The 113,460-nt window shown below is 70.5% G+C and carries 106 protein-coding genes, 1 tRNA gene and 2 pseudogenes (1 of these 109 cut by a window edge); 37 read left to right on the top strand and 72 right to left on the bottom strand.

Annotated elements, in window-relative coordinates; translation table 11 throughout:
- Nucleotides 1-75 precede the first annotated feature (75 nt).
- Together meaB and IG05_RS0104475 are read right to left on the bottom strand one after the other, a co-directional pair.
- A complete protein-coding gene (meaB, locus tag IG05_RS0104480) occupies nt 76-1,032 on the bottom strand; it encodes a methylmalonyl Co-A mutase-associated GTPase MeaB (RefSeq protein ID WP_030339329.1) in 957 nt (318 codons plus the stop codon).
- Between the two features lie 51 nt (nt 1,033-1,083).
- A complete protein-coding gene (locus IG05_RS0104475) occupies nt 1,084-2,283 on the bottom strand; it encodes an acetyl-CoA C-acetyltransferase (protein WP_030339327.1) in 1,200 nt (399 codons plus the stop codon).
- A gap of 149 nt (nt 2,284-2,432) precedes the next feature.
- On the opposite strand from IG05_RS0104475, the gene mce reads away from it, so the two are divergent.
- The 8 genes and pseudogenes from mce (at nt 2,433) to IG05_RS49005 (ending at nt 12,815) form a co-directional block, all read left to right on the top strand.
- A complete protein-coding gene (mce, locus tag IG05_RS0104470) occupies nt 2,433-2,873 on the top strand; it encodes a methylmalonyl-CoA epimerase (protein WP_030339325.1) in 441 nt (146 codons plus the stop codon).
- A 206-nt stretch (nt 2,874-3,079) separates the two neighbouring features.
- Nucleotides 3,080-7,180 carry a polarized growth protein Scy gene (gene scy, locus IG05_RS0104465; RefSeq protein ID WP_030339324.1) on the top strand — a complete coding sequence of 1,367 codons (4,101 nt, stop codon included), beginning with the start codon at nt 3,080-3,082 and terminating at the stop codon, nt 7,178-7,180.
- A gap of 186 nt (nt 7,181-7,366) precedes the next feature.
- A complete protein-coding gene (locus IG05_RS0104460; protein WP_030339321.1) occupies nt 7,367-8,302 on the top strand; it encodes a cellulose-binding protein in 936 nt (311 codons plus the stop codon).
- A gap of 151 nt (nt 8,303-8,453) precedes the next feature.
- The gene (locus tag IG05_RS0104455) at nt 8,454-8,714 is read left to right on the top strand and encodes a DUF3253 domain-containing protein (protein ID WP_030339319.1); all 261 of its coding nucleotides are present in this window, start codon (nt 8,454-8,456) and stop codon (nt 8,712-8,714) included.
- An 84-nt stretch (nt 8,715-8,798) separates the two neighbouring features.
- Nucleotides 8,799-9,752, top strand: coding sequence for an ABC transporter ATP-binding protein (locus tag IG05_RS0104450; protein ID WP_030339318.1), 954 nt, complete (start codon nt 8,799-8,801; stop codon nt 9,750-9,752).
- Nucleotides 9,753-9,755: 3 nt separating this feature from the next.
- Nucleotides 9,756-10,529 (top strand): ABC transporter permease, encoded by a 774-nt coding sequence (locus IG05_RS0104445; RefSeq protein WP_030339316.1) that lies wholly within the window; start codon nt 9,756-9,758, stop codon nt 10,527-10,529.
- A 132-nt stretch (nt 10,530-10,661) separates the two neighbouring features.
- Nucleotides 10,662-11,978 (top strand): annotated as a pseudogene (locus tag IG05_RS49010) (ABC transporter ATP-binding protein); the annotation flags it as partial.
- Nucleotides 11,961-12,815: an ABC transporter permease subunit gene (locus tag IG05_RS49005; RefSeq protein WP_267883299.1), complete on the top strand. Its 855-nt coding sequence runs from the start codon at nt 11,961-11,963 to the stop codon at nt 12,813-12,815. The pseudogene IG05_RS49010 and the gene IG05_RS49005, both read left to right, overlap by 18 nt.
- 13 nt (nt 12,816-12,828) lie before the next feature.
- On the opposite strand, the gene IG05_RS0104435 is transcribed toward IG05_RS49005, so the two are convergent.
- Complete coding sequence (locus tag IG05_RS0104435; RefSeq protein ID WP_030339312.1) at nt 12,829-13,161, bottom strand: hypothetical protein; 333 nt, start codon at nt 13,159-13,161, stop codon at nt 12,829-12,831.
- A 232-nt stretch (nt 13,162-13,393) separates the two neighbouring features.
- On the opposite strand from IG05_RS0104435, the gene IG05_RS0104430 reads away from it, so the two are divergent.
- Nucleotides 13,394-14,422: an LLM class flavin-dependent oxidoreductase gene (locus IG05_RS0104430; RefSeq protein ID WP_030339310.1), complete on the top strand. Its 1,029-nt coding sequence runs from the start codon at nt 13,394-13,396 to the stop codon at nt 14,420-14,422.
- A gap of 117 nt (nt 14,423-14,539) precedes the next feature.
- Here the strand turns inward: IG05_RS0104430 and IG05_RS0104425 are convergent, their stop codons facing one another.
- Nucleotides 14,540-14,932 carry an SCO5389 family protein gene (locus IG05_RS0104425; RefSeq protein WP_030339308.1) on the bottom strand — a complete coding sequence of 131 codons (393 nt, stop codon included), beginning with the start codon at nt 14,930-14,932 and terminating at the stop codon, nt 14,540-14,542.
- A 275-nt stretch (nt 14,933-15,207) separates the two neighbouring features.
- Between IG05_RS0104425 and nucS the strand changes: the two genes are divergently transcribed.
- Nucleotides 15,208-15,879 (top strand): endonuclease NucS, encoded by a 672-nt coding sequence (nucS, locus tag IG05_RS0104420; RefSeq protein WP_030339307.1) that lies wholly within the window; start codon nt 15,208-15,210, stop codon nt 15,877-15,879.
- A gap of 31 nt (nt 15,880-15,910) precedes the next feature.
- Here the strand turns inward: nucS and IG05_RS0104415 are convergent, their stop codons facing one another.
- From IG05_RS0104415 to IG05_RS0104400, 4 genes are all read right to left on the bottom strand, one after another.
- Entirely contained in the window at nt 15,911-18,517 is a 2,607-nt protein-coding gene (locus IG05_RS0104415) for an ATP-binding protein (RefSeq protein ID WP_030339305.1), read from the bottom strand.
- A gap of 335 nt (nt 18,518-18,852) precedes the next feature.
- Nucleotides 18,853-19,176 carry an STAS domain-containing protein gene (locus IG05_RS0104410; protein ID WP_030339304.1) on the bottom strand — a complete coding sequence of 108 codons (324 nt, stop codon included), beginning with the start codon at nt 19,174-19,176 and terminating at the stop codon, nt 18,853-18,855.
- A 157-nt stretch (nt 19,177-19,333) separates the two neighbouring features.
- Nucleotides 19,334-20,182 (bottom strand): 3-hydroxyacyl-CoA dehydrogenase family protein, encoded by an 849-nt coding sequence (locus IG05_RS0104405; RefSeq protein WP_030339302.1) that lies wholly within the window; start codon nt 20,180-20,182, stop codon nt 19,334-19,336.
- 124 nt (nt 20,183-20,306) lie between these two features.
- A complete protein-coding gene (locus tag IG05_RS0104400) occupies nt 20,307-20,948 on the bottom strand; it encodes a TetR/AcrR family transcriptional regulator (protein WP_030339300.1) in 642 nt (213 codons plus the stop codon).
- Between the two features lie 79 nt (nt 20,949-21,027).
- Here IG05_RS0104400 and IG05_RS0104395 point away from each other — a divergent pair, with 79 nt between their 5' ends.
- The 3 genes from IG05_RS0104395 to IG05_RS0104385 are packed head-to-tail and all read left to right on the top strand — an operon-like array spanning nt 21,028 to nt 23,156.
- Nucleotides 21,028-21,813 carry an ABC transporter ATP-binding protein gene (locus IG05_RS0104395; protein WP_030339299.1) on the top strand — a complete coding sequence of 262 codons (786 nt, stop codon included), beginning with the start codon at nt 21,028-21,030 and terminating at the stop codon, nt 21,811-21,813.
- A 7-nt stretch (nt 21,814-21,820) separates the two neighbouring features.
- Entirely contained in the window at nt 21,821-22,570 is a 750-nt protein-coding gene (locus IG05_RS0104390) for an ABC transporter permease (RefSeq protein ID WP_030339297.1), read from the top strand.
- Between the two features lie 13 nt (nt 22,571-22,583).
- Nucleotides 22,584-23,156 carry a cob(I)yrinic acid a,c-diamide adenosyltransferase gene (locus IG05_RS0104385; protein ID WP_030339295.1) on the top strand — a complete coding sequence of 191 codons (573 nt, stop codon included), beginning with the start codon at nt 22,584-22,586 and terminating at the stop codon, nt 23,154-23,156.
- A gap of 35 nt (nt 23,157-23,191) precedes the next feature.
- Here IG05_RS0104385 and IG05_RS0104380 read toward each other — a convergent pair whose 3' ends face one another.
- A complete protein-coding gene (locus IG05_RS0104380; protein ID WP_030339294.1) occupies nt 23,192-23,695 on the bottom strand; it encodes a DinB family protein in 504 nt (167 codons plus the stop codon).
- 8 nt (nt 23,696-23,703) lie between these two features.
- Nucleotides 23,704-24,300, bottom strand: a complete 597-nt coding sequence (locus IG05_RS0104375) for a hypothetical protein (protein ID WP_030339292.1) — start codon at nt 24,298-24,300, stop codon at nt 23,704-23,706.
- A 152-nt stretch (nt 24,301-24,452) separates the two neighbouring features.
- On the opposite strand from IG05_RS0104375, the gene IG05_RS0104370 reads away from it, so the two are divergent.
- The 3 genes from IG05_RS0104370 (at nt 24,453) to IG05_RS0104360 (ending at nt 28,209) form a co-directional block, all read left to right on the top strand.
- A complete protein-coding gene (locus IG05_RS0104370; RefSeq protein WP_030339290.1) occupies nt 24,453-25,625 on the top strand; it encodes a sensor histidine kinase in 1,173 nt (390 codons plus the stop codon).
- Nucleotides 25,622-26,263, top strand: a complete 642-nt coding sequence (locus tag IG05_RS0104365) for a response regulator (protein ID WP_030339287.1) — start codon at nt 25,622-25,624, stop codon at nt 26,261-26,263. The genes IG05_RS0104370 and IG05_RS0104365 overlap by 4 nt, the downstream gene beginning before the upstream one ends.
- Before the next feature lie 125 nt (nt 26,264-26,388).
- Nucleotides 26,389-28,209, top strand: a complete 1,821-nt coding sequence (locus IG05_RS0104360; RefSeq protein WP_030339285.1) for a glycoside hydrolase family 18 chitinase — start codon at nt 26,389-26,391, stop codon at nt 28,207-28,209.
- A 73-nt stretch (nt 28,210-28,282) separates the two neighbouring features.
- Here the strand turns inward: IG05_RS0104360 and IG05_RS0104355 are convergent, their stop codons facing one another.
- The 20 genes from IG05_RS0104355 to IG05_RS0104255 form a co-directional block, all read right to left on the bottom strand.
- Nucleotides 28,283-28,729, bottom strand: coding sequence for a DUF2550 domain-containing protein (locus tag IG05_RS0104355; RefSeq protein ID WP_030339284.1), 447 nt, complete (start codon nt 28,727-28,729; stop codon nt 28,283-28,285).
- Nucleotides 28,730-28,850: 121 nt separating this feature from the next.
- Nucleotides 28,851-29,225 carry a F0F1 ATP synthase subunit epsilon gene (locus IG05_RS0104350; protein ID WP_030339282.1) on the bottom strand — a complete coding sequence of 125 codons (375 nt, stop codon included), beginning with the start codon at nt 29,223-29,225 and terminating at the stop codon, nt 28,851-28,853.
- A gap of 110 nt (nt 29,226-29,335) precedes the next feature.
- The gene (atpD, locus tag IG05_RS0104345; protein WP_030339280.1) at nt 29,336-30,772 is read right to left on the bottom strand and encodes a F0F1 ATP synthase subunit beta; all 1,437 of its coding nucleotides are present in this window, start codon (nt 30,770-30,772) and stop codon (nt 29,336-29,338) included.
- Entirely contained in the window at nt 30,773-31,690 is a 918-nt protein-coding gene (locus tag IG05_RS0104340; RefSeq protein ID WP_030339278.1) for a F0F1 ATP synthase subunit gamma, read from the bottom strand.
- A 21-nt stretch (nt 31,691-31,711) separates the two neighbouring features.
- Nucleotides 31,712-33,304: a F0F1 ATP synthase subunit alpha gene (gene atpA, locus IG05_RS0104335; protein WP_030339276.1), complete on the bottom strand. Its 1,593-nt coding sequence runs from the start codon at nt 33,302-33,304 to the stop codon at nt 31,712-31,714.
- A gap of 126 nt (nt 33,305-33,430) precedes the next feature.
- Nucleotides 33,431-34,246, bottom strand: coding sequence for a F0F1 ATP synthase subunit delta (locus tag IG05_RS0104330; RefSeq protein ID WP_030339274.1), 816 nt, complete (start codon nt 34,244-34,246; stop codon nt 33,431-33,433).
- On the bottom strand, nt 34,243-34,794 hold the full coding sequence (locus IG05_RS0104325; protein WP_030339271.1) for a F0F1 ATP synthase subunit B: 552 nt from the start codon (nt 34,792-34,794) through the stop codon (nt 34,243-34,245). The genes IG05_RS0104330 and IG05_RS0104325 overlap by 4 nt, the downstream gene beginning before the upstream one ends.
- Nucleotides 34,795-34,833: 39 nt before the next feature.
- Nucleotides 34,834-35,079 carry an ATP synthase F0 subunit C gene (atpE, locus tag IG05_RS0104320; protein ID WP_030339269.1) on the bottom strand — a complete coding sequence of 82 codons (246 nt, stop codon included), beginning with the start codon at nt 35,077-35,079 and terminating at the stop codon, nt 34,834-34,836.
- Between the two features lie 78 nt (nt 35,080-35,157).
- Nucleotides 35,158-35,928 (bottom strand): F0F1 ATP synthase subunit A, encoded by a 771-nt coding sequence (atpB, locus tag IG05_RS0104315; protein WP_030339267.1) that lies wholly within the window; start codon nt 35,926-35,928, stop codon nt 35,158-35,160.
- Nucleotides 35,929-36,201: 273 nt separating this feature from the next.
- Nucleotides 36,202-36,639 carry a hypothetical protein gene (locus tag IG05_RS0104310; RefSeq protein WP_030339265.1) on the bottom strand — a complete coding sequence of 146 codons (438 nt, stop codon included), beginning with the start codon at nt 36,637-36,639 and terminating at the stop codon, nt 36,202-36,204.
- 299 nt (nt 36,640-36,938) lie between these two features.
- Nucleotides 36,939-38,246: an MraY family glycosyltransferase gene (locus IG05_RS0104305; RefSeq protein WP_030339262.1), complete on the bottom strand. Its 1,308-nt coding sequence runs from the start codon at nt 38,244-38,246 to the stop codon at nt 36,939-36,941.
- A 129-nt stretch (nt 38,247-38,375) separates the two neighbouring features.
- Nucleotides 38,376-39,614, bottom strand: a complete 1,239-nt coding sequence (glyA, locus tag IG05_RS0104300; protein ID WP_030339260.1) for a serine hydroxymethyltransferase — start codon at nt 39,612-39,614, stop codon at nt 38,376-38,378.
- 101 nt (nt 39,615-39,715) lie between these two features.
- On the bottom strand, nt 39,716-40,393 hold the full coding sequence (locus tag IG05_RS0104295; protein WP_030339258.1) for a protein-tyrosine-phosphatase: 678 nt from the start codon (nt 40,391-40,393) through the stop codon (nt 39,716-39,718).
- Complete coding sequence (locus tag IG05_RS0104290) at nt 40,390-41,037, bottom strand: L-threonylcarbamoyladenylate synthase (protein ID WP_030339256.1); 648 nt, start codon at nt 41,035-41,037, stop codon at nt 40,390-40,392. Before IG05_RS0104290 ends, IG05_RS0104295 begins: the two co-directional genes overlap by 4 nt.
- A 52-nt stretch (nt 41,038-41,089) precedes the next feature.
- A complete protein-coding gene (prmC, locus tag IG05_RS0104285) occupies nt 41,090-41,935 on the bottom strand; it encodes a peptide chain release factor N(5)-glutamine methyltransferase (protein ID WP_030339254.1) in 846 nt (281 codons plus the stop codon).
- A gap of 35 nt (nt 41,936-41,970) precedes the next feature.
- Nucleotides 41,971-43,047, bottom strand: coding sequence for a peptide chain release factor 1 (prfA, locus tag IG05_RS0104280; protein WP_030339252.1), 1,077 nt, complete (start codon nt 43,045-43,047; stop codon nt 41,971-41,973).
- A 105-nt stretch (nt 43,048-43,152) separates the two neighbouring features.
- A complete protein-coding gene (gene rpmE / locus IG05_RS0104275; RefSeq protein ID WP_030339250.1) occupies nt 43,153-43,377 on the bottom strand; it encodes a 50S ribosomal protein L31 in 225 nt (74 codons plus the stop codon).
- 160 nt (nt 43,378-43,537) lie between these two features.
- Entirely contained in the window at nt 43,538-44,668 is a 1,131-nt protein-coding gene (locus tag IG05_RS0104270) for an LCP family protein (RefSeq protein ID WP_030339248.1), read from the bottom strand.
- A gap of 285 nt (nt 44,669-44,953) precedes the next feature.
- Nucleotides 44,954-47,767 carry a S8 family peptidase gene (locus IG05_RS47655; protein ID WP_158838774.1) on the bottom strand — a complete coding sequence of 938 codons (2,814 nt, stop codon included), beginning with the start codon at nt 47,765-47,767 and terminating at the stop codon, nt 44,954-44,956.
- A 148-nt stretch (nt 47,768-47,915) separates the two neighbouring features.
- Nucleotides 47,916-49,529 carry a phospholipase A2 gene (locus tag IG05_RS0104255; RefSeq protein WP_051789484.1) on the bottom strand — a complete coding sequence of 538 codons (1,614 nt, stop codon included), beginning with the start codon at nt 49,527-49,529 and terminating at the stop codon, nt 47,916-47,918.
- Between the two features lie 590 nt (nt 49,530-50,119).
- On the opposite strand from IG05_RS0104255, the gene IG05_RS0104250 reads away from it, so the two are divergent.
- Complete coding sequence (locus tag IG05_RS0104250; RefSeq protein ID WP_030339242.1) at nt 50,120-50,347, top strand: hypothetical protein; 228 nt, start codon at nt 50,120-50,122, stop codon at nt 50,345-50,347.
- A 184-nt stretch (nt 50,348-50,531) separates the two neighbouring features.
- Here the strand turns inward: IG05_RS0104250 and rho are convergent, their stop codons facing one another.
- The 7 genes from rho to IG05_RS41865 form a co-directional block, all read right to left on the bottom strand.
- Nucleotides 50,532-52,511: a transcription termination factor Rho gene (gene rho / locus IG05_RS0104245; RefSeq protein ID WP_030339240.1), complete on the bottom strand. Its 1,980-nt coding sequence runs from the start codon at nt 52,509-52,511 to the stop codon at nt 50,532-50,534.
- A 403-nt stretch (nt 52,512-52,914) separates the two neighbouring features.
- Complete coding sequence (gene thrB, locus IG05_RS0104240) at nt 52,915-53,832, bottom strand: homoserine kinase (RefSeq protein ID WP_030339238.1); 918 nt, start codon at nt 53,830-53,832, stop codon at nt 52,915-52,917.
- Between the two features lie 283 nt (nt 53,833-54,115).
- Entirely contained in the window at nt 54,116-55,174 is a 1,059-nt protein-coding gene (gene thrC / locus IG05_RS0104235) for a threonine synthase (protein WP_030339236.1), read from the bottom strand.
- A gap of 6 nt (nt 55,175-55,180) precedes the next feature.
- Entirely contained in the window at nt 55,181-56,473 is a 1,293-nt protein-coding gene (locus IG05_RS0104230) for a homoserine dehydrogenase (protein WP_030339235.1), read from the bottom strand.
- A 153-nt stretch (nt 56,474-56,626) separates the two neighbouring features.
- Nucleotides 56,627-58,018, bottom strand: a complete 1,392-nt coding sequence (lysA, locus tag IG05_RS0104225) for a diaminopimelate decarboxylase (RefSeq protein WP_030339233.1) — start codon at nt 58,016-58,018, stop codon at nt 56,627-56,629.
- A gap of 51 nt (nt 58,019-58,069) precedes the next feature.
- Nucleotides 58,070-59,044, bottom strand: coding sequence for an ArgS-related anticodon-binding protein NrtL (gene nrtL, locus IG05_RS0104220; RefSeq protein WP_030339231.1), 975 nt, complete (start codon nt 59,042-59,044; stop codon nt 58,070-58,072).
- 180 nt (nt 59,045-59,224) lie between these two features.
- Nucleotides 59,225-59,809: a response regulator gene (locus tag IG05_RS41865; RefSeq protein WP_078893900.1), complete on the bottom strand. Its 585-nt coding sequence runs from the start codon at nt 59,807-59,809 to the stop codon at nt 59,225-59,227.
- Between the two features lie 107 nt (nt 59,810-59,916).
- Between IG05_RS41865 and IG05_RS0104210 the strand changes: the two genes are divergently transcribed.
- A tRNA-Arg gene (locus tag IG05_RS0104210) sits at nt 59,917-59,988 on the top strand.
- Nucleotides 59,989-60,288: 300 nt separating this feature from the next.
- On the top strand, nt 60,289-60,759 hold the full coding sequence (locus IG05_RS0104205) for a GNAT family N-acetyltransferase (protein ID WP_030339228.1): 471 nt from the start codon (nt 60,289-60,291) through the stop codon (nt 60,757-60,759).
- A 91-nt stretch (nt 60,760-60,850) separates the two neighbouring features.
- Here IG05_RS0104205 and IG05_RS0104200 read toward each other — a convergent pair whose 3' ends face one another.
- The 17 genes from IG05_RS0104200 to IG05_RS44600 form a co-directional block, all read right to left on the bottom strand.
- Entirely contained in the window at nt 60,851-62,224 is a 1,374-nt protein-coding gene (locus IG05_RS0104200) for a tyrosine-type recombinase/integrase (RefSeq protein ID WP_030339226.1), read from the bottom strand.
- Nucleotides 62,221-62,391, bottom strand: coding sequence for a helix-turn-helix transcriptional regulator (locus IG05_RS0104195; protein WP_199808245.1), 171 nt, complete (start codon nt 62,389-62,391; stop codon nt 62,221-62,223). Before IG05_RS0104195 ends, IG05_RS0104200 begins: the two co-directional genes overlap by 4 nt.
- Nucleotides 62,392-62,414: 23 nt before the next feature.
- A complete protein-coding gene (locus IG05_RS0104190; protein ID WP_030339223.1) occupies nt 62,415-63,764 on the bottom strand; it encodes a replication initiator in 1,350 nt (449 codons plus the stop codon).
- Nucleotides 63,765-63,867: 103 nt separating this feature from the next.
- Nucleotides 63,868-64,173, bottom strand: coding sequence for a hypothetical protein (locus IG05_RS0104185; protein ID WP_030339221.1), 306 nt, complete (start codon nt 64,171-64,173; stop codon nt 63,868-63,870).
- 20 nt (nt 64,174-64,193) lie between these two features.
- Entirely contained in the window at nt 64,194-64,349 is a 156-nt protein-coding gene (locus IG05_RS46655; RefSeq protein ID WP_107051284.1) for a hypothetical protein, read from the bottom strand.
- A 15-nt stretch (nt 64,350-64,364) separates the two neighbouring features.
- The gene (locus IG05_RS0104175) at nt 64,365-64,544 is read right to left on the bottom strand and encodes a mobile element transfer protein (RefSeq protein WP_030339219.1); all 180 of its coding nucleotides are present in this window, start codon (nt 64,542-64,544) and stop codon (nt 64,365-64,367) included.
- 13 nt (nt 64,545-64,557) lie between these two features.
- A complete protein-coding gene (locus tag IG05_RS0104170; RefSeq protein WP_030339218.1) occupies nt 64,558-65,253 on the bottom strand; it encodes a DUF2637 domain-containing protein in 696 nt (231 codons plus the stop codon).
- 87 nt (nt 65,254-65,340) lie between these two features.
- Nucleotides 65,341-66,708 (bottom strand): FtsK/SpoIIIE domain-containing protein, encoded by a 1,368-nt coding sequence (locus IG05_RS0104165; protein WP_030339217.1) that lies wholly within the window; start codon nt 66,706-66,708, stop codon nt 65,341-65,343.
- A 5-nt stretch (nt 66,709-66,713) separates the two neighbouring features.
- A complete protein-coding gene (locus tag IG05_RS0104160; RefSeq protein WP_030339215.1) occupies nt 66,714-67,061 on the bottom strand; it encodes a hypothetical protein in 348 nt (115 codons plus the stop codon).
- Between the two features lie 178 nt (nt 67,062-67,239).
- On the bottom strand, nt 67,240-68,061 hold the full coding sequence (locus tag IG05_RS0104155; protein WP_030339208.1) for a hypothetical protein: 822 nt from the start codon (nt 68,059-68,061) through the stop codon (nt 67,240-67,242).
- Entirely contained in the window at nt 68,058-68,909 is an 852-nt protein-coding gene (locus IG05_RS0104150) for an RNA polymerase subunit sigma-24 (protein ID WP_030339207.1), read from the bottom strand. Before IG05_RS0104150 ends, IG05_RS0104155 begins: the two co-directional genes overlap by 4 nt.
- A gap of 178 nt (nt 68,910-69,087) precedes the next feature.
- On the bottom strand, nt 69,088-69,477 hold the full coding sequence (locus tag IG05_RS0104145; RefSeq protein ID WP_030339205.1) for an ATP-binding protein: 390 nt from the start codon (nt 69,475-69,477) through the stop codon (nt 69,088-69,090).
- A gap of 96 nt (nt 69,478-69,573) precedes the next feature.
- Complete coding sequence (locus tag IG05_RS0104140; RefSeq protein WP_078893892.1) at nt 69,574-70,425, bottom strand: helix-turn-helix domain-containing protein; 852 nt, start codon at nt 70,423-70,425, stop codon at nt 69,574-69,576.
- A gap of 476 nt (nt 70,426-70,901) precedes the next feature.
- Complete coding sequence (locus IG05_RS50480) at nt 70,902-71,120, bottom strand: KTSC domain-containing protein (protein ID WP_078893890.1); 219 nt, start codon at nt 71,118-71,120, stop codon at nt 70,902-70,904.
- 6 nt (nt 71,121-71,126) lie between these two features.
- Nucleotides 71,127-72,452 carry an ATP-binding protein gene (locus IG05_RS47650; protein WP_158838772.1) on the bottom strand — a complete coding sequence of 442 codons (1,326 nt, stop codon included), beginning with the start codon at nt 72,450-72,452 and terminating at the stop codon, nt 71,127-71,129.
- 237 nt (nt 72,453-72,689) lie between these two features.
- Entirely contained in the window at nt 72,690-73,265 is a 576-nt protein-coding gene (locus IG05_RS0104135; RefSeq protein WP_158838770.1) for a hypothetical protein, read from the bottom strand.
- A gap of 463 nt (nt 73,266-73,728) precedes the next feature.
- Nucleotides 73,729-75,543: a DNA methyltransferase gene (locus IG05_RS44600; protein ID WP_158838768.1), complete on the bottom strand. Its 1,815-nt coding sequence runs from the start codon at nt 75,541-75,543 to the stop codon at nt 73,729-73,731.
- A gap of 2,346 nt (nt 75,544-77,889) precedes the next feature.
- Here IG05_RS44600 and IG05_RS0104125 point away from each other — a divergent pair.
- Nucleotides 77,890-78,360, top strand: coding sequence for a GNAT family N-acetyltransferase (locus tag IG05_RS0104125; protein ID WP_234335760.1), 471 nt, complete (start codon nt 77,890-77,892; stop codon nt 78,358-78,360).
- A gap of 179 nt (nt 78,361-78,539) precedes the next feature.
- Here IG05_RS0104125 and IG05_RS44590 read toward each other — a convergent pair whose 3' ends face one another.
- The 4 genes and pseudogenes from IG05_RS44590 to IG05_RS41860 form a co-directional block, all read right to left on the bottom strand.
- Complete coding sequence (locus IG05_RS44590; protein ID WP_078893884.1) at nt 78,540-79,055, bottom strand: DUF3761 domain-containing protein; 516 nt, start codon at nt 79,053-79,055, stop codon at nt 78,540-78,542.
- Nucleotides 79,056-79,401: 346 nt separating this feature from the next.
- Nucleotides 79,402-80,508 (bottom strand): tyrosine-type recombinase/integrase, encoded by a 1,107-nt coding sequence (locus IG05_RS0104110; RefSeq protein WP_030339193.1) that lies wholly within the window; start codon nt 80,506-80,508, stop codon nt 79,402-79,404.
- Entirely contained in the window at nt 80,505-80,699 is a 195-nt protein-coding gene (locus tag IG05_RS0104105; RefSeq protein ID WP_030339191.1) for a helix-turn-helix transcriptional regulator, read from the bottom strand. Before IG05_RS0104105 ends, IG05_RS0104110 begins: the two co-directional genes overlap by 4 nt.
- A pseudogene (locus IG05_RS41860) lies at nt 80,675-81,984 on the bottom strand (replication initiator). The gene IG05_RS0104105 and the pseudogene IG05_RS41860 overlap by 25 nt, the downstream one beginning before the upstream one ends.
- 288 nt (nt 81,985-82,272) lie before the next feature.
- Here IG05_RS41860 and IG05_RS0104095 point away from each other — a divergent pair.
- From IG05_RS0104095 to IG05_RS0104085, 3 genes are all read left to right on the top strand, one after another.
- Nucleotides 82,273-84,075, top strand: coding sequence for a hypothetical protein (locus IG05_RS0104095; RefSeq protein WP_158838766.1), 1,803 nt, complete (start codon nt 82,273-82,275; stop codon nt 84,073-84,075).
- A gap of 149 nt (nt 84,076-84,224) precedes the next feature.
- Nucleotides 84,225-85,526 carry a GNAT family N-acetyltransferase gene (locus tag IG05_RS47645; protein ID WP_158838764.1) on the top strand — a complete coding sequence of 434 codons (1,302 nt, stop codon included), beginning with the start codon at nt 84,225-84,227 and terminating at the stop codon, nt 85,524-85,526.
- 619 nt (nt 85,527-86,145) lie between these two features.
- Nucleotides 86,146-86,574: a hypothetical protein gene (locus tag IG05_RS0104085; RefSeq protein ID WP_030339184.1), complete on the top strand. Its 429-nt coding sequence runs from the start codon at nt 86,146-86,148 to the stop codon at nt 86,572-86,574.
- Nucleotides 86,575-86,690: 116 nt separating this feature from the next.
- Here IG05_RS0104085 and IG05_RS0104080 read toward each other — a convergent pair whose 3' ends face one another.
- The 3 genes from IG05_RS0104080 to IG05_RS0104070 form a co-directional block, all read right to left on the bottom strand.
- Nucleotides 86,691-87,182: an SPW repeat protein gene (locus IG05_RS0104080; protein WP_030339182.1), complete on the bottom strand. Its 492-nt coding sequence runs from the start codon at nt 87,180-87,182 to the stop codon at nt 86,691-86,693.
- 167 nt (nt 87,183-87,349) lie between these two features.
- Complete coding sequence (locus IG05_RS0104075) at nt 87,350-87,808, bottom strand: hypothetical protein (RefSeq protein ID WP_030339180.1); 459 nt, start codon at nt 87,806-87,808, stop codon at nt 87,350-87,352.
- A 145-nt stretch (nt 87,809-87,953) separates the two neighbouring features.
- Nucleotides 87,954-88,322: an ArsR/SmtB family transcription factor gene (locus IG05_RS0104070; RefSeq protein ID WP_051789495.1), complete on the bottom strand. Its 369-nt coding sequence runs from the start codon at nt 88,320-88,322 to the stop codon at nt 87,954-87,956.
- 228 nt (nt 88,323-88,550) lie between these two features.
- Between IG05_RS0104070 and IG05_RS0104065 the strand changes: the two genes are divergently transcribed.
- Nucleotides 88,551-89,771: an MFS transporter gene (locus IG05_RS0104065; protein WP_051789477.1), complete on the top strand. Its 1,221-nt coding sequence runs from the start codon at nt 88,551-88,553 to the stop codon at nt 89,769-89,771.
- 69 nt (nt 89,772-89,840) lie between these two features.
- Here IG05_RS0104065 and IG05_RS0104060 read toward each other — a convergent pair whose 3' ends face one another.
- Nucleotides 89,841-90,911: a Ku protein gene (locus tag IG05_RS0104060; RefSeq protein WP_030339172.1), complete on the bottom strand. Its 1,071-nt coding sequence runs from the start codon at nt 90,909-90,911 to the stop codon at nt 89,841-89,843.
- Nucleotides 90,912-90,964: 53 nt separating this feature from the next.
- On the opposite strand from IG05_RS0104060, the gene ligD reads away from it, so the two are divergent.
- Entirely contained in the window at nt 90,965-91,852 is an 888-nt protein-coding gene (gene ligD / locus IG05_RS0104055; RefSeq protein WP_030339170.1) for a non-homologous end-joining DNA ligase, read from the top strand.
- A 1-nt stretch (nt 91,853) separates the two neighbouring features.
- On the opposite strand, the gene IG05_RS0104050 is transcribed toward ligD, so the two are convergent.
- The gene (locus tag IG05_RS0104050; protein ID WP_030339168.1) at nt 91,854-92,657 is read right to left on the bottom strand and encodes a nuclease-related domain-containing protein; all 804 of its coding nucleotides are present in this window, start codon (nt 92,655-92,657) and stop codon (nt 91,854-91,856) included.
- 100 nt (nt 92,658-92,757) lie between these two features.
- Between IG05_RS0104050 and IG05_RS0104045 the strand changes: the two genes are divergently transcribed.
- The 5 genes from IG05_RS0104045 to IG05_RS0104025 all read left to right on the top strand — a co-directional run bounded on the left by IG05_RS0104045 (nt 92,758) and on the right by IG05_RS0104025 (nt 98,417).
- Nucleotides 92,758-93,264 (top strand): protein-tyrosine phosphatase family protein, encoded by a 507-nt coding sequence (locus IG05_RS0104045; protein WP_030339165.1) that lies wholly within the window; start codon nt 92,758-92,760, stop codon nt 93,262-93,264.
- Nucleotides 93,265-93,517: 253 nt separating this feature from the next.
- Complete coding sequence (locus tag IG05_RS0104040; RefSeq protein ID WP_030339163.1) at nt 93,518-94,261, top strand: hypothetical protein; 744 nt, start codon at nt 93,518-93,520, stop codon at nt 94,259-94,261.
- Nucleotides 94,258-95,514, top strand: coding sequence for a sensor histidine kinase (locus tag IG05_RS0104035; RefSeq protein ID WP_030339161.1), 1,257 nt, complete (start codon nt 94,258-94,260; stop codon nt 95,512-95,514). Before IG05_RS0104040 ends, IG05_RS0104035 begins: the two co-directional genes overlap by 4 nt.
- Nucleotides 95,515-95,562: 48 nt before the next feature.
- The gene (locus IG05_RS0104030; protein WP_030339159.1) at nt 95,563-96,924 is read left to right on the top strand and encodes an FtsW/RodA/SpoVE family cell cycle protein; all 1,362 of its coding nucleotides are present in this window, start codon (nt 95,563-95,565) and stop codon (nt 96,922-96,924) included.
- 35 nt (nt 96,925-96,959) lie between these two features.
- Nucleotides 96,960-98,417, top strand: coding sequence for a penicillin-binding protein (locus tag IG05_RS0104025; RefSeq protein ID WP_030339157.1), 1,458 nt, complete (start codon nt 96,960-96,962; stop codon nt 98,415-98,417).
- A gap of 3 nt (nt 98,418-98,420) precedes the next feature.
- Here the strand turns inward: IG05_RS0104025 and IG05_RS0104020 are convergent, their stop codons facing one another.
- Nucleotides 98,421-99,254 carry a hypothetical protein gene (locus tag IG05_RS0104020; protein WP_324604990.1) on the bottom strand — a complete coding sequence of 278 codons (834 nt, stop codon included), beginning with the start codon at nt 99,252-99,254 and terminating at the stop codon, nt 98,421-98,423.
- 53 nt (nt 99,255-99,307) lie between these two features.
- Entirely contained in the window at nt 99,308-100,417 is a 1,110-nt protein-coding gene (locus IG05_RS0104015) for a ferritin-like domain-containing protein (protein ID WP_030339153.1), read from the bottom strand.
- A gap of 121 nt (nt 100,418-100,538) precedes the next feature.
- On the opposite strand from IG05_RS0104015, the gene IG05_RS0104010 reads away from it, so the two are divergent.
- From IG05_RS0104010 to IG05_RS0103995, 4 genes are all read left to right on the top strand, one after another.
- Complete coding sequence (locus IG05_RS0104010) at nt 100,539-101,477, top strand: AurF N-oxygenase family protein (protein ID WP_030339151.1); 939 nt, start codon at nt 100,539-100,541, stop codon at nt 101,475-101,477.
- Between the two features lie 78 nt (nt 101,478-101,555).
- Entirely contained in the window at nt 101,556-102,212 is a 657-nt protein-coding gene (locus IG05_RS0104005) for a TetR/AcrR family transcriptional regulator (protein WP_030339149.1), read from the top strand.
- A complete protein-coding gene (locus tag IG05_RS0104000; protein ID WP_234335759.1) occupies nt 102,199-102,519 on the top strand; it encodes a hypothetical protein in 321 nt (106 codons plus the stop codon). Before IG05_RS0104005 ends, IG05_RS0104000 begins: the two co-directional genes overlap by 14 nt.
- 112 nt (nt 102,520-102,631) lie before the next feature.
- On the top strand, nt 102,632-103,672 hold the full coding sequence (locus IG05_RS0103995) for a C40 family peptidase (protein ID WP_030339145.1): 1,041 nt from the start codon (nt 102,632-102,634) through the stop codon (nt 103,670-103,672).
- Here the strand turns inward: IG05_RS0103995 and IG05_RS0103990 are convergent.
- The 6 genes from IG05_RS0103990 to IG05_RS0103965 all read right to left on the bottom strand — a co-directional run bounded on the left by IG05_RS0103990 (nt 103,669) and on the right by IG05_RS0103965 (nt 109,953).
- Nucleotides 103,669-104,175 (bottom strand): hypothetical protein, encoded by a 507-nt coding sequence (locus IG05_RS0103990; protein WP_030339143.1) that lies wholly within the window; start codon nt 104,173-104,175, stop codon nt 103,669-103,671. The two genes, IG05_RS0103995 and IG05_RS0103990, sit on opposite strands and share 4 nt — an antisense overlap.
- Nucleotides 104,176-104,264: 89 nt before the next feature.
- Nucleotides 104,265-105,518 (bottom strand): styrene monooxygenase/indole monooxygenase family protein, encoded by a 1,254-nt coding sequence (locus IG05_RS0103985; protein ID WP_030339141.1) that lies wholly within the window; start codon nt 105,516-105,518, stop codon nt 104,265-104,267.
- A 41-nt stretch (nt 105,519-105,559) separates the two neighbouring features.
- Nucleotides 105,560-106,213 (bottom strand): GTP-binding protein, encoded by a 654-nt coding sequence (locus IG05_RS0103980; protein ID WP_030339139.1) that lies wholly within the window; start codon nt 106,211-106,213, stop codon nt 105,560-105,562.
- Nucleotides 106,194-106,601 carry a DUF742 domain-containing protein gene (locus IG05_RS0103975; protein WP_030339137.1) on the bottom strand — a complete coding sequence of 136 codons (408 nt, stop codon included), beginning with the start codon at nt 106,599-106,601 and terminating at the stop codon, nt 106,194-106,196. The genes IG05_RS0103980 and IG05_RS0103975 overlap by 20 nt, the downstream gene beginning before the upstream one ends.
- Nucleotides 106,598-107,095 (bottom strand): roadblock/LC7 domain-containing protein, encoded by a 498-nt coding sequence (locus tag IG05_RS0103970; protein WP_030339135.1) that lies wholly within the window; start codon nt 107,093-107,095, stop codon nt 106,598-106,600. The genes IG05_RS0103975 and IG05_RS0103970 overlap by 4 nt, the downstream gene beginning before the upstream one ends.
- Complete coding sequence (locus IG05_RS0103965; RefSeq protein ID WP_199808242.1) at nt 107,092-109,953, bottom strand: nitrate- and nitrite sensing domain-containing protein; 2,862 nt, start codon at nt 109,951-109,953, stop codon at nt 107,092-107,094. The genes IG05_RS0103970 and IG05_RS0103965 overlap by 4 nt, the downstream gene beginning before the upstream one ends.
- Before the next feature lie 384 nt (nt 109,954-110,337).
- Here IG05_RS0103965 and IG05_RS0103960 point away from each other — a divergent pair, with 384 nt between their 5' ends.
- Entirely contained in the window at nt 110,338-111,126 is a 789-nt protein-coding gene (locus IG05_RS0103960; RefSeq protein WP_030339131.1) for a protein phosphatase 2C domain-containing protein, read from the top strand.
- Nucleotides 111,127-111,160: 34 nt separating this feature from the next.
- On the opposite strand, the gene IG05_RS0103955 is transcribed toward IG05_RS0103960, so the two are convergent.
- Nucleotides 111,161-111,652, bottom strand: a complete 492-nt coding sequence (locus tag IG05_RS0103955; RefSeq protein WP_030339128.1) for a MarR family winged helix-turn-helix transcriptional regulator — start codon at nt 111,650-111,652, stop codon at nt 111,161-111,163.
- A gap of 245 nt (nt 111,653-111,897) precedes the next feature.
- On the opposite strand from IG05_RS0103955, the gene IG05_RS0103950 reads away from it, so the two are divergent.
- Together IG05_RS0103950 and IG05_RS0103945 are read left to right on the top strand one after the other, a co-directional pair.
- On the top strand, nt 111,898-112,722 hold the full coding sequence (locus IG05_RS0103950; RefSeq protein WP_030339127.1) for a lysozyme: 825 nt from the start codon (nt 111,898-111,900) through the stop codon (nt 112,720-112,722).
- A 122-nt stretch (nt 112,723-112,844) separates the two neighbouring features.
- A protein-coding gene (locus IG05_RS0103945) for a SpoIIE family protein phosphatase (RefSeq protein WP_030339125.1) crosses the window boundary here: on the top strand, nt 112,845-113,460 show its beginning. Its footprint extends 1,739 nt past the window's final position; 616 of the gene's 2,355 nt are visible here — the first part of the coding sequence; it begins with the start codon at nt 112,845-112,847; the stop codon falls past the right edge of the window.

The following is a 113,460-nucleotide window of genomic DNA, read 5'->3' as shown; positions in this document are numbered from 1 at the left end:
TCCCGGGTGCGCTCTACGCCCAGAGGAGGAACATGCCCGTCACGCTAGCAGCGCGATCACCGGCTCGGCGAGCCCTCAGCCCTGCGTCAGGCCCGCGACCAGCTCGTCCGCCGCGCGGTAGGGGTCCAGTTCGCCGGCGGTGATCCGCTCGGCGAGGGCGCTCAGGCGGCGGTCGCCGTGCAGGTCGCCGATGCGTTCGCGCAGCGCGGTGACCGCGATGGTCTCGACCTCGCGGGCCGCGCGGGCCCTGCGGCGCTCGTCGAGGACGCCCCGCTCCTCCATCCAGGCCCGGTGCTTCTCCAGGGCCTCCACGACCTCGTCGACGCCCTGCGCGCGGGCCGCGACCGTCTTGACGATCGGCGGACGCCAGTCGCCGGGGCCGCGGGACTCGCCCAGGCCCAGCATGTGGTTCAGCTCGCGGGCGGTGGCGTCGGCGCCGTCCCGGTCGGCCTTGTTGACGACGTAGACGTCACCGATCTCCAGGATGCCGGCCTTCGCCGCCTGGATGCCGTCGCCCATGCCGGGGGCCAGCAGCACCACGGAGGTGTCCGCCTGGGAGGCGATCTCCACCTCCGACTGGCCCACGCCGACCGTCTCGACCAGGATCACGTCGCAGCCCGCCGCGTCCAGCACCCGGATGGCCTGCGGGGCCGCCCAGGCGAGGCCGCCGAGGTGGCCGCGGGTCGCCATCGAGCGGATGTAGACACCGGGGTCGGAGGCGTGGTCCGACATCCGGACCCGGTCGCCGAGCAGGGCGCCCCCGGAGAACGGCGAGGAGGGGTCCACGGCCAGGACGCCGACCCGCCTGCCCTGCTTGCGGTACGCGGTGACGAGCGCGGAGGTGGAGGTCGACTTGCCGACACCGGGCGAGCCGGTCAGGCCCACCACATAGGCGTTGCCGGTCAGCGGCGCCAGCGCCGCCATGACCTCCCTGAGCTGCGGGGACGCCCCCTCCACCAAGGAGATCAGCCGGGCCACGGCCCGCGGCCGGCCTTCCCTGGCCTGGGCCACCAGAGAGGAGACGTCCTGCATCACAGCTCCGTTCACTTCACCGACGTACCGCTGCACGAGACCTACGGGACCTCAGGCCTTGGGGACCCGCACGATCAGCGCGTCACCCTGGCCGCCACCACCGCACAGCGCCGCCGCGCCGACACCGCCGCCGCGCCGCTTCAGCTCCAGCGCCAAGTGGAGCACGAGCCGGGCGCCGGACATGCCGATCGGGTGGCCCAGCGCGATCGCGCCGCCGTTGACGTTCACCTTTTCCGTGGACACGCCGAGGTCCTTCATTGACTGCACGGCGACGGCGGCGAAGGCCTCGTTGATCTCGATGAGGTCCAGGTCGGAGACGTCCAGGCCCTCCTTCTTCAGCGCGTGCTGGATGGCGTTGGACGGCTGGGACTGCAGCGAGTTGTCCGGACCGGCCACGTTGCCGTGGGCGCCGATCTCCGCCAGCCACTGGAGGCCCAGCTCCTCGGCCTTGGCCTTGCTCATCACGACCACGGCCGCCGCACCGTCCGAGATCTGCGAGGAGGAGCCGGCCGTGATCGTGCCGTCCTTGGCGAAGGCCGGGCGCAGCTTGCCCAGGGACTCCGCGGTGGTGTCGCCCCGGATGCCCTCGTCCTTGCTGAACAGCACCGGGTCGCCCTTGCGCTGCGGGATCTCCACCGGGGTGATCTCGGCCTCGAACAGGCCGTTCTTCTGGGCGGCGGCGGCCCGCTGGTGGGACAGGGCGGCGATCTCGTCCTGCGCGGCGCGGCCGATGCCGAGACGGGTGTTGTGCTTCTCGGTGGACTCGCCCATCGGGATGTTCTCCCACGGGTCGGTCAGGCCGTCGTAGGCCATGGCGTCGAGCATCTGCACGGCGCCGTACTTGAAGCCGTCGCGGGACTTGGGCAGCAGGTGCGGGGCGTTGGTCATCGACTCCTGGCCGCCCGCCACGACGATGTCGAACTCGCCGGCGCGGATCAGCTGGTCGGCGAGGGCGATCGCGTCGAGGCCGGACAGACACACCTTGTTGATGGTGAGCGCCGGGACGTTCATCGGGATGCCGGCCTTGACCGCGGCCTGGCGGGCCGGGATCTGCCCCGCGCCGGCCTGCAGCACCTGGCCCATGATGACGTACTGCACCTGGTCGCCACCGATCCCCGCACGGTCGAGGGCGGCCTTGATCGCGAAGCCGCCGAGGTCGGCTCCGGAGAAGGACTTCAGCGAGCCCAGCAGCCGCCCCATGGGCGTCCGGGCGCCCGCGACGATCACCGAGCTGGTCGTTCCAGAAGACATGAGGTGGGATCCCCTTCCAGCTGCGGACAGCCGAGGAGTGAACGAGGGTTTACTTCGAATGTACTGAGCGGTTGGACATGACGTCACCGGCCTGCCGGTGTGATCGCGCGCACGTTGCGTAACCACCCCGGGAGCGCTGCACTGAATCCATGCTGACGCGAATCGACCACATCGGGATCGCCTGCCACGACCTCGACGCGACCGTCGAGTTCTACCGGGCCACGTACGGCTTCGAGGTGTTCCACACCGAGGTCAACGAGGAACAGGGCGTGCGCGAGGCCATGCTCAAGATCAACGAGACCTCGGACGGCGGCGCCTCCTACCTCCAGCTGCTGGAACCGACCCGCGAGGACTCGGCGGTCGGCAAGTGGCTGGCGAAGAACGGGGAGGGCGTCCACCACATCGCCTTCGGCACCGCGGACGTCGACACCGACTCCGAGGAGATCCGCGGCAAGGGCATCCGGGTGCTCTACGAGGAGCCCAGGACCGGCTCCATGGGGTCGCGGATCACCTTCCTGCACCCCAAGGACTGCCATGGCGTTCTGACAGAACTGGTCACTTCGGCCCCTGTTGAGTCACCTGAGCACTGACCCCCGTACATAGGGGCCGGTAGGGTTGGGGGCGGTCGTCCCTTCCACCGGGACGACCGCATGCCGGGGTCCGGGTTTCGGGGGGCGAGCGTCGGGGCAGCAGCCCGTGCTCCGCCGTCTGTCTGACACCATTCCCCGGGGGCCCCGTTCGGCGGTTGGACGGAGCTCGTTGCAGAAGCTGACCAGGGGACGGATGGGACCGCGCAGTGCGGGGCTACGAGAGCCAGGAGCGAGAGCCGGCGGCTGACGTCGACCACCTCTCTCGGTTCGAGGCCGAGATGAAGCGGCTGAGGACCGAGCGGGAGAAGGCGATCCAGCACGCCGAGGACCTCGGCTACCAGGTCGAGGTGCTGCGCGCCAAGCTGCACGAGGCGCGGCGCACCCTCATGACCCGGCCCGCCTACGACGCGGGTGACATCGGCTACCAGGCCGAGCAGTTGCTCCGCAACGCCCAGATGCAGGCCGAGCAGCTGCGCCAGGACGCCGAGCGGGAGCTGAGCCAGGCCCGCGCGCAGACCCAGCGCATCCTGCAGGAGCACGCCGAGCAGGCCGCCCGCCTCCAGGCCGAACTGCACCAGGAGGCGGTGACCCGGCGCCAGCAGCTCGACCAGGAGCTGGCCGAACGCAGGGCCACCGTCGAGTCGCACGTCAACGAGAACGTGGCCTGGGCCGAGCAGCTGCGGGCCCGTACCGAGCAGCAGGCGCGCCGGCTGCTGGAGGAGTCCCGCGCGGAGGCCGAACAGGCGATGGCCGCCGCCCGCACGGAGGCCGAGCGGCTGACCCGGGAGGCCCGGGAGCGACTGCAGAGCGAGGCCGAGGCGGCGCGCACGGAGGCCGAGCAGCTGCTGCGCCGGGCCCGCACGGACGCCGAGCGGCTGCTGAACGCCGCCTCCACGCAGGCGCAGGAGGCCACCGAGCACGCCGAGCAGCTGCGTACGGCCACGGTCACCGAGTCGGACACGGCGCGCCGGCAGGCCGCCGAGCTGAGCCGGGCCGCCGAGGAGCGGATCGCGGCGGCCGAGGAGGCGCTGCGCAAGGCGCAGGCCGAGGCCGAGAAGGTGGTCACCGAGGCGAAGGAGGCCGCCGCCAAGGCCCTCGCCACCGCCGAGGCCGCCAACGAGACCCGCACCCGGACGGCCAAGGAGCAGGTCGCCCGGCTGGTGGAGGAGGCCACCAAGGAGGCCGAGAGCACCAAGTCGGAGGCCGAGCAGCTGGTCGCGGACGCCCGTGCCGAGGCCGAGAAGATCGTCGCCGAGGCCGCCGAGAAGGCCCGCTCGATCACCGCCGAGGAGACGGCCACCCAGCTGTCGAAGGCGGCCAGGACCGCCGAGGAGGTCCTCAACAAGGCGTCCGAGGACGCCCGTAAGACCACCAGGGCCGCCGCCGAGGAGGCCGAGCGGATCCGTTCGGAGGCCGAGGCCGAGGCGGACCGGCTGCGCGCCGAGGCGCACGACATCGCCGAGCAGCTCAAGGGCGCGGCCAAGGACGACACCAAGGAGTACCGCGCCAAGACGGTCGAGCTGCAGGAGGAGGCCCGCCGGCTGCGCGGCGAGGCCGAGCAGCTGCGGGCCGACGCGGTCGCCGAGGGCGAGTCGATCCGCGCCGAGGCCCGCCGGGAGGCGGTGGCGCAGATCGAGGAGGCGGCCAAGTCCGCCGAGGAGCTGCTGGCCAAGGCCAAGGCGGACGCCGACGAGCTGCGGCGGAGCGCGACCGCCGACAGCGAGAAGGTCCGCACCGAGGCCATCGAGCGGGCCACCTCGCTGCGCCGGCAGGCCGAGGAGACCCTGGAGCGCACCCGCAAGGAGGCCGAGCGGCTGCGCGCGGAGGCCGCCGAGCAGGCCGAGAAGGTCCAGGCGGACGCCGAGCAGGCCGCGCGGGAACTGCGCGAGGAGGCCGAGAAGGCCGTCGAGGCCCGCCGGGCCGAGGCCGCCGAGGAGCTGACCCGGCTCCAGACCGAGGCGCAGGACCGGCTCGCCTCCGCCGAGCAGGCGCTGACCGACGCCCGGGACGAGGCGTCCCGGATCCGCCGGGAGGCCGGCGAGGAGACCGAGCGGCTGCGCGCGGAGGCCGCCGAGCGCATCCGTACGCTCCAGCAGCAGGCCGAGGCCGAGGCCGAGCGGCTGCGCACCGAGGCGGCGGCCGACGCGTCCGCCTCCCGCGCCGAGGGCGAGGCCCTCGCCGTACGGCTGCGGTCCGAGGCCGCCGCCGAGGCCGAACGGCTCAAGACGGAGGCCCAGGACACCGCCGACCGGGTGCGCGCCGAGGCGCAGGCCGCCGCCGAGCGGCTGGGCACCGAGGCGTCCGAGACGCTGGCCGCCGCGCAGGAGGAGGCCGCCCGGCGCCGCCGGGAGGCCGAGGAGCTGCTCGGCTCCGCCCGCGAGGAGGCCGGCCAGGAGCGGCAGCGGGCCCGTGAGCAGAGCGAGGAGCTGCTGGCCTCCGCGCGCAAGCGCGTGGAGCAGGCGCAGGCCGAGGCCACCCGTCTGGTGGAGGAGGCCGACCGGCGGGCCACGGAGATGGTGGCCGCCGCCGAGCAGCACGCCCAGCAGGTGCGGGATTCCGTCGCCGGGCTGCACGAGCAGGCGCAGGAGGAGATCGCCGGGCTGCGTTCGGCCGCCGAGCACGCGGCGGACCGTACGAAGCGGGAGGCCGAGGAGGAGGCGGACCGGGTCCGCGCCGACGCCTACGCCGAGCGGGAGCGGGCGAGCGAGGACGCCTCCCGGGTCCGGCGCGAGGCGAACGAGGAGTCGGAGGCCGCCAAGGCGCTGGCCGAACGGACGATGGCGGAGGCCATCGCCGAGGCCGAGCGGCTGCGCGCGGACGCGGGCGAGTACGCCCAGCGGGTGCGCACCGAGGCGTCGGACGCGCTCGCCGAGGCCGACCAGGCGGCGGCCCGTACCCGGGCGGACGCCCGCGAGGACGCCAACCGCATCCGCTCCGACGCGGCGACCCAGGCGGACACCCTCATCACCGAGGCCCGCAACGAGGCCGAACGGCTCCAGAACGACACCGTCGCGGAAGCCGACCGGGTCCGCACCGAGGCGCTCGCCGAGGCCGAGCGGCTGCAGGCGGAGACCGCCGCCGAGGCCGAGCGGATCCGCACGGAGGCGTCGGAGACGCTCACCGAGGCCAACGAGGCGGCGACGCGTGCCCGGGCGGACGCCCGCGAGGACGCCAACCGCATCCGCTCCGACGCGGCGACCCAGGCCGACACCCTCATCACCGAGGCCCGCAACGAGGCCGAACGGCTCCAGAACGACACCGTCGCGGAAGCCGACCGGGTCCGCGCGGAGGCGCTGGCCGAGGCCGAGCGGCTGCTCGGGGAGGCCACCGACGAGGCCGAGCGGCTGCGCGCCGAGGCCGCGGAGACGGTCGGGTCCGCGCAGGCGCACGCGGAGCGGCTGCGCGCCGAGGCCGAGCGGGCGAAGGCGGACGCGGAGGCGGAGGCCGAACGGCTCGTCAACTCCGCGCGGGAGCAGTCCGAGCAGACCCTGGACGAGGCCCGCAAGGACGCCAACAAGCGGCGCTCGGAGGCGGCCGAGCAGGTCGACAAGCTCATCACGGAGACCGCGGCCGAGGCGGACAAGCTGCTCACCGAGGCGCAGCAGCAGGCGCTGAAGACCACCGCGGACGCCGAGTCGCAGGCCGACACGATGGTCGGCGCGGCCCGCAGCGAGGCCGACCGGATCGTCTCCGAGGCGACCATCGAGGGCAACTCGCTGGTGGAGAAGGCCCGGACGGACGCCGACGAGCTGCTGGTCGGCGCCCGCCGGGACGCCACCGCGATCAGGCAGCGCGCGGAGGAACTGCGCGACCGCATCACCGGCGAGATCGAGGAGCTGCACGAGCGGGCCCGCCGCGAGGCCGCCGAGACGATGAAGTCCACCGGCGACCGGTGCGACGCGCTCATCAAGGCAGCCGAGGAGCAGCTGGCGAAGGCCGAGGCCAAGGCGAAGGAGCTGGTCTCGGACGCCAACTCCGAGGCGGGCAAGGTGCGGATCGCCGCGGTGAAGAAGGCGGAGGGGCTGCTCAAGGAGGCGGAGCTGAAGAAGGGCCGCCTGGTCAAGGAGGCCGAGGAGCTGAAGGCGGAGGCCATCCGCGAGGCGCGGCGCACGGTCGAGGAGGGCAAGCGCGAGCTGGAGATCCTGGTGCGCCGGCGCGAGGACATCAACGCCGAGATCTCGCGGGTCCAGGACGTGCTGGAGGCGCTGGAATCCTTCGAGGCCCCCACGGCCGGCAAGGACGGCGGAGTCAAGACGGGTGCCACGGTGGGTGCCCCCCGTTCGGGTGGTAAGTCGCCGGAGAGCTAGCGCGGGAGGTGCGATCCGGTGTCTTCTGGGTGCTTTGCCCGAGTCGTTGGCAAGCCGTGTGACGGTCAGCCACCCGAAAGAGGTGCCATTCTCCAGATCAAAAGCGTATCCGCTCGATGACACACCGCTTCGGCCCCTAGGATTCCCTTATCACCTCACTCACCGGTCTCATTCGACAGGAACCCCATGAGCGACACTTCCCCCTACGGCTTCGAGCTTGTGCGGCGTGGGTACGACCGCGCTCAGGTGGACGAACGTATCTCCAAGCTCGTCTCCGACCGTGACAGCGCTCTCGCCCGCATCACCGCTCTGGAGAAGCGCATCGAGGAGTTGCACCTCGAAACGCAGAACGCCCAGGCCCAGATCACGGACGCCGAGCCGTCGTACGCGGGTCTCGGGGCGCGGGTCGAGAAGATCCTGCGCCTGGCCGAGGAAGAGGCAAAGGAGCTGCGTGAGGAGGCCCGGCGGGCGGCCGAGCAGCACCGCGACCTCGCCGAGTCGGCGGCCCAGCAGGTCCGCAACGACGCCGAGTCGTACGCGACCGAGCGCAAGGCCAAGGCCGAGGACGAGGGCGTCCGGATCGTCGAGAAGGCCAAGTCCGACGCGGCCCAGCTGCGCGCGGAGGCCCAGAAGGACGCGCAGTCCAAGCGCGAGGAGGCGGACGCCCTCTTCGAGGAGACCCGCGCCAAGGCCGCGCAGGCCGCCGCCGACTTCGAGACCAACCTGGCCAAGCGCCGCGAGCAGTCCGAGCGCGACCTGGCCTCGCGTCAGCAGAAGGCCGAGAAGCGCCTCGCCGAGATCGAGCACCGTGCCGAGCAGCTGCGCCTGGAGGCGGAGAAGCTGCGCACCGACGCCGAGCGCCGGGCCCGCCAGACGGTGGAGACCGCGCAGCGCCAGGCCGAGGACATCGTGGCCGACGCCAACGCCAAGGCCGACCGCATCCGTTCGGAGTCCGAGCGGGAGCTGGCGGCGCTCACCAACCGCCGCGACAGCATCAACGCGCAGCTGACGAACGTCCGCGAGATGCTCGCCACGCTGACCGGTGCCGCGGTGGCCGCGGCCGGCACGTCCACCGACGACGAGCCGATCTCCCGGGGCGTTCCGGCGCAGCAGTCCCGCTAGGGCCGGGCAGTCGTAAGGCGCCGGGAGAGGCGGTGGGACGCGGTCCCACCGCCTCTCCCGCATGCGCGTGCGCCGGTGGCGCGTAGCGTGGAGGGAGTACGCCGTCCGCGGCGGGGTCCGTGTCCGGACGGCCGCCGGGAGGGAGCCCCTCATGTCCGTCACCGACCGGTCGCTGCGGGAAGCCATCCTCGAACTGCTCGACGGGAGGGCACCGGGTGCATCGGTGTGCCCGTCCGAGGTCGCCCGGGCGGTGCACGGCTCCGCCGACGAGGGGTGGCGCGAGCTGATGGAGCCCGTCCGCCGGGTCGCGGCCCGGCTCGCCGACGAGGGCCGGGTGGAGATCACCCAGCACGGCGCCGCCGTGGACCCCGGTCGCGCCCGCGGCCCGGTCCGCATCCGCCGCAGCGGCTGACGGCACCCGCACCGGCGCACGGCGGGCCCCGTACCCGAGGGCGTCCGAGTGGCAGAGCCGCGGGCCGCGTCCTAGCGTGGCCGCATGATCGAGCTGGAGGGGCTGACCAAGCGGTACGGCGACAAGGTGGCGGTCGACCACCTCACCTTCGCCGTGCGGCCGGGCGCCGTGACGGGGTTCCTGGGGCCCAACGGGGCCGGGAAGTCGACCACCATGCGGATGATCCTCGGGCTCGACCGCCCCACGGCCGGCGACGTCCGCATCGACGGCAGGCACTACGACCGGCTCAGGGACCCGCTGACGTACATCGGCGCCCTGCTGGACGCCAAGGCCGTGCACGGCGGCCGGAGCGCTTACCACCACCTGCTCTGCCTCGCCCAGAGCAACGGCATCCCGGCGAGCCGGGTGGCCGAGGTGCTGGAGACCGTGGGACTGACCGCGGTGGCGCGGAAGAAGGCCAAGGGGTTCTCGTACGGCATGGGGCAGCGGCTCGGGATCGCCGCCGCGCTGCTCGGGAACCCGCGGATCCTGATGTTCGACGAGCCGGTGAACGGGCTGGACCCCGAGGGCATCCACTGGATCCGGAACCTGATGAAGTCGCTGGCCGCGCAGGGCCGGACGGTGTTCGTCTCCAGCCATCTGATGAGCGAGATGGCGCTGACGGCCGATCACCTGGTGGTCATCGGGCAGGGCCGGCTGCTCGCGGACACCTCGATGGCCGACTTCATCCGGGCGAACTCGCGGTCGTACGTGCGCATCCGCTCCCCGCAGCGCGAGCGGCTGCTCGACGTGTTGCACCAGGCGGGGATCACCGTCGTGGAGGCGGGCGGCGGGGCGCTGGAGGTGGCGGGCGGCAAGGCCGAGCAGATCGGGGAACTGGCCGCGCGGAACGGGCTCGTGCTGCACGAGCTGAGTCCGCGGCAGGCCTCGCTCGAGGAGGCGTTCATGCAGCTGACGGCGGAATCCGTGGAGTACCACGCGCACGCCGGGCCCGCCGCGGTCCCGCAGGACTGGGGCGCCGGCTGGAAGGGGGCCTGAGCCATGGCGGCCGGGCAGGTCATCCGGTCCGAGTGGACCAAGATCCGGTCGGTGGCGTCCACGGTGTGGACGCTGTCGCTGGCCGTGGTGGTCACCGTCGCCCTCGGCGCGCTGATCTCCGCGCTGTCGAACAGCCAGTACGCGAACATGCCCGTGCGGGAGCGGCTCTCCTTCGACCCGACCGTGGTCAGCTTCGCGGGCATGACCCTCGGCCAGCTCGCGATGATCGTGTTCGGGGTGCTGGTCGTCTCCAACGAGTACAGCACCGGCATGATCAGGGTCTCGCTGGCCGCCGTGCCGCAGCGCGGCACCTTCCTGTTCTGCAAGGTCGCGGTGGCCGCCGCGCTCGCGCTCGCCGTCGGCATGGTGACGAGCTTCGCCGCGTTCTTCCTCGGCCAGGCCCTGCTGGGCTCCCACCGGGCCGCCATCGGCGACCCCGGGGTGCTGCGCGCGGTGTTCGGCGGCGGGCTCTACATGATGCTGATCGCGATGTTCTCCATGGGCGTCGCCGCGATGCTGCGCTCGCCGATGCTGTCCCTCGGCATCCTGATGCCGTTCTTCTTCCTGGTCTCCAACATCCTCGGCAACGTCGACGCCACCCGGAAGATCGGCCGTTTCCTGCCCGACCAGGCCGGCCGCCGGATCATGCAGGTGGTCCCCCGGCCGGGCGACGACACGCCGTACGGGCCGTGGGCCGGGCTCGGCATCATGGCGCTGTGGGTGCTCGCCGCGCTGGCGGGCGGCTACCTCCTCCTCAGGCACCGGGACGCCCAGTAGACGGGTGGGTCACGCCGCGTAATGCTCCGGGCTTTACTCCCTCTTGGGCGGAACCGTCAGCTCCTGGATATCCTCCTAACCCTTACGGGGGCGTGTGCCCCGCTGTCCTGAACCTTTCGATGGGTGCGGAGCATGATCGAGGCTGTCGGCCTGACCAAGCGCTACGGCGACAAGACCGCCGTGTACAACCTTTCCTTCCAGGTGCGGCCGGGAGCCGTCACCGGCTTCCTGGGCCCTAACGGCTCGGGCAAGTCCACGACGATGCGGATGATCCTCGGGCTGGACAACCCCACGTCCGGCTCGGTCACCATCGGCGGCCACCCGTACCGCAAGCTGCCCAACGCCCCCCGGCAGGTCGGCGCGCTGCTCGACGCCAAGGCCGTGCACGGCGGCCGGACCGCGCGCAACCACCTGCTGAGCCTCGCCCAGATGTCGGGCATCCCGGCCCGCCGCGTGGACGAGGTGCTCGGCGTCGTCGGCCTCCAGGGCGTGGCCAGGAAGCGCTCCAAGGGCTTCTCCCTCGGCATGGGCCAGCGCCTCGGCATCGCCGCCGCGCTGCTCGGCGACCCGCAGGTGCTGCTCTTCGACGAGCCGGTCAACGGCCTCGACCCCGAGGGCATCCTCTGGGTCCGCAACCTGATGAAGGCCCTCGCGGCCGAGGGCCGTACGGTCTTCGTCTCCTCCCACCTGATGAGCGAGATGGCGCTGACCGCCGACCACCTCATCGTGATCGGGCGCGGCCAGCTGCTCGCCGACATGAGCGTGAAGGACTTCATCTCGGCCAACTCCGCCGACTTCGCGCGCGTGCGCACCCCCGACACCGAGCCGCAGCTGCGCGAGAAGCTCACCTCCGCGCTCACCGAGGCGGGCGGGCACGTGCTGCCCGAGCAGGACGGCGCGCTGCGGGTGACCGGACTGCCGCTGCCCCGCATCAGCGACCTCGCGCACGAGGCGGACGTCCGGCTGTGGGAGCTGTCCCCGCACCAGGCCTCGCTGGAGGAGGCGTACATGCGGATGACGCAGGGCGCCGTGGACTACCGCTCCACCGTCGACCAGAAGGCGGGCCTCCAGCAGCCGCTGCCGCCCGGCGCCCAGCCGCCCATGCCGGTTCCCGGCCAGGGCCAGCCCGGCTGGTACGCCCCGCCGCCGCCCCAGCAGGGCGGCCGGCCGCCCGCCGGGGGGCTGCACGGCGGCGCTCCGGGCGCGGGTACGGCCCCGCTGGCGGCCAACCCGTACGCCCAGCAGGCCGCACCGGCCGCACCGGCCCAGCCCGCGCCCCCGGCCGCCCAGCCCGCCGCCCCGGCCACGCAGCCCGCGCAGGCACCGTCGGCCGCCGGCGCCCCGCAGGCGCCCGCCGCCGCTCCCGCGCCGCAGGCTCAGCCGCCGGTGCTGACCAAGGAGGCGCCGGCCGCCGCGCCCGCGGCCCCGGCCGTGCCCGCCGCCGCGCCCGCCTGGCAGGCGGGGCCCGGCGGGCCGTACCCCGGCTACACCTCGCCGATCCCGGTCGTGCGCACCCACCTCGGGCACGCGCTGGCCGCCGAGTGGACGAAGATCAGGTCGGTGCGCTCCACGATGTGGACGCTCGGCGTGTTCATCGTGCTCGTCCTCGGCATCGGCCTGCTGGCCGGCGCCCTGATCGAGGCCAACTCCGACTCCGAGAGCCTGTCCGGCGAGAACCCGCTGTCCTTCGGCTTCTTCGGCCTGCTCGTCGGCAGCATCTGCCTCATCACGCTCGGCGTGCTGACCACCGCCTCGGAGTACGGCACCGGCATGATCCGTACGACGATGACCGCCTGCCCCAGCCGGGCCCGGGTGCTCGCCGCCAAGTCGATCGTGTTCTTCGCCGTCGCCTTCGCCGTCACCCTGGTCACCTCCACCTTCGTGGCCATGGCGCAGGCGTCCATGCTGGAGAACACCGGCGCGCGTACCCCGTCCGGCGGGGACTGGTTCAAGGCCACCGTCGGCGTCAGCCTCTTCATGGCGCTGCTCGGCCTGCTCTCGCTGCTGATCGGCTCGGTGATCCGGCACTCCGCGGGCGCCATCACCATCATGATCGGCGTGGTCCTGGCGCCGCTGGTGCTCGCGATGTTCATGGTGACGGAGTCGCTCAACACGCTGCGCGAGTGGCTGTTCGAGTACTCGATCCCCAACCAGCTGAGCGTCTTCTACGCCAACTCCCTCACCCAGTCGGGGCCGTCCGGCTGGGACTCGTTGTGGATCATGCTCGGGGTGACGGCGGCGGTGTACGCGGGCGCGTACTCGCTGCTCCGGAGCCGGGACGTGTGAGACCGGCCCGGACTCAGAACCTCGGCGCGTTACGGGACCGCTGCACCCGCGTGGTGCGGCGGTCCTTCGCGTTCCAGCAGGACTTGTGCCAGTGCCGGCGGTCGTCGACGCCCGCATGCTCCGGCCAGGCCACGACGTGCGGGACACCGGAGGGGATCAGCTGGTCGCAGCCCGGGCAGCGGTAGGTCTTGCCCTGCGTGCCGGCCCCGGCGACGTGCCGCACGCTCCATTCCTCGCCCTGCCAGCTCTCGGTGGACTGCCAGCCGCCGTACCGGCCGGCACGATCGTCCTCGGCGCTCCGGCCCGACGATTCGACTGCCTTCGGTCGGTTGCGGCGCGGGGACACGGGACACCTCTCGGGGCTGCACGGGAAGCATGGGCTCCGTCCAGCCTACGCGTCGCCGCGGGGGGTACGCGTGGGGTACGCGTAAGGAACCAACCCGTACAAGTCCCCTTCCACGGCGATCCATTCTGCAGACAATCCGCAAATCTCTCCGCCAGGCCGTGTCCTGGGCACGTGTCAGACGGTTATGCCGGGTGGGGGAGCTCCGGGTCGGAGCCAAGGAAGCAGGAATGCGATGTACGTAGGAAGTTTCGTGCTGGCGGCCCAGTTCCCGGGCCAGGGCCCCGGGGAGGCCCTGCACCGGGCGGTCCGCTCCGCCGAGGTCGCCGAGCAGTCCGGGCTGGACGCGGTCTGGCTCGCCGAGCACCACTTCGTGCCCTACGGCACGTGCCCGTCCGCGGTGACCCTGGCCGCGCTGCTGCTCGGCCGCACCCGCCGCATCCGGGTCGGTACGGCAGTCAGCGTACTGCCCACGGCCCACCCGGTCGCCCTCGGCGAGCAGGCCGCGCTGCTCCACCTGACCAGCGGCGGCCGGTTCTCGCTGGGCGTCGGGCGCGGCGGCCCCTGGGTCGACCTGGAGGTGTTCGGCGCGGGACTGCACGCGTACGAACACGGGTTCCCGGAGTCCCTCGATCTGCTGCTGCGCTGGCTGAGCGAACCTTCCGTGGCGTCCTCCGGCGAGCGGTTCTCCTTCCGGGAGGTGCCGGTCGTGCCCCGCCCGTCCGAGGCCCTGACGGACACCCCCGGCCCCGAGGTCGTCCTCGCCTGCACCTCACCGGCGAGCGTACGGCTGGCCGCCGAGCGCGGGCTGCCGATGCTGCTCGGCATGCACGTCGGGGACGAGGAGAAGGCCGAGATGGTCGCCCTGTGGCGGCGCTGCGCCCGGGCGGCGGGCCGGCCGGCCGAGGAGATCGCGGACGCCGCCCATGTCTCGGCCGGCGTCTGCCAGCTCGCCGACCGGCGCACGGACGCCGTCGAGACGCTGACCAAGGCGATGCCGGGGTGGCTGAAAGAAGGCCTCGCGGCCCATGTGACGGTGGACGGACGGGCGCGCTCGATGCGCGACCCGCACGCCTACACCGAACTGCTCTGCGGGCTGCACCCGGTGGGCACCCCGCGGCTCGCGGCCGACCGCCTCGCCGCCACCTCGGAGCGCACCGGCATCTCCCGCTTCGCCCTCCTGATGGAGGGCTCGGGCGACCTCGCGGCCACCGAGGAGAACCTGCGGCGCCTGGGCGCCGAGGTGCTGCCCCAGCTGCGCTGACCCACGGTTCCGCCCGCGGGGGCACCCGGGGGCTTGCCGCCCCGGTACTGCATGCACCTCCCACGGGTGGAGCGGCAAGCCGGCGGCTCCGCGTCCCGGCCGTACCGAAACCGCGTGTCAGCAGTCCCGGAGCTCCGGCGACTGGTTCAGCAACTGGCTGCGCACCGACGTGAAGCGGGCCAAGGTCTCGTCCACCGAGGCGTCCGGCGGGAACACCGCCACTCGGTGGCAGTTCTGGAAGGCCAGCCGCACACCGAAGTGCCGCTGCAGCGCGCCGCGGATGGCGTCACTCGCGAGCGCGCGCAGCAGCTGACCGCGCGCCTGCTCGTCCGGCGGGGGCGTCTGGTTGTCGGCGAAGGGACCGCCGTCCACCTTCAGCTGTGCCACCAGGGAGCTGATCATCTCCCATGCGTAGGGCAGGGAGGTCCGGACGCAGTCGACGAATGCTGCTTCGTCGACCTCGCCTCGCTCGGCCTGTTCGAGTAGGGCCGGTGAGACGTCGAGCGACATGGGTTCTCCTCTCGCACCCCCGAGGCGCAGGGGTTGCCGGACGGATAAGGGAGTTCGCGATTTCGAACACGCTCGGTACAGGCGTCGCAACCTCCCGTTCCTACGGTAGGCAACGGTAGGTGACCACACCAGCAGAATGCGTATATGGAACGGTCCGGTTACGCCCACAATCGGCCAGGGATGAACAAGAGTTTCAAGGGACAAATGGGGCGATCCACGGGGAGCGGGACGGGCGGATCGCGAGCACCTGCGGGCGTCGAGTAGCGTTGCCGACCATGCGTCTCGTCATTGCCCGATGCTCGGTCGACTACGCCGGCCGGCTCACCGCCCACCTGCCCTCGGCGCCGCGCCTGATCCTGGTCAAGGCGGACGGCAGCGTCTCCATCCACGCCGACGACCGGGCCTACAAGCCGCTCAACTGGATGTCGCCGCCCTGCACGCTGAAGGAGGGGACGGGCGAGGACGAGGGCGTGTGGACCGTCGTCAACAAGGCGGGCGAGAAACTGATCATCACGATGGAGGAGATCCTCCACGACTCCTCGCACGAACTCGGGGTGGACCCCGGTCTGATCAAGGACGGCGTGGAAGCACACCTCCAGGAACTCCTGGCCGACCGCATCGAGACGCTCGGCGAGGGTTACACCCTCATCCGCCGCGAGTACATGACCGCGATCGGCCCCGTGGACATCCTCTGCCGGGACGCCGACGGCGGGACGGTCGCGGTCGAGATCAAGCGCCGGGGCGAGATCGACGGCGTCGAGCAGCTCACGCGCTACCTCGAACTGCTCAACCGCGACCCGCACCTCGCGCCGGTCCGCGGCGTCTTCGCCGCCCAGGAGATCAAGCCGCAGGCCCGCGTCCTCGCCACCGACCGCGGCATCAACTGCCAGATCCTGGACTACAACGCCCTGCGCGGCATCGAGGACGACAAGCTCCGCCTGTTCTAGCCGCCGCGCACGCCTGCCCGGCCGTCAGGCGTCACATCAGCGTGCCGCCCGTGCCCGGGGCGGTCTGGGACGCGGACGCGCTGCTCGACGTACCCCCGGCGGAGCCGTCCGTGCCGCCGCCCGTCGTCGTGGCGCCGGCGTCGCCGCCGGTGGTACCGCCCGAGGTGCCGCCGGTGGTACCGCCCGCCGTACCGCCGGTGGTGCCGCCCGTCGTCCCGGTGGAGCCGCCGGCGCCGCCGCCGGTGGTGCCGCCCGTGGTACCGCCCGTCGTGCCGCCGCCGGTCGACCCACCGGTCGTGCCGCCGGTCGTGCCGCCGCTCGTGCCGCCGCTCGTGCCGCCCGTCGTCGTACCGCCGGACGTCGAGCCGCCCGTCGTGGTCCCGCCGGTGCCGCCGCCGGTCGTGCCACCCGTCGGACTTCCGCCCGACGAGCCCGTCGAGCCGCCCGGCGCGGGCGACTTGGACGGGGAGCCGGAGGGCGACGTACCGGAGGGGGACGGCTCGGCGCTCCGCGACGGGCCGGGAGTGCGGGCCGGCGGGACGTAGTCGTCCGCCGTGCCGTACGTGCCGTCGGGGCCCGGAGACGTGGGCCGGCTGTCGGCCGAGCCGGTGCCGGCCGGGTCCTCGGTCACCTCGCCGTCGGTCAGACCCTGGGTCGCGGAGGGGTTGGCGTCGACCTTGCCGGCCGGGTTCCGCTCGGCACCGTCGGGCGACGTCATGCCGAGCGTGACGACCGTGCCGAGCACGACGGCGAGCAGCGCGCCGGAACCGGCCGCCAAGACGTTGCGCCGGGCCAGCCGCCGGATGCCGCCGCCCTTCGCCGCCGGCTGCGGGATCCGCCGCGTGACCAGGGTGTCGCCCGCGGGGCCGTACGGCGCCGGCGCCTCGGGCCGCGGCAGGGCCGGCTCCTCCCCCGCCGGGAGCGCCGGCGACCCCGGCACCTCGCCGGCCCGGTCGGCGAGCAGGGCCAGGGCGCGGCGGCCGGCGACCGTGCCCCGCTTGTCGGCGAGGGCGCCGCGCAGCCCGCCGGCGGCCTCCAGTTCGGCACGGGCCCGGTCGAGCCGGCCGGAGCACAGCGCGAGGATGCCCAACTCGTGGTGGAAATAGGCTTGTTCCGTTACCTCGCCGGTCAGCCGCGAGGCTTCCGCCCCGGACCGCAGGGCCCGTTCCCAGGCGCTCCAGTGGAGCCCGGCGGCGAAGGCGGGCGCCGCCGTACGGGCCAGCCGTACCGCACCGCTCTCCTCGCCCTCGCCGGGCGCGGACGTACGCGGTACGACGGCGGCGAGCGCGGCCAGCACCGCGTCGGCCTCGGCGCAGACCCGTGCCGGGGTGACCGAGGGATGGCCGGCCCACCAGGCGTAGTGCTGGGCGGCGGTGCGGGCGTGCTCGGTGACGTCGTCGGCGTATCCGGCGGCCTCCAGCTGGGTCTGCACACCGGCCGCGAGCCGGTACCGGGCACCGGCCGGGGAGACCAGGCCGCAGCTCGCCAGCTCGCCGAGGGCGGCGTCCGCGTGGGTGTCGCCGACCAGCGCGGGCAGGTGCGCCTGGTGGGGTATCTCGCCGCCGAGGGCGACCGCGAAGCGGAGGGCGGCCCGGGCGGAGGCGCTCAGCCGGGAGGCCAGCAGCGGCGCGGGGGCCGCTGCATCGCCCAGGGCGGGCAGCGGAACCGCGTCCTCCAGCTCCACCGGGCCGTCCGCCGGCGGGCGTACGTCCTCGAAGACGCCGTACTCGTCCACCGCGCCGGTGCTGGCCCGCAGCTCGTCACGCTGCCGGAGCAGGGCGCCGGCCTGCACGAACCGCAGGGGCAGCCCCTCGGACTCGAACCACAGGTCGCCGGCCCAGTTGGCCTCCTCCTCGGTGAGCACCCGGCCGACGGTCCGCTCCAGTATCTCCACGCCGGCGGCACGGTCGAGGCCGGCGAGGAACATCTCCTCCACGTCGGACTCGGCGGAGGGCGCGGGCACGTCGGGGGTGGCGCCGAACAGGAACGCGCACTCGGGGGTGGCGTCGAGCAGTTCCTCCAGGGCGGTGCCGCCGAACTCCAGGTCGTCCAGGACGACGACCGCGCCGATCTCCCGGGTGCAGGCGAGGAGTTCGTCCGGGCCGGGGCGGTGGCCGGGGGCGTCGTACACGGCGTGGAACAGGTCGTGCAGGAGGTCGCCGGACGTGCGGCCCAGGCCGTTCAGGCGGACCACGCCGTCGGGGGCGAGGTCCAGGCAGTCCTCGGCGACCAGGTCGAGCAGGGCGGTACGGCCGGAGCCGGCCGGTCCGGTGAGCCGGACCGAGCGGCCGCGGGCCAGCAGGCGGACCAGGCGTTCGCGTACGTCCTGGCGTTCCAGCAGCGAGAGTGCCGGCTGGGCGGGGCCGGCCGGCACGGGCGGCCGGGCGGCGCGCTCGGTCTCGGCGCGCCCGGCGGCGGTGCGCTTGCTGGGCCGGCCGGGGAGCCGGGCCGGCGGGCAGGGCTCTATCTCGCTGCCGTCGACCGGGTTGACGGTCAGCTGGAGGTCGCCGGAGACGAGCTGCGCCATGCGGACGGGTGCAGCCGGGCCCGGGGCGAAGTCGGAGGTGAGGGAGTCCCGGGGCGGGCGGCGGCTGTGCGCCTGGCCGTGCTCCTCGGGTCCCGGGTTGATCGGGTCCATGGGTTCGTGCCCCCAAAAGCGTCGTGTGCCCGTGTTCGGCCCCTCCCGGCCTTTTCGCACACCGCGCTGTCGCTCTTGGTCCGGGCCCGCTCGGCCGAGGGTCGCGAGACGGCGGGCGACCGCACCTTAAACCTTGGCTCAGTATCTCCGACAGGGCGGGGTGCCATGCGGTCCGAGACGTCACGGTCTTGTGAGGATTGCCCTCGCACCGCGCTGACGTGCGCTTCGGCGGGTGCACCCGGGTCTCCCCCGTCCCCGCTCCACCCCGTGTGCGTCCCGGCGCCCGCGCACCGCGGGAACCGCACCGCGACAGGCGCCGCGCCGTTGTGCGTGCGTCACACCCGGGGCAGCGACTCCACGCCGATGCCGCCCTCGATGGCGAGGATGCGGTGCAGCCGGGTGGCGACCAGCAGGCGCTGCATCTGCTGGGGCACGCCCCGCAGCACCAGGCGGCGCCCGCAGCGGCCGGCCCGCCGGTGGGCACCCATGATCACCCCGAGCCCGGTGGCGTCCCAGGAGTCCAGTTCGGACAGGTCGAGCACCAGGTCGCCGACTCCGGTGTCGACGGCCGAGTGCAGGGCCGTACGGGCGTCCGCCGCGCTGCGGACGTCGAGGCGGCCCCCGACGACCAGCTCGGCGTGGTCGCCCCTGATGTACATATGCGCTCCCCGTTGAGTGCGGTTGGCGTACTCGGTGACGGTGCTGTGCAACGTCTGACTGTGCGGGTGGCGGTGCGGTTGCTGGTTGTAAGCGAACCGATACCGAATTCACCCCCGGGAGTGATGCTCCCGGGGGATTTGCTCCGGGATGCGGGCCTTAGTACGTGTAGAAGCCCTGCCCGCTCTTGCGGCCGATGTCACCGGCGTCCACCATCCGGCGCATCAGCTCCGGCGGGGCGAACTTCTCGTCCTGGGACTCGGTGTAGATGTTGCCCGTGGCGTGCAGCAGGATGTCCACGCCGGTCAGGTCGGCGGTGGCCAGCGGGCCCATGGCGTGGCCGAAGCCCAGCTTGCAGGCGAGGTCGATGTCCTCGGCGGTCGCGACGCCGGACTCGTAGAGCTTGGTCGCCTCGACCACGAGGGCGGAGATCAGCCGGGTGGTGACGAAGCCGGCGACGTCCCGGTTGACGACGATGCAGGTCTTGCCGACCGACTCGGCGAACTCGCGGGCGGTGGCCAGGGTTTCGTCGCTGGTCTTGTAGCCGCGGACCAGTTCGACGAGCTGCATCATCGGCACCGGCGAGAAGAAGTGCACACCGACGACCCGCTCGGGGTGCTCGGTGGCAGCCGCGATCTTGGTGATCGGGATGGCGGAGGTGTTGGAGGCGAGCACGGCGTCCTCGCGCACGAGCTTGTCGAGCGTGCGGAAGATCTCGTGCTTGACCTCAAGCTTCTCGAAGACGGCCTCCACGACGATGTCGGCGTCGGCGGCGGCGTCCAGGTCGGTGGTCGCGGTGATGCGCGCGAGGGCTGCCTCGGCGTCCTCCGCCGCCAGCTTGCCCTTGCCGACGAACTTGTCGTACGAGGCCTTGATGCCGTCGGTGCCGCGCTTCAGTGCCTCGTCGGTGACGTCCCGCAGAACGACCTCCCAGCCCGCCTGCGCGGAGACCTGAGCGATACCGGATCCCATGAGACCGGCCCCGATGACGGCGAGCTTCCGTGCCACTCCGACTCCCTATGAACGCGGTGAAGGTCTGCCTCTCCGGCGGACCCTAGCGCTCCGACGCCGCTGTGTGACCGGTAAGTAACGCGCGTCACGTCTCATTTGACGGACATCACACCGCCAGGGGTCACACCGCGGCACGGAGGGCGTAGTTGAGCACCTTTTCGCTCAACAGGTCCTCGATGTCGTCCAGGAGGACCAGTACCTCTCGTGACGCTTCGGCCGGTTTGCGTCCGGCGAGCATCTCGCGGCCGATGGCGACGAAGACGGACTGGTGGATCCAGCAGATCTGACCGGCCATCAGACCGGGCAGCGGGTCGTCGGCGGGGGCGCCGGTCTCCTCGCGCAGGGCCGCTTCCAGGGTGTCGTGGATCTCCTGCTGGAGGCTCCACAGACGGGAGCGCAGGGGCGGGGCCTCGTGGATGACGCGCATGAAGCGGTCGTAGCCCTCCATCAGGCCGACCCGGGGCGAGACGGCCTCGACCTCCCCGCGCAGTTCCCGCAGGACGGCGCGCGCGGCGGACTCGCCGGCGTCCCGGCCCCGGACCCAGCGGGCGAGCCGGTCGACCATGCCGGCGGAGCGGTCGAAGAAGAGGTCTTCCTTGGCGGGGAAGTAGTTGTAGACGGTGTTGACGGAGACGTCTGCGGCCTCGGCGATCTCCGCGACGGTCACCGCCTCGAAGCCGCGCTCCAGGAACAGCCCCGTGGCGACGTCGGAGATGTACTGCCGGGTCTGCCGTTTCTTCCGCTCCCTGAGCCCCTCTGCCATGTCCGCAGTTTAGCTTCGCTGGGTGGCCTGAAAACTTGGGGTCATTGCAAAATTTCAGGGACTCTGTTTTTCTGTGGGCATGGCAGCAGTCATCAGCACGGCGGGCCTGGCCCGCACCTTCCGAACGAAAGCCGGACCCGTCGAAGCCGTCCGCGGCATCGACCTCACCGTCCGCGAGGGCGAGATCCTCGGCTTCCTCGGCCCCAACGGAGCCGGCAAGACCACCACCCTGCGGATGCTCACCACCCTGCTGGCGCCGACCGGCGGCGCGGCCACCGTCGCCGGCCACGACCTCGTCGCCGATCCGGCCGGGGTGCGCCGGGTGATCGGCTACGTCGCCCAGTCCGGCGGGGTCGATCCGCAGGTCACCGTGCGGGAGGAACTGGTCACCCAGGCCCGAATGTACCGCCTGCCGAAGGCGGAGGCGGCCGGCCGCGCCGGGGAACTGGCGGCGGAACTGGGGCTCACCGCTCTCCTCGACCGGAGGACCGGCGCGCTCTCCGGCGGCCAGCGGCGACGCCTGGACATCGCGATGGCCCTCACCCACCGCCCGAAGGTGCTGTTCCTGGACGAGCCGACGACCGGCCTGGACCCCGGCAGCCGCGCCGACCTGTGGGACCTCGTCCGCCGGCTGCGCGACACGCACGGTACGACCGTCTTCCTGACCACCCACTACCTGGACGAGGCCGACGCGCTCGCCGACCGCCTGGTGATCGTCGACCGGGGCACGGTCGCCGCCGAGGGCACCCCGGGCGCGCTCAGGCTCCGCTACGGCGGCTCCCTCGACGCCACCCTCCAGGACACCTTCCTCGCCGTCACCGGACGCGCGCCGGCCCCGGCCGGCGCCGCCCCCGCAGCCGTTTAGGACCGCCATGCTTCTCCACGACACGGCCCTCGTCTACGGCCGCTATCTGCGCCAGTCCCTGCGCTCCCGCTACGCCCTGCTCTTCGGGGTGCTCACGCCCCTGCTGTACCTGCTCTTCTTCGGCCCGCTGCTCACCGGTCTGCCGCTGGGCGGACAGGGCAGCTCCTGGCAGGTGCTGGTTCCCGGCCTGCTGCTCCAGCTGGGCCTTTTCGGCGCGCTGTTCGCCGGGTTCGTGATCATCGTCGAGAAGGGGCAGGGGGTGGTGGAACGGATGCGGGTGACCCCGGTCAGCCGGCTCGCCCTGCTGCTCGGCCGGGTGCTGCGGGATGCCACGGTGGTCGTCTTCCAGGCGGTGCTGCTGGTGCTGGCCGCGCTGGTGATGGGGTTGCGCGCGCCGCTGGCCGGCGTTCTGATCGGCTTCGCCTTCGTCGCCCTGCTCACGCTGTCGCTGGCCTCGGTGTCGTACGCGCTCGGCATGAAGGTCCGCACCCCGCAGGAGTTCGGCCCGCTGATCAACATGGTGTCGATGCCGTCGATGCTGCTGTCCGGTCTGATGCTCCCGATGACCCTGGCGCCGGACTGGCTGGACGTGTTGTCGCACTTCGTCCCGTTCCGCTACCTGGTGGACGCCGTGCGGGACGCGTACGTCGGCCGTTACACGAGCACGCACATGCTCTACGGCGTCCTGGTCACCGTCGCTTTCGCCGCGCTGTCCGTGACGGTGGGCACACGGGTGTTCCGGACGGCCGGGGCGTAACTAGGCTGGCCGTATGGTCAATCTGACGCGCATCTACACCAGGACCGGCGACCAGGGCACCACCAGTCTCGGCGACATGAGCCGGGTGCCCAAGACGGACCTGAGGATCTCCGCCTACGCGGACGCCAACGAGGCGAACGCCGTGATCGGCACCGCCCTCGCGCTGGGCGGCCTGGACGAGGAGATCGGCACGGTCCTCACCCGCGTCCAGAACGACCTGTTCGACGTGGGTGCGGACCTGTCGACGCCGGTGGTGGAGAACCCGGAGTTCCCGCCGCTCAGGGTGGAGCAGTTCTACATCGACCGGCTGGAGGCGGACTGCGACCGCTTCAACGAGCGGCTGGAGAAGCTGCGCTCCTTCATCCTGCCGGGCGGCACCCCGGGCGCCGCCCTGCTGCACCAGGCGTGCACGGTCGTCCGCCGGGCCGAGCGGTCGACCTGGGCGGCCCTGGAGGTGCACGGCGAGACGATGAACCCGCTCACCGCCACCTACCTCAACCGCCTCTCCGACCTGCTGTTCATCCTGGCCCGCAGCGCCAACCGGGAGGCCGGGGACGTGCTGTGGGTGCCGGGCGGTGAGCGCTAGGGGGTGTCGGACGACACCCCCAGGGCATCCCGCGGTCAGTCGCCGGTGGTGCCGTCGGTCAGCTCGCGCAGGATGTCGAGGTGGCCGTTGTGCCGGGCCGTCTCCTCGATGAGGTGGAGCAGGATCCAGCGCAGGTCGACCGCGCTGCCGTCCTGCCGCTTCTGCTGCGCCTTGGTGTCCAGGTCGTGCGCGGCGACCAGTTCGTCGTGCCGGGCGGCCTCCTCGGCGTACTCGGCGAGCAGCCGGGACAGCGGGATGTCGACGGCGATCCGCATCTCGCGGTCGGGGTCCTCGTCGGTCCAGGGACCCTGGTCCTCCTCGCCCAGGAAGACGACCCGGAACCAGAAGTACTCCACCCAGCGCAGGTGGTTGATCAGCCCGCTCAGGGTCATCAGCGGCGAGCCGGGCAGGTGCGCCTTGCGGGCGTCCTCGTCGGAGAGCCCTTCGACCTTGGCGCGCGCGGTGGCGCGGACGTAGGTGAGGAAGGTGGTCAGCTGGGTGCGCTCGTCCCAGGCGGGAGGCGTGTCGGTGCGTGTCATCACCGCGATCATGTCCCGGTGCCCGCCTCCGTGTCGACCGGCTTTTCGGCGGACCCCGCGGCGGGCCCCCCGCGCGGCTCGCGCTTGGGGAAGAGCGTGTAGCTGGCGGCGATGAGCACGTTGATGCCGATCACCCACAGCATGCGCTGCTGCCAGGCACGCAGCGAACCGGTGTCCCCGCCGTCGCCGACGTACCAGACCGCGCCCTGGAGCAGGGCGAGGGCGACGGCCGAGGCCAGGATCCAGCGGCCCGCGACCTTCCACTCGTGCACGGCCCGGGCGGTGCCGTACCGCGGCGGCCGGACCGGGGGCGGGCCGCCGGCGAAGCGGTGGGCCACCCGGGCGTCGGCCCAGGCGATGGTGGAGTGGCCGAGGCCGACCGTGAAGCCGATGTACACCGCGGCCAGACCGTGCCGCCAGTCCGGCTCGGCGCCGTTCCTCAGGTCGATCGCGGTGACGGCGAAGAGCACGATCTCCAGGAGGGGTTCGCACAGCAGCAGGGCCAGGCCGGTGCGGGGCATCCGGAACGCGTACCGGAAGGCCAGTCCGGCGGCCAGCAGCACCCAGAACGCCACCTCGCAGGCGATGGTCAGTCCGACGATCACGATTCGCTCCCCTCGTCCACCCTCCCAGGCTCCCGGCCCGGTGCGCCGGTGCGCGTCGTCGGCGCAGAGGAGACGGCCGTAAGCGAAAGTCGCACTCCGGCACCCTTCCCTGGGAGCAGGCGGGCCGCCGCGCGGCCGTGTTGGATGGGCACATGCCCCGCACGCTCCCCCGCCCGCACCGCGACGACCTGCGCATCGCCGTGGGCGGGCTGCTCGGCGGGGTACTGCTGTGGGCGCTCGGGATCCACCCCCGTCCGGCCTCCGACGGCCTGGTGCTGTGGCACGCGCCCTGGGGACCGCTGGTGCCGCTGGCGGTGACCGCCGCGTGCGAGCCGTTGCGCCGCACCCGGCCGCGCGCCGGCCTGCTGATCGGCACGGCCGCGCTGACCCTGGACACGGTGACCCTCGGCAGCATCGTCACGGTGGTGCTGTACACCGACCTGGTGTACGCGGCCGTCCTGTACGGAACCCCGGCCTCCGCCCGCCGCATCCCGTGGATCACCGGGATGCTCACGGTGGTCGGCGGGGTGGTGCCCGCGGCGCTCTGGCGGGATCCGCAGGGGCTGCTGATCGGCGTGGGCATCGGGGTGGTCGCGCTGGCCCCCGCCGCGACCGGCGCACTCGTGCGCGACCACCGGGACGCGGCCGAGGCGGCCCGGCTGCGCGCCGAACAGACCGCGCTGCTGGCCGAGATGGACCGTGCCCAGGCGGTCACCGCCGAACGGGCCCGGATGGCCCGGGAGTTGCACGACGTGATCGCGGGCCACCTGTCGGCCATCGCCCTGCACTCCACGGCGGCACTCTCCTTGGACGATGCCGGGACCACCCGGGAGGCGCTGGCCGTCATCCGGGAGAACAGCGTGGCGGGGCTGGCCGAGATGCGCCGGCTGATCGGCATCCTGCGCGACGCCCCGGGGCACCGGGAGTCCGCCGTCTCCCCCACGCTGGACGGCCTCGGCGCCCTGGTCGACAGGGCCCGGGCGGGCGGCCTGGACGTCACGCTCGACGCCGGCCACGGTGAGGTGCCGGTGCCGGTGGAGCTGGCCGCGTACCGGATCGTGCAGGAGTCGCTGACCAACGCCCTGAAGCACGCGGCGCAGGGGCGCGTCCGGGTGGCACTGCGCCGGCGGGACGGGAGGCTGGAGATCCGCGTGAGCAGCCCCTACCGGCCCGGTGACACCCCGCGCGTGCCCGGCTCCGGCACCGGTCTCACCGGGATGCGGGAGCGGGCCGCGTTGCTCGGCGGCACGTTCGAGGCCGGGGCGAGCGGCACCTCGTGGGTCGTACGCGCCGTGCTTCCGCTCACCGAAGGAGACCCCGCATGATCCGCGTCCTGGTCGCCGAGGACCAGTCCGCCGTCCGCGCCGGGCTGGTCCTCATCCTGCGCAGCGCGCCCGGCATAGAGGTGGTCGGCGAGGCGGCGGACGGCGAGCGGGCGGTCGAGCTGGCCCGGAGCATCCGGCCGGACCTGGTGCTGATGGACGTTCGGATGCCGCGCCTCGACGGGGTGTCCGCGACCCGGCGGATCGTCGCCGAGCGGCTCGCGGACGTGCTCGTGCTGACCACGTTCGACCTGGACGACTACGTCTTCGGGGCGCTGCGGGCGGGCGCGGCCGGGTTCCTGCTGAAGAACGCGGAGGCGCGGGAGCTGCTGGAGGCGGTGCGGACGGTGGCGCGCGGGGAGGGGATCGTGGCCCCGGCCGTGACCCGGCGGCTGATCGACGAGTTCGCCGCGGCACCGGTGCGAGGCGCAGGGGGCGACCCCGCCGTGCTGGACGGCCTCACCCGGCGGGAGCGGGAGGTGCTGGGCTGTATCGGCGAGGGGCTGTCGAACGCACAGATCGGGGCCCGGCTGGACATGGCGGAGGGCACGGTGAAGACGCACGTCAGTCGGTTGCTGGCCAAGCTGGAGCTGCGCAGCCGGGTACAAGCGGCCGTACTGGCGCGCGAGTTGGGGCTCTAGTCCGTCGCGCCCCGAAGTGGTCCAGACCTATTGACGAGTGGTCCAGACCTTTCTACCCTCGCAGCACCGTGGGCATGAAGGCTCAGTCATGCCCCTGACACCCCCGACGACGAGGGAGGCGCAGCATGCGCTTCAGACACAGAGCCGCGGCGGCATTCGCGACCCTGCTGCTCCCCATGGCCGGCGCGGTCGGTCTGGCGAGCCCCGCCCAGGCCGCGACCAACGCCACGGCCACCTTCACCAAGACCAGCGACTGGGGCACCGGTTTCGGCGGCCAGTGGACCGTCAAGAACACCGGCTCCAGCACCATCAGCTCCTGGACCGTCGAGTGGGACTTCCCCTCCGGCACCAAGGTCGCCTCGGCCTGGGACGCGACGGTCACCAACTCCGGCGACCACTGGACCGCCAAGAACGTCGGCTGGAACGGCACCATCGCCCCCGGCGCCTCCGTCTCCTTCGGCTTCAACGGCTCGGGGCCCGGCGCCCCGTCCAACTGCAAGCTGAACGGCGACAGCTGCGACGGCACCACGGTCCCCGGTGACGCCGCCCCGTCGGCCCCCGGCACCCCGACCGCCTCCTCCGTCACCGACACCTCGGTGAAGCTCGGCTGGAGCGCGGCCACCGACGACAAGGGCGTCAAGAACTACGACGTGCTGCGCGACGGCACCAAGGTCGCCACGGTCACCACCACGTCGTACACCGACACCGGCCTGACCGCCGGCACCGACTACTCCTACACCGTGCGGGCCCGCGATACCGCCGACCAGACCGGTCCGGTCAGCGGCGCGGTCAAGGTCCACACCACCGGCGGCGGCACCACTCCCCCGCCCACCGGCGACAAGGTCAAGCTCGGCTACTTCACCGAGTGGGGCATCTACGGCCGCAACTACAACGTCAAGAACCTGGTGACGTCCGGCTCCGCGGCCAAGATCACGCACATCAACTACGCCTTCGGCAACGTCACCGGCGGCAAGTGCGCGATCGGCGACTCCTACGCCGACTACGACAAGGCCTTCACCGCCGACCAGTCGGTCAGCGGCGTCGCCGACACCTGGGACCAGCCGCTGCGCGGCAACTTCAACCAGCTGCGCCAGCTGAAGGCCAAGTACCCGAACATCAAGGTGCTGTGGTCCTTCGGCGGCTGGACCTGGTCCGGCGGCTTCGGCGAGGCCGCGAAGAACCCGGCCGCCTTCGCCCAGTCCTGCTACGACCTGGTCGAGGACCCGCGCTGGGCCGACGTCTTCGACGGCATCGACATCGACTGGGAGTACCCCAACGCCTGCGGTCTGACCTGTGACACCAGCGGGGCGGCGGCCTACAAGAACCTGATGGCCGCGCTGCGCGCCAAGTTCGGCTCCAACAACCTGGTCACCGCGGCCACCACGGCCGACGGCTCGGCGGGCGGCAAGATCGAGACCGCCGACTACGCCGGCGCGGCACAGTACGTCGACTGGTACAACGTGATGACGTACGACTTCTTCGGCGCCTGGGACGCCAAGGGCCCGACGGCCCCGCACTCCCCGCTCACCCCGTACGACGGCATCCCGAAGGCGGGCTTCACCACCGCCGAGGCGATGGCCAAGTTCAAGGCGATCGGCGTGCCCGCGAAGAAGCTGCTCATCGGCATCGGCTTCTACGGCCGCGGCTGGACCGGCGTCACCCAGGACGCCCCGGGCGGCACGGCCACCGGCCCGGCGTCCGGCACCTACGAGCAGGGCATCGAGGACTACAAGGTCCTGAAGTCGTCCTGCCCGGCCACCGGAACCGTCGCCGGCACGGCGTACGCGCACTGCGGCAGCAACTGGTGGTCCTACGACACTCCCGCCACCATCAAGTCGAAGATGGCCTGGGCCAACAGCCAGGGCCTCGGCGGGGCGTTCTTCTGGGAGTTCAGCGGCGACACCGGCAACGGTGAACTCGTGAGCGCCATCAGCGACAACCTGTAAGAGAACCCTCAAGCAACATCGACGCTCCCCCGGACTTCGTCCGGGGGGACCCCCACCCAACGAGTGAACGTGGCTACGCCACGTTCACTCGTTGACCGGGCGGGGCTGCTTCCAGCCACGCGAGAAATCCGGTCAGCGCGTCTTCGCTCATGGCGAGTTCGAGGCGTGTGCCCCGATGCGTACAGGCCAGCACCACCGCGTCCGACAGCAGCGCCAGCTCCTCCTCGCCCTCGGGCAGCCGGCGGCCGGCCACCTCGATCTGCGCCCGTTCCAGGACGCGGCGGGGACGCAGGGCGTAGGAGAAGACCCGGTACCACTCGATGCGGTCGCCGTTGTAGCGGGCGACGCCGTAGGACCAGCCCTTCCCGCCCGTGTCCGGTTTCTCGGGTACGTCCCAGCGCAGCGAGCAGTCGAAGGTGCCGCCGGAGCGCTGGATGAGCCTGCGGCGCAGCCCGAACAGGAACAGCCCCACCACCACGAGCGCGACCACGATCCCGCACACAGTCAGAGCGAGGACCATCGGCACCGACCTCCTCGTCTCCTAGGTAATGGAACGGAAAAAACACCCACATCTACTTCAGCCGCGGCTGGGACCGAAAGGTCCCAGCCGCGGCTGAGTCACGTCAACGTACAGCGCGCGGCTAGCGCGCCGTCGCAGCACGCAGTCGGACGTCCGCGCGGCGCTCGGCGGCGGCGTCGCCCTCCGCCTTCGCGCGCTCCAGCTCCCGCTCCGTGCGCTGGACATCGATCTCGTCCGACAGTTCGGCGATCTCGGCCAGCAGCGAGAGCTTGTCGTCCGCGAACGAGATGAAACCGCCGTGCACCGCGGCGACGACCGTTCCACCATCACTCGTACGGATGGTCACCGGGCCCGACTCCAGCACACCGAGCAGCGGCTGGTGACCGGGCATGACGCCGATGTCGCCGGACGTGGTGCGCGCGACGACCAGGGTGGCCTCGCCGGACCAGACCTGGCGGTCGGCGGCGACCAGCTCGACGTGCAGCTCAGCAGCCAAGGGTGGCTCCTCGGGTCACCACCCGGCGGGGGTGCCGGGTGTTGGGGTCAATTCTAGTGGGCGTGGGTGAGGGGGCGGGACGCACCCGCCCCCTCGGATGAGCACGGGGCTCAGGAGACGCCCAGCTCCTTCGCGTTCTTCTTGAGGTCCTCAAGACCACCGCACATGAAGAACGCCTGCTCCGGGAAGTGGTCGTACTCGCCGTCGCAGATCGCGTTGAACGCGGCGATCGACTCGTCCAGGGGCACGTCCGAACCGTCCACGCCGGTGAACTGCTTGGCGACGTGGGTGTTCTGGGACAGGAAGCGCTCCACACGACGGGCACGATGGACGACGAGCTTGTCCTCCTCGCCCAGCTCGTCGATACCGAGGATCGCGATGATGTCCTGGAGGTCCTTGTACTTCTGCAGGATCGTCTTCACGCGCATGGCCGTGTTGTAGTGGTCCAGCGTGATGTAGCGCGGGTCCAGGATCCGGGACGTGGAGTCCAGCGGGTCCACGGCCGGGTAGATGCCCTTCTCGGAGATCGGACGGGACAGAACCGTCGTCGCGTCGAGGTGGGCGAAGGTGGTCGCCGGGGCCGGGTCGGTCAGGTCGTCGGCGGGGACGTAGATCGCCTGCATCGAGGTGATCGAGTGACCGCGGGTCGAGGTGATGCGCTCCTGGAGGAGGCCCATCTCGTCGGCCAGGTTCGGCTGGTAACCCACCGCGGACGGCATGCGGCCGAGCAGCGTGGAGACCTCGGAGCCGGCCTGCGTGAAGCGGAAGATGTTGTCGATGAAGAACAGCACGTCCTGCTTCTGGACGTCACGGAAGTACTCGGCCATGGTGAGGCCGGCCAGCGCGACGCGCAGACGGGTGCCCGGGGGCTCGTCCATCTGACCGAAGACCAGCGCGGTCTTGTCGATGACGCCCGAGTCGGACATCTCCTCGATCAGGTCGTTGCCCTCACGGGTGCGCTCACCGACACCGGCGAACACGGAGACACCGTCGTGGTTGTTGGCGACACGGTAGATCATCTCCTGGATGAGCACCGTCTTGCCGACGCCGGCGCCGCCGAACAGACCGATCTTGCCGCCCTTGACGTACGGGGTCAGCAGGTCGATGACCTTGACGCCGGTCTCGAACATCTCGGTCTTCGACTCAAGCTCGTCGAAGTTCGGGGCCTTGCGGTGGATGGACCAGCGCTCGCCCTCGTACCGCTCGTCGACGTTCAGCACCTCACCGAGGGTGTTGAACACCTTGCCCTTGGTGAAGTCGCCGACCGGGACGGTGATGCCGTCGCCGGTGTCGGTGACCGGGGCCTGGCGGACCAGGCCGTCGGTGGGCTGCATGGAGATGGTGCGGACCAGGCCGTCACCCAGGTGCTGGGCGACCTCCAGGGTCAGGATCTTCTTCTCGCCCGCGTTGGCCGGGTCGGCGACCTCGACGTGGAGGGCGTTGTAGATCTCCGGCATCGCGTCGACGGGGAACTCCACGTCGACGACCGGGCCGATGACCCGGGCGACGCGGCCCGTAGCCGTCGCGGTCTCAACAGTGGTGGTCATTTATCGGTCACTCCCCGCGGTCGCGTCGGCGAGGGCGCTCGCGCCACCGACGATCTCGCTGATTTCCTGGGTGATTTCGGCCTGGCGGGCCGCGTTGGCAAGACGGGAGAGCGTGTTGATCAGCTCGCCCGCGTTGTCGGTGGCCGACTTCATCGCGCGCCGCGTGGCGGCGTGCTTCGAAGCGGCCGACTGGAGCAGCGCGTTGTAGATGCGGCTCTCCACGTAGCGCGGCAGCAGGGCGTCGAGAACGTCCTCCGCCGAGGGCTCGAAGTCGTACAGCGGGAGGATCTCGCCCTTCGGGTGAGCCTCCTCGGCGACCTCTTCGAGGCGCAGCGGCAGCAGCCGGGCGTCCAGCGCCGTCTGCGTCATCATCGAGACGAACTCGGTGAAGACGATGTGGAGTTCGTCCACACCACCATCGGCCGTGTCCTTCTCGATCGCCTCGATCAGAGGCGCCGCCACCTTCTTGGCGTCCGCGTACGTCGGCTCGTCCGTGAAGCCCGTCCACGACTCCGCGATCTTGCGCTCACGGAAGTTGTAGTGGGCCACACCGCGCCGGCCGACGATGTATGTGTCGACCTGCTTGCCCTCGCGCTCCAGGCGCTCGGTCAGCTGCTCCGCCGCCTTGATGGCGTTGGAGTTGAAGGCGCCGGCCAGACCGCGGTCGCTCGTGAGGAGCAGGACCGCGGCACGGGCCGGGTTCTCCGCCTCCGTGGTGAGCGGGTGCTTGGTGTTCGACCCCGTACCGACCGCCGTGACCGCGCGCGTCAGCTCGGTCGCGTACGGCGTGGAGGCCGCCACCTTGCGCTGCGCCTTGACGACGCGCGAGGCGGCGATCATCTCCATCGCCTTGGTGATCTTCTTGGTCGCGGTGACGGATCGGATGCGACGCTTGTAGACCCGGAGCTGGGCTCCCATGAGTCAGGTCCCTTCCTTACGTCACTTGGCGGCAGCGGCAGGAGTGTCCTCGCCGAGCAGCTTGCCGTCCGAGGTCTCGAACTGCTTCTTGAACTCGACGATCGCGTCGGCCACTGCGGTCAGCGTGTCGTCGGACATCTTGCCGCCCTCGCGGATGGAGGTCATGAGGCCCTGCTCCTTGCGGTGCAGGTACTCCAGCAGCTCCTTCTCGAAGCGGCGGATGTCGGCGACCGGCACGTCGTCCATCTTGCCGGTGGTACCGGCCCACACGGAGACGACCTGGTCCTCGGTGGACATCGGCTGGTACTGGTCCTGCTTCAGCAGCTCGACCATGCGCTGACCGCGCTCCAGCTGCGACTTCGACGCGGCGTCCAGGTCGGAACCGAAGGCGGCGAACGCCTCCAGCTCACGGAACTGCGCGAGGTCGACACGGAGGCGGCCGGAGACCTGCTTCATCGCCTTGTGCTGCGCGGAACCACCGACTCGGGAGACGGAGATACCGACGTTCAGCGCGGGGCGCTGACCGGCGTTGAACAGGTCCGACTCCAGGAAGCACTGGCCGTCGGTGATGGAGATGACGTTGGTCGGGATGAACGCCGAGACGTCGTTGGCCTTGGTCTCGACGATCGGCAGACCGGTCATCGAACCGGCACCCATGTCGTCGGAGAGCTTGGCGCAGCGCTCCAGCAGACGGGAGTGCAGGTAGAAGACGTCACCCGGGTAGGCCTCACGGCCCGGCGGGCGGCGCAGCAGCAGGGACACGGCGCGGTAGGCGTCGGCCTGCTTCGAGAGGTCGTCGAAGATGATGAGGACGTGCTTGCCCTCGTACATCCACTGCTGACCGATGGCCGAGCCGGTGTACGGCGCCAGGTACTTGAAGCCGGCCGGGTCGGACGCCGGGGCGGCGACGATGGTCGTGTACTCCAGCGCGTGGTTCTCCTCCAGCGCGCGGCGCACGCCGGCGATGGTGGAGCCCTTCTGGCCGATGGCGACGTAGATGCAGCGGACCTGCTTCTTCGGGTCGCCGGTGCGCCAGTTGTCCCGCTGGTTGATGATCGTGTCGACGGCCAGGGCCGTCTTGCCGGTCTGACGGTCACCGATGATCAGCTGACGCTGACCACGGCCGATCGGGGTCATCGCGTCGACGGCCTTGTAGCCGGTCTCCATCGGCTCGTGCACCGACTTGCGCTGCATGACCGTGGGGGCCTGCAGCTCCAGCGCACGGCGGCCGGACGTCTCGATCTCGCCGAGGCCGTCGATCGGGTTGCCGAGCGGGTCGACGACGCGGCCGAGGTAGCCCTCGCCGACCGCGACGGAGAGGACCTCGCCGGTACGGGTGACCGGCTGACCCTCCTCGATGCCGCTGAACTCACCGAGGACGACGGCGCCGATCTCGCGCTCTTCCAGGTTCAGCGCGAGACCGAGGGAGCCGTCCTCGAACTTCAGCAGCTCGTTCGCCATGGCCGAGGGCAGGCCCTCGATCTTGGCGATACCGTCGCCGGCGACGGTGACCGTACCGACCTCCTCGCGCGAGGCCGCGTCCGGCTTGTACGACTGGACGAAGTTCTCCAGCGCGTCCCGGATCTCCTCCGGCCGGATCGTGAGCTCCGCCATCTGGGTTCCCTGCTCTCCTTGTTGGGCCCGAAGTTTCACTTTGGGGGGATGGGGACTCCCCCCAACAGGAGGTGAATCCTCTGCACGGCCCAACCAGGGCCGTAAGCACGTTCTTTTGTGTTGCTGCTAGCTCGCCATGCGGCGGGCGGCGTCGTCCAGTCGGTCCGCGACGGAGCCGTTGATGACCTCGTCACCGACCTGCACCCGGAGCCCGCCGATGACGTCGGGGTCCACGTCCAGGTTGAGGTGCATCCGGCGGCCGTAGAGCTTCGCCAGGGCATCGCCCAGACGGCGCTTCTGCGGGTCGCTCAGCGGCACTGCGGAGGTGACGGTCGCAACCAGGCGGTCCCGACGCTCGGCGGCGAGCTTGGACAGGGACTCCAGTCCCGCTTCCAGGCTACGTCCACGCGGCGCGGTGACGAGGCGGACCACCAGGCGCTCGGTGACGGGCTTGGCCCGACCGCCGAGGAGCCGGTGCAGCAGCTCGACCTTGGCCGAGGCGCTCGCGGCGCGGTCGGTCAGCGCGGCCCGCAGCCCGGTGTTGGAGGAGACGATCCGGCCGAACCGGAACAGCTCGTCCTCGACGTCGTCGAGGGTGCCGGTCTTCTCCGCGGCCGTGAGGTCGGCGATGTCCGCCAGCTCCTCCAGCGCGTCCACCAGGTCGCGGGGCTGCGACCAGCGGGACCGGGCCAGTCCGGACACCAGGTCGGCGGTGGCACCGCTGACCTGGCCGCCGATCAGGCGCTGGACCAGATGCGCCTTCGCCTCCCCGGGCTGCGCCGGGTCGGTGAGGACCCGGCGCAGGCCGGCCTCGCGGTCGAGCAGCGCGGTGACGGCCGCCAGCTCGTCGGCGAGCTGCACGGCGTCCACGGACGTGGAGTCCGTCAGCGCGTCGAGACGCTCACGGGCGGCTGCCAGGGCCTCGCGGCTCGCTCCGTTCATCGCGTGGCCTCGGCCTTCTCCTCGAGCTCGTCGAGGAAGCGGTCGATCACACGGCTCTGGCGGGCGTGGTCCTCAAGGGACTCGCCGACGAGCTTGCCGGCCAGGTCGGTGGCGAGCTTGCCGACGTCCTGACGCAGCGCGGACGCGGCGGCCTTGCGGTCGGCCTCGATCTGGGCGTGACCGGCGGCGACGATCTCCTCGCGCTGCCGCTGGCCCTCGGCCCGCATCTCGGCGATGAGCGTGGCACCCTGCTCCTGCGCCTCCTGGCGCAGACGCGCGGCCTCGTGCCGGGCCTCGGCGAGCTGAGCCTTGTACTGCTCAAGGACGCTCTGGGCCTCGACCTTCATGGCGTCGGCCTCTTCGATGCCGCCTTCGATCGCCGCGCGACGCTCCTCCAGAACCTTGTTGATGTTCGGAAGCAGCTTCTTCCAGAAGAAGAAGAACACGATGGCGAAGGCGATGGTGCCGATGAGCAGCTCGGGACCGGCCGGGAGGAGCGGGTTCTGCTCCGTCTCCTCGGCCGCCAGCTGTGCCAGGTTGGCGATCACATCAGTGCCTTTCGTCGAAACGTGTCGGTGGAGGGGTGATTACCGACCGAACACGAACGGCATAACGATGCCGATGAGGGCGAGCGCCTCACAGAAGGCGAAGCCGAGGATCTGGTTGGCGCGGATCAGACCGGCGGCCTCGGGCTGACGGGCGAGGGCCTGGGTGCCGTTACCGAAGATGATGCCGACGCCGATGCCGGGGCCGATGGCCGCGAGGCCGTAACCGATGGAGCCGACGGAGCCGTGGACGCCGGTTTCAGCAGCAAGGGTCTGGAGAGCGGACATGCCGGTTCTTCCTTCTCTTTCATGGACCGGTGGGGGTTGGCCACCGGACGACTGGGGGTTTTGGGGCGGTGGTACGACTCAGTGGTGCTCGGCGAGAGCGCCCTGAATGTAGGAGCAGGCGAGGAGTACGAAGACGTACGCCTGGACGGCCTGCACGAAGAGCTCGAAGAGGATCATGGCGATCGTCATCACGAAGGAGACGCCGGCGCCCACGACCAGCCAGCTGTTCAGCAGGTACCAGGAGGCCACAGTGAACATGACCAGCATCAGGTGGCCGGCGAACATGTTGGCGAACAGTCGCACCGCGTGCGTGAACGGGCGGACCAGCAGGTTCGAGAAGAACTCGATGACCATGACGAGCGGCAGCACGGCGCCGAGCGACTTGTCGTAGCCCGTGACGTTCTTGAAGAAGCCGACGAAGCCGTGCTTCTTGAAGGTGAGCGCCACCCAGGTGATGTAGACGACCGCGGCCAGCACCGCGGGGAAGGCGATCACCGAGGCCACCGGGAACTGGGCCAGCGGGATCACGGACCAGATGTTCATGATCCAGATGAAGAAGAACAGCGAGACCATGAACGGGACGTACTTCTCGCCCTCGCGCTTGCCGAGCGTCTCGTACACGATGCCGCGGCGCACGAAGTCGTAGCCGGCCTCGCCGACCATCTGGAGCTTGCCCGGGACGACCTTGGCCTTGCCGAAGGCCGCCCAGAAGAAGGCGATGACGAGCACGGTGGTGACGAGCGCGAGCAGCATCACCTTGTTGAACTCGAAGCCCCCGACCGTGGCGAGCGGCTTGAACAGGAAGGACTGCAGGCCCGGGGCCGGGAAGCCACACCCGTTGTCGGACATGATCCGACAACTCCAGTCAAAGGCGAGCTGGGTCTGGTCAGCACTCACCGCGGGCTCCTTCGGCGTGACGCATAGGTACGGCAACCTCGTTGTGTCGGCGCGGCACACGGCCGCGGATCGGCACCGGACTGGTGTTACGGATGTGGGGGCGGCTGGAGGGCATCGAGCCTCGCGATCGAGCAGGCGTCAGCTCGGATGCCCGCGCCCGCGATGCCGCAGTTGGCACCGGACGATAGCAGGAGATCTCACAAGCCTTTATCCCGCCCCTACGGCTCACTGCTTCGGCCCTGTCTTCTCGGCCTTCTCGCTCTTCGAGGAGTCCGGGTCGACGTAGAAGATCTTGGCCTTCATGTGCGCGCGTGCCTGCGCGGCCATCCACACGACGGTCGCGACGACGAGCGACAGCGCGAACGTCTTCGCGTTGAAGAGGGACGTGTCCTTGAAAACGGCGACGAAGATCAGGAGGAGCAGCAGCTGCGCCATGTAGAGCATCAGGCCCATGGCCTGGAACAGCTGCGGGAGCGTTTTTGCCGTCCACTGCAGCACGAGGAGGCCGACTCCCATGAACAGGACGGCCAGCACCGTGCCGACAGCCGCGCCGAGCGCACCCTTGCCCCCCGCGACCGCGGCGCTCACGGCGACGGCGATCGCGCCTGCGACCGCTGTGGGCACAGCGATCCGCAGTAGGTTCCGGGCGTCATTGGACGGCATGGCGGCAACTCCGCTTTCACAGGGGGCAGGGTGTCGTCATGGACGAGCGTAGTCCCGGGCTGAGTGATCGAGACCTCACACCAATGGACCGTCGCACTCAGGTCCTTCGGTTCTATCCGGGGTTCTCGTGAACCGTATCACAAACTATTTGATGAGGTCTTTACCTGCTGAGTGTGCTTGCTGTCACACATGAGAGTGACAGTGCCCGTCTGTGCAAAAACCGAGCCGACTTGTCTGGTATTGGGGGTGTTCGCTCCCCCACGACTTGGCAATGCTCTAGTCAGATTCTTACCTTGTCGTCAACGGCGATCGAGGAATCGTGACCTGGCGCCGATCGCGGTCGCCCCGTTGACGCCCGAGACGCCCGCCGGGACCGGCGACCGCTCCCCGCCCTCCGGAACCTCCGCTTCCACGGCGGTGACGGCCTCCGGGGCCCGGCGCCGCCTGCGGTACCGCGGCGGCACGAACCGCTGGGCCCACACCGGCACCCGCGGGGTGAAGCGCGGGAGCAGCAGCAGGACCAGGCCGACCGCGCTCAGGAAGACCACGCCCAGGACGATCCACATGGACGCCGAGTTGACGGAGTACGCCAGCGCCCCGAACCCGATCAGCCCCGACCAGAAGTACATGATCAGCACGGCCCGGCTGTGCGAGTGCCCGATCTCCAGCAGCCGGTGGTGCAGGTGCCCGCGGTCGGCGGCGAACGGCGACTGGCCGCGCCAGGTGCGGCGCACGATCGCCAGGACCAGGTCGGCGGCCGGCACCGCGATGATCGTCAGCGGCAGCAGCAGCGGGATGTAGACGGGGACCGTCTGGTGGACCGCCGCCTTCTCCGACCCGGTGAACAGGGCGAGGGCGTCCGGGTCCACCTGACCGGTGATCGAGATCGCGCCGGCCGACAGCACCAGGCCGATCAGCATCGATCCCGAGTCGCCCATGAAGATCCGCGCGGGGTGCATGTTGTGCGGCAGGAAGCCCAGGCACATGCCCATCAGGATGGCCGCGAACAGCGTGCCGGGGGCGGCGGCCTCGATGCCGTACGAGTACCAGATCCGGTAGGCGTACAGGAAGAACGCGCCCGCCGCGATGCACACCATGCCGGCCGCGAGACCGTCCAGGCCGTCCACGAAGTTCACCGCGTTGATCGTGATGACCACCAGGGCCACCGTCAGCAGGGTGCCCTGCCACTGGGTCAGGGCGACGTTGCCGACGCCCGGGATGGGCAGCCACAGGATCGTCAGGCCCTGCATGACCATCACGCCCGCGGCGATCATCTGGCCGCCCAGCTTGATCAGCGCGTCGATCTCGAACTTGTCGTCCAGGACGCCGATCAGCCAGATCAGGGCGGCCCCGGAGAGCAGCGCCCGCGGCTCGTTCGACTTCGCGAAGACCTCGTTGAGGTTGCTCAGGTGGTCCGCGACCAGCAGGCCCGCGCACAGCCCGAAGAACATGGCGATACCGCCGAGGCGCGGGGTGGGTTCCCGGTGCACGTCCCGGGCCCTGATCTCCGGCATCGCCCCGGCCACGATCGCGAACTTCCGTACCGGCCCTGTCAGCAGATACGTCACCGCGGCCGTGATGCAGAGCGTCAGCAGGTATTCACGCACGGGCTTCCCCACAGGTCTCGCTGGCCATCACAGCCCCACACCCTAGCGACGGACGCATATGGATGAGGACTTCCGGGTAGCGACGATGGTTGCACGCCCGGCTGTGCACCCCGGCCGCCCGCCCCCGGCTCAGCCCGGATACGGCGGGAACCGGCCGGTGAGCGCGCGCACCTCCTCCCGCGCCGCCGCCGGCTCCGTCCCGCCCCGCAGCACGTCCGCCAGCAGCGCCGCGATCCGCACCATCTCCGGTTCACCCATGCCCTGGGTGGTCACCGCGGCCGTCCCCAGGCGCAGGCCGCGGCCGTCGCCGTGCGGCAGCGCGCAGCAGTCCATCACCAGGCCGGCCGCGAGGAGCCGGCCACGGGCACCGCGGCCGTCCACACCGAGCGGCGCCGGGTCCGCGGTGATCAGGTGGGTGTCGGTGCCGCCGGTGGTCACGGCCAGCCCCTCGGCGGCCAGGTGACCGGCGAGCACCCGGGCGTTGGCGACCACCTGATGGGCGTACCCGGTGAACGCCGGTGTCGCCGCCTCGCCGAAGGCGACGGCCTTGGCGGCGATGGTGTGCATCTGGGCGCCGCCCTGGGTGAAGGGGAACACCGCCCGGTCGACGCGCTCGGCCAGCTCGGCCCCGCACAGGATCATCCCGCCGCGCGGGCCGCGCAGCACCTTGTGGGTGGTCGCGCACACGATGTCCGCGTACGGCACCGGGCTGGGCGCCGCACCGCCGGCCACCAGCCCGATCGGATGCGCCGCGTCCGCGATCAGGTAGGCCCCGACCTCGTCGGCGACCTCGCGGAAGAAGGCGTAGTCGATGTGACGGGGGTAGGCGATGGAGCCGCACACGATCGCCTTGGGCCGGTGGTTGCGGGCCAGGTGGCGCACCTGGTCGTGGTCGATCAGCCCGCTCTCGGCGTCGACGCCGTAGCCGACGAAGTCGAACCAGCGGCCGGAGAAGTTCGCCGGCGAGCCGTGCGTGAGATGGCCGCCGTAGGGCAGGCCGAGGGCGAGGACGGTGTCACCGGGGCGCAGCAGCGCCGCGTAGGCGGCCAGCACGGCCGAGGAGCCGGAGTGGGCCTGCACGTTGGCGTGCTCGGCGCCGAACAGGGCCTTGGCCCGGTCGACGGCGGCGCGTTCGGCGACGTCGACGATCTCGCAGCCGCCGTGGTGGCGGGCGCCGGGATAGCCCTCGGCGTACTTGTTGGCGAACGACGAGCCGAGGGCGGCGAGCACGGCCGGGGAGCAGAAGTTCTCGGCGGCGATCAGCTGGAGGGTGGTCGACTGCCTCTCCAGCTCGGCGAGGAGGAGTTCGGCCATCGCCGGGTCCTGGTGCCGCAGGACGTCGGTCTCAAGGGTAGGGGTGACCGACATGGCGGGCTCCCGGGCGGTCGACGGTGACGTATCCCCAATGTAGGCCCGGGTCGCGGCGCACGCGCGGCCGTCACGCCCGCCGGTGTCCCCGTGCGCACGCCCTATGTACGCGCCGGCACGCCCGTCAGCGCCGTCACCACCGGATCCAGCGCGTCCCTTATCTCGTCGCCGATGGAGCGGAAGAAGGTCAGCGGGGCGCCGTACGGGTCGTAGACCTCGTCCGCCTCGGCGGTCGGGGCGAGCAGCCAGCCGCGCAGGGCCGCCGCCGCGCGCACCAGCGCCCGGGCGCGCAGCACCACGCCGTCCTCCAGCGGCGGCAGGGTGGCCGGGTCTATGGCCCGCACCAGCCGGGTGAACTCCTTCAGCGTGAAGGTGCGCAGGCCCGCCGAGTGGCCCATGGAGATGACCTGGGCGCGGTGGTCGCGGGTGGCGGTGAGCACCAGGTCGGCCATGATCACGTGCTCGTCCAGCAGCTCCCGGCCGACGAAGCCGGAGGCGTCCGCGCCGAACTCGCCCAGCACGGTCTCCGCGTGGGACTCCATGGGTGCGCCCTCGTGCCCCCAGGTGCCGGCGCTCTCCACGACCAGCCCGCCGCCGAGTACGCCGAGCCGCTCCGCGACGAAGTGCCGGGTCAGCCGCTCGGTGATGGGCGAGCGGCACACGTTGCCGGTGCTGACATGGAGGATGCGGAAGGTGTCGCGGGGGAACCCGAACGTGGTCGTCTCCTCCGCGCTGTAGCCCCCGCCGCCTATGCCACGCCCCGCTTCAGGGGCCGTCAATTCGCCACCTCAAGGTCGGGTACGACCTTGCGCAGCTCCTCCGCGGAGAGCGCGCCGGCGCGCAGCAGCACCGGCACCTCGCGCGAGACGTCCACGATGGACGACGGCACGTTGGCCGGGGTGGGGCCGCCGTCGAGGTAGACGGAGACGGAGTCGCCGAGCATCTCCTGGGCGGCGTCGCAGTCCTCCGGTGCGGGGTGGCCGGTGAGGTTCGCCGAGGAGACGGCCATCGGGCCGACCTCGGTGAGCAGTTCGATGGCGACCGGGTGCAGCGGCATGCGCACGGCGACCGTGCCGCGGGTGTCGCCGAGGTCCCACTGGAGGGACGGCTGGTGCTTGGCGACGATCGTCAGGGCGCCCGGCCAGAACGCGTCGACCAGCTCCCAGGCCATCTCGGAGAAGTCCGTGACCAGGCCGTGCAGGGTGTTCGGGGAGCCGATGAGGACGGGGGTGGGCATGTTGCGGCCCCGGCCCTTGGCGGCCAGCAGGTCGGCGACGGCCTCGGAGGAGAACGCGTCGGCGCCGATGCCGTACACCGTGTCGGTCGGCAGCACCACCAGCTCGCCACGGCGGACGGCGGACGCGGCCTCGCGCAGACCCGTCACGCGGTCGGTCGCGTCGTTGGTGTCGTATCGCCGTGCCATGTCTAGCTGGCCTCCTCGTACACGTACTGCGGGGTCGAAGTCTGCGGAGTGCTCACGGCAGCGCCTTGCGCGCGGTGGCGAACCGGGGGCGGTTGTTGAGGTCGGGGTGGTCCGCCGCGTCGGCCCAGCCCCGCTCCTCGGTGAAGATCCACGGCACCTGGCCGCCCTGGGTGTCGGCGTGCTCGATCACGACGACGCCGCCGGGGCGCAGCAGCCGGTGCGCGGTGCGCTCGATGCCGCGGATCAGGTCGAGGCCGTCCTCGCCGGAGAAGAGCGCCATCTCCGGGTCGTAGTCGCGGGCCTCGGGGGCGACGTACTCCCACTCGGTGAGCGGGATGTACGGCGGGTTGGAGATGACCAGGTCGACCTGGCCGTCCAGGTCCGGGAAGGCGGACAGGGCGTCGCCCTGCCGCAGGTCGACGCGGGAGCCGGCGACGTTCTTGCGGGTCCACACCAGGGCGTCCTCGGACAGCTCCACGGCGTGCACGCGCGAGCGCGGGACCTCCTGGGCGAGGGCGAGCGCGATGGCGCCGGAGCCGGTGCACAGGTCGACGATGCACGGCTCGACCACGTCCATGGCGCGCACGGCGTCTATGGCCCAGCCGACCACCGACTCGGTCTCCGGGCGGGGCACGAACACCCCGGGGCCGACCTGGAGTTCCAGGTACCGGAAGTAGGCCCGCCCGGTGATGTGCTGCAGCGGCTCGCGCTGCTCGCGCCGGGCGATGACCTCCCAGTACCGGGCGTCGAAGTCGGCGTCCTTCACGGAGTGCAGAGCGCCGCGCTTCACGCCGTGCACGAACGCGGCCAGCTCCTCCGCGTCGGTGCGCGGCGAGGGCACGCCGGCGTCGGCCAGCCGCTGGGTGGCCTGGGCCACCTCCGCGAGCAGCAGGTTCACGCGAGTCCTCCGTGTCGTGCTGGTGCGTACGGGTGTTACGCGGCGGCGAGCTTCGCCGCCGAGTCGGCGTCGACGCAGGCCTGGATGACCGCGTCGAGGTCGCCGTCCAGGACCTGGTCCAGGTTGTACGCCTTGAAGCCGACGCGGTGGTCGGAGATGCGGTTCTCGGGGAAGTTGTAGGTGCGGATCTTCTCGGAGCGGTCCACGGTGCGGACCTGGCTGCGGCGGGCGTCCGCGGCCTCCCTCTCCGCCTCCTCCTGCGCGATGGCGAGCAGCCTGGAGCGCAGGATACGCAGCGCCTGCTCCTTGTTCTGCAGCTGGCTCTTCTCGTTCTGGCAGGAGGCCACGACGCCGGTCGGCAGGTGCGTGATGCGCACCGCGGAGTCGGTGGTGTTGACGGACTGGCCGCCCGGGCCGGAGGACCGGTAGACGTCGATGCGCAGGTCGTTCGGGTTGATCTCGACGTCGACCTCCTCGGCCTCCGGCGTGACCAGCACGCCGGCCGCGGAGGTGTGGATGCGGCCCTGGGACTCGGTGGCCGGGACGCGCTGCACCCGGTGCACACCGCCCTCGTACTTCAGCCGGGCCCACACGCCCTGGCCGGGCTCGGTGGCCCCCTGCCCGCCCTTGGTCTTCACGGCGACCTGGACGTCCTTGTAGCCGCCCAGCTCGGACTCGGTGGCGTCGATGATCTCGGTCTTCCAGCCGACGCGCTCGGCGTAGCGCAGGTACATGCGCAGCAGGTCGCCGGCGAACAGCGCCGACTCGTCGCCGCCCGCGCCCGCCTTGATCTCCAGGATGACGTCCTTGTCGTCACTGGGGTCGCGCGGGACGAGCAGCAGGCGCAGCTTCTCGGTCAGCTCCTCGCGCTGCTTCTCCAGGTCCTTGACCTCGGCGGCGAAGTCGGGGTCGTCGGCCGCGAACTCGCGCGCGGTCTCCACGTCGTCACCGGTCTGCTTCCAGGAGCGGTACGTGGCGACGATCGGGGTCAGCTCGGCGTAGCGCTTGTTCAGCTTGCGCGCGTTCGCCTGATCGGAGTGGACCGACGGGTCGGCGAGCTTCTTCTCCAGATCGGCGTGCTCGGCGACGAGTTCCTCGACGGCCTCGAACATCTTGGGCTCCTGTACTGCGGTGAAGGGAAGGGCGGGCGACCAAAAACGCCGGTCCCGGGCACACCCCCGCGGGGGCGTGACCGTGGACCGGCGATATGGGGCTCGCTACTTCTTGGAGCCGGCGGCAGCCTTGCCGAAGCGGGCCTCGAAGCGGGCCACACGGCCACCGGTGTCGAGGATCTTCTGCTTGCCCGTGTAGAACGGGTGGCACTCGGAGCAGACCTCGGCCCGGATGGCGCCGGACTCGATGGTGCTACGGGTGGTGAACGACGCACCGCAGGTGCAGCTGACCTGCGTCTCGACGTACTCGGGGTGGATGTCGCGCTTCAAGGTGTCTCCTAGGTTCCGGGAGGGCTCCGGGTCGCCGCCGCGGGGTGCGGGAGCGTGAACCGGGGCCGACGTACCAGTCTGCCAGGACTGGGGCCATCCTCCCAAACCGGGGGTGCGGCTGTTCTATTCCGGCCGGGCGGGCGGGGGCCGTCCGGGTGCCCTAGCCGGCGCTCACCACGCCCTTGGCCTCCCCGGTGGCGGTGCCCTCGGTGGCCGAGGCCGGGATCGGCTGGTCGTTGCGCAGGGCGTTCCAGACCAGCTGGGCCTTGGACCTGGCCAACAGGACGCGGTTGGGGTTGGCCGGGTCGTACCGGACGGGCATCGTGACCATCTTCATGTGGGACGAGCTGATGCCCTTGAGGCCGCCGGCGAAGTCGATCAGGGAGTTGACCGAGCCGAGGTCGGAGTCGGTGGTGACGGCCTTGGTGGCGGTGTCGGCGAGGTCGTACAGCTTCTTCGGGTTCGTGAAGACGCCGACGTGCTTGACCTGGTCGATCAGGGCCTTGACGAAGGCCTGCTGGAGCTGGATGCGGCCCAGGTCGGAGCCGTCGCCCACGCCGTGCCGGGTGCGGACCAGGCCGAGGGCCTGCTCGCCGTCCAGGGTGTGGGTGCCGGCCTTGAGGTCCAGGTGGCTCTGCGGGTCCCGGATGTTCCTGGTGGTGGTGACCTGGACCCCGCCGAGGTCGTCGATGAGCTTCTGGAAGCCCTCGAAGTCGACCTCCAGGTAGTGGTCCATGCGGATGCCGGTGATCGACTCCACCGTCTTCACGGCGCAGGCGGCGCCGCCGGTGGAGTAGGCCTCGTTGAACATCACACCGGACGCGGCGGGGTGGGCGGTGCCCTTGGTGTCGGTGCACTGGGGGCGGTCGACCAGGGTGTCCCGGGGGATGGAGACCACGCTGGCCTTCTTGTGGCCCTGGTAGACGTGGACGATCATCGCCGTGTCCGAGCGGGCACTGCCGTCGTCCGTGCCGCCGCCGAGCTTCCTGTTCGTGCCGGAGCGGGTGTCCGAGCCCAGGACCAGGATGTTCTCCGAGCCGTTGTCGACCTTCGTGGGCCGGTCGCTGCCCAGCGCCTGGTTGATGTCGACGCTGTGCAGGTTGCCGTTGAGCTTGAAGTAGACGTACCCGGCGCCGGCGCCGCCCAGCAGGACCACGCCCGCGGCCGTCCACGCCGTGGCGCGCACCGCCCTGCGGCCGGTGCTGGGTGCCTTGCGACGGCGTCCCTTGCTCCGGCGGCGCGGGGTCGTGCCCGGCTCGGTTATGGCGGGCTGCGTGCTCTCGGCGGCCACGTCGCTCCTAGGTCTCGGCGGTCGGTTACCCCCTGCGGTCGGGGTCGGGCGCGGTCGTCACCGCTCCATCGTCGCTCCGTCCGGTCAGACGGAGAAACTCGGAAAAGGGTTGCACAACGCCCCGTGCCCCTCGCGTACGGCGAGGGGCACGGTGCGTAGTCGACCGGCCCCTTCGGACCGCGCTCACCTGCGGATTCGTTAGCGAGGGTGGTCCGGCCGGAGACCGGCGGCCGCCGAGATCGCTGTGGCAAAGATCTCGGGGCCGCGGGTCCGTGGAACCGTCGGTCAGCGGGCCGACATGCCGAACCGCAGCCCGGCTGCCGGGAGGCCGCCCGTGCCGGGCGCGTAGGTGGTGACCGGCTGCACGGTGCCCCCGGTCACGTTCGCCCACGGCATCGAGTACAGGGAGCCGTAGGCGCCCGGGCCGTAGGGCATGCCGATGTAGAGGCTGGACTGCGTGCCGTACAGGCTGGCGCCCACGTTGTGCCCGGCGGTCGGGGTGCCCGGCATGCCGTGGCTGTTGCCGGCCTCGACCCACCGGTCGGTGGCACCCGGGGTGGTGCTGCGCAGGCCGAAGACCTGTACGGCGCCCGCGTCGGCGACCGTGCCGATGTCCTCGCCCGGCACGCCGACGGCCATCACCAGGCTGGTGTCGGTCGCGGACGCCGCCGGGTCGCGGTTGGCGACGGCCACCTGGGCACCCATGCGGTCACCGGCCTCGGGCGCCCCGGAGACGTCGTCCGGCGCCTGCTCGTAGCTGCCGTTGATCTCCGTGACCGGGGGCGAGACCAGCCGGTCCACCCTGAGCACGATGGCCCGGCCGGCGTCGGCCTTGGCCTGTCCCGAGTAGGTGATGTCCTCCCCGGGGATGCCGACGGCGATGTACGTGCCCCTCCTCAGCCACGGGAAGCCCTGCGTGAACATGGCCTGGGTGGCCGAGACCGACGCGCCGAACTGGTCCCCCGCCTCGGCCTCACCGCTGATGTTCGGGGACGCCTGGTCCACGGAGGCCAGGTGGGTCGGGACACCGCTGGAGTTCAGCTCGTGCGCCATCACGTCGACCTGGCCCGACACCACCTCGGAGCCGTTCGGGGTCGTGTAGGGCACCACGCCCTCGCCCGGAATGCCGACCACCACGCACTCGGGGCTGGCGGCCACCGAGGACCCGTACTTGTCGCCGGCCTCCAGCGTGCCCGCCACACCCGAACTGCCCTGGATCAGCGTCCGGTTGACGGAACCCCGCAGATAGAAGACGGCGCCGGTGTCCGTCTTGCCGTCGATGTCCTCACCGGGAACCCCGATGACCAGGTACGGCTCCTGGTCGAGCGTGAGGCCGGCGGCGACGGCGGCGCCCATGCGGTCCCCGGCTTCCGAGGCCGAGGCGAGGATGGCCTCCGAGCCCGTGCCCTGTTCGAGGTGGAGTGCCGCCTTGCCGGAGCCGAGGCCGCCCGAGGCTCCGTAGAGGACGTCCACGGTGCCGGCGTCGGTCGCGCTGCCGACGTCCTCGCGGGAGGTGCCGACGACCAGGTCGGTGCAGCCGTCCTTGTTGTAGTCGACGGCGGCGAGGGAGTCGCCGAAGTAGTCGTTCGGCTCGGCGTCGCCGGGCACCGAGGCGAGGTCCTGGTTCAGCTCGGCCGTGCCCTTGCCGGCTCCGTAGACCACGCGGACGAGGCCCGCCTTGGCGTCGCCGCCCACGGTCGCCTCCGGGTCGGCGACGGCGAGGTCCTCCTTCTTGTCGCAGTTGAAGTCGTTGCCCGCGGCGAGCGGCTGTGCGGTGTCGCCGCCGAGTGCCTGGGCGACGTTGATGCGGGGGGTGTCGGCGCCCGTGTAGCTGATGCTCTTCCCGCTGTTCTTCAGCCGCGACTGAAGGTTCGCGATGCTGTCGTCGGGGAACGCCTGCCGCAGGATGGCCAGGGCGCCGGACACGTGCGGCGCGGCCATGGAGGTGCCGTTCTTCGAGGCGTACCCGTTGCCGGGCACCGAGGAGACGATGCTGGTGCCGGGGGCGAGCAGGTCCAGCAGCGGGCCGCGGTTGGTGAACGCGGACAACTGGTCGTCGTCGGTGGTGGCGCCGACCGCGATCGCGGAGGGCACGCAGGCCGGGGCGCTCACCGCGTCGGTGTAGCCGTTGTTGCCGGCCGCGACCACGGTGGCGACACCGGCGGCGAACAGGTTGTCGATGGCCGCCTTGCGCGGGTCGGTGTCGCAGGCGGTGGCGTACCGGCCGGCGCCCAGGCTCAGGTTGGCGGCCACCAACGGGGTGCCGGACTGGCGCAGTTGGAGCACCTTCTCCAGCCCGGCGAGCTGGGCGCTGGTGAAGCTGAGCACGCAGGGCGCGGCGCCGGGGCCGCAGACGTCCTCGGAGTCGAACTTGCTGAACACCTGGATGGCGACGAGGTTGGCGCCGGGGGCGACACCGCGCTTGGGGGCTCCGGTCAGGCCCGCGCCGTTGCCGGCGACGATGCCGGCCACGTGGGTCCCGTGGTCGCACTCGGCGATGGCCGCGCACGGGCCGGTGCCGGAATCGGCCGTTCCCGGGCCCTCCTGGTGGTCGGTCCCGTCGGGACACAGGCTGGTGGCGCCGTAGTCGGGGTCGACCGGCGAGAAGCACGCCTCCGCGACGACCCGGTCCTTCAGGAACGGGTGGCCGGTCGCGACGCCGGTGTCCAGGACGGCCACCACGCTGCCCGCGCCGGTCATGCCCTGGGCGGAGGCCTGGTCGGCCCCGATGATGGGGACGCTCTCGTCCAGTGACGGCCGCGCCGGGACGTCCTCGGTGACGCTGACCACGCCCGGCTGGGCGGACAGCTTGTCCAGCCCGCTCCGGTCGACCTTGAGGGTGACGACCGGCATGGTCTGGTACGACTGCACCGTCTCGCCCGCCGACGCGGCGGAGGAGAGGTCGGTGCGGTTGGCGGTGACGACGTTCACGCGGACGGTCCCGCCGGCGGAGGTCTCGTCGTACAGCGGCGGGTCGACCGGGTCGGCCGTCGCGGCGGTCGCGGCGGCACTGGGCGGCGTCGCGGCCTGGGCCGGCACGGCGCCGAGGGACACGGCCATCACCGCGGTGACGACCGTGGTCCATAGGGGTTTGTTCACTGTCGCTCCGGTGGGAAGCGGGCACGACTGGGCCCGCTGGTGCGTGTGCGGGAAGGGAGCCGGGCGTGCGGAGGCCGGACGGCGAAGGGTCTCGCCGTCCGGCCGGTTCGCTCGCCTGTGTGATCCGATCGGGAGGCCGTACCGCGGCTCAGGTGGCGTTGGCGCCGTTCTTCGGGTTGCCGTACCGCTGGACGAACTTCAGGTACGTGTACGCGATGCTGCGGCACACGCTCTTGAACCGGTAGGCGGAGCAGGTGTAGTCGCGGAGCGTGGTGTGGAAGGCGTTGTCCACGTTCGACTTCTTGCTGCGGTCGAGGTAGTACTTGTAGCCCTTGTAGGTGTTGCCGATCAGGCCGTAGCCGTAGTCGTGCATGTCGCAGGCGGACCGGAAGTCGTAGCCGGACGGCTTGTCCGGGGACTGGGTGCAGTGGTCGTGGTTGATGCCGACCACCCAGTAGCCGCTGGGCAGCTTCTTCCAGTACGGGGCGTGCCAGCCGTAGTGCGCGACCCAGGCGGCGCAGCCGGCCTTCGTGTACCACAGCCAGGAGGTGGCGGTGCTGCACTGGCGCGGGTAGGACTGCGGGTCGGAGATCTCACCGGTGGTGAAGTCGGCGGCCGGCGGGCCGGAGGCGCCCGGGTCGGTGATGCCGGCCGCGCCCTGGAACGTGGACTGCGAGGCCGGGCGGGCCAGGCCGGTGGACTCGACGTTCGGGGCGGCGGAGCCGGCCGGGAAGGTGAGGTCCCAGGCGCCGTTGGCGGGCGAGCTGATCGTGGAGACGCGTCCGGTCGTGTCGTAGGAGTACGACGCCACCGGCTCGGCGCTCTCGACGGGGTTGGTCATGGTCCGCAGCCGGCCCGAGGCGTCGTAGGCGTACCGGGCGACCGTCTGCGTCGTGGTGCCGGCGGTGAGGGAGATCTCCTTGGCGCGGCCCTGGTAGTCGCCGTACGTCGAGCCGGAGGCCGTCGTGTTCGACGCGTAGGTCACCGTCAGCGACTGCTGCGGGGTCTCCCCGGCGGCCGGCTCGGTGATGGTGGACACGCGCCCCTGGGTGTCGTAGCCGACCGTGGAGGTGCCGTTGGAGGTGCTGCCCACGCCGGTGACCCGCCACTTGTCGGTGCCGGGGGCGGCCTGCTTCCACGTGTAGGTGGGCTTGAGGTCCGCGGACGGCACCGGGTTGCCGGAGGCGTCGGTGAAGGTGTCGTCGCCGGTCTCCGTCGCGGACAGGTCCGCGCCGAGGCTCTCGACGACGGTGGTGACCAGAGCGCCGGCCGAGGCGTCCCACTTCGTGGTCTCGGTGATCTTGGAGCCGTCGGTGGTCTGGTACTTGTTGACGCCGCCGCCGCTCGGGTAGGCGATGCTGCTGGTCAGGCTGTAGCGGAACGATTCACCGACGTCGAGGTCGGTGACCACGATGTCGCTGCCCTGCTGTTCCAGCTTGCGGTTGAGCGTGCCGCCGAGGAATTCCGCTTCCCACCCGGGGCCGAAGGCGCCGATGTCGGCGCGGGACGCGGGCGCCGATTCCGGCTGCGCGGCTCCGCCCGCCTGGGCGACGACGCTGTGCCGGCGGCCGATGGCGCCGACGGCCACGTCACCCTCGGAGATCTGGAAGGACTGGGACTCGCTGAAGTACAGGCCCGGGCCTATCTGCTGGATCTCGCCCGTGGCCAGCGGCGGATCGACCGTGGCGGCCGACGCCTGCTGCATCGGAAGCAGCAGCGACAAAGAGAGTGCCGTGATGACCGGCACAACTGCCTTGCGCACAATTCCCCCCTCGAATTGATCAACTCGGTTGAACGCCAGACCATAAAGAGCTGATCAACACAGCCACAAGATCCTGCATAGGGAATCAAGAAGTCCGTTTCTTTGCGGCGGTGAAGAGCCGCCGGAAGGGCGGGAGACTGTCCCCGTGCGACGAATCCCCGCATGTCCGCGCAGAGTTGGCCGCATCCGAGGAGACCTGCCGAAGGCCCCCGGAAACCCCCCGCCGACGCCCCTGCGAACGAGGAGCCGCCCACCCCGGATCCGCGGGTCGCCTTCCTGGAGATGCTCGACGCGGTGGGACGGCCGTGCGCACCGGACACGCCCCCGCCGGAGCCGGCCGCGCCGGACGAGAGGCCGCCGGCCGCCCCGGTGGAGCCGCTCCCCGTCGAACCGGCCACACCCGCCCACGCGGCCGCACCCGTCGGCGCGGTCGCACCCCGCGGCACCGAGCCGGCGCCGGACTCCTCCGCGCCGCCGCGGCAGCCCGCACCGAGCGCGGTCGAGGCGTGCGAGAGCCGCCGCCACGCCGAGCGCATCACCGAGGCGCTCGACCGGCCGGCCGACCCCGCGCGCCCGACCGCGTCGGGGCGGTGCTGCGCGAGCCGGGCTACCCCGGCGAGCGCGTCCACGGCCTGCGCCGGGCCGGCGCGGTCACACGGTTCTTCCTCGATCTGCGGGTCCCGGGAGGCGCCCTGCGCCTGGCCGGTTCGGCGACCGGGACGGGGGCGGTGGTCACGGCCTTCGCGGCCCCGGTGACCGGCCCCTTCACCCCGCCTTCACCTCGGCAAAGCGGAGGCAAGGACCCCGGGGTGACGTGACCGAGGTCACAACAGCACCGGGAACCCCGCCCGCCTCTCCGACGTCACCTGTCCGCTCACCGGACGCGAGGCGCACGGACAGCGCGAAGGGCCGCCCCCATGGTGGGAGCGGCCCTCGGCTACAGCGTGCGGCTGCCTACGGCGTGCAGCCGCTTACGGCGTGCAGCCGCTTACGGCGTGCGGGTCAGTCGTTGCCCGGCGTCGGCGTCGTCTTCTGGATCTGCATCAGGAACTCGCCGTTCGACTTGGTCTGCTTCATCTTGTCGAGAAGCAGCTCGATCGCCTGCTGCTGGTCCAGCGCGTGCAGGACCCGGCGGAGCTTCCAGACGACGGCCAGCTCCTCGTTGCCGAGCAGGATCTCCTCCTTGCGGGTACCGGACGCGTCCACGTCCACCGCCGGGAAGATGCGCTTGTCGGCGAGCTTCCGGTCGAGCTTGAGCTCCATGTTGCCGGTGCCCTTGAACTCCTCGAAGATCACCTCGTCCATGCGGGACCCGGTGTCCACGAGCGCCGTGGCCAGGATGGTCAGCGAGCCGCCGTCCTCGATGTTGCGCGCCGCGCCGAAGAACCGCTTCGGCGGGTAGAGCGCGGTCGAGTCGACACCACCGGACAGGATGCGGCCGGAGGCGGGCGCCGCCAGGTTGTAGGCACGGCCCAGACGCGTGATGGAGTCGAGCAGCACGACCACGTCGTGGCCCAGCTCCACCAGTCGCTTGGCCCGCTCGATGGCCAGCTCGGCGACCGTGGTGTGGTCCTCGGCCGGGCGGTCGAAGGTCGAGGAGATGACCTCGCCCTTGACCGACCGCTGCATGTCGGTGACCTCTTCCGGACGCTCGTCGACCAGGACGACCATCAGGTGGCACTCGGGGTTGTTGTGCGTGATCGCGTTGGCGATCGCCTGCATGATCATGGTCTTACCGGTCTTCGGCGGGGCCACGATCAGACCGCGCTGGCCCTTGCCGATCGGCGAGACCAGGTCGATGATCCGGGTGGTGAGCACGCCCGGGTCGGTCTCCAGGCGGAGCCGGTCCTGCGGGTAGAGCGGGGTGAGCTTGTTGAACTCCGGGCGGCCGCGGCCGTGTTCGGGCGCCATGCCGTTGACGGAGTCCAGGCGGACCAGCGCGTTGAACTTCTCGCGGCGCTCGCCCTCCTTGGGCTGCCGGACCGCACCGGTGACGTGGTCGCCCTTGCGCAGGCCGTTCTTGCGGACCTGGGCGAGGGAGACGTACACGTCGTTCGGACCCGGCAGGTAGCCGGAGGTCCGGATGAAGGCGTAGTTGTCGAGGATGTCCAGAATGCCCGCGACCGGGATCAGGACGTCGTCGTCGGCGACCTGCGGCTCGGCGATCTCGTCACGGCCCCGACGGCCCCGGCGGTCGCGGTAGCGGCCGCGACGGCCACGGCGGCCGCCCTCGAAGTCGTCGTCGTCCTGCGGACCGGCGTTGCGGTCCTGACGGCCGCCGCCCTGCTGCTGGCCCTGCTGCTGCCGGTCCTGCCGGTCCTGGCGGCCGCCGCCCTGACCCTGCTGGTCGTCGCCCTTGTTGCGGCGGTCACGGTCCCGGCCGCGCTCGCGGCGGTCCCGGCGGCCACGGCCCTCGCCGTCACCGGCGTCGCCCTTGGCCTCGCCCTGCTGCGCCGGCGTCTCGGCCTTGCTCTCGCCCTTGGCCTCGGCGGCGACGGTCTCCGCGCCGCCCTGGGCCGGACTGCCCGCATCGGCGGTGGCGCGGCGGCGCCGGCGCTCGTTCGGGGCGTCGTCGGAGGCGGGCTGGCCGGGGATCTCGATCTGCTGCTGGGCCACGGCCTTGTCGGCGGGCGCGGCCTTGGCCTCCGCCTTCTTCTCGGCCTCCTCGCCGGTGCGGGCCTTGGAGGTGGCCCGGCGCTTCGGCTTGGTCTCGGCGGCGGTGTCGGCCTTGGCGGCGGGGGCTCCCCCGGCGGCCTGCGCCTCCTTGATGACCTCGATCAGCTGGCTCTTGCGCATCCGCGCGGTGCCCCTGATGCCGAGGCCCGAGGCAACCTGCTGCAGCTCGGCCAGCACCATGCCCTCAAGGCCGGTACCACGGCGCCGCCGGGAGCCGGCACCGGTGGCAGGCGCGGAGGCGTCCGTGGCGGGCGCGGCAGCGGTCTCCTCGACACGTGCGCCCATCAGATCGGTGGTGTCGCTCACGAAGGGTCCTTCCCTGGAGCGGACGTCGGCCTGTCTGGCTCGGCGACCGGTTGTGCTGTCCGGCTACGGTCCTGTCTTCTGTGAACCGTGCCGGGGCGGTGGTCCGCCAAAGCGGCGGAGGAAATGTGCGGTGATCGGCGCTTCCGCGAGCCGTGGCACCCAGTGTCACGTGGCGTGGTAGCACCGACTCCGGGGCGTGCCCGGCGGCCCGCTCAGTGCCCGCATACGACGTACTGCCCAGGTACGGCGCAAGGAACACGGAGTGGCGCGGGAGGCTCCCGGAAGAATGTCTGTCCCGGACGGGGACACGAGGCACCTCGCCATGGTGGGGTCGGGTGCAGACTTGAGATTAACACTACCGGATCCAACAAACATTCCCCCTCTCCATAATCCGGCAACCGTGTCAGGTCGCGAGCGGCAGCACGCTCGCTCCCCGGACATCCAGGTCCAGCCGGTTGGCGGCCCAGCCCTCACCCGCGAGGTGCGAGACCTTGTCGGCGCTGTCGGCGTCGGCGAGGGCCATGACGGTGGGCCCGGCGCCCGAGATCACGGCCGGGATGCCGTCGGCCCGCAGCCGCTCCACCAGCGCGGCGCTCTCCGGCATGGCCGGGGCGCGGTACTCCTGGTGGAGACGGTCCTCGGTGGCGGGCAGCAGCAGCTCGGGACGCCTGGTCAGGGCCTCGACGAGCAGGGCGGCCCGGCCCGCGTTGGCGGCGGCGTCGACGTGCGGCACGGTACGCGGGAGCAGGCCGCGCGCGGTCTCGGTCAGGACCGGCTTCCCGGGCACGAAAACCACCGGAACGATGGAATCGTGCGGGTCCATCCTGATGGCCCGGGCGGTGCCGCCCTCCATCCAGGACAGGGTGAAGCCGCCGAGCAGACAGGCGGCCACGTTGTCCGGGTGGCCCTCGATCTCGGTGGCGAGTTCCAGCAGCGCGGCGTCGTCCAGCCGGCCCTCGCCGCCTATGGTCACCGCGCGGGCCGCGACGATGCCGGCGCAGATGGCGGCGGAGGAGGAACCGAGGCCCCGGCCGTGCGGGATGCGGTTGGCGCACACGATCTCCAGGCCGCGGGGCTGTCCGCCCAGCAGGTCGAAGGCGGTGCGCAGGGAACGGACGAGGAGGTGGCTCTCGTCCCGCGGGAGGGTCTCACTGCCCTCGCCCGCGATGTCGATATGCAGCCCGGAGTCGGCCACCCGGACGACCACGTCGTCGTAGAGCCCCAGCCCGAGGCCCAGGGCGTCGAAGCCCGGACCGAGATTGGCGCTGGTGGCGGGGACGCGCACCCGGACGGCGGCGGCGCGGAACGCTGGACCGGCCATCGCTCGAAGACACTCCTTGAGCTGCGTGGCGGTCGAATGACCTCGTCGGGGGACTCGGTGGACATTCGACCGATGTTCGGTGGACATCCGATGACGTACGACTGACCCGTCGGGCCGCGGAGACACCGCGGCGCCGTGCCATGCGCGAGGGCATGTGCGAAGGCGGGTTCGGTACAGCCTATCGAAGGAAGGTTCTGTGGCGACATAGGGCGCACAGGAGGCGCACGATGCGTGTCGTAAGCCCCCTGTGCACCCTGTCAGGGATTTCCCGGATCCGGGGCGCTCAGGCGAGGCCGAGGCGCTCGGCCGCGGTGGCCGCGTCGACCGGGACGGTGACCGGCTGCGGGGCGCCGGCGACGGCCCAGTCGGGGTCCTTCAGACCGTTGCCGGTGACGGTGCACACGATGCGCTGGCCCGGGTCGACCCTGCCCTGCTCGGCGGCCTTGAGCAGACCGGCCACGGACGCCGCGGAGGCGGGCTCCACGAAGACACCCTCCTGCGCGGCCAACAGGCGGTAGGCACGCAGGATTTCACGGTCCGTCACCTCGTCGATGGCGCCGCCGGACTCGTCGCGGGCGGCCAGCGCGTACTGCCAGGAGGCCGGGTTGCCGATGCGGATGGCGGTGGCGATGGTCGACGGGTCCTTGACGACCTCACCACGCACGATCGGGGCGCTGCCAGACGCCTGGAAGCCCCACATCCGCGGGGTCCGGCCGGCGATGCCGTCGGCGGCGTACTCCTTGTAGCCCTTCCAGTAGGCGGTGATGTTGCCCGCGTTGCCGACCGGGAGGACGTGGATGTCGGGCGCGTCGCCGAGCATGTCCACGATCTCGAAGGCGGCCGTCTTCTGGCCCTCGATACGCACCGGGTTGACCGAATTCACCAGGGCGACGGGGTAGTTCTCGCTCAGCGCCCGCGCCAGCGTGAGGCAGTCGTCGAAGTTGCCGTCGACCTGGAGGATCTTCGCGCCGTGCACGAGCGCCTGGCCCATCTTGCCGAGGGCGATCTTGCCTTGCGGCACGAGGACGGCCGACACCATGCCGGCCCGCACCGCGTACGCGGCGGCGGAGGCGGAGGTGTTGCCGGTGGAGGCGCAGATGACGGCCTTCGCCCCCTCCTCCTTGGCCTTGCTGATGGCCATGGTCATGCCGCGGTCCTTGAAGGACCCGGTGGGGTTGGCGCCCTCCACCTTGAGGTGGACCTCACAGCCCGTGCGCTCGGAGAGCACCTGCGCGGGCACGAGGGGCGTGCCGCCCTCACGGAGCGTCACGACCGGCGTGGTGTCGGATACCGGCAGCCTGTCCCGGTACTCCTCGATGATTCCGCGCCACTGGTGGGTCATTGCTGGTTACTCTCCTTCAACCCGCATGATGCTGGCGACACCCCGCACGGTGTCGAGCTTGCGCAGTGCCTCGACGGTCCCGGACAGGGAGGCGTCGGAGGCCCGGTGGGTGACGACGACGAGGGAGGCCTCGCCGTCCTTGCCCTGCTGCCGAACGGTGTCGATCGACACGCCGTGTTCGGCGAAGACGGTGGCGACCTGGGCGAGCACACCCGGTTTGTCGGCCACGTCGAGGCTGATGTGGTACCGGGTGACGACCTGGCCCATCGGGGAGACGGTCAGGTCGGCGTACGCCGACTCGCCCGGCCCGGTGGTCCCGCTCAGCCGGTTCCGGCAGACCGCGACCAGGTCGCCCAGCACGGCCGAGGCGGTGGGCGAACCGCCGGCGCCGGGGCCGTAGAACATCAGCTGCCCGGCCGCGTCGGACTCCACGAAGACGGCGTTGTACGCGCCGCGGACGGAGGCGAGCGGGTGGGTGAGCGGGATCATCGCGGGGTGCACGCGCGCGGTGACGGACGTACCGTCCGCGGAGCGCTCGCAGATGGCGAGCAGCTTGATGGTGCAGCCCATCTCCTTGGCGGAGCGGAAGTCGGCGGCGGTGACCTCGGTCATGCCCTCGCGGTAGACGTCGTCCAGGCGCACGCGCGTGTGGAAGGCGATGCCGGCGAGGATGGCGGCCTTGGCGGCGGCGTCGAAGCCCTCGACGTCGGCGGTCGGGTCGGCCTCGGCGTACCCCAGGGCGGTGGCCTCGTCGAGCGCCTCCTGGTAGCCGGCGCCGGTCGAGTCCATCTTGTCGAGGATGAAGTTCGTGGTGCCGTTGACGATGCCGAGCACCCGGTTGACCTTGTCGCCGGCGAGCGACTCGCGCAGCGGGCGGATCAGCGGGATGGCCCCGGCGACGGCGGCCTCGTAGTAGAGGTCCCGGCCGTGCTCCCCGGCGGCGGCGTGCAGGGCGGCCCCGTCCTGGGCGAGCAGGGCCTTGTTGGCGGAGACGACGGAGGCGCCGTGCTCGAAGGCGGTGGTGATGAGCGCCCGGGCCGGCTCGATACCGCCGATGACCTCCACCACCACGTCGATGTCCCCGCGTTTGACGAGGGCGGTGGCGTCGGTGGTGACCAGGCCCGGGTCGATGCCCTCACGGACCTTGGAGGGCCGGCGCACGGCGACACCCGCCAGTTCCACGGGGGCGCCGATCCGGGCGGCGAGATCGTCGGCGTGCGTCGTCATGATGCGCGCCACCTCTGAGCCGACAACCCCACAGCCCAGCAGCGCCACCTTCAGCGGACGCGTACGCATCATCCGACCTCGTTTCCTCATACCGTCTACGGTTGGACCAGTCTCACTCACCGGACGGCAGTTTCTACCCCTGGTCCGGATCGTGAGACATCTATTTCATTTGTACGGGGGCGGAAGACCGTAGATCTTCCGCCACCGTTTCGTGCGGCGCGCCGGTCAGCCGACGTCGAGACGCAGGAGGTCCTCTTCGGTCTCCCGCCGGACGATCACCCGCGCCGCGCCGTCCTGCACGGCGACGACGGGCGGCCGGAGCACGTGGTTGTAGTTGCTGGCCATGGACCGGCAGTACGCACCGGTGGCCGGTACGGCGATGAGATCACCGGGCGCCAGGTCCGCCGGCAGGAACGCGTCCTTGACCACGATGTCGCCGCTCTCGCAGTGCTTGCCGACGACCCGGGTGAGCATCGGCTCGGCGTCGGAGGCGCGGGAGACGAGCGCGACGCTGTACTCGGCGTCGTAGAGCGCGGTCCGGATGTTGTCCGACATGCCGCCGTCGACGGAGACGTAGGTGCGCAGTCCGTCGAGCGCCTTGACCGTGCCGACCTCGTAGAGGGTGAAGGCGGTCGGGCCGACGATGGCGCGCCCCGGCTCGACGGAGATCCGCGGCGTCCGCAGCCGGGCGTTCTCGCACTCCCGGGTGACGATCTCGGTGAGCGCCTTGGCGATCTCGTGCGGCTCGCGCGGGTCGTCGCCGCTGGTGTAGGCGATGCCGAGGCCGCCACCGAGGTCGATCTCGGGCAGCTCGACCCCGTGCTCGTCCCGGATGTCCTTCAGCAGCCCGACGACCCGGTGGGCGGCGACCTCGAACCCGGACATGTCGAAGATCTGCGAACCGATGTGCGAGTGGATCCCGATCAGCTCCAGCCCGTCGAGCTGGAGGGCCCGCCGTACGGCCTCGGCGGCCTGCCCGCCGGCGAGCGGGATCCCGAACTTCTGGTCCTCGTGGGCGGTGGCGATGAACTCGTGGGTGTGCGCCTCCACGCCCACGGTGATCCGGATCTGGACCTTCTGCCGCTTCCCCAGCTCCTGCGCGATGTGCGCGACCCGCACGATCTCCTGGAAGGAGTCGAGCACGATCCGCCCGACCCCCGCGTCCATGGCGCGGCGGATCTCCTCGACGGACTTGTTGTTGCCGTGGAAGGCGATGCGCTCGGCGGGCATCCCGGCGGAGAGCGCGGTGGCCAGCTCGCCGCCGGAGCACACGTCCAGGTTGAGCCCCTCCTCGTCCAGCCACCGCACGACGGCCCGGGAGAGGAAGGCCTTCCCGGCGTAGAAGACGTCGGCGTCCGGGCCGAACGCGGCGCGCCAGGCCCGCGCGCGGGCCCGGAAGTCGGTCTCGTCGAGGACGTAGGCCGGGGTGCCGAACTCCTCGGCGAGCCGGGTGACGGGGACACCGCCGACGCTGACCACACCGTCGTCGCCGCGCGTGACGGTCTGGGCCCACACCTTCTGGTCCAGGACGTTGAGGTCGGCGGGGGGTGCGGAGTAGTGGCCCTCGGGCAGGACGTCGGCGTGGCGGGGCCCGGCGGGATGGGCGGAACGGCTCATGACGTGACTCTCAGACTCTCTGTCTCTGAGGGGCTCATCGGCTCGGGGGCCTCAGAGGTGTTCGGGTGCGTCGATGCCGAGCAGGGACAGGCCACCGGCCAGCACCGTCCCGGCGGCTTCGGCGAGGGCCAGCCGGGCACGGTGGGCGGCCGAGGGTTTCTCCTCGCCGACCGGAAGCACGCGGGGCAGCAGGGGCAGCACGGCATCGGCGACGGTGACGAGATGCCGGGCGACCCGGTCCGGGGCACGGTGGGTGGCGGCCGCGGAGAGGATGCGGGGGTGGTCGGCGAGGGGCGTGAGAAGACCCCGGGCGTCGTCCACGGGGCCGGGCTCGGCGTCGAACCCGAGGCGGGCGGCGTTGCGGCCGAGGGCACGGACACGGGCGTGGGCGTACCGCACCCGGAACAGCGGATTGGCCTCACGCTGGACGAGGTGGTCGGCGGTGATCCGGGGCCGGTCGTGCGCGGCGGGGTGCAGCAGCGCCCACCGGGCGGCGTCGGGGCCGAGCGGGGCGGGGTCCTCCGGGGCGGGCACGGGCCGCAGGGTGACGGGCTCGCCGTGCTCCACGGTGGCCCGGCCGCCCTGGGTCCCCACCAGCCGTACGACGGCGTCGGCTACGACCTCGGCCCGCACCTCGTACGGCACCCGCAGCACGACGACCTGCCCGGCGAGGGCGTCGCCGTGCCCGTACCGGGCGCCCGTGCGCCGGATCTCCCGCACGAGGCCCGCGACGGGATCGACCCGCCTGTCGAGACTGATGTTGAGGAACCCCGGCCCGGTGACGACGACGTCCCGGATCCCGTGGGCCTCCGCGAGGCGGACCCGCACGATCTCGGCCACCCGCCGCGCCGGCTGCCCGGCCGGCCGGGCGAGCTGCAACGCGACGGTCGTGGCGAAGTCCCCGCACCCCCCGGGCCCCGGCTCGCTCACCACGACCCGCTCGGGCACGGTCACACACAGCTCCCCGTCGTCCACAGCACGACGCACCGCACCCAGCACGGCACGGGACAGCTCGACGGGGGTCACGGGACAAGCGTAGGGGAGGAGGGGGGTGGGGGTGGTAGCCGGTTATGCGGGGGGTCCGAACCGGACCCCCCGACCGCGACCGGTGGACCTTGCCTGTCCGGGCGCCCTTCACTGTCCGGGCGCCCTTGCCTGTCCGGGCGACCTTCACCGTCCGGTCGACCTTGCCTGTCCGGGCGACCTTCACTGTCCGGGCGAGACTCCAGGGCCGGGGAAGACCCCGACTCCGTGACCGGGGGAACCCCCGTCACCGTCGGCCTCCCCGTCACCACCCCCGCCCGGCTCTCCCCCGCCGGTGCCGCCCCCGCCCCTGCTCGCCTCTCCCTCACGCCCCTCGGGTGCGGTGCGCCGCTCGATGAGGTGCTTCACGAGCTGGACGAGTTCGGCCGGCTCGAAGGGCTTGGCCAGAAACGCGTCCACACCGACATCGAGGCCGGCCTCGACCTCGTACTGCGTACACGCGCTGATGATGGCGAGGGGCAGGTGGTGGGTACGGGGATCGGCCCGGAGCCGGGCGGCGGTACGGAGCCCGTCCAGCCGGGGCATGACGACATCGAGTGTCACGAGGTCGGGCCGCACCTGGTGCACCACGTCCAGACACTCGGCACCATCGGCCGCGGTCACGACCTCTAGCCCTTCCAGCTCGAGGTTGACCCTGATCAGCTGCCGGATGACCTTGTTGTCGTCCACAACAAGCACCCGGCCCGGAGTGCCTGGCACACGTCGAGAGTAGGTCCGGTCCGGCCACCGCGTCCGGGTTTTCCCCACTTCCACCCCCTCCAGGGGACCACCCGGAAAACCGAGTTCCTGATCACCCCGCAGGACCTGCTAGTGTTCTACCCGTCGCCGCGAGCGAAGAGCTCAGCAGCCGACACGCCCCCGTAGCTCAGGGGATAGAGCAACGGCCTCCGGAGCCGTGTGCGCAGGTTCGAATCCTGCCGGGGGCACCCAGCATGAGGTGCCCAAAGACCCCGTCACCAGCGGAAACGCTGAGGCCGGGGTCTTCGCGTATGTGCAGGCGTGTGCGGCCCGAGGCGGCCGTATGACGGGGTCTGTGGACTATTCGTGGACAGGAACTGAGCGGGTCTGCCCAGGTCACAGTGGCTGTTTTGAAGCGGGCGCAGCCCGGCGTGCCGGTGCCGCTCCAGATCCGCGGCGCCGAATACGCTGCGGCTGACTGCCGCACGGGGGCGACTCTTCACGTCGGTCCGGACGGCCCAGCCGCCGCATGCAGGAAGGGGTGTGGCATGAGGTCTCCAGGCGTACACCTGCGCGAGATCACCGACGACAACCGGGATGCCGTTCGTGCCCTCCGTGTCCGACGCGACCAGAAGCGGTTCGTCGCCTCCGTGTCCAAGTCGCTCAAGCAGGCGGCACAGCACCCGGAGGCCAACCCCTGGTACCGCGGGGTGTACATCGGCGACGAGCCAGTCGGCTTCGTGATGCTGTCGTGGAAGCCGCCGGCTGGTCCCTACAAAGGACGGCACTTCATCTGGCGCCTCCTCATCGACAAGCGGCACCAGAGGCGAGGGATCGGCCGAGAGACCCTCACGCAAATTGCCGCTCTCGTGCGCGCGGACGGCGCCACCGAGCTACTGACCAGCTACGATCCCGGCGACGGCGAACCGTGGCCGTTCTACCAGAAGTTCGGGTTCGAGCCCACCGGGGAGATCGACGACGGCGAGATCGTTCTGCGGCTCGTCTTCCCCGCTCAGTAAGCTCATCGGCCAGCGGCCGATGCCCTGGGACCGGGACGCGACGAAGCCCCCGACCCGCGCAGGGGCCAGGGGCTAATGGCTATGTGCCTCGTCACTCGTATTCGCGCAGCAACTCTTCGATCTTGCGGTTGGCGATTTCCTGCCGTCCATCAATGCATTTGGCGTAGCGGCTCAGCAGCACCTCAACACTGTTGCCCGCACGTTCGGCCACCTCGGTCGGATCCACCCCAGAGTTGAGCCACGTCGACAGCGCCGAGTGTCGGAGGTCGTACGGCCGCGCAGCGAGCGGCGAGGCGACGGCAGCCGGCGGGAGCCCGAGCGCCCGAGCCTCCTGCCACACGCGGTAGTACGTGGACGAGCCAACCACTCCCCCACGCTCGTTGGTGAACAGCCGCCCGTCCTCAGCAGTACCGAACGTATCGAGGTGCTGCCGGAGGATGGTGACGAGCTGGGGCGGGATCGGCACGAGCCGGACTTCCTCCGCCGGCCGGTTCTTGAGTCCCCGGTCGTCGTGGGTCTCGCCGGAGTCGGTCCACTGCTTGCCGACGCTGGGACGCGTCCGGTTCAGCAGTGCTGTCCCCCAGCCGCCCTCGGGCAACCTCAGATCCGCGCTGGTGAGGCCCACGGCCTCAGCCGGCCGCAGGGCGCCGTAGTACATGCAGGCGAACAGGCCGACGAGTCGACGGCCGCGCGCCCGGCTATACCCACCGACGTACGAGACCGCAGTCAGCAGGGACCGAGCCTGCTCCGGATTGGCGACCACCCGAGGGTCGACTTCCCCGGCCACCTTGGGCTTCTTCCAGCGGATGGCCGTGATCGGGTTCTCTTTGAACTCTCCGAGGTCCACCGCATAGTGCACCGCATTGACGAGTGTCCGACGCTTGCGCCGAACCGTCTCCGCAGCTGCCGCCGTCCCGTCGAGTTTCAACTTCAGCGAGTCCAGGACGGCCCTGCCGATCGCAGCATCACCGAGGTCTGAAAGCGGGCGAGAGGCCTTGGCCACCCAGTGCAGAGCGTTCGCGATCTCGCTCGGCAATTCGCGATCACCTGGGCCGGGAAGGACGAACGCCCAGTTCCGAAGCGCCTTCCTGATCAGTTCCTCGGGAGGCTGACCCGGACGATCATCGAGAAGCGCCATTGTCACCGCGGTCAGCGCCTCATTGATCCCACTGCGAGTGTTGGGAGCCGCGTGCGGCCACTTCATAGCGAGATACCTCAGTGCAAAGGCGTACCAGCTCATCGACGCTGCCTTTTCGACCATCGAGTCAGGCAACCCAGTGACCGTGTCGAACTCCTCGCCGCCATGAGCGGCACGGAGCAGCTTGGAACGGTAGTGGTCCGCGAGCCCCTTGGTACGGAACTGCTCGGAAAAGACGCTTCCAGCCACAGTCCACCGGACGTCGAACGACGACTTCTTGGTGTTCCTCTTCCGGACGCCCCACACCTTCACATCAAGAGACTTCACGCCGCTGCCTCCAACTTCCGCAACCACGTAGTGAAGTCGCTCCGCCAGACGCGGAGTTGTCCATTCGGGAGCTTGAATGCCGCGGGTCCCTGACCGAGCTCGCGCCAACGGTAGAAGGTCCGGCGAGAGACACCACCCAGCTCATCGAGCACCTGGCGAACGGTCATTAGCTCGTCGTGAACATGCTGGTTCATGTCGGTTCTCCTTCCGTTTGCGTGTCGGTTGAGCGAGGAGAGGTGCCGCAAGCGATGAGGTGTTCTGCGTTCGTCCACCCGGTGCCGGCAAAGCGCCAGTGAGAGAGGACGAGGACGGTGTCCGGGGCTGGCAGGGGGTGGCCCGCATCGGCGGCGCGTGCGCGGGCCAAAGCATCGTTGTGGTCGGCGCGTGCTTGGCGGAGGGCGCCGAGGGTGACGGAGTAGGCGCGGGACTTGGTGGAGAAGTGGCCGCGGAAGCCGAGCATGTGGGCCCACTTGCGCAGGCGCAGGGCTTCGAGTTCGGGTAGCCCACCGAGGTGCCAGCAGGTGAGGATCATCCGGCGGGCGTGGTCGGTGACGCCGGAGCCGATCAGGTCCGTGATCGGGTTGCGGACGGGACGGTCCAGGGTGCCAGCGGTCTCGGTGCCCTTGGTGGCGTACTTGGCGATGTAGGCAGCCACGGCCCGGCTGGACAGCTCCGAAGCGCCCGCGAAGTCGGCGGAGCGAATGGGGCGGATGTCGAGTTGGTCGCCGAAGCGGAAGGTGTACGTGCGGCCGTCGAGCACGGGGCCGGGTGCCTCGGCGAGGCGGACCGCCGAGCGGATCGCGTCGGTGAGGAGTTCGGTCGTGGCCCAGGCCGGTGGGATGGAGTCGGCACCGTCCGGACCGTCGAGGCGGATGACGGCGTGGAAGTGGACTGCGCCGCGCCGCTGGTACTCGGCGACCTTGGCGTACGACACCTTGAGGCAGTCGCGCAGCGCGGTCCGGGTGACGCCTGCGCGGGAGGCGAGCTGTTGGCGCAGGTAGGTGGTGAAGCGGGCCCAGAGGGCTCCGGCGTGGGCGTTCCAGAGGACGGCTGCCCGGTAGTCGTACCGCTCCGCGTTCAGTGGTGTGCCCAGGGCGGGGTCGTCCTCCGGGTGGGAGCGTCCGCAGCGGCAGCGGCCACCGGCGGGGCGGTTGTGGACGGGGCCGAAGGAAGGGGCGGTGAACGTGGCGAAGACGCGGGGGTGTTGGGCGACGGCCGGACCAATGCCCTTGCCGCCACTCAGGCCGGCGGTGACCAGGTGGAAGGTGTCCTTGCGGTACGTCTCGGCGCAGGCCCTGCACCGGGTGGCGCGACGGTTGTTGCAGCGAATGAGGAGCTGTCCGGCAGGCAGGTCGCGGCCGATGACTTCCCGGACGATCTCGCCCGTGGCGGCGTGGACGTCGAGCCGGTGGCCCTCTATTCGGACGGGCCGCTCACAGCCGCCGAGACCCTGGATCTGCCGGGCGTAAGCACTGACGTCGCCGTGCCGGGCGAGGGCGGCCAGGTGACGGATGGCTCCCAGGGGAGCCAGCGGGCGCATGTGCGGGTTCCTCCTTGAGTGGTCCGGTGTTGGGCTGGCCACCCGGCTTGCCTGTCGAGGGGGCTAGACAGCAACGGCAAGCCGGGCGGGAAGGGGCTTTGAATCAGCGGCGGGTGAGCAGGGAGCGGGTGACGACGGCGCAGACGGCGACCGAGGTAGCGGTCAGGGCGACGGCGAGGAGCATCGAGACGAGGACGGCACCGACGACCAGGACCACGGCGGTGCCGCCGCCGACGAGAGCGAGCACGGTTCCGGGCGTGTGCTGGACAGCCGGACGGGATGCGACCGGAGCCTGGGAGGCCGGCGGCGTGGCCGAGCGAGCCGGGCTGACCGTGCTCGGCTGGATAACGGTGGGCGGGGCGGTCAGGCCGGTCGGCTGCGGCATGGTCGGGATCTTCGGCCGGAACATGAGGGATCTCCTTTCGCGGGTTACTTGACGAGGGAGTTGATGACGGGGGCCAGCAGGCTGTCGGCGAGGAGGTAGCCGCCGAGGAGGAGTACGGCAATGAGCCACCAGGGCGGACGGATGAGCTTGACGCCGAGGACGCCGACGACGAGCAGGGCGAGCCAGAGCGGAACGTCCATGGGGGTGGTCTCCTGTCAGGCCGAGCAGCGGTGGGTACGGGCGGCGAGTTCGGCGGCGGCGCGGGAGTCGTACTCGGCGGAGAAGTCGCAGCGGGGCGCGGTGCAGGCGGCCAGGTGGCGGTTCCTGCCCCGGTCGACGTAGGAGGCGACGTTCACGGGGCCGATGCGGCGGACGTTGCGGAAGCGGCGGTGCATGACGGTGCTCCTCTCAGAGGTGGGCGGCGACGGACGCGGTCATGGACGGGGGCAGGCCGAGCCGGGCGCGTACGGCGTCGGGGTCGGCGGGGCGGCCGGTGGTCGAGCGGTGTTCGTCGGCCAGGGCCCGGACACGGTCGATGAGCACGGGCGGCAGCGCGACGGCGGGGCCGGGCGGCGGAGCCGGGACGGTTTCCGGCTCGGACGTGGTGGGCTCGGGAGCCGGAGCTGATAGCGCGTCCGGTGCGGGAGCGTCGACGGCGGCCGGTGCGGTGGCCTGTTCCTCGGACGGGTCAGTGGTCGACGACTCCGGGACCGCCGACGTGTCCGGGCTGTGCGGCGTGTGGGCCAGGAGAGTGCCGCCGAAGAAGGCGACGGCGGGCCAGCCCGCGACGACGACGCGGAGCGAGGCGGGGACGTGTTCCAGGTCGAGGAGTCCGGCGGTGGCGACGTTGGCACCAAGAGATGCGGCCAGTGCCACCAGGAACCACAGCCGCGGGCTACTGGCCGCCTGCCCCGCTCGCTGCTGTTGCCTCATCCGGCGCCATGCGGCGACCAGCAGCAGGTCGGCGCTCACGGGGTAGGCCCACGCCTTCCAGCCGCCCTGTCCAGCCGCCGCCGCGAGGTCGTGGAGGTGGGAGAAGGACAGGGTGCCCGCGATGACGGCCTGGACGACAACGGCGTCCACGCGGACCATGTGGGCACGCATCGGCTCCGGTTCCTTCCTGCTTTGGGCATGGGAGGGGTAGGGACATGGCGCGAGGCGGTCACGCCGGCCGTGAGGTGATGGAGCGGGCTACTCGGTCACCGGGCGCGCGGTGGGCGCGACAGCGGTGACGGAGGACGATCCGGCGGACTGGACGGCAAGGGTGGGCCGGAAGGAGGCGAGCCGGGGCAGTTCCGGGACCAGGGCCGAGGTGTCGCGGCAGACGGCCGCCGCGTCGGCGAGGGTGAGGTGGGGCGAGCGGACACGGGACCAGCCGCCGGAGGAGTCGCCGACGACCGCGACACCAGGCCGTTCGGCGGGGATGGAAGTGGCGGCGAGCGCAGCCTCAGGCGAGATGTCGGCCAGCGCCATGTTCGCCGACGCTTCGTCGTTGACACGGTGGCAGACGCGGCCGGTCAGCTGAGCGCGCAGCATGGTCGCGCCTTTGCCGAGTTCGGCGCCGAAGCGCTGCCCGCAGACTTCAAGGTAGATTCCGGCCGCGCGGCCGAGCTGGGCGAGGCGGATGAGCTTGGTGACCATGGCGTCCCGCCGCTTCTCGTCGTCCTTGTTCGCGGCGAGGAAAAGTTCCGCCACCTCGTCCACGACGACCACGACCGGCACCGGCCGCACCGTTTCCGGCAGCCCCCACACGTCCGAGGTGAGGGTGGCATCCGGACCGGTCCCGCCACTGAGACCGATGAGCCGGAACCGCGCCTCCATCTCTTCCACCAACACGTCCAGGAGTTCGTTCGCGCGGTCCGGGTCGTCGGCGAGCGCCGACAGCCGGGGTGCGAACGGGGCCAGTTCGACGCCCCACTTGCAGTCGATCCCGACGAGCACGGCCCGTTGCCGGGCCAAGCCACACAGCAGGTTGCGCAGGTAGACGGACTTGCCGGACTGTGTGGCGCCCAGGATCAGTTCGTGCGGCACGGTGCGGAAGTCCCGTACGTGCCAACGGCCGTCCTCTCGTAGGGCCAAGGGCAGGCAGAGGGGGCCGGTCGAAACCCGACGGCGGGCGGGGCGTACTTCGGCGAGCACGTCCCAGCCGACCAACCGCACTTCGAGCCACCCCGGTTTCGTGGGGCGCACGTACACGGCATGGGCTCCCCAGGCGTGCCGCAGCCGGTCAGCCGAGGCGGTGAAGTCCTCGGGTGCCTGTCCGGTCGCCATACGCAGGCGCATCACGAGGCCCGACCCGGTCGGCAGTGGGAAAGTCCGCCGGGGCGGTACGGGCGCCGCCTGCCGCCCCATCATCCGGGCAGTGGCCCGGCGGACGGCCGAAGCCGGGACCGTCAGACCACACGCGTCCATCGTCGCCCGGTACGAGATGAGCAAGCGCAGCGCAACGACCGGATACCCGACCAACCACCAGAACACCACCGGCATGCGGCGACGCACCACCAGGAGCACGACCAGGACCAGCAGGACCGGTAACAGCACGCGCACTGTGTCGGCCATGGCGATCAGCCCTGCGCCGCGACCGGAGCGTTGACCATTACGGCGTCGGCCCGGTAGGCGATGCCGTGACGGGTCCGCCCGCCGAACTCGCTCTCCCAGGGCCGGGCCACCAGGCCCGACAGGATGACCGGCGCTCCCATGACCAGACCGTCTCCGATCCCCTGCTCCGGAACGGTGACCTTGATCATGTCCGAGCCACCGGCCGCGATGAACACCACCTCCAGCGTCATGAGCCGCTGATTGGTCACCGGGTCCACGGCGACCTCACCGGTCTGCCGGTCCCTGACCTTCACCTCGGGCAGCTTGGTGACGAGCAGCGTCGCGGCCGAGGTGTCTACGGGGATGACTCGCATCAATACCTCACTGAGTTGTCGGCGCCTTCGGTGATCGGCGTCGCTCGGACTGGATACCCCCCTAGACAGCACGGGGAGGCGCCCACCCAATTGTCTAGGGGGGTCGACAGTAAGGTAACCGACGCCCAGTCAACTGTCTAGGGGGGTATACGAGGTGGCTCCTGCCCGTGCGAACGCGCTACGGCAGGGTCCAGTGAAGGACGGTCGCGTCGTCGTGCGTCTTCCCGCGCGGCCAGCGGCGACCATGCGGGTCACAGTCCTCGGCCTCGCGAACCCGGCGGATCAATTCGTCCGGCCCGCAGGAACTCAGGACAGCCAACGTCTCTTCCCAGTCCGCGAGTTCGAAGCGGTCGACAAGTCGCGTTGCCCCATCGCTCAGCAGCGTCACCGACGCCAGTGAATCGAGGGGGACCGTCCCCGTCAGGGCATGCTCAGCGGCTTGGGGATCGGGGCCGGCGATCCAGAAGCCGCCCGGCCGGTTGCGGAGCCTCGTCAAGGCATCCCGATACTCGGCGAGTGCGGCGGAGTGCTCGGGCGAGCCGGTCGGCAGTGCGTCAACCGGTCCGCGTAGCCGCTTGCCGACCTCATCCAGGCGCCGGTCGGTGATGACAGTCGTACCGTCGCCCTTGTCCGCCAGGAGCAGGGAGGAGTCACCGAGGACAAGGTACTCCAGCCCCCCGAGGCCGACCCGCGTGGCAACGACCGTACTGGTCGGACTGGCCCGATAAGCCAGGTCGCAGCTGTCCTCGTGCAGGGATCGGACGAGGCGAATGGAGTCGGCGAGGCACTCGGCGAGGGGCCGTGCGCGGTGCGCGGTGATGCTGCGCAGCAGCAGGCCGCCCAACGTCCCGGAGAACCAGGCGACCCCGTGTGTGCACCCCGTCTCGGCCCCGGCGACGCCGGCACCGTCGAGCAGTACGGCCGCGCCAGCACCGGCAGCGGCGAAGTCCTCGGTCTCCCGGCCGGGGACGGCCGGAAGCGTGGCGAGGTCGATCCTCACGCCGCCGCTTCCTCATCGTGCCGGTACAGGGGGCAGAGCAGTTCCACGGACTGCGGTTCGCTGGTCTCCGTGTCGTACTCGACACCCACCAGCGTGGAGAACTGGTGATCGCCGACCTGCCCCCACAGATTGTTCAAGTCGTTGGCGAGCAACTGCACGACACCGAGAGAACCCTGGGTGTGGATACCGGCAATGGCGAGCAGCGAACCGTTTCCGTCCGGGCGCGAGAGCCGGCCGAGGTATCCGACGTCGTACGGCCGGGCCGGATCGCTGTCCTGGCCAGAGCGGTGCACAGTGCCGGTCTGCCGGTCCACCACCGTCCAGGGCCCGTCCTCGGCGCGCTGCCACTGCAAAACGGGATCCTGGGCGTACGTGTCCCACATCGCCTGGGACATGCGCGGACCGCAGACGACGATCAGGCCGTCGCGGTTGAGGTCGATCTCACCACTCACCGGCACGTGCTCCGAGGTGACGTCGAGCCCGTACGTCCGCGCCAGCTCCTCCAGTCGCTTGCCGGAACTGACGTCATCCACGGCGACGACCGTGCGACCGCGCTCATCGTCACGCCGCAGCGGTGTGGCGACAGTGACGGCACCCCGACCGAGAAAGGCCCCTTCCGGCGCAGGGCCAGTGTGCCGGATCTGGTGGATCCGCCCGCGACTCAGGCCGGCCTTTGCGGCGATCTGCGCGTACGACAGCCCCTGCGCATGCAGGTCCTGCACCACCCGCCGACGGAGGCGGGCCAACTCGGTCACCTCCTGCTGTGCGTCCGCCAACCGGGTCGTGACCTCGCGCAGGAGCAGGTACGGATCGTCAATCGCCATGATCCGTTGCAGTTCGTCCGACATGACCTCACCTCCCAGCAGCAGTACCCAGGAGTCTAGGGCCCTAGACGGTACGGGTGGCAGGCGCCGCCCGGTACGCACGCCGATCACATAGAAACGCGATCTCCTCCGGGGCACGCCCCTTGGGCTCACACCCCACCGCCGGCGAAGCAACCCCCCGCAGACACCGCACGTTTAACGCTCATGCGCTCGCCCGCACCAGCTCCGCCCAGACGGAGCGCCCGTCGGGCAAGATCGTGTAGCCCCAGTTCTTCGCCAAGGCATCAATCAGCCGTAGCCCGCGGCCCCCCTCTTCGCGGGTGGTGGCGGGGCACAGGTGAGGTACGCGATCGCCACCCTGGTCGATCACTTGGATCCGCACGAGATCGTCACCAAGGCCGACAACAACCAGGAACCAGCCACCCACCACGCCGCTGCGCGTGTGCCGCACGGCATTGGTTGCCAGCTCACTCACGATCAGGACGGCATCCTCGACCGGACCCCGATCCTCGAGCAGGGACGCGACGAAGTGACGAGCATGGGGCACCTCTTCCGGCAAGCCGGGGAAGACACGGCACCACTTGGTGAGCATGGGAACCTCTCCGTTCGTCTAGGGGTCTAGACAGCCTTGGCGGCAGAGTATTCCCGGTCCGATGCAGCAAGCTAGGCATCGAGAGGAATTATTCCTCTAAGGGGTGAGGGTGTCTCCCAAGTCGCGGAACTCTTTCATCACCAGCAACAGCAGCTCACGCAGCTCGGACCCGAAGAAGGCTGCGCGCTCAAAGCGAGCGAAGGTCTGCTCGTAGGCCGCCACTTCAGCAGCGTCAGTGGACACCCGCTCGCTGTCGAAGCTCTCGATCACGACCGCCCGCTGGTCGCACAAGGTGAAGCCGTGCCGTGGCAGCACCGGCACCGGCCGACGCCAGGGAATCACCCCGAGCCGTACCGTGCTCAGGCTCTCCACCGCCAGCAACCGGTCGAACTGCGCGAGCATCAGCGCCGGACTCCCCGGCCAGGTACGCAACACGGCTTCGGTGATCACGAACACCGACTCCCGTCCCGGCTCGTACAACACGCTCTGCCGATCCACACGGGCGGCGACGGCCCGACCGACAGCCTCAGGCGTCGCATGAGGAGCACTCTCGAAGACGTGCCGGGCGTACTCCGCGCTCTGCAACATGGCCGGCAGAACAACGCACTGGAAGGAGCGCACCAGCCGCGCGGACCGGACCGCTTCATCTACCGCCGTGCCGGTTCCCGTTGAGTCGGCTGCGGTCGAGCCAGAGTCGGTGGCGGCCATCACGCCGGCCAGGAGGTCATGTAGCTCACTACTGGTCGACTCATCCAGGCCCAGGGCCCGAGACAACCTGTCCAGCACGTCCGGACTGGGAACCATCCGGCCAGTCTCGACCTTGGACACGGTTGGTTGTCCCACGCTGGCACGCTGCGCCAGCGCAGCACCGGTCAGGCCAGCCTGTGTACGAAGCACACGAAGACGCGCTCCAAGCGCCTTCATCAGCTCCCGCCGCTCACTCCCCATGCCCAGGGTTCTACACCACGAGTCGGCAGACGCCGGTACTGCCAGCCACAACGATCAGCAGCCCGAGCATGATTCAAACTTTCTCTACTGGTTCAAGGCGGCTCGCTCCGCTCACCGCGCGCGGCCCGGCCCCCGGCCGGGCCTGCGCTCCTGTCTACGCCCCGCTCCAGCCCGGCCAGCGCCCGTGCCGCGCTCACAGCAATCAGCCACTTGCCGTCAGAGAAAGGGATACGTCGTGGCTGGGGCGGTCGGCTACACGGCTTTAGGCAGCCACTTTGGCGCGAGCCTCGAAGATCACGGCCCCAACGTCGTGCTTTACCGGGCAGGTCCACAGACTGCCCGACGCGCCGAAAGCTTACGGGGCCGTGATCACTCGCGCCAAAGCAGCTCCAGCCCAAAGCCGCTCCACCGACCTAACGGAGTCGTGGACCCACCATACACGGGCGCAATGCTGATCCCTTTTCTTTATTCCACTATCACGTGACTACGTGATGCTCTTGCCTTGAGAGGACGTCCTGGACGTACCGCCCTTTACTGGTACCGGAAATCATAAGGGATCGCCACATTTCCCGACTGCAGTTTTCGAACCGCCAGACCGTCCCAGAGTGAAACCGTACAAATATCCTTTCCGCCGCTTCATCGTACGCGCAAGCTGCGACCAATTTAGATTCCGAAACCCGTACCCAATCCAACATGGAAGACTACCCTCTCCGGGAATATGAGGCAATCGCATTCTCGATCGCGTCCACATCAACCGGATCATGGATGGGAGGGCGCAGGTAGGCATATTGCCTGAACATCTCGTTCTTGAATCGAATTAGACTGCTACGCTGGTAGCCAGGCGATGTCAGAACCTCGCCGTACTCATACGATTTGAGCTGCTTCACATATGTCGATGGTTTCGACACTCCGCAACTTCGGAGAATTGCATAAGCGTCTCCTGTCGGGATATCTTCGCCGGGCCAAGCGGCAAGAAGTCGCAGCACCTTCTCTCGCGTTATAGAATCACGGACGGCATGCTGGTAAGAATCGGCGAATTGCTGCGCAAAGCGCTTGTCGGTGAGTTTTCTTATCGCTTGTGTGATGTTTTCATTTGACACGGTCGCGCTCCCTTGCTCGTACGCCGCCAGCAGGGATTGCTGGCCAATGACATGAACGAACCAGGGGAACCCGACCGCTGTCCGGACTAGCCGGGTCCTTGCATCAGGAGCGAACTTGTAATTTAGACCTTGGGCGCGCAGTGAATGCAGTGCACGGTCTATCACGTCAGCCAACTCCCCATTACTCATTCGCGTCACCTGCACTGGAGCCAGATGGCGATCAATTGAGTGGTGGGAGAGGTGCAGATCGGCAACGCTTTGTGCTGCTCCGACCAACGCGAACCGCAGCTCGGGGCTACTCGAATTATGTAGAAAGGATGCGAATCCGGAGAGATCGGCCACCCTGTCGAGTTCGTCGATGACGAAAAGTATCCGCCGCTGGCCAACAGAGTCCATCATGGCCCTAACCAGACCCAAGAGCTTTTCTGATTGATTGAGCTTTTCATGCTTTATTCTGGCAGCTTCCTGCTGGTAAGTTTTCGTGGACTCAAGCTGGACCACCTTGAAGCTGAGTTGTTTCCTTGTCTTTCTATCGACTAGCTTGGAGACTTTTCTTGTCTTGCTCTCGAGGTCCACTTCCTCCATGCAGTTTATGAGCAACTGCAGCAGGTCGGCATCGTTGCGGATCTCGTCTGAGCATGTCGCATAGAAGACCATGAAAGCATCTTCTTGATCTATGGCGTGATCATGCGCACCCATCGAGTCGAGCAACTCAGTTGCACCCATCGCTATCCATTGCATTTGAATAGCCAAACTGCTCTTTCCCAAGCCTCGATCTCCGTAAATCAATGGAATCTCCGCAGCCGTGTGCAGCGAATCGGTCAGCTCGCGGACTTGCTCGTGTCTCCCGGCGAATAGCTTTGGATCCGTGATTTCATGCGACGGTGTAAAGGCGTTCAGGAGTGTCGCCCTGTGGGATTTCGGCATGGCCGCCCCCTGAATTTACTCACTCAGGCCGTCACAACCAGACTAGGACGTACGTCAGCCGCGCGCTTGTTCAGCAGTCAAGGTTTGATTGAGCATATGAAGGGCTCCAGGCGCTGTCATGAACAGCGGTGCCTCGCCCTCGCCAGCGGAAGATGGGGACAGCCAGCGGCCGGGACACGTGCGTCCGAGTTGTACTTCAGCGTCCGCTGGGCCTCTCCTAGGCGGGGCGACCGCACGCTACGTGGTGCGCCGCCTGCGCCAACGGCGCGCAGACCACCAGGCCAGCCGATATATCTGCCACCTGGCCGGCAGGTACCACAGATCGTCCCGGCAGACGTCCGTGAACTCGCGCTGTGCCTCGACGACCAGGCGCACCGCGGCATTCACCTTGTCTTCGGCGGCGCCCATCCCGAGATCGAACAGCGCGGTCAGCCGGTCCAGAACGGCATGAGCCGATTCGAGCGGCGCCGGATTGGCCACAAGCCGCAGCTCCAGGTACGCCTGGAGTATCTCGCTCTGCTGCGCGCGAAGGTCACGCAAAGACTCAACCGCTGCCTGTTCGCCTTTGATGGGCCGGAAGACCAGAGGGATGCGCCTTTTGCCCCAGTAGGTCGTATAGAGATGCAATTCTAGGTGCCAGCGCGCCATGAGCGTGTGCGCTTCAGTTACCGCAGCCTGAAACCGTGCGTAGACCTGCCGGCGCTCATCCCTGCTTCCCAGCCGCACGCCGGCCTTGGACGTGAGCTGCTTCGCAACAGCAGAGGTCAGGGCCTTGGCTGCCGATGAACTGGCCGCGCTGATTGGATCAACCACCCTGGCAGTGTGCAACAGGATGGCCCTGGAGCGGAATTGTGCTGCGCTGACGGCATGACCAGCAGCAGAATCCCGGTGCGGCCTCATCACTAGGAGCCGTCATGTCGCGATCCCTGGACCCGCTCCCTGTTCAGCGCCTCGCCTACGTCCGATACCTCCACCGCGAGGGAATCGAACAGAGTCGGCAGCCAGCACCGCTGCACTCGCGAGCGGTTACCTCCCCCATCACGGCCACCGTACTTCCGGCGTGGCGTTGGCGTCTAACATCAGCGGCTGAGAGCGATTGCGGCGGACATGGCCGTACGGGAGCGGCCTTCGGCAGTCACAACGTCAGCGCCGGACTGGCGGGGCTTCCGTGATCGACCTAGTAAGGATGCGGCCAGCAGGCGAAATTTGCCTGAGCCAGGATGCGCCGGTCACAGATGACGAGCGGCGCACCGTCGGCTTGACTGAGTCATTGAGACTACTCTTCTACCCCATCATCTGCTGCAAGTACAGATACGGCCTGGTCCTCCGACACGTCCTCCTTCTCGGAGATTTGCTCCGGACTGTCGAACAACGACTGCTGACCGCTTGTGTCCACTCGCTTCTTCGCTTCGGTGTACGGAGGAACAATAGGCGGAAGTTTTGGGCGCACTCCAGACAGCAGCTCTTCAACCGAGATGATCTGGACTTTTGGATATTTATTACCTACCCAGTCCGTGTAACTACCGGCCGTAGCAGCAGCATCCCTCATCCCCTTGGTGCTCTTGTGGAGCGTTAGGAGTATGCCAACCTCAGCATTCTTGGTTTTAGCTACTACTCCTTCCAGATCCCGAACCATGGAAGGATTCAGCCCTTTTCCACCCTTGACCGAAACGACAGCCTTAGCCCGACTTTTCTTGCCGGTGGCAAAGACAACAACACCGTCGCTGCCCTTGTCAGCGACCTGTTTTTGGTTCGGCGTTCCACGAACAAGAGAAACCGCCCAGCGCTCGAAGTCGAACGGTGATTGCGCGAAGAGCGCATGCGCGCCCGCCAGGTCCGCCGGTACCCCGAGTACTTCGTATGTTGCATCGATCGAGTCACCGTGCGTGTTCCTCAGCCTATTGCGGATGAGGTCTACAGCCAAGTATGTGATATCAATGCCGATCCAGTTGTACCCCAGTTTCACAGCTGCGTCGAGTGTTGTACCGCATCCACAGAAGGGGTCGAGAACCGTTCCGCCTTCCGGGCAGGAGGAGCGAATGATTCGCTCCAGCAATCCGACTGGTTTTTGCGTGGGATAGCCCAACCGTTCAGGGTCGGTGGGGCCCAAATATGCGACGTCTTCGTCAATCGCTGCGTCGGTGCCAGCCAAGCAACCAGCGGTGCCCGGCTGGTAAGCCCAAATGTCGCCGAGCGGGTTGCCATCTTCCGGCTGAAAGTATCGAACTGGAGTCGGCCAAGCTGCACCGGGCGTGATTTCGATAAGGCCAGCCTGGTAGGCTGCCTCCATTTTTTCGATCAGCCCGAGATCTTTGAATCCTTCAGGCATTTGATCAGCTACAAACTTCGGCAAAGCCCAATGACGGTTCTTCAACGTCGGATTGAAGCCACGCCATGGCATTCCAGACTCGCCCGTCCTGATGCCGGCACCCGTGAGAACGTTTCCACCACTCGTGAACTTCCAACGACCGTCGCCCTGCAGCTTATATCGCTTCTCTACGTGCTGCTTCGTATAAGGGCGTCGAATTACGTTGAAGTAGTAGGAGTCACTCTTCGTGTAGAAGAGGATAGTGTCATGCAGGGGACCAAAACTAGACCGCGGAGCGTGCGCACCCGTGCGCCGCCAGATGATCTCGTTCCTGAAATTCCTCGCGCCGAAAATGGCGTCAAGGACAACCTTGAGATAATGACTAGCGGTTGGATCACAGTGGATGTACAGTGAACCGCTCTTTTTGAGGACCTTGTGCAGCTCTACCAATCGCGGCGTCATGTTGATCAAATACGCCATAAGGTTGGTTTCGCGTACGATGTTCCTCAGTGATTCGAGCATATCCGCCACCGCTGGCGGAAGGCCCCCTTCGTTTACCAAATAATTGTAAGTGTCGTCAGTTTCATTCGTCCACTTCCACGTGTCGTCGAAAGCCTGAATTTGAGCCTGCGCGTCTCCCATGCCGTCGAATACGACGTTATAGACCTTGTTACTGTTGAACGGCGGATCGAGGTATACGAGGTCGACGCTCTCAGCGGGAATCTGCCCGGAACGCAAAACGTCGAGGTTATCGCCATAAAAAAGCTTGCTCTTAGCGGTCACAGACCCTCCCACAGTGCGTTCCCTGACCGAGTAGGCCACCCCGAACCACAGGATAACCAACAGTCATTGATCTGTACACGTTCCGTAGTGCGAGAGCGCCTACCGTCGCGGCTCCTCGCCTTGGTCTCAGGGCAGCCAGTTGGGAACGCGCCCCCGCAGCATCTGCCCTCAGCAGCTCATCCGTGGCCCAGATCGGCGCATCAGCCCTGCACAGAGTGACATGCTGCCGGACCTCCACAGCAGCCGATGTGTGCCACCCAGGCTCGGATCAGCGGCACGTTTTCCAGGTGAGCGGCGTTGAAACGATGCCGGCCGTCAAGCAAGCCGCAACAACCTCGATCGTCAGGCGTTGAATGTGCCAGTACAATCGTCGGTAAGGCTGCTTTCTGCCGTAGTGCGGAGCGCAAGAGGTTGGTTTTCTGCCATCCGCGTTGGTCATCTGGATCGTCGATGAGTTGGTAGCGATCTATTTCGGCCACCGCTACTACTTCTGTGCGCCAACACGCAAGGTTCTCTGTTACTAAATAATCCCCCATCAAAATGTCCAACACTTCACCGTAGTCCTTACACGGGGACTCGGCATGCAAATCACGAAGCGTTCTCCAAGCCATCATCTTGATCTTTCGAGAACTGGGCGGCGCAAGGATGTATATGACTGACTAAGTAAATTGATCATTGCCACCTGCTGCGGCAAATTGACCACACCGCCCGCATCGACTCAATCAATTAGTCACGACACGGCGGTCACGCATCACGGTATCCATCCAAGGCATCCTGGTAAGACAGCACTAGAGGGGCAAGCTTCCGATCGATGAGGTCTGCGTCGTTAGGGGGAAGTGTCAAAATGGGACGTCGAAGGCGGACACCCCATGAAGCGAGGTCGGAGAATATCGCAAGCTGTGACACAAGATCGCGCAACACCAGGCCTTGTCGGTACGGCGCCAGCGTTTCGATGCGCAACTTGCAGCCCTCAGTGAATCGACGCTCGCCGAACCGTACAGGTACGACCAAACTCCGAACCCGGCTGCCCACCTCTGCACTCGCCATGACCCTGCCTTCATCTCGCCCAGGGCTTCGGTAGCAGCCTCGGGTTGTGTAGATCAGGACGCGATCCCCCGGCGAGAGGGACGCCGCCATCCTGGACCGTCGGGCGGAGAAGGCCATCCGCTGTGCGGTGACAACCCACTTCAGGGCATCACGGTCGCCGATGATCAAAAGGTGTGTTGCTGCCACAGCCCCACCCTAGTCGGTGGTACCGGTGTCGATCACTGCAAGGGGAACCTCAGCTCGAAGAAGCCGACGACACCTGGGTCGTAAGGCTTGTTGCAGAGTCGCAAAGCACAACGGCAGCTGCAGTTGCTAAGTCGGGCATGTCGCGGACCACCTGTGGACTGGCCCTAACTGATCAGGCGTCTGCAGCGCTCTGACCAGCAGCGTTGCCTCACGATCAAGGGGCCTCCGGAGCCGTGTGCGCAGGTTCGAATCCTGCCGGGGGCACCCAGCATGAGGTACCCAAAGACCCCGTCACCAGCGGAAACGCTGAGGCCGGGGTCTTCGCGTATGTGCAGGCATGTGCGGCCCGGAGCGGGCGTATGCCGGGGTCTGTGGACGAGGCGTGGACGGGATCTTGAGGCGTCTGCCCAGGTCAGCTCCGGCAGACGGCAAGGCCCCCGGACAAGTCCAGGGGCCTGAGGGTCGGTTCATCGGCGGTGCACCGCAGTAGCCGATCTCGGTCGGCTGACCGTCGCGGTAGAGCACAGTGCAGTGGCCGCGCCCTGAGGGCAAAAAAACAGTCCCCGGTAGTACTGCTCGTGTCCTGAAACTTCAGTCGTCACTGTCGCCTCGGTATCGCGCCGGCTTGCCGGGGGCCTGGACCACATCCTGTCCAGGTCACTACGCCGACTAGACGTCCTGATCGACTTAGCAACTCTTTCGGTGTTATGGCCTACTAATCACAATGAGCACCAGGCGCCATAAGTCAATAGCTTTTCGATAAGTTTCGAAGGAAACCTCCCGCGATCACCTTCGACTGCGGTATCCGGCTCGTCCGCGGGTCGACGGGGAGCCGGTCGCGGCCGAGCGATTACCCAGGTCAGCCCATCTAACTGACGAAAGGGCCTGCACATGCGCATCGTCGGGTCAGGCCAGGTTGCTCTCCTAGGAGCTGCCTCTGGGCGCGGTCACGGCCCGGCGTGCCAGTCCCGCTCCAGATCGCCTGAGTCGAATACGCTGCGAAGACGTCCGACCTGGCGGCCTCGACGACGCGGATGCGCGGGAATGCCGCCCGGTATCGGCTCTTCACGTTGACCGGGACGGCGCAGCTGTCGGATGCGGAAGGGGTGTGGCATGAGATCCCCGAGCGTGCACCTACGGGAGATCACCGACGACAACCGCGATGCCGTCCGTGCCCTCCGCGTCCGACGTGACCAGAAGCAATTCGTCGCCTCCGTGTCCTACTCCCTCAAGGAGGCGGCGAAGAAACCGGAGGCCAATCCCTGGTACCGCGCCGTGTACCGCGGCGATGAGCCAGTCGGCTTCGTGATGCTGTCGTGGAAACCGCCGGCCGGTCCTTACAAAGGGCGACACTTCCTCTGGCGCCTCCTCGTCGACAAGCGGTACCAAGGGCGAGGGATCGGCCGAGAGGCGCTCACGCAGGTCGCCACCCTGGTTCGCGCGGACGGCGCCACCGAGCTGCTGACCAGCTACGAGCCCGGCGACGGCGAGCCGTGGCCCTTCTACCAGAAGTTCGGGTTCGAGCCCACCGGAGAGATCGACGACGGCGAGATCGTTCTGCGACTCACCTTCCCCGCTCGGTGAGCTGTTTACGGAATCACGGACAGTTTCGACCCGAGGTGGTCACACGACGAGAGGCTGGTGGCCACCTGGAAGTCGATGCCCGCCAGCTGCACGTCCGCCCCAAGTCACCGTTACCCCGCCTATGGGGTGGGTGGTTTCGGGCTCACACCACCAGTTGGAGCATTGTCTCGAGGTGTTGACTACCGGTAGAAGACAGCCACGCCACCGTGATGCGAGCAGGCCCCCTGGTGGTGAGCGGCGTACGAGTACGTGCCGTCGTTGCACAGAGCCGTCGCACCGCCGCCCGCAGAGCTGGAGCCACCTGACGAGCTGGACCCGCCGCTGGACGAGGATCCGCCAGACGTCGAACTGCCGCCCGTTCCCGACCCCGCGGCGGCGTGCGCGGTGACGGTCACCTTCACCTTGACCTTGACCGTCTTCGTCACTGTCGGCGCGGGCTTGGGCTTCGCGGTCTCCGTTGCCGTGGCTGTCGCGGTGACCGTGGCCGTGGTCGTCGGCTGCGCCTTGTGGTCAGCCACCGCCTTCGTCGCGTTCGGGTTCTGGTCGTCGGCGCCGGCGCTGCCCACGCCGATGATGAACGCGAGGCCCAGTGCGGGCAGTACGAATCGCTTACGCGCCCACTTGGGTGCGGGACGGGCGGCCGGCGGTCCGGGTGGAGGCTGGAACGGCGGCGGTTGAGGCTGGTAGTAGCTCACAGGACCCCCCGGGGTTGAGTACGTGAGGGGTGAAACTACCTACGCCGGTGGGTCCGATGTAAGGAATCGGTGAAGACAGTCACCCAGTTGTGACCTCGCGACTCCCAACTGCTCCGACAGGCCACCATCCCGGCACGCTCAAGCCGCCATCCAGCCACTCGATCAACTGGGGCCTGACGACATCCGCGCCAGGAGAGGTGACGGTCGCAGGAGAGCGTTCATCCACCGAGGGATCCGGGCATCGAGCGAGTCCTAGCGTCATACACGGCGCAAGAGCAGCCTCATCGCCAACCAACGAGGCCCCTTGACAAGGACGTCAGGGGCCTCGCGCGCGGTCAAGTGAACGTCACTCGTACTCGCGGAGCAGGTCCTCGATGCGCCGGTTGGCGACGTCCTGCCGACCATCGAGGCACTTCGCGTACCGGGTCAGCAGGACCTCAACGCTGTTGTCGGCGCGCTCGGCAACCTCGGTGGGATCCACTCCCGCATTGAGCCACGTCGACAGCGCCGAGTGCCGAAGGTCGTACGGCCTGCTCGCAAGCGGCGAGGCCGCGACAGCCGGCGGAAGCGCCAGGAGCCGAGCCTCCTGCCACACGCGGTAGTAGGTCGACGACGGGACGACCGAACCCTTCTCACTGGAGAAGAGCCGCCCGTCCTCCGCCGTGCCGAACGTGGCCAAGTGCTCCCGCAGCACGGCAACAAGCTGGGGCGGGATGGGCACGCGCCGAACGTCCTCAGCCGGTCGATTCTTGAGCCCGCGGTCGTCGTGGGTCTCCCCCGAGTCCGTCCACTGCTTGCTGACGGAGGGACGGGGCCGGTGAAGCAGTGCCGATCCCCAGCCCTGCTCAGGGAGGAGAAGGTCAGTCTCTACCAGGCCGACCGCCTCAGCGGGCCGGAGGCCACCGAAGTACATCGCCGCGAACAGCCCGACGAGACGCCGGCCGCGCGCACGCCGGTATCCGTCCGCGAGCGGCCGGGAAGCCTTCGCTACCCAGTGCAGGACGTTCCGGACATCGTCCGGGACTTCCCGGTCGTCGGGACCTGGCAGCACGAAGGCCCAGTTACGTAAGGCCTTGCGGATCTCCTCGTCGGACGGTCGTCTAGCGCGCTCCGCTAGCAGTTCCATGGTCACGCTGGTCAGAGATTCGTTGATACCGTCTCGCGTATTGGGTGCAGCGTGCGGCCACTTCATTGCGAGATACCTGAGGGCGAAGTCGTACCAGGACAATGGCGACTTTTTCTCTTCCATCGAAGCCGGAAGACCAGTCTCCGTGTCGAACTCTTCGCCGCCCCGCATGGCACTCATGAGCTTCGCGCGGTAGTGATCGGCGAGTGCCTTGGTGCGGAACGAGTCAGAGAAGACGTTGCCCGCGACGGACCAGCGGACGCCGTACGAGGGAGTCTTGGTGTCCCGCTTGCGTACGCCCCAGACCTTGACGTCGAGAGACTTCACGCGGCCTCCTCCAACTGTCGTAGCCACGAGGTGAAATCACTGCGCCAGGCCCGAAGCTCACCGTTGGGGAGCTTGAATGCGGCCGGCCCCTGTCCCAGCTCGCGCCAGCGGTAGAACGTCCGGCGAGAAACGCCGCCCAGTTCGTCCAAGACTTGGCGAACGGTCATCAGCTCGTCGCGGCGGGCGTCCATGTCGGCTCTCCTTCCGTTCGAGGGGCGGGTTCGAGGGATGCGGTGAGCCAGGCTTCGGCGCGGGAGAGGCCGGTACCGGCGAAGACCCAGTGGGCGAGGACGAGCGTGGTTTCGCCGTCCTGCGGGACGGCCGAAGCCGTCTGGGCGCGGCACCATTCGGCGCGGGCGTCCCGCAGGGCGCCGAGAGTGGTGGAGTAGCGGCGGGACTTGGTGGAGAAGTGGCCGCGGAAGCCGTGCATGTGCGCCCATGCACGGAGGCGGAGGTTTGCCAGTTCGGGGCGGGCGCCTAATGTCCAGGCGGTACGGATCAGGCGTCGGGCGTGTTCGGTGATCCGGACTTGGGCCAGTTCGGCGGGGCACCGGATCGGCCGGTCGAGGGTGCCGGTCGCGGTTTCGGCGCCTTTGGTGGCGTACTTGGCGATGTACGCCGCGACGGCTCGTTCGGTCAGCTCCTGGCCGTCGTTGAAGTCGGCGGAGCGGATCGGGCGGACGTCGAGCTGGCGGCCGAAGACGAACGCGTGCGCCCGGCCGTCGATCTCCGGTCCGTCGACGCGTGCGGCAGTGGCAGCCGCACCGATGGCGTCCGTCAGCAGTTCGGTGGTGGCCCAGGCCGGTGGAGGCGTGTCGCCGCCTTGGGGGCCGTCGAGGCGGATGACGGCGTGGAAGTGGACGGCCCCGCGCTTCTGGTACTCGGCGACCTTGGCGAACGAGATCCGGGCGTGATCGCGGAAGGCGCGTTGGGTGAGACCGGAACGCTTGGCGACCTCGCGGCGGAGGTGAATCGAAAAGCGCCGCCACAGCGCTCCAGCGTGCGCGTTCCAGAGCACGGCCGCTTCGTAGGCGTAGGTCTCCGGGTCGAGGGGCGAGCCCAGGGCGGGATCCGTTTCGTCGTGCCGGAGGCCGCAGCGGCAGTCGCGTCCGGCGGAGGGGCGGTTGTGGACCGGGCCGAAGCCGGGGGCGGTGAAGGTGGCGAAGACACGGGGGTGTGTGCCGACCTGTTCCGATGTGCCCTTGCCACCCCGCAGACCGGCGGTGATCAGGTGGAAGGTGTCGCGGCGGTAGGTCTCGGCGCAGGCGGCACAGCGGGTGGCGCGGCGGTTGTTGGGAGCTGGCCGGCGGGGAGCGAGCCGGAGCCGAGGTGGTGCAGGACTCGGCCGATCTCGCCAGTGGTCGGGGTGACGTCGTATTCGGTGCGGTGGCCGTCGAGGCGGATGGGGTTGGTGCAGCCGCCCAGGCCGGAGAGTTGGCAAGCCAGCTCGGGCATGGTGCCCAGCGAGGCCAGCATGGAGAGTTCTGCCAGCGGCGGCCTCCGGTCTTCCGGTCGGCGGCCTCCTCTCGACCGTCGACCCACGTGGCGTAGCGACTCAGCGGGGCCTCGGCACTCGGCCCCGCCCCGGCTCGGAAGAGTGCACGCGCACTGGACGGCCTGTTGCCGCTGACCGCTCGCGGTGACCGTGCGCGCGGACCACTTCAGAAATCCGAGGGGCGACGTCAACTCGTTTGGCATATGCCAGTACGTTGGCCAACGCCGTAGAGAGTGGCTCTGTCATCGCTCTATCAACCAGGAGACTCCGTGCCCATACGCCGCCTTGCAGCTACTGCCGTGGTGGCGGTAGCAGCAACCGTCGTAGTGACCGCGCCAGCAGAGGCGGCCACCAAGTCCACTGCCACCATCACGTCCTCGTCACTGTCCACGTCGGTCGGGGGAACGGTGAACCTGCGCGGACACATCTACCCGTCGATCGGCCGTGCCTACGAGTGGCAGGAGCTCGTCTCCGGGCACTGGGTGAAGGTCGCTTCCGGGAAGACCAACTCCCACGGCGATGCCTACTTCAGCCAGAAGAACACCATCGCCGGACGTCACTCCGCTCGCCTGTTCGCGCTGAAGACCTCGAAGTACGCCTCGGCAACCTCCCGCCCCGTCTCGTGGACCGCATATGCGAAGACCACGGCTACCGCGCGTCTCAGTGCGCCGACAGTCGAGCTGGCGGCGCCGGCCACCCTGACCGTCACCCTCTCTCCTGCTGCGGTCAGGCCGGTCACCCTGCAACGCTACTCCGGCGGTGCCTGGAAGACCCTCGTGAATGCCACCACCTCGTCCGGCGGGAAGCACGCCTTCTCCCTGGACACCTCATCCCGCGGCACGACCTCCTACCGAGTCGTGGCTCCCGCCGCGGGCTACGCGCGCGCAGCCACCAGCGCGACGGTCAAGCAGACCGTCACCGGGCCGTTCACCGCCCCGTATGTATTCGGCGTCGACACCGCCAACGCGGCTCGCATCGTGGCGTACTCCCCCTCCGGAGGAGCGACCCGCACCCTGTACACCGCCTCCGGCTATGGCACGACCATCAAGGCCCACGCCGCAGGCCCCGACGGCACCACGCTGTGGAGCGAACAGAGGCAGGACTACTCGTGGCAGGTCAAAGCCAAACGCCCCGGGCAGGCAGTGCGCACGCTGGCCACAGTTCCGTCCACCAGCAGCGTCACCGAGGTTGCGCTCAACGACGACGCTACCTGGGCGGCCTGGGGAACCGTGCCGTTCGCCAGTCCCTACCAGGGCAGCAACACCCAGACCATCCACGTGCAGAACCTGACGGGCACAGCGCCGGCGAAGGCCCTCACCGGCCAGCAGGATGGAGACGCCTTCGTCGACATCGTCTTCCTGCCGACGCCCGTGAACGCCGGGTCGGTCAGCCACCTGGTGACCGCCCGTGTCATCGGCGCTTACGGCGGCGTGGGTCGCGTCTTCTACAACCCGGACACCGCAGCGGCGACCTACCCGACTCTCCCGGACAGCGCGAACACCCTCAACGGGTGGGGCATGGAGCCGGAGAACCTGCCAGTCCCGGACCCTGCGGGTGATGAAGTAGCGGTCTACGGAGGCAACACAAGCAATGAGGCACCGAACGGGCAGTGGATCTACCACCTGGACAGCGGTGCCCTGACCCCCAACAGCGCCATCGCAGACTATGTCGGTACACCGGGGAACCCGGTGGACCCCAGCCGCGTAGCGGACGCGGCAGTGCTGTCAGCCTCCCCGGACGGTACCCGTATCGCCCACTACGCCCCGCAGCCCGACAATTCCTTGCACACCGTCATCACCGACGCCGACGGGTTCAGCAACGTACGCGACTACGGCGCGATCGGGGTCAACGGCCCCGTGCCGACGTGGTACGACAACAACCACATCTGGACGGCAGCGTCGAGCTACAACGACACACCTGCAGGCGGGTGGGAAGGCACCTGGGACGACTACCAGCGGGCGCTCTACAACCTCTCCACCGCCAAGCGTGAATGGGTCAGCCCTGACAGTGGCCGGGTCACCTCGGATGGTGCGCGCGCCCCTTGGTGGGGATACACCATGAACGCGCTCTGATCCCCCACCCAGGCACCGACGCCGATCCGGCCCGGCGAGGCCCTCGGGACTGTGGAAGCCGGTCAGGCCGCTGGGGCGATGGAGCGTTGTCGACGGACGGCTAGGGCGGGCGTGTGAACGGCCCGCCCCGAAGTTACGGAGCTCTGCGCATGACCGAGCGAACGATCTACCTGGATCCCGACGCCCGTCCCTCCAAATCCCGGAAGATCACTGTCCGGGCCTACCGCTGGTACGCAAGTGTCGAACTCGACGGCGACGACTATGTCGATGCCACGTCCACACGTGGGCAAGAGCCCGAACTACCCACCGTATACAAGGAAGCTGTCGACAGGGTGCGTCTCGCGTCCACAGACCGGATCTGGTACGACGGCTACTCTGGCGACTTCTCGTGGGGTGAAGGCGTCCGCTGGATCACCATTCCTGTGCAGTTCTCACAGGTGGAAGCCACGGTAGAAGCGTTGCGTTGCGCGGAGATTGAAGATGATTACAGTCAACTCCATGCGCTTGCCGATCGCCTTGACCTGCCCATTGAACAGTGGCTCTCCCCCGGTGAACGTGAACTGGTTCGAGGTGTCGACTTCCAGTCACCACCACACGCGTTCCTCAACTTCTTGCGAGGCAAGGCCAACCAGTGGGGACTACGCCTGAACGGTCGAGCGACCGCCGGGAGCGTGTGGGTTCGACCGACAGTATCCGCCATCCAGAAAACGATTCGGGAAATGCATCCCGAGCAGTACCCCGGATGGGTGGATCACTGGTCCGGGTACGTCGAATCGGACGATGCGGCTCTCCGCCCCTGGGTAGGTGGAAGAGAACAGAACCTGAGCCATGGCGCAAAGCCAGTCCGTTTCGATGAAATTGACATGAAAACCAGTGGCGACTGCCCCTGCGGAATGTCCCTGAGGGATCAATGGGACGACAGTAGAGCCCACACCTCGCACCATGCAGCATGGGCATTTGGCATCCGGGTACCCAAGAACCTGATGTGGCCTGGCAACCTCGCCGTGGTACGGCCTGACTCGCCCATCTCCTGGCGGAAACTCGCGGCCAAGGCGGGACGGATGCCCATGAGAGAGAACCATTACGACTTCAACTCCTGGGATTATCTCGACGCACCCGAAGAAGTACCCGGCAACGATCGAGCGTTTCTACTGAAGGCAAACGAGTACGTCATCGGCTACCTAGTCGCCACGGACACCAGCGAGCACAGCCGATGGGATCTACTCTCCGAGTCGAGTTCTGGCGCTCACGATGGCACTCTTCGACCGCGGATCGACCTGATCTGGATTGCAGGCTCCTACCGACGCCAGGGCCTCGGTGCGAAACTCGTGCAAGCACTTGCCGACGACTTCGGGTGTCAGATCGGCGACGTGTCCTGGTCGACCCCGATCAGCGACGCCGGCCGCCAGCTCGCGCGCCGACTGTCGCCCGAGGGTATCTGGGTCAGCTAGATGCCCCACGGCACTCTCGTGACATAGTTCCACTATCTCTGCGGAGCCGTGTACGCGGGTTCCAGTCCTGCCGGGACACTCGCCGAGGAACAGCAGGAACAACGCGCTGACCAGGGCGGACGTCGACACGAGGAGCGGGAGGCGGTCTCACTGCCTCCCGCTCCCTTTCGTTGTTATGCACCGTCACGTGCCGGGAACGTATGGGACGCCGCTGAGGCCGTTGTCGGGAAGCACAGCGCGTCAATGCGAGGCTGTCCGAGGCTCCAGACAACCGCGGTCCAAGAGCCGTACGCCTCCGCGGGGAGACAATCGGTCGAGCGTGGTCACTACGCCACCTGCGAAGGATTCTGCGGCGAGCTGGCGTGCGAGGCCGAACAATCCGTCGCCCGACTTGTGAAGGCGGCGAAGGGGTAGATTCCTGCCCGTGTGCGACAGCACCTCTTCGGTCTTGCCGGTGGCTCGCCTCTGGATCTACGTCGGCAGTTGCCCCTGCCGGGACACCAGGTGGCGCCGTCTACCCGCTCAAGTCGGTCTGGGCAAACGGCTCTTGGCGGGGGGCGCGTGTGTGCCGGCCCTGCAGAGGGCGTTTGTCTTCGGTGCGAGCGGCAACGCGGAGTGTATGAGTCAGTCGAACAGTGCGACGAATCAGAGTTCTGGAGCCAAGCGCGACGCGTCCACCAAGGCCCGTGGGGCTGCGGCGAAGGCCACTGGTCCCGCGTCGCGGGCGGCGGACAAGGCGGCCGGCAAGGCCGGTGACGTGACGTCGGCGGCCGTGGAGGGTGGCGAGCGGGTGACCGAGAAGGGTGCCGCTGTCGCGCAGCGCGCGGCCGACGGTGTCCAGGCCGGGCGCAAGGCCGTCGTCGCCGCCTCCGGGCAGGTCGTGGCGTTCGCCAAGACGGCGGGGACGGTGATCGCCCACCGGAAGGTGCTCGCCGCCGGTGTGGGTGCGGGCCTGTCGGCGTTGAGTGCCACTTCCTACCTGGCGGGTCGCCGGGCGGGGCGTCGGACGCTCGGGCCCCTCACCCGTCTGACCGGAGGGCGGATCTGAGGGGCCCTGCAGGCCTGCGGTGGGCAGAGCCCGGCGTACATATGTGAAGACCCCGGCACCAGCGGAAACGCTGGGCCGGGGTCTTCGCGGTTCCCCGGCGCGCCCCCGCGCCCGGTTCAGGGCCGGCCGCCGGCGTACGGTCCGGACATGCGGCCGGCGGCTCCCTGGTCGCGGGCTGCCGGGCGGCCGATGGCGGCGGCTGCCAGGGCCAGCAGCAGGCCTATGGCGCCGACGATGACGTTGTTGACGATGGTCCTCGTGGTGGAGACGTTGCCGGCCACGGCCCAGGGCGAGATGATCGTCCACACGCTCAGCGCGCAGGCGGCCCACGCCATGCTGTGCACGCGGTCGTAGGCCCGGCCGAAGCCGCCGCTCATGAGGAGTGCGTAGGCGATGCCGGTGATCAGGTTGTTGACCGCCAGGGTGGAGAAGCCGTTGAAGCCCGCGATCCAGGGTGAAGCCGCGAGGTAGAGCCCGGTCAGCAGGGCCATGCTCTCGATGGCTTGCGCCCTCGGGGTGCTCGTGGTGCGCTCGGCCATCTCGTGGCGTTCGCGCATGGCGATGATGTCGGGGTGGGTCGCCATGTCGGACCGAGGAGAGGTCGCCATGTCACTTACCTCCGAAGTGTGGCTTTCGTACCTTTTGCCCGGCGGGTACCCAGGGAGCGCGCGATAACCGCTTCGGAATACATGTGCCGGCGGGGGAGAGAGAGGGGTCGGCGACCGTCTGTCGCGGGTACGGGTACGGGGCGTGACCGGTGCTTCGAGTCGGCAGGTCAGGGGCACTTCTCGTCGTTGTGGACGGCCTCGAAGAGCACGTCCTCGTCGATCGTCTCGCCGGCTGCGGGGACCGTGGCGCAGACCCGCCAGTCGTTCTCGTTGTCCGTGCCGCGTCCCGCGCCCGTGGCGTCGACCGCCTTGACCTCGCCGGTCAGTGCGGCCATCTGGTCCATCGCGTCCATGAGGCTGCGCCCGCTGTAGCCGGGCATCTCGTCGCCCGGCATGGCGAGGTAGCCGTCCGTCGAGGCGGGGCAGGACTCGCCCTGCTTGACGACCTGGAAGACGACGAGGGTGTCCGGGTCGGCGGCGCCGGGCTCGGGGTCCTGGGAGCAGACGCGCCAGTTGCGGTCCCAGACCTGGGCCCGGCCCCGGCCGGTGGCGTCCTCGGAGTCCAGGTTGGTGAAGCCGGCGCTCTGGGCACGGTCCTGGGCCGCCTGGAGCTGGGAGCCGGTCATGTTCGGCAGTTCCTTCTCCGAGGAACATCCGCTGGTCGCCGTCAGCAGCAGTGCCGCCGTCGCGGCAGCGTACGCGGATGCGCGAACGCGTCGGCTCGTCGTCACCAGGGCCCCCCGTGATCTTGGTGCGTGCAGGAGCGCGATCCTAGCTCGAACCCTTCTCCGGCAGGTCCGGCGTGCCCTCCGGGGTCCACGCGGCGACGAGGTCCAGCAGGCCGGGGAAGCGGGCGTTCAGGTCGGCCACCCGGACGTGGCTGCGGCGCTCCAGGCCGTACTGGCGCTGCCGGGTGACGCCGGCCTCGCGCAGGGCCCGGAAGTGGTGGGTGAGCGAGGACTTGGGGCGGTCCAGGCCGAACCAGCCGCAGGTGTGGTCGAACTCCTCCGACTCCAGTAGCAGCTTGCGGACGATCCGCAGGCGCAGCGGGTCGCTGAGCGCGCCCAGCACGGTCTCCAGCCGGAGGTCGGCGACGGCCGGCTCGGGCAGTGGGTCGGGCAGGCCGGGGGGCTCCGGCAGCGCCTTGGTCTTCGCCGTTCGCGACGCATCCGCCGATCGCGACGCATCCGCCGATCGCAGGGCAGCCGCGGTTCGCTGCGCATCCGCCGTTCGCTGCGCGTCCCTCGTTCGCGGCGACTTCTCGCTTCTCTGCACGGTCAACTGCGGCTCCCTGTCGCTGGGTTGTCTCCGGCCCTCCGCCCGGCTTTCTGTACGAGTCCGATCGTACTACGTGCTAAGTTCGACTCCATGCGTACTTGTACGAGGAAAGACGTACTGACGGAGACGACGCCCGGTGTCCGCTGGGTCTGGTTAGCCGCCTGGCCCGTGACCGCGGTGTTCGTGCTGTCCAACGCGGCCACCCCGCTGTATGTGCTGTGGCAGCGCGAGATGGGGTTCAGCAAGGGCACGTTGACCGTGGTCTTCGCCTGCTACATCGCCGGACTGCTCGGTTCCCTGCTGGTGTCGGGCGTCGTCTCCGACCGGCTCGGCCGCAGACCCGTACTGCTGCCCGCGCTGGGGCTCGCCCTCGTGGCGTGCCTGGTCTTCGCGACCGCCGGGAGCGTGGCCGCGCTGATCGTGGCCCGGCTGTGCACCGGTGTCGCGGTCGGGGCCGTGGTCTCGGCGGGGATGGCCGCGGTGACGGATGTGGCCGGGCCCGCCCGGCGCCGGCTCGCGGCGCTGGTCGCCTCCTGCGCGATGGTGTTCGGCGCGGGGGTGGGACCGTTGCTCGCGGGCGTGCTGTCCGAGACGCTGCCCGCGCCCACGGTCACGGTGTTCGCCGTGGAGGCGGTGCTGCTCGGGTCGGCCGTCGTGGTGGTGCTGCGGATGCCGGTACGGCGTCCGGACCGGGCCGGTGGCGGTCCGTGGATGCGGGTGCCGGGGGTGCCGCGGGGGGCCGGATGGCAGCTGGCGCTGGGGATCGCCGTGTTCGCGCCCGGCATCACCGCCACGTCGTTCGTGCTGTCGCTGGGGCCCTCGCTGCTGTCGGGGCTGCTGGGCACGGGCAGCCGGGTCGTGTCCGGGGCGTTGGCCTTCGCGATGTTCCTCAGTGCCACGGGGGTGCAGTTCGCGGTACGGCGGCTGCGGCGCCGTACCGTCCTGGTCGCCGGGGCCGGCGCCACCGCGCTCGGGATGCTCGCGCTGGTCGCCGCCGTGCACAGCGGGTCGGTGGCGGCTCTGGGCGGCGCCGCGCTGCTGGCCGGGGCCGGGCAGGGGATGGGGCAGTTGGGCGGGCTGTCGCTGCTGAACTCCACCGTGCCGGGGGCGCGGCTCGCCGAGGCCAACGCGGCGCTGAACGTGGGCGGTTACCTGCCGGCCGGGGTCCTTCCGGTCAGCGCGGGGTACTTGAGCGACGCGGTGGGGCTGACGGCGGGGGCGACGGTCTTCGGTACGGCGCTGGCCGCTCTGGCCGTTGGCGGGGGCGCCTTGGTGCTGTGGGGGCGGCGGCGCGTGGAGCCCCTCGGCTAACCGCGCTCACCCCCGGACGCGCGCACCCTCACGCCGAGCGGCCGCGATCACCTCCGGACGCTCGCACCCTCACGCCGAGCGCTTGCGGGGCGAGGCCTTCTTCGCCGGGGTCTTCTTCGCCGACGTGCTCCTCGCCGTCGCCGTCTTCGCCGTCGCGTTCTTCGCCGACGTGCTCTTCGCCGCCGTCGATTCCGTCTTCTTCGCCCCCTCCCCCGCCCTTGAGGTCGACTTGCGGGCGGGCGTGGCCTTCTTCTCGGCGGTCGTCTTCTTCGTGGCCGTGGAGGTCGACTTCTTGCCCGCCGGCTCCTTGGGCTCGGCCCGCCCCTGCCGCAGGGGTCTGACCTCGGCCTCCGCTCCGGCGGCCGCCCGGGACTCCCGAGCCGCGCGCACGCTGTTCTCCAGGGCGGCCATCAGGTCGAGCACCTTGCCGCCTGCGGCGGGGGCCGGGGCCTCGGGCGGGGTCTCGCCGGAGGCCTTCGCGGCGATGACCTCCTCCAGCGCCTCCCGGTACTCGTCGTGCAGGTCTTCCAGGTCGACCTCGCCGAGGGTGTCCATCAGGGCGTCCGCGAGGTCGAGTTCCTTGTCCCGGATGGTGACGTCGGTGTCGGGGGCGACGCCTTCCGGGGCCCGGACCTCGTCCGGCCACAGCAGCCCGTGCATGGCGATGGCGTCGCCGACGACCCGCAGCATGCCGAGGCGCTCCCGGCCGCGCAGCGCGTACTTGGCGATGGCGACCTTGTTGCTGCGCTTCAGGGCTTCGCGCAGCAGGGTGTACGGCTTGGCGGCGGGGGCCCCGCTGGCGGCGAGGTAGTAGGCCGCGTCCATCTGGAGGGGGTCGATGCGGTCGGCCGGGACGAACGCCACGATCTCGATCGTGCGGGCCGTCGGGAGGGGCAGGTGGGAGAGGTCCTCGTCGGTGATCGGGATCATCGATCCGTCGGCGTCCTCGTACGCCTTGCCGATCTCGGACTGCGTGACCTCGCGCTCCTCCAGTTCGCAGACCTTGCGGTAGCGGATGCGGCCGTTGTCCTCGGTGTGGATCTGCCGGAAGGAGATGGCGTGGCTCTCCGTGGCGTTCACCAGCTTGATCGGGATGCTGACGAGACCGAAGGAGATGGCGCCGTTCCAGATCGATCGCACGTGCCGCACCCTTCCTTTGCAGATTTCTTCTGTTTGTCTGGGATTGTCATCTTATGACGCCTATCACAGAGGTGGAGGGGCGCCGGGTCGCGCTCAGCAACCTGGAGAAGGTGCTGTATCCGGAGACCGGCTTCACCAAAGGGGAGCTGCTGCACTACTACGCGACCACCGCCGCGGCCCTGCTGCCGCATCTGCGGGACCGGGCGGTGTCCTTCCTGCGCTATCCGGACGGCCCCGGAGGGCAGCTGTTCTTCGCCAAGAACGTGCCGCCGGGTACGCCCGACTGGGTCACCACCGCCCAGGTGCCGCGGTCGTCGGCGGACAGCCCGGCCCGGATGGTGGTGGTGCAGGACCTGCCGAGCCTGGTCTGGGCGGCGAACCTGGTCGCGGAGTTCCACACGCACCAGTGGCTGGTGCAGTCCCCGCAGGAGGCGGACCGGCTGGTCTTCGACCTCGACCCGGGTGCGCCCGCGACGATCGTGCACTGCTGCGAGGTCGCCCTGTGGCTGCGTGAGCGGCTCGCGGCGGACGGGATCGAGGCGTATCCGAAGACCGCCGGTTCGAAGGGGCTGCACCTGCTGGCGGCGGTGCGGGGCAGTTCTTCCGAACGGACGTCCGAGTACGCGAAGGCGCTGGCGGTGGAGGCCGAGCGGGAGATGCCCCGGCTGGTGGTGCACCGGATGACGAAGAGCCTCAGGCCGGGGAAGGTGTTCGTCGACTGGAGCCAGAACGCGGCCCGCAAGACGACGGCCGCGCCGTACACCGTGCGCGCCCGCCGGATCCCGCTGGTGTCGGCGCCGGTGACCTGGGAGGAGGTCGCCGGCTGCCGCAGCCCCGGGCAGCTGGAGTTCCGGGCGGAGGACATCGCCCCGCGGCTCCAGGACCTCGGCGACCTGATGTCCGCGCTGACGGACCCGGAGCGGGCCGTACCCCTGCCCTGAGCTACAGCCTCCCCCAGGTCCTGCGGTCCCGGGCCATTCCGTGCAAGGCCTCCACGTCCGCCGGCTTGAGCACCCCGCCCAGCCGGGCGAGGCCCGCCAGCTCGGCGTCCGTCAGGATCCGCACCGCGCGCGGCTGCGCCGTCACGGTCACCTCGGCCGGGCCGGCCAGGGCCAGCAGCGGGCGGACCTCGGCGGTCAGCGCGTAGGACGCGCGGTCGGCGTCGGCGCGCAGCCGGCGCAGCAGCGGCTCGGGCTCGCGACGGCCCAGGGTGACCATCGGGTCGGCGACCAGGACCCGGCTCTTGCGGGCGTACAGGGCGTGGACGGCGAACAGGCCGCCGGGGCCGATCACCAGGTGGTGGATGCGGTCGCCCCCGGGCAGCGGGACGGAGTGCAGGGTGTGCCAGCCGGTGCCCTCCAGCTCGTCCAGGGCGGCGCCGACGGTCTGCTCGGCGGTCAGGGCGCGCCGGCGCGGGTCGGGGCGCAGCCGGTGGGCGGGGCCGGGGTCGCGGTCGAGGGCGACGAGCAGGGCCTCGCCGGGGCGGTTGGGGGCGAGGTCGTCGTCCGGGTGCAGGGTGAGCCGGGCGAGTTCCGCGGGGGTGGGCACCGGGGGCGGGCCGACGGTGACCGGGCCGGTCAGGAAGGGTTGCAGGGCGTGGAGCACGTCGTCCCTGCCGTCCTCGCCGAGCAGGTTGACCCGGCCTGTCTCACGGTCGTACCAGGCGACGTTGGATCCGTCCTCGCGGCAGACGTACAGCCGCTCCCGACCGTGCCGGAAGGCCGGCACCACGCGCAGTCCGCTCATGCGCCATCACCCCTCGACCATGGGAACAGGCGGGGTGCTCCCGGGGCAAGACCGGTTACCGTGGAGGACGGCCCGGCGAGGGCGAGTTGGGGAGGCGCCGTTGCGTACCCGCGGAGAGCAGCCCGACGTACCGGCCCCGGACAGCCCGTGGAGCGAGATCGTGCCCGGCCTGTGGATGGGCGGGCACCGGTTCCGGGGCCGTACGGGCCGGCTGGAGTCCGTCGTCGTACGGGACGAGTTCGATCTGGTGCAGTCGCTGCTGCGGCTGCCGGGGTACGGGCCCGACGCGGGCGTGGAGCACCATGTGTGGCCGATTCCGGACGGGCCGCTGGACGGGACGCAGCTGGCCGGGGTGATCCGGCTGGCGCGGGCGGTGAACGAGGCGCTGGACGCGGGCCGCCGGGTGCTCGTGCGCTGCTACCACGGGTACAACCGGTCGGGGCTGGTCATCGCGCACGCCCTGGTCCAGCGGGGAGACTCGGCCGACCAGGCGGTCCAGCTGATCCGGGCCAGGCGCTCGGCGTGGGCGCTGCACAACGAACTGTTCGTGGAGTACCTGCGGACGGGCCTGGCGACCGTACGGCTGCTGGAGGAGCTGGCCGAGTAGCCCCGCCCCGTTCCGCCGGTCCGCCGTCCCACTCTGCCGGTTATCCGCCCGGCTCCGCCGCTCGGCCGGCCCGCCGCTTCACCACTCTGCCACCCCACCGGACCGCTACCCCACAGACCGCTGCCCCACCGAACCGCCACCCCACCGGCCCCCACCCCCACCCCGGCGGTCTCCGTCGGTCTTTCCCAGGTGCGTCCCCCGTCACGCCCCGCTCCCGAAGCCGTACAAAGCAGGCTTCCGTCAGAATGTAGGGATGCCAGCCCGTCCCGTGCGCACCGCCCTCGCCGCAGTCGCCGTCGCCCTGCTGTCGGTGACGGCGGCGGCCTGCGGGGACACCGGCGGGCTGCGCGGTGCCGGGCCGACCCCGACCGCCGCCAGCCCCGCCAAGCTCTGGCCCGATCTGCGGCCGGCGTCCAGCCCGGCCTACCCCTACGACGTGGCGACCCGGGAGACGGTCAAGGGCATCACGGTCCCCGGCGACGACCTGCGCAAGGTCGATCCGGTGGACGTCGTCGAGGCGGAGCTGAAGGCACACCCCTCCGACTACGGGTCGAAGGGGGCGTACCACGCGACCGTGGACCGGATGGAGGAGTGCCGGCCGGGCGGTGACCGGGCCCGGTGCCCGCTGCTGAAGCCGTACTACCGGGACCTCACCGGGGACGGCCGGGCGGATCTGACGCTCGGCTTCCGGCTGTACCCGACCAACCAGACGGCGGTGCGGGTGTACACCGTCGAGCGGCACCGGCTGGTGCAGGTGCTGGCCGACAACGACGCGATCATCGGGGTGGAGCTGGCCGGCCGGTCGCTGATCGAGCGTTCGCCGGCCGACATCTCCGGCTACGAGTACCGCACCACCTGGGTGTGGGACCCGGGCCAGCGCGCGATGGTCTTCTCCAGCGACGAGTACCTGCACGTCGGCGACGGCCGCACCAGCAGGACCCCGTCCCCGTCGGCCTCCCCCGCGGCGAGCCCGGCGGCCCCGGCGAGCCCGCGATGAGGCTCACGCTGCCCCACTGGGCCGGGGCCCTCGCCGTCAAGGCCGCCGCGTTCATCACGGTGATGTGCTGCGCGCTGGCCGCACTGCTCGGCGTGCTCGTGCACGTCTCGGTGACCAACCAGACCGTCGGCCAGGCCCGCGATCTGGCGCTGTCCCGGCTCACGGACGCCACCCGGGCGTACGAGGCCGGGGACACGCTGCTGCCGGGTGCCGGGGTGGACCCGCAGGGACTGCCGGCGCCGCTGCGGACGCTGGCGGTGGCCGGGAAGCGCGGCACGATGGTCGCCACCCACCAGGGCCGGCCTGCCATGTGGGCGGCGGGTCCGGTGGCCGGGCACCGGGCGCTGGCCGTGGAGGTCGACTACTCGCAGCAGTCCCGCACCATCGCCGGTCTCGACCAGTCGATCCTGTGGTCGTCGGGGCTGGCGATCGGCGCGACGGTGCTGGTCGGCGTGTTCGCGGTGACCCGGGTGACCCGGCGGCTGCACGGCACCGCGCGGGTGGCCCGGCGGATCAGCGCCGGGGACCTGGACGCCCGGGTGGACGACCCCCGGACCCAGGATCCGACCCGCCCGCAGGACGAGGTCGCCGCGGTGGCCGCGGCCCTGGACACGATGGCGTCGACCCTGCAGAGCAAGCTGCTGAGCGAGCAGCGGTTCACCGCGGACGTCGCGCACGAGCTGCGCACCCCGCTGACCGGGCTGCACGCGGCGGCCGAGCTGCTGCCGCCCGGGCGGCCGACGGAGCTGGTGCGGGACCGGGTGGCGGCGCTGCGCACCCTCACCGAGGACCTGCTGGAGATCTCCCGGCTGGACACCGGGCGGGAGATGCTGGAGGTCGGCACGGAGCAGCTGGGGACGCTGGCCGAGCGGGTGGTGCGGGCCTCGGGCACCGACACCGAGGTGCGGATCCGGCGGGACGTCCGGGTGGAGACCGACCGGCGGCGGCTGGAGCGGGTGCTGGGGAACCTGGTGGCCAACGCGCACAAGCACGGGGCGCCGCCGGTGGTGCTGACGGTGGACGGGTCGGTGGTGACCGTGCGCGACCACGGCGGCGGGTATCCGGGGTACCTGGTGGCGCACGGGCCGCAGCGGTTCCGGACCGAGGGCGGGGCCACGGGGCACGGGCTGGGGCTGACCATCGCGGTGGGCCAGGCGGAGGTGCTGGGCGCGGGGCTGACCTTCACCAACGCGGTGGACGGGGGCGCGGTGGCCACGCTGACGCTGCCGCCGGCGAAACCGGCCGCTCCCTGAAAGGCCCTCTTCCCGGCACAAGACGCCCCATTTGGATAGGTTCCGGGCATGACGAACGCCGGAACCACCACGGCGGCGGTCCCCGCTCCCGCGCGTGCCGCACGCCTCCCCCGGCGCCGGGGCGTCGAACTCTCCCTGCTCGTGCTGGCCGTCCTGCTGTCCGTGTACGGCTACTGCGCGGTGGGGCTGGCCCGGACCGGCACCGTCCCGCCGGGCGCCGCCGGCTACGGGGCCGGCCTCGGCGTGCTCGCCCTGTTCGCGCACATCGCGGTCCGCATCCGGGCGCCGTACGCCGATCCCCTGCCGCTGCCCATCGGCGTGCTGCTCAACGGGCTGGGGCTGGTGCTGATCTACCGGCTGGACCTGGAGACACCGGGCGACCAGGCGGCCCCCACCCAACTGGTGTGGTCGACGCTCGGGGTGGGCCTGTTCATCGCCGTCGTCCTGGTGCTGCGCGACCACCGGGTGCTCCAGCGGTACTCGTACGTGTGCGTGGTGGCCGCCCTGGCCCTGCTGGCGCTGCCGATCCTGTTCCCGGCGGTCAACGGCGCCCGGATCTGGATCCGGATCGCCGGGTTCTCCATCCAGCCCGGCGAGTTCGCGAAGGTGCTGCTCGCGGTGTTCTTCGCCGCCTATCTGGCCGCCAACCGCAGCGCGCTCGCGTACACCGGCCGGCGGCTGTGGCGGCTGCAGTTCCCGACCGGGCGGGTGCTCGGGCCGATCCTGACGATCTGGCTGGTGAGCGTGGGCGTGCTGGTGCTGGAGCGGGACCTCGGGACCTCGCTGCTGTTCTTCGGGCTGTTCGTGGTGCTGCTGTACGTGGCCACCGGGCGCACCGGCTGGATCGCGGTCGGGCTGCTGCTGGCCGTGCTCGGCGCGTTCGCCGTGGGGCGGCTGGAGCCGCACGTGGGCGGCCGGATCGAGGACTGGCTGCACCCGTTCGCCACCATCGAGGCCGGGCAGGGCCCGAATCAGCTCTCCCAGTCGCTGTTCGCCTTCGCCGCCGGCGGGGTCCTCGGTACCGGGCTCGGACTCGGCCACTCCATCCTGATCGGCTTCGCCGCCAAGTCGGACTTCATCCTGGCTACCGCCGGGGAGGAGCTGGGCCTCGCGGGCCTCGCGGCGATCGTGCTGCTGTACGCGCTGCTGGTGGAGCGCGGCTACCGGGCGGGCCTCGCGCTGCGCGAGCCGTTCGGCCGGCTCCTCGCGGTCGGGCTGGCCTCGATCGTGGCGCTGCAGGTGTTCGTGATCGCGGGCGGGGTGACCGGGCTGATCCCGCTGACCGGCATGGCGATGCCCTTCCTCGCCCAGGGGGGCTCCTCGGTGGTCACCAACTGGGCGATCGTGGCGCTGCTGGTCCGGGTGAGCGATTCGGCGCGCAGCCAGTACGACGGCCGGGAGGCATCGTGAGCGACTACGACCGGATTCCCGACGGCGGGCGCCCGATGGGGAAGTACATCCGGCACGCCTGCGGTTTCTGCGCCCTGCTGCTGGCGGCCCTGCTGGCCAACGCGGCGCGGGTGCAGGTCGTGCAGTCCCGGGAGTACGACGGCAACCCGGCCAACCGCCGTGCCACCATCGCCCGTTACCAGCAGCCGCGCGGCAACATCCTGGTGGGTGGCGACCCGGTCACCGGGTCGGTGGACACCGGCGAGCAGCTGCGTTACGAACGGGCTTACAAGGACGGCCCGTTGTACGCGCCGGTCACCGGGTTCTCCTCGCAGACGTACGGCACCGCGTTCCTGGAGCACACCGAGGACGGGGTGCTCTCGGGCACCGATCCGCTGCTGGCGCCGCTGCAGCTGTGGAGCGACGTGACCCGGGCGCCGAGCCGCGGCGGGGACGTGGTGACGACCCTCAGCCGGCGGGCGCAGGAGGCCGCGTACCGGGGGCTCGCCGGGCGCAAGGGCGCGGTGGCCGCGGTCGAGCCGTCCACGGGCCGCGTGCTGGCGCTGGTGACCAGCCCGTCGTACGACCCGTCGGAGCTGTCGGGCAACAACGAGGCGGTGTCGGCGGCGTGGGCCCGGCTCAACCACGACCCGGAGAAGCCGATGCTGAACCGGGCGGTCCGGCAGACCTATCCGCCGGGGTCGACGTTCAAGGTGGTCACCGCGGCGGCGGCGCTGGACGCGGGCGTGGTCACGGACCTGGACGCGTCCACCGACTCCCCCGACCCCTACCGGCTGCCCGGCACCACCACCCGGCTGACCAACGAGGGCGACGGGTGCCGGAACGCCTCGGTGCGGGACGCCTTCGAGTGGTCCTGCAACACGGTCTTCGCCAAGCTGGGCGTGGACGTGGGGGTGCGGGACATGGCGACGACGGCCCAGGCGTTCGGGTTCAACGACACCGGTGTGCGCATCCCCTTCGCCGTGTCGCCCAGCACCTTCGACACCAGGGTGGACCGGGCGCAGCTGGCGCTGTCCTCGATCGGGCAGTACAACACGCGGGCCACCCCGTTGCAGATGGCGATGGTCGCGGCGGCGGTCGCGGACGGCGGCCGGCTGCGTCCGCCGTACCTGGTGGAGCGGACCACCCGGTACGGCGGCGAGACGGTCGGCGGCAGCGCGGCCCGGCCGGGGCGGCAGGTGATGCGGCCGGACACGGCGGCCCGGCTCAAGGAGCTGATGGCCGGCGTGGTCGAGGAGGGCACCGGCACCAACGCGGCGATCCCCGGCGCGCTGGTCGGCGGCAAGACCGGCACCGCGCAGCACGGGGTCGGCAACGCCGGGGTGCCGTACGCCTGGTTCCTCTCCTGGGCGCAGAGCGAGGACGCGCCGGAGCCGCAGGTGGCGGTCGCGGTGGTGGTGGAGGACGCCTCCGCGGACCGGGGCGAGATCAGCGGCGGCGGGGACGCGGCGCCGATCGCGCGGGACGTGATGCGGGCCGTGCTCGGGCGGTGAGGGTCAGCCGAGCGGCCCCCGCATCTCCGAGCGGATCGTGAGGGTCTTGCGCGCGAACGCCTCCAGGTCGACGTCCGAGGGGGCCTGGCTCATGGCTTCCGTGGCCACTTCGGCGACCGTGGCCCCGGTGTTGCCGTCGGCCCACGCGCACACCGGCACGGTGATCTTCGTGCCCAGGTGCTCCTCGGTCATCACCTCGCAAGCGATGGTGACGCCGTCCAGCTCGAAGTCCTTGGGCGGTACGGCGATCGTGGCGCTGTCGCCCTCGCCGGCGCCCTTCATCATGTTCGTACGGGCCTCGCCGGTGTTCTTGAACCGGCCGTACATGCCGGACACCACCAGGGTGCCCTTGGTCTCGTCACCGCCGGGGCTGTAGGTGCCGACCACCCCGTGGGTGTCCTTGGCGTCCCAGGCTCCGTCGGCCTCGTCGCTGATCTTCTTGCCCTCGGACCCGGAGAGGTCGTCGACGAGTGCGTACTTCCCGTCGAGCAGCTTGCCGGGCAGGGTCAGCTTGTAGTCCGCAGCGGGGAAGCCGCTCTCGGCCACCATCCCGAGCACGATGAGCAGCACCACGACGGCCGCGACGACTCCGCCCACGATGCCGAGCACCAGGCCGATCCGCCGCTTCCTCGGGGGCGGGACCATGGGCGGCACGCCCCAGCCGGTGTAGGGCTGCTGAGCCGGGTACGGCTGCTGCTGGGGGTAGGGCTGCTGCTGGGGGTAGGGCTGCTGGGGGTACGGGGAGCCGTACGGCCCCGGGGGCTGCTGGCCGTACGGTCCCGGCTGCTGCGGGGGCTGCTGGCCGTAGGGGCCGGGATTCTGCGGCGGCGGAGGCATGGACACGCCAGCACGCTACTGCACCCGGGTGACACCGGCGGCACCGCGCCCGGTCAGTCCCCGGCGGCGCCCGACTCGATCGCCTCCTCCACCTCAGCCACCCGTGCCCGCTCCTCGGCGGCGAAGCGCTCGGTGTCCAGCCGCTCGGCCAGCTCCTCGTCCTGCGCCATCAGCAGGTCCAGGTCGGAGTCGCCCAGCTCCAGGACGCCCATGTCCACGTAGGCCTGCTGGAGCCGCTTGCCCCACAGGCCGATGTCCTTGACGCACGGGACGATGCGGCTGAAGAGCAGCTTCCGGAAGAGCCGGAGGAACTCGGACCGTTCGCTCAGCGCCTCCGCCTCGGCCTTCGGGATGCCGAAGTTCTCCAGCACCTCCACCCCGCGCAGCCGGTCGCGCATCAGGTAGCAGCCCTCGATGACGAACTCCTCGCGCTCGCGCAGTTCGGCCTCGGTGAGCTGCCGGTAGTGGTCGCGCAGTGCCATGCGGCCGAAGGCGACGTGCCGGGCCTCGTCCTGCATGACGTAGGTCAGGATCTGCCGGGGCAGGGGCTTGTTCGTGGTGTCCCGGATCATGCCGAAGGCGGCCAGCGCCAGACCCTCGATCAGTACCTGCATGCCGAGGTAGGGCATGTCCCAGCGGCTGTCGCGCAGGGTGTCGCCGAGCAGCGACTGGAGGTTGTCGTTGACCGGGTAGACGAGGCCGATCTTCTCGTGCAGGAACCGGCCGTAGATCTCGGCGTGCCGGGCCTCGTCCATGGTCTGGGTCGCGGAGAAGAACTTGGCGTCCAGGTCGGGCACCGACTCCACGATCCGCGCGGCGCAGATCATCGCGCCCTGCTCGCCGTGCAGGAACTGGCTGAACTGCCAGGAGGCGTAGTGCCGGCGCAGTTCGCCCTTGTCCTTCCGCGACAGCTTGGCCCAGTACGGGGTGCCGTACAGGGACATGGCCTCCTCGGGCGTGCCCAGGGCGTCGTACGGGTCGACCTCCTGGTCCCAGTCGATGCGCGTCCGCCCGTCCCACTGCTTGTCCTTGCCCTTCTGGTACAGGGCGAGCAGGCGGTCGCGGCCGTCGTCGTACTCCCAGCTGAACCGGGCCGCGCCGGTGGCGGGCACCTGCCAGGGGGAGTCTCCCGGGGGAACGGCGTAGAGGTCGTGGGTCGGCATACCCGGCAGGCTCACACGCGGACGCGGCGCCAACAAGTTGCGCGCGAGGGATTGACGACCTTGCTGACAAGCAGTCTTATAAGACAGGACGACTACCCCCGGGTAACGAGGTGAGGGAGCCATGACGACCCTGACGGAAGAGGACGCGCTGGACGGGCTGCGCGACGCGCTCGGCCTGCTCAAGGACCGGGAGCAGGTGGCCGAACGGCTGCTGGTCTCTTCCGCCAAGCACTCCTTCGACCCGGACAAGGAGCTGGACTGGGACGCGCCCTTCGAGGAGGGCAAGTGGTTCTGGCCGCCGGAACTGGTCTCGCTGTACGACACCCCGATGTGGAAGCGGATGAGCGAGGAGCAGCGGATCCTGCTCTCGCAGCACGAGGCCGCCGCACTGGCCTCGCTCGGCATCTGGTTCGAGATCATCCTGATGCAGCTGCTGGTCCGGCACATCTACGACAAGGCGGCGACGAGCGCCCACGTGCGCTACGCGCTCACCGAGATCGAGGACGAGTGCCGGCACTCCAAGATGTTCGCGCGGCTGATATCGCACGGCGGCACGCCCTGGTACCCGGTCAGCCGCGCCCACCAGAACCTGGGCCGGCTGTTCAAGACGATCTCCACCACCCCCGGTTCCTTCACCGCCACGCTGCTCGGCGAGGAGGTCCTGGACTGGATGCAGCGGCTGACCTTCCCGGACGAGCGGGTCCAGACGCTGATCCGGGGCGTCACCCGCATCCACGTGGTCGAGGAGGCCCGGCACGTGCGGTACGCCCGCGAGGAGCTGCGGCGCCAGATGGCGACCGCGCCGAAGTGGTCCCAGGAGTTCACCCGGGTCACCTCGGGCGAGTTCGCCCGCGTCTTCTCGGTCGCCTTCGTCAACCCGGACGTCTACACCAACGTCGGCCTGGACAAGCGGGAGGCGATGGCTCAGGTGAAGGCGAGCGGGCACCGCCGGGAGGTCATGCAGTCGGGCGCGAAGCGGCTGACGGACTTCCTGGACGACATCGGGGTGCTGCGGGGCGTCGGCCGGCGGCTGTGGAGGTCGTCGGGCCTGCTGGCGTAGCCGTGGGCGGCCGGCCCCTGTCGGCCCTTGCCGGCAACGGGAGAACGGCGGGCCGGGGCGGCGATTAGGCTGCTGGCCATGACCCCGTCGGCCACCCCCGCGTACCGCCGGCTGAGCGTCGAGGAACGGCGCAGCCAGCTCCTCGACACCGCCCTGAGCCTCTTCGCGCACCGCGCCCCCGAGGACGTCTCCCTGGACGACGTGGCGGAGGCGGCCGGGGTCTCGCGGCCGCTGGTGTACCGGTACTTCCCCGGCGGCAAGCAGCAGCTGTACGAGGCCGCGCTGCGCTCCGCCGCCGAGGAGCTGAGGCACTGCTTCGACGAGCCCCGCCAGGGGGCGCCGCTGCCCCGCCTGTCCCGCGCCCTGGACCGCTACCTGGCCTTCGTGGACGGGCACGACACCGGGTTCAGCGCGCTGCTCCAGGGCGGCAGCGTGGTGGAGACCTCCCGCACCGGCGCCATCGTGGACGGGGTGCGCCGGTCCGCCGCCGAGCACATCTACCGGCACCTCGGCGTCACCGGTCCGGGCCCCTGGCTGCGCATGACGGTCCGGATGTGGATCACGGCCGTGGAGGCGGCCTCCCTGATGTGGCTGGACGAGGACAAGCAGCCCCCGGCCGCGGAGCTGCGCGACTGGCTGGTGGAGCAGTTCGTGGCCGCGCTCACGGTCACCGCGGCCCGGGACCCGCAGACCGCCGGCCTCGTCGCCGCGCTCGCCGGGGATGACCGAGACTGAGCTGGTGAAGAGCCACGACACCCCCTTCGAGGGCGGCCCCATGGACGGGCGCGTGCTGCCCGTCCTGCTCGGCCCCACCGGGCACCCCCCGAAGACGTACCGCATCCCCGTCCCCGACCCGGCGGGCGGCCCGCCCACGGTGCTGGTCTACCGCCGGGTGCCGCGCGGGCACAGCCGGCGGCTCGGGCTGATCCAGGGGTGGAAGTACACGTACGACCCGGACGACAGGTCCGGCGGAAGGCTCCGCTGGCCCTGGTCCAAGCCGGACACCAGGCCGTCCGGCAAGCCGGATGACACGAACGGGTGATTCCGCTGCGCCGAACCGCGCAGCCTTCCCCCATCCCCCGCACCGACACGTCTGATTATCGGGTTGCGACAGGAGGCGGAGATTCCGCTCTCCCCGCCCCGGAGGTGATGACGTGTCAGCACGGCTTCTGCGTCTGGCCGGTACGGCCGCGGTGGCGGCCCAGGCCGTCCTCGCGCCCGCACCCGCCGTGGCCGCGCCGGAACCGCAGCGGTCGGTGGCCGAGCTGCTGACGGATCTCCAGCAGCTGTACCGGCACACCGAACAGGCCACCGAGACCTACAACGCCACCACGGAGCAGCTGGAGCGGCAGCGCGCCGAGGTCGCCCGGCTCGACGGTGAACTGGCCCGCGCCCGACTGGCGTTGCAGGACAGCCGGACCGACGCCGGGCGCCTGGCCCGGCAGCAGTACCAGAACAGCGGCGGTCTCGGCCCGTACGTGCGGCTGCTCCTCGCGCCCGATCCGCAGCACGCGCTGGACGAGGGCCATGTCATCGGCGAGCTGGCCCGCGCACGCGCCCGTACGGTGGGCCGGCTGGCCGCGGCGGAGAAGCGCAAGGACGCGCTGGCCCGCGCGGCCCGCAAGGCCCTCGACACCCAGCTCACCCTGGCCGCCCGGCAGAAGACCCAGCGCGACGACGTCCACAGCCGGCTCGCCGGCGTGGAACGCCTGCTGGCCGGCCTCACCCCCCAGCAGCTCGCCGCGATCGCCCGGCTCGAACAGCAGGGGGCCGCCGAGGCCCAGCGCACCCTCGCCACCGCCGGTGCCCTCCCGGCCGACCGCGCCGCCTCACCGGAGGGCGAACGCGCGGTCCACTACGCCCTGGACCAGATCGGCAAGCCGTACGCCTGGGGGGCGCGGGGCCCGCGGGCGTACGACTGCTCGGGCCTCACCTCGGACGCGTGGTCCCACGCGGGGACCCCGATCCCGCGCACCAGCCAGGAGCAGTGGGAGCGGCTGCAGCGGGTGCCGCTGAAGGAACTCCGGCCGGGCGACCTGGTCGTGTACTTCCCCGAGGCGACCCACGTGGCGATGTACGTCGGCGGCGGGAAGGTCGTCCAGGCGCCGAGGCCGGGCGGGAAGGTCACGGTCTCCCCGATCGCCGGCCGGCCGATCCTCGGCGCGGTGCGTCCCGGCCCCGCACGACGGAGCTAGCCCGCGCAGAACTTCTTCGCCGCCGCGGCCGCGCCGTCCCTGAAGCCGTTGCGGAAGTTGTCGTTGACCGGCACGCGCTTGAGGTCCCGGACGTCGCAGTCGTTCTTCATGGCCGCGTAACCGGCCTTGTAGCCCGCCGCGTACTGCTCCCGGGCGTTCATGCGCGCGCCCTGCTCGGCCGTGCCGCACCTGGCCTCGGGGCCGCCGGCCTGCCGGGCGGTGACGGTGCCGGCCGCCTGGCTCACCGTCGCGGCGAAGGCGCCGTCGGCGTCGGTGCGCACGGTGGCGTGGGCCCCGTGGGCGGAATCGACGAACACGGCCTTGTCCGGCCGGAAGTCCTCGCCGACGACCTCCAGGTGCGCCGGGCCGTCGGCCCGCGAGACAGCGCAGGTGGGCGACGACGCCGCAGCGGCCGGGGGGGCGGCGAGCGCCACCGTCCCCGCGGCCAACGCCGACACCGTGAGGGGCGTCAGCACCGCCAGGCGTACGCGTCGACCGTTCATGGGAACTCCTACGTGGCTCGTCCCCCTTCCGGCCCCTGCCCTCCAGCGTCTCTCCGCCGGTGGGAGGTGTCAAAAGGGGGACGGTCCCGTCAGGCCCCGGCGACCGAGCCCAGGTAGGCGGAGGTCTTCTCGGGGTCGTAGAAGAAGTCCTCGAAGTCGGCCGGGTTGTCGAAGGCGTTGGCGAATCGATCCGCCACCGGCTGGAGCTGGCCGGCCGCGCCGATGAGGTTCAGCACGTGCTCCGGAGGCGGCGCCAGCATGGCGTTGGTCCACTTGGTGACGTGCCGCGCGGTGGCCCAGTACCGGTCGAAGGTCTGCCGCATCCAGTCCTCGTCGAACGGCTGGTCCCCGCGCTCCAGGATCGAGGCGAGGTACGCGGCCGCGCACTTGGCCGCCGAGTTGGAGCCCTGCCCGGTGATCGGGTCGTTGGCCACGACCACGTCGGCCACGCCCAGGACCAGGCCGCCGCCGGGCAGCCGGCCGACGGGGTTGCGGACGGTCGGGGCGTACCGGCCGGCCAGCGTGCCGCCGGCGTCGGTCAGCTCGGCCTTCGTGGCCCGCGCGTACTCCCAGGGCGTGAACTTCTCCATGAGCTCCAGGGTCAGTGAGAGGTGCTCCGCCGGGTCCTTGACGCCCTTGAAGACGTCGAGCGGGCCGCCGGGTATGCCCTCCCAGAACAGGATGTCGGCGCGGCCGGACGTGGTCAGGGTCGGCATCACGAACAGCTCGCCGACGCCGGGGACCAGGTTGCAGCGGACCGCGTCGAACTCGGGGTGCTCCGGGCGCGGGCCGAGCCCGTGGACGTACGCCACGGCCAGCGCGCGCTGCGGCTCGGCGTACGGGGAGCGCTCCGGGTCCCGGGCGAACATCGACACCAGCTCGCCCTTGCCGGCCGCGACCAGGACGAGGTCGTAGGCGCGGGAGAAGTAGTCCAGGTCGCCGACGGCCGCGCCGTGGATGACCAGCTGGCCGCCGCGCTGCGCGAAGGTCTCCATCCAGCCGGCCATCTTCACCCGCTGGTCCACCGACTGCGCGTACCCGTCGAGCCTGCCCACCCAGTCGATCGCCCGCTGGGTGGGGCCCGGGTCGTGCGAGCCGGGGGCGGCGACCGAGACGCCGAGGCCCTCGATCCTCGGGGCCTGGGACTCCCAGAAGTTCAGCTGGAGGTCGCGCTCGTGCTGCAGCGCCGTGCCGAACATGCACTGCGTGGACATGACCCGGCCCGAGCGGATCTCGTCCGCGGTCCGGTTCGACATCAGGGTGACCTCGTAGCCGTGCGACTGCAGGCCGAGGGCGAGCTGGAGGCCGGACTGGCCGGCTCCGACGACGAGTATCTTCCGCATGCGGGTGGTGTCTCCTACGGGGACTGGGGACGGTTCGTGGACTACTCGGGGGTTTCGTCCAGCGCGTGGGCCACCAGGGCCAGGAGGCTCTCGATCACCGAGATCCGCCGCCGCGCGTCCATGATCATGACAGGGACGTGCGCGGGTATCGTCAGCGCTTCCCTGACGTCCTCCGGCTCGAACCGCTCGCTGCCGTCGAAGTGGTTGACCGCGACGACGTACGGCAGCCCGCAGCTCTCGAAGTAGTCCAGCGCGGGGAAGCAGTCCTTCAGGCGGCGGGTGTCGGCCAGGACGACGGCGCCGATCGCGCCGCGCACCAGGTCGTCCCACATGAACCAGAACCGCTGCTGGCCCGGCGTGCCGAACAGGTAGAGCACCAGGTCGTCGTCGAGCGTGATGCGGCCGAAGTCCATGGCCACGGTGGTGGTGAGCTTGCCCGGCGTGGCCGACAGGTCGTCGGTGCCCTCGCTGGCCTCGGTCATCAGCGCCTCGGTCTGCAGGGGCGTGATCTCCGAGACGGAGGTGACCAGGGTGGTCTTGCCGACGCCGAAGCCGCCCGCCACCACGATCTTCGTCGCGATGGGGGCGCGTGTTCGGTCCGTCTGCCAGGACTTCAGGTCCTCGTCCGGCTCGGTGAAGGCGGCGAGGGGGGTACCCCCCAAGGAGGCGGTGGCGTCAGAGACGGCGGAGTCCACTCAGCACCCTTTCCAGCAGAGCGCGGTCCGGGCGGCCGGTGCCGTGACCGGTTCCGGTGCCGTACACACGGATCTTTCCCTGGTCCGCGAGGTCGCTCAGGAGCACGCGGACCACGCCGAGCGGCATCTTCAGCAGCGCGGCGATCTCGGCCACCGTGCGCATACGGCGGCACAGTTCGACGATGGCCCGCATCTCCGGCATGACCCGGGTGGTGAGCGGGCTGTTCGTCAGTTCCTTGCGCTCCTGGGGGGCCTCCAGCGCGGCCACGAACGTCTCCACCAGGAGGACGTGGCCGAAGCGGGTGCGACCGCCGGTGAGCGAGTAGGGGCGCACGCGCGCGGGTTTGCGGTCGCCGCCCCGGACGGGCAGTTTCGGTGTGCCGCTCATCGGCTGCTCCCCGTCGACTCGGCCTCCAGGGATTTGCGCAGTTCGCTGCGCAGCTCGGGCGTCAGCACGTGGCCGGCGCGGCCGACGAAGAGCGCCATGTGGTACGCCACGACGCTCATGTCGCACTCGGCGGAACCGTGGACGCCGAGCAGCGAGCCGTCGCTGATCGACATCACGAACAGGCTGCCCTCCTCCATCGCGACCATCGTGTGCCGGACCGCACCGGAGTCCATCAGCTTGGCGGCGCCGACGGTGAGGCTGCCGATGCCGGAGACGATGGTGGCGAGGTCGGCGGCGGAGCCCCGGGGGCCCTTCGCCGGGCGGGCCTGGCGGGACTGCTCGGTGTGACCCGGGTCGGACGAGAGCAGCAGCAGGCCGTCGGACGAGACCACGGCGACGGACTGGATGCCGGGTACTTCCTCGACCAGGTTGGTCAGCAGCCAGTGCAGGTTGCGGGCTTCACTGCTCAGTCCGTAGGTAGTGGGCGCGGTCAACTGCTTGCCTCCTCGGCTGTGCCCCCCGTGGCTTCTTCGGCATGTGCGCGGCTGGTCGGCCGCTTGGTGTTGGCCGTCTGTTCGGCGATCTCCGCCTCGACGTCGCGGTAGCCGGCCTCGGCACCGCGGCGGAAGCCGCCGAGCCTGCGGCGCAGGGCTTCCGCGTCCACGGACGTGCTGCGCTGGCGGGGCGGGGCGGTGGGTGCGGTGATCCTGGGTGTGCGCTTGGGCAGGCCCTTGCTGGTGAGCTGCTCCTCCGCCGCGGCGTCGCCCCCGGTGTCGTCGGCGTCGGCCTCGGCCACCGGCTCGGCGTCGGCCTCCGGCTCGGTGTCGGCCACCGGTTCGGCGTCGCCGGCGGCTGCCGGGTCGTGCGGGCGGTCCGGCCCCGCGGGCGCCGGATCCGCCGGTACGTCCGGGAGGAGGAGCTCCATCGTCGTCTCGGCGTAGGTCTCCGCCGGGGCCTTCGGGCGGGTCTCCGTGTCCTGGGCGGGCTGGACGGCCTGCTCGTGGGCCTCCTCCGGCGACGGTTCCGGTGCCCGCCCCGGGGCTTGCGCCGGGGCCTGTGCCCCAACCTGGGCCTGGGCCGGGGCCTGCTCCGACGGCTGGTCCGGTGCCTCGCCGGCGGCCTCCCGTACCGCCTGTTCCGCCAGGGTGACCAGGGGGTCCTGGTGCTTGCGGGCGGGCAGGACGTTGGAGTTGGCCTCCGCGTCGGCGCCGGGGAGGGAGAAGGCGCCGGTGGCGTTGGGGGCGGTCCGGGGCGGGAGGGCGGCGGGCGGGGCCTCGACCAGCAGGCCGGCCGGGAGCACCACCACCGCCGCTATGCCGCCCTGCTTCTGCTCGCGCAGCTGGACGCGGACGCCGTGCCGGTGGGCGAGGCGGGCGACGACGTACAGGCCGAGACCGAGGCCGTCGTCGCCCTCCTGGTCGTACAGGGACTCGGGGTCGAAGTCGGCGAGGCGGGCGTTGAGGCGGCCCAGGCGGTCCTCCGCCACGCCGATGCCCTCGTCCTGCACCGACAGCATGACCTCGCCCGACTCCAGCAGCCAGCCGGAGACCTCGACCGGCAGGTCCGGCGGGGAGAACGCGGTGGCGTTCTCCATGAGTTCGGCCAGCAGGTGGGAGAGGTCGTCGGCGGCGAAGCCGGCCACGTGCGCGTGCGGCGGCAGGGCGGCGATGCGGACGCGCTCGTACCGTTCGATCTCGCTGACCGCCGCCCGGACCACGTCGACCAGCGGCACCGGGCCGGGGTGCTGCTGGACGTGCTCGGTGCCGGCGAGGACCAGGAGGTTCTCGCTGTGCCGGCGCATGACCGTGGCGAAGTGGTCCAGCTTGAACAGGGTGGCGAGGCGCTCGGGGTCCTGTTCCCGGTCCTCCAGGCCCTCGATGACCGCCAGCTGGCGTTCGACCAGGCCCAGGGTGCGCAGCGCCAGGTTGACGAAGGTGGTGCCGATGCTGGTGCGCAGCCGCTCCAGCTGGGCGGCGGAGTCGGCGAGTTCGGCGCGCAGCTCCTCGCGGGCGTCGGCCATCTTCTGGCGCTGGCCGACCAGGTGCTTGCGGTCGGTCTCCAGGGTGGCCACGCGCTCGTGCAGCGCGACGGCATGGGCGTGCAGGGCGTTGACCGAGCGGACCACCTGGGCGAACTCGTCGTTGCGGCCGGTGAAGGCGATCGGCTCCTGGCCGGCCGGGTCCTCGGCCCCGGCGAGGCGGGCGGAGCCGCGGCGCAGCACCGACAGGGGGCGGGTCAGGCTGCGGGCCATGGCGGTGGCGACCCCGACCGCGACCAGCATCAGCACGCCGAGGACGGCGATCCGGATCTCCAGGGCGGTGACGTCGTCGTCCCGGAGGCGGGCGAGGTCCTTGGTGCGGTGGTCGTAGAGGGCGGACTCGGCGCCGCGCATCAGGTCGACGCGGGCGGACAGGGCCGCGTCCAGCTTCTTGGTGCTGGTGGTCAGCTCGCTGTCGGCCAGGGTGGGCTGGTCGGTGAGCGCGGACAGGTACTTGTCCGCCGAGTTGACCTCGGGGCCGGTGACCGTGGAGTCGTAGGAGTCGACGGCGGCCTTGGGCGCGGTCTCGCGGAAGCCGGCGAGGGCCGCGTCGGCGCGCAGCCGGGCCTGCTGGGCGGCGGCGGTGAGCGCGTCGCGCTGTGTGCGCTCGGCGTCGGTGCCGGTGGTGGAGGTGCTGGGCAGGCCCGTAGTGGGGTCGATCACCGTCTGGGTGCGGGACGGGACGTTCAGCGCGGCCAGCAGCAGGCCGCGGGCGGCGGCGGACTGCTGGACGGCCGAGTCCAGTTCGGCCAGGGCGTGGGCGCCGGAGCCGGCCCGCGGGGGCATCTGCTCGGCCAGCTGCCCGGCGAGCCGGTGCAGTTCGGTGATGGTCGCCGAGTAGGCCTGGTGGGTCCGCAGGGCGTCGGTCTTGCCGGTGAGGGCGGACCGGCGCAGCGCGTCGATGCCGTCGAGGGCGGTGCGCAGGCGCGCCGGGGTGTCGGTGTCGGCGCGCAGCTCCTCCACCTGCCGGTCCACGCGGGCGCTGCGGTCCTCGGAGGGCGCCTTGGACTTGGGGCGGCCGGCCGCGACGTAGGAGGTGACCTCGTCGCGTTCGTCGGCGAGGGAGTGGGCGAGCGTGAGCGCGTCCTGGGTGCGGCCGGCGAGTGTCACCAGGTCCTGGGAGTCGCCGACGTCCTGGGAGGCGCCCAGCAGCGCGGGCGCACCCGCCCCGGCGACGGCCGCGGCCACCACGGCGACGGCGACGATCAGCCGGGTGCGCACATGGGTGGGGCGGCCGGAGCCCACGGGGGTCTGGGGAACGGTCCCCTCGGGGGCCGTCTGCCTGCCTGTGCGCCGAGGCCGCTTCTTCTGCACCGGTGCTCGCATTCCTGAACTCGTCTACCCAGGGGCCCGGGTGGCGCCCCGTCAGCTCGGTGCCAAGTGGTGCGTACACCCGGTTCGTACGGTTCCCGACCCTCCCAGCGCCGGTGGGCGGTGGTCGCGCATCACCTGACCCGCCACCCGAAGGAGTGAACATCGGAGGGGAGTTGACGGGCAAGTTCCCCTGGCGTGTGCGGGGGTCTTGCGCGGCGGGCCGGTTGGACGCACGCGGCAGGCTTTGGCAATATTCGCCGGCACGCCTTCCCGGAGTGGATCATTCTCGCCCAAAACAGGCGCCTGACCTGCGGCACCGTGCGAACGTGCCGGTCCTTGCCAGCCTTCGGCGCATAGTGTGAAGGCCTCGTGCAGACTGACCGGATGCGCACTGATCTCGTTTCGGAACCCGGCGACGCGACCCGCCCCAACGAGGACTTCGCCGGTGTCGGACTACCCGCCTCCGGACAGGGAGGTTGCGTGATCGTCCTGGACGGCGTCACTCCGCCCGGCGGCGGGACGGGCTGTCTGCATCCCGTCCCCTGGTTCACCGCGCGACTGGGCGGTGCGCTGACCGAACTGACCGTTTCCGACCGAGATCTGACGCTCTCGGAGATTCTCGCGCGGGCGATCCGGCGCACCGCCGGGGCCCACGCGGAGACCTGTGACCTTTCTCACCCGCGAACGCCTCAGGCAACCGTCGCCCTCGCCCGCTGGTCCGCCGCCGAGGTCGAGTACCTGGTGCTGTCCGATTCGGCGCTGCTGGTGCGGGGGCCCGACGGCGCGGTCACCCCGGTGCTGGACGACCGGCTGGCCCGGCTGCCCCGCGCCGCGCTCGCCACCGACGCCCTGGTCGACGCGCACCTGCGCAACAAGGAGGGCGGCTTCTTCACGGCCGCCGCCGACCCGGCCGTGGCCGCCCGGGCGGTCACCGGCGTCCTGCCCCGGCGCGAGGTCCGGGCGCTGGCCGCGCTGACGGACGGCGCGACCCGCTGGACGGAGACGTTCCGGGAGGGCGACTGGACGGCGCTGTTCGACGTGGTCGCCAAGGAGGGCGCCCGGTCGCTGGTGGAGCGGGTGCGGGAGCTGGAGGCGGCGGACCGCGAGGAGCGGGCGTTCCTCGGGCGGGGCAAGACGCACGACGACGCGACGGTGGCGTACGTGGAGCTGTGACGTCCGGGGCGCCGGGCGGGCGTTCACACCGGCGTCATCTGGCCATGACGCCGTTCAGCTCGTGGAGCAGCCGGGCCAGCTCGGCGACCTCGCTGCGGTCCCAGTGGGCGAGCTGGCGGACGTAGCGGGCGCGGCGGGCCTCGCGGACCGTGCCGACGCGGCGGCGGCCCTCCTCGGTGAGGGTGACGAGCCAGGCGCGGCCGTCGGCGGGGTCGGGTTCCCGGGCGATCAGGCCCAGCTCCTCCAGGGCGCGCAGCTGGCGGGACATGGTGGCCTTGCCGACGCCGATGTAGGCGGCGAGTGCCGTGGCCCGCTGGCCGCCCAGTTCGTCCAGCCGGATGAGCAGGCCGTAGGCGGAGGACTCCAGGTCGGGGTGGACCTCCCGGGCCATCTCGCCCTGGTTGGCGCGGGCGCGCCGGAGCAGCACGGTCAACTCGCGCTCCAGCGCGAGGAATTCCTGGTCTGCACCACTGGGAGTCAGCTGGCCGGCGACGCCGTGGGCGCCACCGTTTCCGTCCTCGTGCACGTCAGCACCCCTGATCGGTTTCGTGGTGGTGAAAGTTTCTGTCAAATGCCGTCATTGCCGCAGCTCCGTCAGTATTTCGCAGGCGTAGACCAACGGCGTCCTCCGGACCCTCTTCCCACGCCCTGTCTACGTGCGTAGCTTCTTTACCACGCCGTCGATGGCATGCCCACGCCCACTGGACGGTGTTCCGCGCCACGAGCCCCCCACACCGCTCCCTCCCCCCCACTCCCCTCCCGGAGGCACGCATGCCCGTGCGCAGACCCGGCTCCGTCCGCCCGCGTCCCCTCCCCGTCCTCCTCACGGCGCTGCTCACGGCGCTCTCCCTCGGTCTTCCGCTCACCTCGGCCCGGGCCGCGAGCACACCCGCCCGCGGCTCCGCGTACCTGGGCATCGGCGTCCTCGCCCACGACGGCCGGGACGGCACGCCCAGCACCGGTGACGCCACCCAGACCGAGGGCGTCGACGTCTCCGCGTACCAGGGCAACGTCGCCTGGTCGACGCTGTGGGGCAGCGGGGTGCGCTGGGCGTACACGAAGGCCACGGAAGGCACGTACTACACGAACCCGTACTTCGCCCAGCAGTACAACGGCTCCTACAACGTCGGCATGATCCGCGGCGCGTACCACTTCGCCACCCCGGACACCACCAGCGGCGCCACCCAGGCCAACTACTTCGTGGACCACGGCGGCGGCTGGTCCCGCGACGGCAGGACCCTGCCCGGCGCCCTCGACATCGAGTGGAACCCGTACGGCGCCGCCTGCTACGGCAAGACCGCGAGCCAGACGGTCGGCTGGATCACCGACTTCGTCAACACCTACCGGTCCCGCACCGGCCGCTACCCGGTGATCTACACGGCCACCAGCTGGTGGACCCAGTGCACCGGCGACTACGGCGGCTTCGCGGCGAACGACCCGCTGTGGATCGCCCGCTACGCCTCCGACCCGGGGACGCTGCCGGCCGGGTGGCCGTACTACACGATGTGGCAGTACACCTCCTCCGGCCCGACCGTCGGCGACCACGACAAGTTCAACGGCGCACTCGACCGGGTGCAGGCGCTGGCCCTCGGCTGAGACGGACCCGGTGGCCCCGCCCGGCCGGGGCCACCGGGTCCGCGGCGCTGCGTTGGTGCTCCGCGCCGCCCGGGATCATGCTGGTCAGGAGAGCCTGCCGAGCAAGGGCGAGATGAGCGGCGATGGAGCGACAGTCGACGTACACGGCCACGGCCACCATCGATGAGCGGGGCATCCTGACCGGCTGGAGCGAGGGCGCGCGGCGGCTGCTCGGCTACGACTCCCCGGCGGTGGTCGGCCGGCCCGCGACCGCGCTGCTCGCCGCCGAGCACGCGGCCGTCCGGCGGGCGCTGGCCGGCCGCACCCGCTGGAACGGCACCGTGCCGCTGCGCCACCAGGACGGCCGGCTGCTGGAACTGGGCGTGCTCGCCCACCGCCGGACCCCGCCGGCCGGGAGCGGCGACTGGCTGGTGGTGAGCGCCGTGCCGGCCCGCGCCCAGCCGCCCCGCGGCGAACCGCTGGAGGAGTGGACCTTCCTCCAGTCGCCCTTCCCCCTGGCGATCTTCGACGCGGACCTGCGCCTGGTGCGCGCCAACCGCCGGCTGGAGCACGCCCTCGCCCTGCCCGAGGCGGCGATGCGCGGGCTGGGCCTCGCCCACATCGTGCCGGGGGGCGCGAGCGAGGAGGCCGACCGGGCGATGCGGCTGGCGCTGGAGTCCGGCCGGCCGCAGGAGGCGCCGGGCCGGCTCGGCGCGGAGCTCGGCCGGACCACCGTCCTCACCCCGCTGAAGGACGCCG

Origin of the sequence: Streptomyces sp. NRRL S-1022 (assembly GCF_000720135.1) — a bacterium.
In the GTDB taxonomy this organism is placed as follows: Bacteria; Actinomycetota; Actinomycetes; order Streptomycetales; family Streptomycetaceae; genus Streptomyces.
The sequence above is the reverse complement of the archived record's forward strand: the minus strand, read 5'-3'. Positions and strand labels throughout refer to the sequence as shown.

Excerpts from the sequence above, each read along its gene's own strand:
- meaB (WP_030339329.1), bottom strand. The coding sequence starts at position 1,032 with ATGCAGGACGTCTCCTCTCTGGTGGCCCAGGCCAGGGAAGGCCGGCCG.
- IG05_RS0104475 (WP_030339327.1), bottom strand. The coding sequence starts at position 2,283 with ATGTCTTCTGGAACGACCAGCTCGGTGATCGTCGCGGGCGCCCGGACG.
- mce (WP_030339325.1), top strand. The coding sequence starts at position 2,433 with ATGCTGACGCGAATCGACCACATCGGGATCGCCTGCCACGACCTCGAC.
- IG05_RS0104460 (WP_030339321.1), top strand. The coding sequence starts at position 7,367 with ATGAGCGACACTTCCCCCTACGGCTTCGAGCTTGTGCGGCGTGGGTAC.
- IG05_RS0104455 (WP_030339319.1), top strand. The coding sequence starts at position 8,454 with ATGTCCGTCACCGACCGGTCGCTGCGGGAAGCCATCCTCGAACTGCTC.
- IG05_RS0104450 (WP_030339318.1), top strand. The coding sequence starts at position 8,799 with ATGATCGAGCTGGAGGGGCTGACCAAGCGGTACGGCGACAAGGTGGCG.
- IG05_RS0104445 (WP_030339316.1), top strand. The coding sequence starts at position 9,756 with ATGGCGGCCGGGCAGGTCATCCGGTCCGAGTGGACCAAGATCCGGTCG.
- IG05_RS0104430 (WP_030339310.1), top strand. The coding sequence starts at position 13,394 with ATGTACGTAGGAAGTTTCGTGCTGGCGGCCCAGTTCCCGGGCCAGGGC.
- IG05_RS0104425 (WP_030339308.1), bottom strand. The coding sequence starts at position 14,932 with ATGTCGCTCGACGTCTCACCGGCCCTACTCGAACAGGCCGAGCGAGGC.
- nucS (WP_030339307.1), top strand. The coding sequence starts at position 15,208 with ATGCGTCTCGTCATTGCCCGATGCTCGGTCGACTACGCCGGCCGGCTC.
- IG05_RS0104415 (WP_030339305.1), bottom strand. The coding sequence starts at position 18,517 with ATGGACCCGATCAACCCGGGACCCGAGGAGCACGGCCAGGCGCACAGC.
- IG05_RS0104410 (WP_030339304.1), bottom strand. The coding sequence starts at position 19,176 with ATGTACATCAGGGGCGACCACGCCGAGCTGGTCGTCGGGGGCCGCCTC.
- IG05_RS0104400 (WP_030339300.1), bottom strand. The coding sequence starts at position 20,948 with ATGGCAGAGGGGCTCAGGGAGCGGAAGAAACGGCAGACCCGGCAGTAC.
- IG05_RS0104395 (WP_030339299.1), top strand. The coding sequence starts at position 21,028 with ATGGCAGCAGTCATCAGCACGGCGGGCCTGGCCCGCACCTTCCGAACG.
- IG05_RS0104390 (WP_030339297.1), top strand. The coding sequence starts at position 21,821 with ATGCTTCTCCACGACACGGCCCTCGTCTACGGCCGCTATCTGCGCCAG.
- IG05_RS0104385 (WP_030339295.1), top strand. The coding sequence starts at position 22,584 with ATGGTCAATCTGACGCGCATCTACACCAGGACCGGCGACCAGGGCACC.
- IG05_RS0104380 (WP_030339294.1), bottom strand. The coding sequence starts at position 23,695 with ATGACACGCACCGACACGCCTCCCGCCTGGGACGAGCGCACCCAGCTG.
- IG05_RS0104370 (WP_030339290.1), top strand. The coding sequence starts at position 24,453 with ATGCCCCGCACGCTCCCCCGCCCGCACCGCGACGACCTGCGCATCGCC.
- IG05_RS0104365 (WP_030339287.1), top strand. The coding sequence starts at position 25,622 with ATGATCCGCGTCCTGGTCGCCGAGGACCAGTCCGCCGTCCGCGCCGGG.
- IG05_RS0104360 (WP_030339285.1), top strand. The coding sequence starts at position 26,389 with ATGCGCTTCAGACACAGAGCCGCGGCGGCATTCGCGACCCTGCTGCTC.
- IG05_RS0104355 (WP_030339284.1), bottom strand. The coding sequence starts at position 28,729 with ATGGTCCTCGCTCTGACTGTGTGCGGGATCGTGGTCGCGCTCGTGGTG.
- atpD (WP_030339280.1), bottom strand. The coding sequence starts at position 30,772 with ATGACCACCACTGTTGAGACCGCGACGGCTACGGGCCGCGTCGCCCGG.
- IG05_RS0104340 (WP_030339278.1), bottom strand. The coding sequence starts at position 31,690 with ATGGGAGCCCAGCTCCGGGTCTACAAGCGTCGCATCCGATCCGTCACC.
- atpA (WP_030339276.1), bottom strand. The coding sequence starts at position 33,304 with ATGGCGGAGCTCACGATCCGGCCGGAGGAGATCCGGGACGCGCTGGAG.
- IG05_RS0104330 (WP_030339274.1), bottom strand. The coding sequence starts at position 34,246 with ATGAACGGAGCGAGCCGCGAGGCCCTGGCAGCCGCCCGTGAGCGTCTC.
- atpE (WP_030339269.1), bottom strand. The coding sequence starts at position 35,079 with ATGTCCGCTCTCCAGACCCTTGCTGCTGAAACCGGCGTCCACGGCTCC.
- atpB (WP_030339267.1), bottom strand. The coding sequence starts at position 35,928 with ATGTCCGACAACGGGTGTGGCTTCCCGGCCCCGGGCCTGCAGTCCTTC.
- IG05_RS0104310 (WP_030339265.1), bottom strand. The coding sequence starts at position 36,639 with ATGCCGTCCAATGACGCCCGGAACCTACTGCGGATCGCTGTGCCCACA.
- glyA (WP_030339260.1), bottom strand. The coding sequence starts at position 39,614 with ATGTCGGTCACCCCTACCCTTGAGACCGACGTCCTGCGGCACCAGGAC.
- IG05_RS0104290 (WP_030339256.1), bottom strand. The coding sequence starts at position 41,037 with ATGGCACGGCGATACGACACCAACGACGCGACCGACCGCGTGACGGGT.
- prfA (WP_030339252.1), bottom strand. The coding sequence starts at position 43,047 with ATGTTCGAGGCCGTCGAGGAACTCGTCGCCGAGCACGCCGATCTGGAG.
- thrB (WP_030339238.1), bottom strand. The coding sequence starts at position 53,832 with ATGGCCGGTCCAGCGTTCCGCGCCGCCGCCGTCCGGGTGCGCGTCCCC.
- thrC (WP_030339236.1), bottom strand. The coding sequence starts at position 55,174 with ATGACCCACCAGTGGCGCGGAATCATCGAGGAGTACCGGGACAGGCTG.
- IG05_RS0104230 (WP_030339235.1), bottom strand. The coding sequence starts at position 56,473 with ATGATGCGTACGCGTCCGCTGAAGGTGGCGCTGCTGGGCTGTGGGGTT.
- lysA (WP_030339233.1), bottom strand. The coding sequence starts at position 58,018 with ATGAGCCGTTCCGCCCATCCCGCCGGGCCCCGCCACGCCGACGTCCTG.
- IG05_RS0104205 (WP_030339228.1), top strand. The coding sequence starts at position 60,289 with ATGAGGTCTCCAGGCGTACACCTGCGCGAGATCACCGACGACAACCGG.
- IG05_RS0104195 (WP_199808245.1), bottom strand. The coding sequence starts at position 62,391 with ATGACCGTTCGCCAGGTGCTCGATGAGCTGGGTGGTGTCTCTCGCCGG.
- IG05_RS0104190 (WP_030339223.1), bottom strand. The coding sequence starts at position 63,764 with ATGCGCCCGCTGGCTCCCCTGGGAGCCATCCGTCACCTGGCCGCCCTC.
- IG05_RS0104185 (WP_030339221.1), bottom strand. The coding sequence starts at position 64,173 with ATGTTCCGGCCGAAGATCCCGACCATGCCGCAGCCGACCGGCCTGACC.
- IG05_RS46655 (WP_107051284.1), bottom strand. The coding sequence starts at position 64,349 with ATGGACGTTCCGCTCTGGCTCGCCCTGCTCGTCGTCGGCGTCCTCGGC.
- IG05_RS0104175 (WP_030339219.1), bottom strand. The coding sequence starts at position 64,544 with ATGCACCGCCGCTTCCGCAACGTCCGCCGCATCGGCCCCGTGAACGTC.
- IG05_RS0104170 (WP_030339218.1), bottom strand. The coding sequence starts at position 65,253 with ATGCGTGCCCACATGGTCCGCGTGGACGCCGTTGTCGTCCAGGCCGTC.
- IG05_RS0104165 (WP_030339217.1), bottom strand. The coding sequence starts at position 66,708 with ATGGCCGACACAGTGCGCGTGCTGTTACCGGTCCTGCTGGTCCTGGTC.
- IG05_RS0104160 (WP_030339215.1), bottom strand. The coding sequence starts at position 67,061 with ATGCGAGTCATCCCCGTAGACACCTCGGCCGCGACGCTGCTCGTCACC.
- IG05_RS0104150 (WP_030339207.1), bottom strand. The coding sequence starts at position 68,909 with ATGTCGGACGAACTGCAACGGATCATGGCGATTGACGATCCGTACCTG.
- IG05_RS0104145 (WP_030339205.1), bottom strand. The coding sequence starts at position 69,477 with ATGCTCACCAAGTGGTGCCGTGTCTTCCCCGGCTTGCCGGAAGAGGTG.
- IG05_RS0104140 (WP_078893892.1), bottom strand. The coding sequence starts at position 70,425 with ATGGGGAGTGAGCGGCGGGAGCTGATGAAGGCGCTTGGAGCGCGTCTT.
- IG05_RS50480 (WP_078893890.1), bottom strand. The coding sequence starts at position 71,120 with ATGTTGGATTGGGTACGGGTTTCGGAATCTAAATTGGTCGCAGCTTGC.
- IG05_RS47650 (WP_158838772.1), bottom strand. The coding sequence starts at position 72,452 with ATGCCGAAATCCCACAGGGCGACACTCCTGAACGCCTTTACACCGTCG.
- IG05_RS0104125 (WP_234335760.1), top strand. The coding sequence starts at position 77,890 with ATGAGATCCCCGAGCGTGCACCTACGGGAGATCACCGACGACAACCGC.
- IG05_RS0104105 (WP_030339191.1), bottom strand. The coding sequence starts at position 80,699 with ATGGACGCCCGCCGCGACGAGCTGATGACCGTTCGCCAAGTCTTGGAC.
- IG05_RS47645 (WP_158838764.1), top strand. The coding sequence starts at position 84,225 with ATGACCGAGCGAACGATCTACCTGGATCCCGACGCCCGTCCCTCCAAA.
- IG05_RS0104085 (WP_030339184.1), top strand. The coding sequence starts at position 86,146 with ATGAGTCAGTCGAACAGTGCGACGAATCAGAGTTCTGGAGCCAAGCGC.
- IG05_RS0104080 (WP_030339182.1), bottom strand. The coding sequence starts at position 87,182 with ATGGCGACCTCTCCTCGGTCCGACATGGCGACCCACCCCGACATCATC.
- IG05_RS0104075 (WP_030339180.1), bottom strand. The coding sequence starts at position 87,808 with ATGACCGGCTCCCAGCTCCAGGCGGCCCAGGACCGTGCCCAGAGCGCC.
- IG05_RS0104065 (WP_051789477.1), top strand. The coding sequence starts at position 88,551 with ATGCGTACTTGTACGAGGAAAGACGTACTGACGGAGACGACGCCCGGT.
- ligD (WP_030339170.1), top strand. The coding sequence starts at position 90,965 with ATGACGCCTATCACAGAGGTGGAGGGGCGCCGGGTCGCGCTCAGCAAC.
- IG05_RS0104050 (WP_030339168.1), bottom strand. The coding sequence starts at position 92,657 with ATGAGCGGACTGCGCGTGGTGCCGGCCTTCCGGCACGGTCGGGAGCGG.
- IG05_RS0104040 (WP_030339163.1), top strand. The coding sequence starts at position 93,518 with ATGCCAGCCCGTCCCGTGCGCACCGCCCTCGCCGCAGTCGCCGTCGCC.
- IG05_RS0104035 (WP_030339161.1), top strand. The coding sequence starts at position 94,258 with ATGAGGCTCACGCTGCCCCACTGGGCCGGGGCCCTCGCCGTCAAGGCC.
- IG05_RS0104030 (WP_030339159.1), top strand. The coding sequence starts at position 95,563 with ATGACGAACGCCGGAACCACCACGGCGGCGGTCCCCGCTCCCGCGCGT.
- IG05_RS0104025 (WP_030339157.1), top strand. The coding sequence starts at position 96,960 with ATGGGGAAGTACATCCGGCACGCCTGCGGTTTCTGCGCCCTGCTGCTG.
- IG05_RS0104020 (WP_324604990.1), bottom strand. The coding sequence starts at position 99,254 with ATGCCTCCGCCGCCGCAGAATCCCGGCCCCTACGGCCAGCAGCCCCCG.
- IG05_RS0104015 (WP_030339153.1), bottom strand. The coding sequence starts at position 100,417 with ATGCCGACCCACGACCTCTACGCCGTTCCCCCGGGAGACTCCCCCTGG.
- IG05_RS0104010 (WP_030339151.1), top strand. The coding sequence starts at position 100,539 with ATGACGACCCTGACGGAAGAGGACGCGCTGGACGGGCTGCGCGACGCG.
- IG05_RS0104005 (WP_030339149.1), top strand. The coding sequence starts at position 101,556 with ATGACCCCGTCGGCCACCCCCGCGTACCGCCGGCTGAGCGTCGAGGAA.
- IG05_RS0104000 (WP_234335759.1), top strand. The coding sequence starts at position 102,199 with ATGACCGAGACTGAGCTGGTGAAGAGCCACGACACCCCCTTCGAGGGC.
- IG05_RS0103990 (WP_030339143.1), bottom strand. The coding sequence starts at position 104,175 with ATGAACGGTCGACGCGTACGCCTGGCGGTGCTGACGCCCCTCACGGTG.
- IG05_RS0103985 (WP_030339141.1), bottom strand. The coding sequence starts at position 105,518 with ATGCGGAAGATACTCGTCGTCGGAGCCGGCCAGTCCGGCCTCCAGCTC.
- IG05_RS0103975 (WP_030339137.1), bottom strand. The coding sequence starts at position 106,601 with ATGAGCGGCACACCGAAACTGCCCGTCCGGGGCGGCGACCGCAAACCC.
- IG05_RS0103960 (WP_030339131.1), top strand. The coding sequence starts at position 110,338 with ATGCGCACTGATCTCGTTTCGGAACCCGGCGACGCGACCCGCCCCAAC.
- IG05_RS0103950 (WP_030339127.1), top strand. The coding sequence starts at position 111,898 with ATGCCCGTGCGCAGACCCGGCTCCGTCCGCCCGCGTCCCCTCCCCGTC.